Origin of the sequence: Rhizobium sp. ZX09 (assembly GCF_017357485.1) — a bacterium.
GTDB lineage: Bacteria > Pseudomonadota > Alphaproteobacteria > Rhizobiales > Rhizobiaceae > Agrobacterium > Agrobacterium pusense.
Genome location: NZ_CP031363.1, coordinates 965103 through 1078097, shown reverse-complemented (window position 1 = coordinate 1078097; position 112995 = coordinate 965103). Strand labels below are relative to the sequence as shown.

The following is a 112995-nucleotide window of genomic DNA, read 5'->3' as shown; positions in this document are numbered from 1 at the left end:
CGCCTTGTCGAAGGATGACTTGTAAACGAGGCCGATTCCGAGTCCGTCACAAAGCTCCTTCAGAACACCAGCAATCATGAAGGCGTGCTCCCGGCTTTCCATCTGGCAGGGGCCGGCGATCAGTGAAAAACGCTCGCTATTGCAAAAGGAAACCTTGCTGGCGCCCTGGCCGGCGGTGACTTTGAGATTGTTCGTGACGCTCATCTTTTTTCCTCGAAGGCGAAATCGACGCCCTGTCCGGGTGCTGCGGGCACCACTAGACGGCCGCCCGCTTCTGCGCTGGACACGCCATTAGCAGCAAGTACCGTCGCTGTCACGGCAAGATCGTCAACGGAAAAGACGACGCCCATGCCGCGCAGACCCTCACCGCTTTTTCCCGAAGCCTTCGGGTCAACGCCAGAAAGGGCGGGTCTTTCACTCAGCCTCACCCTCGCATTGCCGGTTTCGAAAACGACATCACCATCCGGAGACACAACGCCGTTGCAGCCGAAAACCGTTCCGATCAAGTGGGTGTCACTCTGCTTACCGGAACACAGCACGATCTCGCGAAGGCCCAGAACTCCGTTCTGGTGACGTTCCAGTGCAGCGCGGTCCCCCGGCAGTGCCTGCAGGCGCTGACAACTGAAGAGGAAGAAATCCGCAGCAGATCCGCTTGCCGCGAAAGCAAGCCGGAACGCCGCCTCGCCTGACGAGCCGTCCGGCATTTGCATGGGCCGCGAAAATTCAAAGACCTCGCCGGCCGATACGCAAGACGCCACGAAGCTCCGGTGATCGGCACGAACGTCAGCGGTGGAGGCCACAAGGGCAGAAAAACCTTCCTGTCCGTACGATCGCCGGAATGCCTGGTCCCTGCCGGTGAAAACATCGCCTCTCTCGACCGACGCAGTATAGCTGACCCGGTCAGCAATTGTCAGAGGCTCCAGATAGGTGCCATCCCTGAAGAACACACAGGCATTCTCCGTGCCGAAAGGATGGAGAGCCTGTGGCGCGACCGTAAAGCCAAGGACCTTGAGCCGCGCGGCCGCTACCGCAAGGTCCCGAACGGGCAGAACGAGATGATCGATGCGATGCCTGTCAGCCATAAAACTTGCCTTTTTGACGCGCCCCGGCGCAGATGCCGGGTATTGAAGCTGACAAAAGCACGAAGAGCGCCGGGAATGCAAATGACCGGCCTGCGCGTCGATGCCGGTATCGGCAGTGGGCTGAGGTTACCGGGTTTCACCAGTCCTTCGGCTTCACCTGAATGCGGACGGTTTACCAGTTTTCATCCGCCTGCGGATTGTTGGCGAGATCGGCCGCGACCGTTTTTGGATGGCCAGTGACTTCAGGTGTATAGCGCCGGTTAAAGGCGGAAAACGCAAGGTCGGCTGTTGGCCACTGTGCATCTGACCGATATCAGGCGTTTGTATTTTCGCGCGCCACCACACTTCACTATATTTACGACTTCAGCGGCAACATCATCGCGGAATATGACGGCAACGGCGCGCTGGGACGGGAGTGTATCTGGCTTGACGAGAGACCTTTGGCAGTGATTGCAGATGCCGGTACGGAAGCAGCTACAATCTACCAGGTTCATACCGATCATCTCGAACGTCCCATCATGATGACCGACAGCGCAAGAAATTTAGTCTGGCGCGCGACCTACCTGCCTTATGGGGAGGCATACACAATCCTGGGATCGGCCACGCTCGATCAACGCTTCCGGGGCAATGGTTTCAACTGGAATCCGGTTTGCACTACAATTGGCATCGCCACTACGATCCGACGACAGGCCGCTATCTCCAGGCCGATCCTCCTGGGACGCCCGATGGACCAAATAGGTGGACCTATGTAACTAATTCACCTTAGATGGGCGTAGATCCGGACGGGCGCTAAAAAAATCGAAACGGGGGACGATCCTATATTGCCCCGGTGTCAATGGCTATGAATGTGGAGCACGAGATCGTCCTCCGGGGATAAATCCAGAATATCCGAATGTCTGCTATCAATGCCTCTGCCGAATCGGAGAATGGCCATTTTCCAGATTAGCACCAACAATTCCTAATTGATTGGAATTAAAATGAAAGAGATCATTGGCCATGAATTGAGGCTAATGCGAGAGGGGAAAAAACCCCTCTCAATGTTCTACTATATTGAGTCGGTAGGCGATAAGGACCTAATACCCATCGATAACTTCCAGCCATACGTTGATGAGGGATCGATCCTAATGGAGGAATTTACACTTCTAAATCCCGAGCACCCTCGCTTTAGCATGACTTACATTTTCTACAGTCTTCCAGAGGAAGCTTGGCGCATTCCCGCTTTAAAGACAGCCTTGGTTGCCCAACAGGACAATATTCAACGCCCTGATGAGGGTATTGATCGAATTATAGGATTACTACTTGGATACTCTAAAGAAGAAATTGATAAGTGGGTGAGAAAAGAACTGAATTCCGCGACGTCACCAAACTGCAGTCTTTGAAACATAATCCGCCCAAATAGCTATTCCCGGTAATATTTCCAATTGGAATCGATTTGCACTATAATCGACATCGCCATTGCGATCCGAAGAAGGCCGCTTTGTCTAGGCCGACCCTCTTGGATAGCCCGTCTCCGGGTCGTACTCCCGACCGGTGAACGGAACGGTTGTGGCACTGTTTCGACTGCCGTTTCAGGCTGACCATAGCTGTCGTAGCTATATTCGTTCACAACTGATCCGGCATCGTCCGTCGCAGCCCGAACCGAGCCGAAATGGCCGGCATGGACGTAATAAGAAGATGCCGACGGAGCATTCGCGCCGGTCGCGGTTGCCGTGGAAGACGGAACCCCACCCGCTCCGGCAGCCAGTGTGATGCCGGCAAGATCGTCTACGCTATCGGTATGACTGTATCGACGCGGTTCGCTTGCAACACCTGCGCCATCAACGTCAGCTTCGGCCGCAACATGTTAGCCGTCATACAGGAAGCTCCTGAATGATGTTTCCGTTCCGCTCGCATCCTGTCGTCGCTCCCACACCCGACGACCCAGCGCATCGTAACGATAGCTCACCGTCAACTCAACTGTCGCCCCGGTTGAGGCCGAGCCCTATCGGCTTACCAGAACAAGCTCGTCGTAAGCGGAATAGCCATAACGCCAGCTCAATTCGCTCGCCTTGACGGTTTTGCGGATCAGGTTGCCGTTGACGTCATATTCGAACTCGTGCAGCAAACAAGTCAAACAACACCAGACAAACTTTCGACTATTTTAGAATAGTATTTCAATTCTTTTTTATGCGAGAGAAAATATCCGAAATGACTGTCAAGGGGGAACTGATGTCCAGGGTGAAAGTCGACGAATAATGTCCGCAAATCGATCCATCGTTCGAACAACAGAATTGTGCCAGCGTCTTTTCGCATGAATATCTCATTGAATATTTCCATTGCATGCAAAAGAAGTAGTGGATCGCGCCGCCGACGTAAAAATTCCATCAAGTTCGTCAATTTCGACATTTCATATTCAACTGCAGAAGGAAACGCATCTTTAAGCTGAGAGAACAACACTAGAAAATCTGCTGAGCTACAAATTCTCTCATCGACCAAAATTTTTTCGATTTCGCTAGAAATATAAATCTCTAGTTTTCCCATTCTTTGGTTCATATTCGAAATGTCCAATATTGGTATGAGCGCATCTTGCGTTCGACAGGAACAGCCCCTGGCCAAATATATCCAGACTTGCTCACAGTATACGCTTCTGCTTTTCCCCGATACAGTCCCTTTTTGGTCCGCAAGCGATTTCATCATGCATTATTTCATTTGGGCGGCACACGGATCATCCCAAGATGGAGGGAGACCAGGTGATTTATCATCCGGCGGGATCGATCGCGCCAAAACACCACAACCACTTCCCCAACAATCTGCATATCCAGTTGCATCGCTGTGTTCAGCGCATCGGCAAGGGTGTGGATAGCATGCGTTGTGTAGCAATCGTACCACCCACCAGTGCAACTGGCACAGCGAGTGTACTCGCATATTGTCCTGCTGCCGCCATTCCACTCGGATCAGTCCAGTTAGCAGGCGAATTCCAGACATAGCGATAGATGTTAAGGTCACCGGCTTCGAACCAGATCGGATATTCCTGCAGGAAGCGGCCGGTCGAGGGATCGTAGGCGCGTGAACGATAGTGGGATAGGCCCGTCTCCTGATCGTATTCTCGGCCAGCGAAGACAGACAAAAGAAGCTGGGGTTCCAATAAGCTTCCTAATCACGACATCGCAGAGCATTCAATCGTAAGAAGGACCTCAATATATTCCTAGTAATCAGCCACTTAGCTGCTGCGCGAGAACGACGCATTACGGAGGTTTGTCGATACAGCGATTGCCCCCCATTTTTGGGCAAAAACCCAATAGAAACGAACAAATCTTGCGGCTTATCTACCGGGGTTCTTGGGGTGCGATTCCCGTTTTGTTTTCTCGCCCCAAGTTCACGAAATTTTAGGGGATTGCGGAACACATATGGAACATATAGTGTTCGTTCTGTATTTGTTTCGCGACTTCAACGACGATTCTCAAGGGTGTTTTCCTCATGCTCACGCGCAAACAGCAGGAATTGCTTCTCTTCATTCATGAAAGAATGAAAGAGTCCGGCGTGCCGCCCTCCTTCGATGAAATGAAGGACGCACTCGATCTTGCCTCCAAATCCGGCATCCACCGGCTGATCACTGCCCTGGAAGAGCGCGGGTTCATTCGCCGGCTACCTAACAGGGCGCGAGCGCTTGAAGTGATCAAGCTGCCGGAGGCCTATGTGCCCGGCTCGAGGCCGCAACGGGGCTTCTCGCCGAGCGTTATTGAAGGCAGTCTCGGCAAGCCCAAGATGCCCGAGCCCGCCCCTGCTCCCAAGGCGCCTGCGAACGATATAGCAGGCGCGGCAACCGTGCCCGTCATGGGCCGGATCGCTGCCGGTGTGCCGATCTCAGCCATTCAGAACAATACGCATGACGTGGCGGTTCCGGTGGACATGCTTGGCTCGGGTGAACATTACGCGCTTGAGGTCAAGGGCGACTCGATGATTGAGGCCGGCATCTTCGATGGCGATACCGTCATCATTCGCAACGGCAACACCGCCAATCCCGGCGATATCATCGTGGCGCTGGTGGATGACGAGGAAGCGACGCTGAAGCGCTTCCGTCGCAAAGGTGCCTCGATCGCACTTGAAGCCGCAAACCCTGCCTATGAGACCCGCATTTTCGGACCTGATCGGGTTAAAATCCAGGGCAAGCTGGTAGGGCTGATCCGCCGGTATCATTGATGCTGCTGCCGGTCCGGATAAGGCCGGAGCGGTCGATGAGCGATAAACCATGCCTTCAAGATGAACGGCGCGTCATTCCACTCGAGTGATGCGCCTTTTCTTTTTAATGGCGGCGAAGGCGGCTTTGCCAGAGGACGTCGGCAGGGATGGCGCCCCACCCATCAATTGGCGTTATGGGAGCGATGGATTCTTTGCGATATTCCGGGCCGGGCCGCTGGTATAAAAACCCGCTTCACAGTCAGGAGACCCGCAATGTACGATCTTTATATCGCCAACAAGAATTACTCCTCCTGGTCGCTGAGGCCATGGGTCCTGATGCGCACGCTCGGTATCGCCTTCGAGGAGAAACTCGTCCCGTTTGGTGAAGGCGTGTCATTCTCCACCTTTTCCCCAACTGGCAAGGTGCCTTGCCTCGTCGATGATGGCGTGACGATTTGGGAGTCACTCTCGATCGCCGAATATCTTGCCGAACGTCATCAAGGGGTATGGGCAAGCGACAAGCATGCGAGAGCCTGGTCGCGGTCGGCAGCAAGCGAAATGCATGCGGGATTTTCGTCCCTTCGCAATCTCTACCCCATGTCCGTTGGCGTTCGTGTCAGACCGAACGTCAGCGATGCCGGGCTTGCGGCGGATATAAAGCGTGTCGATGCGGTGTGGAGCGAGGGCCTGTCGAATTTCGGCGGTCCCTATCTCGCCGGTCAGAAGTTCACGGCGGTGGATGCCTTCTACTGCCCTGTGGCATTCCGTTTCCAGACGTATGGCGCAGACCTTTCTCCTGCGGCAAAAGCCTATTTTGAGCGACTGCTCGCTCTGCCGTCCATGCGCGAATGGTATGAGGCGGGACTGAAGGAGACCTGGCGTGACGCGGCACATGAAGAGGAGATCGCCGGAATTGGCGAATTGACGATGGATCTACGCGCAAAGGCCTGACGATCCTCGCTGGTGGCGATCATTGCGACGCCGCCAGCAGACGGGTGATCGTTTCAGGCAATTCCCGGTCGAAACGTCCGGTTTTCCAGTCATAATATCGATGTTCACTCCACGGGCGGTTTGCGCCCGCGGTCGACGCCCGTAGCCGACCGACAACGCCGGGCTGATCGCTCCTCGCGAAGTCTATCTCCACGGAACCGATGCGCCGCAATATGTCGCGGTTGAGGAGTAACGCGCCCGAGCGACACTGTGCAAACGACGTTCTGCGGGAAACAATGACGATGTCGGCAATGTCACATGCTTTTCCGGCGAGGCGGCCGTCTTCCAGTACGATGATCCATTCGCCGCTTTCCGCACGCGCCACGCACCAGCGACCTGACTTGCATGTAAAAATTCCAGGCGCTGCATCCTTCAACGCAGCCGCCATGTCTCGTCCCACAGCCTTTATTTCGTCCCGCGTGAGCTTTGATTTCCTGGTGAGTGCGATGCCGGACGCGGTTGGAACGTCTTTTCTGAGGATAACGGGCGCGAGCGGTTTCTCCGGAAGCAGCAGCGCCCTCTGCCACTGGTCATAGATGAAGCCATGCGGCCGGGTTTTTGTGGCGTAAACCTTGTTCTCGTCCAGAAGCGCGACCAGAGAACCGTCTTCATGAACGAGGAGATCGGGCAGATCGCGCTGAGATGTCGCTGCCGAGAGGCCGAAGGCAAGCAGCAAAGGCGGAATGCCCAAAAGCGCAAGGCGGCTGCGCAGCAGGGTCAGCAGCAGGAAGCCAGCCGAGGCGATGCCGATGAACCAGCCATGCGGACGTCCGGTCGCAGCGCTGCCACCCCAGGAGGCGACTTCGTCCGCGACCTCTATGACCAGCGCCATGCCATGGCCCATGACCTTCAGGAATGGCGCGTCGAGCCCGAACGGCATCAGCAGCATGGCAATCAGACCGAAGGGCATGACGATCAGCGACATGAGCGGCGTGGCGGCGAGATTGGCAAAAAGTCCATAGGTGGTGACACGCTGGAAATGTTCGGCAGAATAGATTGCTGTCGAAAGCCCACCGATCAGCGACGTTGTGATAACGCCGCCGATCACGGCACCTGCCGTTTGCGCTACCGTCACCCAAGCCGGTTTTCGCCCCCTAAAAAGACGCTCGCGGTCAATGCGCCATCGGCTCCAGGCCGCATAGGCAGAAACAAGCGCGATCGTTGCGGCAAAAGACATCTGAAAGCTTGGCCCCATCACTTCGGACGGGGACAGCGCCAGTATCACGAGGGCGGAGAGCGCAACATTTCTCAGGCTGAGCGAGGGCTGATCGAAGAGCACCGCAATCAGCATCACCGACATCATCAGCCAGGCCCGCTCGGCGGAAACCGCGAAACCGGAAATCAGATAGTAGCAAAGTGTCATCAGGAGCGCTGCGAAGGCGGATATCTTCTTGACCGGCCATCGCTGGGCGAAGGCTGGGAACAGGCTGAATGCGAGCCTCATGCCGACAAAGAAGATGCCTGATGCCAAAGCCATATTGAGCCCGGATATGGCAACGATATGAGCCAGCCCCGAGACCCGCAGCGCCTCCATGGTTTCCGGCGATATGGCTTGTCTCTCATCGGTGACGATGGATGCGGCGAAGGCACCCGCATCGCCGCCGATCGTCGTGCGAATGCGCTCGGCGATGGCGGCACGCAGGCGATAAAGCCACATGTCGGCCATCTCCAGCCAACCCTCGGCCCCAAGGTCCGCCGTCGCCACCGCCTGGGGCGGCTGATAAAAAAAGCCTGTCGCGCCGATGCCCCGGAAATAGGATGAAAAGGCGAAGTCGTTCAATCCCGGCAAAGCCGGTCCGGACGGTGGAGAGAGCCGTGCCTTGCCGCGTATGGTCGCGCCGATCGGCATGGCGTCGCCGCCACCGCGCGCAAGGAGCGACACCCTCCCCGGCAGACGCGTTAGTGACGGCGCTTCAGTGGAGTGGAGCTGCACCAGATACCGCCAGTCGCCCCGCGCATCCACCTCCCGGCGCACCACCTTGCCGGTGAGCGTGGTGGTGACCGGCGTGTCCAGAAGGATGGTCGCCGCACGGCGGGTTTCCAGTTCCGCAAAAAGCATGCCGAGCAACAAGAGGGCGACAAGGCTGCACGCCCTTCCCACCGTATCAAGGCGGTATCGGTTGAGAAGCGCCAGTGGGGCCGCGACTAAAAATGCGACGATCAGAAGGGGCAAGGAAGGCGCGGTGTCGAGAGAAAACCAGAGGATCGCTCCGAAACCGATGACAACGGGTACGAAAAGAAAATCGTGCCCGAATGCGCGTTCTTCCGTCAGCCAGACGGCAACTTTTCGAGAAACGGAAACGCCGGGTTCGGGCCTGTCGACCAGAGGCGGCAGAACAGGGATCGCGACGGCGCCGGTCCGCTGCAGCGGAAACAGGATATCCACCGTGCCGGGGGCGTTTCCCTGCATCGTTTCGGCATATCCGAAATGCTGTTTTTCCCCTTGACCAAGCATTCTGCGCCGCGCCCCTGCCACACCGTAAACAGGTTTGCAGAGGGACGCCCGAGATTGCAATGCTTTCCTTTAACCGCGCGTTGACCGAGATTGAATTGCTTCGATCGACGAGGCCAAAAGCAACGCATTTGCGTTTGCCGCAATGCACAATTTGACCTTTGGATAGCTTGGCATCTGCGACAGGATCATATAGCTAATCGGTAGACGCTTAACCGCGGGGCGTGTCTCAACGCCCCCACCCGCATGTTTTCGGAGGATCAGTATGACGGAAAAAAGCGCTACAGTGACACTTGGCGACAAACAGGTCGAACTCCCTGTCAGGGAAGGCACGATCGGGCCGAGCGTCGTCGATATCGGCACGCTGTACAAACACACGGGCTCCTTCACTTACGACCCGGGTTTCACGTCGACGGCCTCCTGCGAATCCAAGATCACCTATATCGACGGTGACGAAGGTGTTCTCCTGCACCGTGGCTTCCCGATCGAACAGCTCGCCGAACAGGGCGACTTCTTGGAAACCTGCTATCTGCTGCTTTACGGCGAACTGCCGACGGCTGCACAGAAGAAAGATTTCGATACCCGCGTCACGCGCCACACCATGGTGCACGAGCAGATGAGCCGCTTCTTCACCGGTTACCGTCGCGACGCACATCCGATGGCCGTCATGTGCGGCACGGTCGGCGCTCTCTCGGCCTTTTACCACGACTCGACCGACATCACCGATCCGCATCAGCGCATGGTCGCATCGCTTCGCATGATCGCCAAGATGCCGACGATCGCCGCGATGGCCTACAAGTACCATATCGGCCAGCCCTTCGTTTACCCGAAGAACGATCTGGATTACGCCTCCAACTTCCTGCACATGTGCTTTGCCGTGCCGTGCGAGGAATACAAGGTCGATCCGGTTCTGGCCCGCGCCATGGACCGCATCTTCATTCTGCATGCCGATCACGAACAGAATGCCTCCACCTCCACGGTGCGTCTTGCCGGTTCGTCGGGCGCCAACCCGTTCGCCTGTATTGCGGCCGGCATTGCCTGCCTCTGGGGTCCGGCACACGGCGGCGCCAACGAAGCGGCGCTCAACATGCTCAATGAAATCGGCTCGGTTGACCGCATTCCGGAATATATCGCCCGCGCCAAGGACAAGAACGACCCGTTCCGCCTGATGGGCTTTGGTCACCGCGTCTACAAGAACTACGACCCGCGCGCCAAGATCATGCAGAAGACGATGTATGAAGTGCTGGAAGCCACTGGCAATTCCGACGATCCGATCATGCAGGTCGCGCTGGAACTGGAAAAGATCGCCCTTTCCGACCCGTATTTCGTCGAAAAGAAGCTTTACCCGAATGTCGACTTCTATTCGGGCATCACGCTGAAGGCGCTCGGCTTCCCCACGACCATGTTTACCGTCCTCTTCGCTCTCGCCCGCACGGTTGGCTGGATCGCACAGTGGAACGAAATGATCGAAGATCCGCAGCAGCGCATCGGCCGTCCGCGCCAGCTTTACACGGGTGCCGGCAAACGCGACTACGTTCCGGTTTCCAAGCGTTAATCGGCAAACCACGTCACGTCAAAGGCCGGCGAGTTTTACTCGCCGGCCTTTTTGCTTGCCATTGTGGATTGGGATACACGCGGTGGGACCGGCGGCAACACAGGCCCTGACACAGCCGGGGCTTCAACCTCGCTGTCTGCGGGCGTTCACGACCTCGAGGAGAATAGCCGCGCCGGTTTCGCCGGGCGGGACATCCGTGCGCAGACGTTGCTGCACCAGAGTATAACCTTCGAGCATGGCCTTCCGCTCAATTGTATCGGATGACAGGCGTTCCGCCCAACGCAGCATCGATCCGGCCCTGACCACCTCGTTGAAATACTCCGGGACGACAGCGTAATCGGCAATGAGATTGGGTAGCGCACCCGTCCAGGTCTTCACCCGCTTGCTCAGCATGGTGAAAATCCAGTCGGTCTTGTAGACAGATATGGTCGGCACGCCGGCAAGAGCCAACTCAAGAATGACCGTGCCTGACGCTGCGATAGCCGCATCGGCTTCCGCAAAGGAGTTCCACTTGAAAGCAGGATCGATGCCGATTTCGGGTCTGATTTCCTGCGGCCAAGACGCCGCCAGTTCGCGGATGCGATGTTCCTGACGTGGAACGGTGGGCAGCAGGAACCGCGTCGGACCATTCCGCTCCACAAAAGCCTTCGCCGCGTGCTGGAACGGCTCCATCAGCCTGGTGGTCTCGGTGGAACGCGACCCGGGCAGAAGAAGAATCGTCTTCGGCCGCCCCTCCGCTGGAAGTGGCCGTTCTGCCCGCTTCCGACGCACCGCGAGGACGTCCGGATCGACGCTGAGGCGATGGCCGACGAATGTGGTCGGCGGGCCTCCGAGACGGCGCATCGCCTCCGGCTCAAATGGCAGGAGAGCCAGGACATGGTCCACATAGGATAACATCGCCGTTGCGCGATGTTCTTTCCAGGCCCAGACGCTCGGGCACACATAATTGACGACCGGAAGATGCGGCAGTTCCTTGCGGACTTTTTTCGCCACTCGATGGGTGAAATCCGGGCTGTCGATGATCAAAAGGACATCCGGTTTTTCCCGTATCACCGCCTCAGCCGCCCGGTTGATCAGGCCGATCAGTTTGGGCAGTTTCTTGAGGACCTGCGTGAACCCCATGATCGAGAGTTCGGAATAATCGAAAAGAGAAGTGAGCCCCTGCCCCTCGAGCGCCTCGCCGCCGACGCCGACAAGTTCGATCGAACCGGGATATCGGGCCTTGAGGGCCCGGATCAGATCCGCGCCGAGAAGATCGCCCGACACTTCGCCGGCGATGACCGCCACCTTCAATCTCTCCGTCATTCCATCATGTCTCCGCGAAGTGACGTATCGATGCCACAGACGAATATGCCCGCCTGATCGGCAGCTTTCAACATCGCGTCACGATCAAGCACCAGTGCGCGTCCGGCTTCGACGGCAATGCCCGCAAGCCCGGCCTTTCGGGCATTTTCGACAGTTTCGATCCCGATTGTCGGCAGATCGGCGCGTATATCCTGCTGCGGTTTGCAGAGCTTGACCAGCACACCCCGGCGGCGAGGCGAAATGCGTCCCTCCGCGCGCAATGCCGCCACGCGCAGTAACATTGCGTCCGTGCCTTCAACGCCCTCAAGCGCCACGATGCGGCCGCCGACGGAGACCGCGCCCTGGCCGACATCAAGTTTGCCGAGCGCAAGCGCCGCCTCAGCTGCCTTGCGTATGTCCTTCACATCGTCTTCGTCCGGTTTTTGCGTGCCGAAAGCGCCCGTCGTGGCCAAGAGGCCTGGAGCGATCTCATGCGCGCCGATGACTTTCGCACCGAGCGTGCCGATGATCTTTATGACCATCTGCAGAACGGCGTCATCGCCGCCCGACAACAGCGTTTTGACGATGGATGGCAGTTTTAGCAGGATGGCGACGGTGGGGCGGATTTCACGCCATTCCGGCCGCCGCGCCACGGCCCCGGAGAGTACGACACGATCCACCCGGTTGTCACGCAGCAGCCGGCCAAGCCCGGCGACGTCACCAACCGAGATGACGGCGTTGTCGAAACCGCTCCAGTCGAAGCGGGAATCGTCGCGCAGCCGCACGATGAAAGGATTTTCTCCCATCTCACGGGCGGCGTTCGCCACGTAAAGCGGCAACTGGCCGCTGCCGGCCACAATGGCGAGACGCCCGCCGCCTGTCACGGCTCACTTGCCCCGGTTGGGGGACGAGATCGCGCGGTCGCTGTCCACTCCAATGAAATCGATGATTTCTAGCGCCTGCGGGCAATCCAGATATTCGCTACGGTCGATCGCTGCCGCATTGCCGCGGATCGTGCCTTCCGCCTCGAAAATCTGCTTGAAAACGCGCCGGACCTTGTGGATATCCGCGCGCTCAATGCCGGCACGCGTCATGCCAACGACATTAAGGCCGCCGAGAATGCCGGGATTGCCATTCAGCATGCCATAGGGAATGACATCGTAATTGACCGCGGACAGCCCGCCGATGAAGGCCTGACGGCCAATGCGGGTGAACTGGTGAACAGCACAGCCGCCGCCGAGAATGGCGCGGTCCTCGATCGTCACATGGCCGGCCAGCATCACATTGTTGGACAGGATGATGTGGTCGCCAAGGCGGCAATCATGCGCCACATGTGAGTTGGCAAGGAATAGATTGTCGTTACCGACGATCGTCTTGCCGCTGCCATCAGAGCTGCCGGCGTTCATGGTGACGCCTTCACGCATGATGCAGCGCTCGCCAATTTCCAGCGTGGTTTCAGAACCGTCGTGGCGAACCGCCTGCGGCGTGCCGCCAATGACCGCCATGGGGTGGACGACCGATCCACGGCCGATGACCGTCAGGCCGGATACAACGGCATGATTGTGCAGCCGGACATCATCATGCAGCGTGACTTTCGCGCCGACGTAGCTCAGCGCACCGATGACGACGTTTTCACCGATCACCGCGCCATCTTCGATCACGGCGGTGGGGTGAATTCTGGCCGAGGCGGCAATCGTGCTCATTGCTGGTCCTCGGGGATCATCATGGCGCCGACGTCAGCCTCCGCCACCAGCGCGCCGTCCACCTTTGCCTCGCAATGAAATTTAAAGACATTGCCGCGCTGCCGCTGCTTGACGACGTGGATTTCCAGACGATCGCCGGGGATCACGGGTTTGCGGAAACGGGCGTTGTCGATTGTCATGAAGTAGACCAGATGGCCGCCCTCACCTTGACTGCGGGCGCATATTGCACCTGCCGTCTGGGCCATGGCTTCGACGATCAGAACACCCGGCATGATCGGCCGGTCCGGGAAGTGGCCGGTGAAATGCGGTTCGTTGACCGTCACGTTCTTGATGCCGGTCGCCGAATTGTTACCGTCGATATCGATGATCTTGTCGATCAGCAAGAATGGGTAACGATGCGGCAGAAGCTTCATGACTTCCAGAATGTCAGCCGCGCCGAGCGTCGTCTTCGTTTCTTCAGTCATTGTTTTTCTCTCCTGTTTTTTTATCACGCCCTTCAGCGCGTGCCAGAATTTCGGCCATGTCGCGCAGGAAATATTTCATCGGTCGCGCAGGCGTTCCGCCATAACGGGCGCCTGCCGGCACGTCCGCCACAACACCGCTCATGGCAGCAATCTGCACGCCGTCGCCAATGTTGATATGGCCATTGATGCCTGCCGCACCACCAATCATCACACCGTCGCCGATACGGGTGCTGCCCGCAATGCCGACCTTGCTGACGATGCCGCAATGGCGGCCGATGCGAACGTTGTGCCCAATCTGGACCTGATTGTCGATCTTGGTGCCTTCGCCGATCACCGTGTCATCCATGGTGCCGCGATCGATCGTGGTGTTCGCGCCGATCTCGACATTGTCCTGGATGATGACACGGCCAATCTGGACGATCTTCAACATGCCGCGTGGACCGGGGGCATAACCGAAACCGTCTTGCCCGATGCGCGCACCATTGTGGATAATCACATTATTACCGATGAGCGCGGCAAGAACGCTTGCGCCGCCTGCAATGGTGCAATCGCGTCCGATCTGTACATCCTGCCCGATGATGACACCGGGCCCGATCCGCGTACCAGCACCGATATGGGCCCCGGCGCCGATCACTGCGAGCGCCTCGACAATGACGCCCGCTTCCAGCTTCGCGGAAGGATCGACATGCGCAGCATGAGAAATTTCGCTTTCCATCCGCGCGATCGGACCGGGACGCATCGCCGAGGGGTGCAGCAAGGCACCAACCTGGGCAAACAGCGTGTGTGGATTTTTCGATATCAGCGCGGGGATGTCGGACGGAAGCATGTCCACAAGGGCAGCGTCACAAATGACGGCGGCAGCTTCGCAGGTCTGCAGCTCATCGCGGTTCTTGCGCGAAAGGATATAGCAGAGCTGATCGGGTTTTGCCCGATAGACCGGAGAAACGGACCTGACAATCCGCTCTCCCGCCGCCTCATCAGACAGTTCCGCCCCAAAGCGGTCTGCGATGTCTTTCAATCGCAGTCCCTCGTGGGGCGGAAAAAACGCGTTGTATTCCATTAGCCGGAAACTCCAGAACGTTCAGAGTTGCAGTTCTGGACTGCCGATATCAGAAAGTGTTGGACATGCCAAACCGGAAACGCTGTTCCTCGTCGTAGTCTTCCTTGGCGATCGGAACCGCGTAGTCTACACGGATCGGACCGAAGGGCGACGCCCACATCACGCCAATACCGGCGGATGCGCGGATGGAATTGTCATCCTTGACGGTCTGAGACGTGGAAACCTTGTTACCATACATCGTGCCAGCATCGACGAAACCAGCAAGACGCAGACCGAAATCCTCGGGAACGCCAGGCATCGGAGCCGTGACTTCAGCAGACGCGGCAAAATAGGTCGTGCCGCCGATGGAGTCGGAACCGATGCGCGGACCGATACCATCGTTCTTAAAGCCGCGAACCTGACGTCCGCCGAACTTGAACTGATCGAATACCAGCAGATTGTCGCCCGTCGGCATCACGTGACCGGCCTGACCGGTGAGCGAGCCGATGACGTCGTACTCATCCGACAGGGTGTAGTAGAAACGCGCCTTGGCATAGATCTTGTAATATTCGGAATCGCCACCCAGACCGGCAAATTCGTTTGTCAAAGCAGCCTGCCAGCCTTCACGCGGCATGTTGCGGTCGTCGAGCGTATTGTAGTTCAGCGTGTTGGAGATGATGGACTGCGTCCAATCGCCACCGCGGATCAAATCCTGATAAGGTTCGGCGAGATTGTTGAGGTTAGTCCAGTCACCCTCACCGTCGTAGTTGATCTGCTTGTAGGTATACTTGAACGTCGTCGAGAGATCCTCGGTGATAGGCGCGGTCACGCGCAGCGAGAAGCCCTGCTCGTCGTAGTCGTAATAATCTTCGCTGCGGCTCTGGCTCTTGAACAGGTCGAAACCTGCAGCAAGGCGGTAGCCGAGGAAATAAGGCTCGGTAAAGGAGAGCGTGTAGCTACGCGCATCGTCTTCACCCGCACCGGCAGCGAGACGGATATACTGACCGCGGCCGAGGAAGTTCTTTTCTTCGATGGAGGCTTCGAGCAGCACACCGTCGTTCTGCGAATAACCGGCGCCGATACCGAACGAACCGGTCGACTGATCTTCAACGTCAACCACGATGACGACGCGGTCAGGCGCGCTACCGCCGGCGGTCGAGATATTGACCTTCGAGAAGTAACCCAGCGCTTCGAGACGACGCTTGGCAGCAGTGATAACCGTCTGGTTGAACGCATCGCCTTCGGAAATATCGAATTCGCGACGAATGACATAGTCACGCGTGCGGGTATTGCCACGAATTTCGATACGCTCAACGTAAGCGCGCTCGCCCTGATCAACGATGTAGGTCACGCCAATGGTGTTGCCGGACATGTCGCGGTCGCCGCGCGGCGTTACACGGGCGAAAGGATAACCTTCACCGGCGACGCGCTTGGAAATCGCCTCCATGCTCTGCTGAACTTCCTTGGCGCTGTAGCTTGCGCCCTGGCGGGTCTCAACGAGGCCCTGAAGCTCCGAACCCTCAACACCCGGAACGGTCGATTCGACCGCGACGTTGCCGAAGTTGTAACGCTGACCTTCATCGACCGTGATGGTGATGTTGTATTCGTTTTTGGACTCATCAAGCACAGCCTCGGAACCAACGACCCGGAAGTCGGCGTAACCGCGGTTGTAATAGAACTGGCGCAGCGCCTCTTCGTCGGCGCGCAGCTTGTCCTCGTTGTAGACGTCCTTACGCGTCAGGAATGACAGCATGTTGGACTTCTTGGTATTGATGACAGCAGCCAGACGACCATCGCTGTAGGCATTGTTGCCCACGAAGTCGATGCGGCCGATCTTGGTACGCTCACCTTCATTGATGACGAAAGCGATGTTCACGCGACCCTGACCGACGGAAACCGTCTGGGTGGTGACTTCGACATCGCTGCGGCCGATAGCGGCATAGGCTTCCTTGATGCGGGCAATATCCGCCGTCACGATGGCCTGATTGAACGGGCCGAGCGACTGCGTCTGCACGATGCCGGCGAGCTTGTCGTCCTTGATCTTGCGGTTACCGTTGAAGACTACCTGGTTAACGAGTTGGTTCTCGTTGACGGTCACGACAAGCGTGCTGCCCGAAACGCGCATGGAAACATTCGAGAAATAACCGGTGGCGTAAAGACGCTTCACCGATTCATCGATGTCCGAATTGGAAAAGTTCTTGCCGGGCGCAATGGTGATGTTGGAACGAACCGAATCCGCACCCGATCTTTCGGCGCCGCGAACGTCGATTCTGCTGATGACGGCTGCCTGTGCAACGCCAGCAGAGGCAAGCACACCAAGGCCCGCAACCGAAGAAACACCGGCAGACAGAGCAACCGCCGACACAGCGTTCAAAAATCTTGAACCAGCCTTCATTTCAATTCTTACCTTTTTACGTTGTCCCTCAGCGGGCGGAACCCGACTCCGGCCATGTGCGTCGTTTTACCTGCTTTTCCCCTACAAGCAAGCGCGAACGTTAAATTCTGTTTACTTCGTGCTCCAGAGTGGCTCATTCGCCACTTTGGCATAAAAACAAGGTAAACAACCGACTAACAAAACCGTTAAAACACAATCCTCAGCCAATCAAGCTGCTGATATCATTCCATGTTGCAAAAACCATAAGACCCAAAATCATCGCCATGCCGATGCGGAAGGCAACCTCCTGCGCGCCCGCTCCCAGCGGCCTGCCGCGGATGGCCTCGATGGCGTAGAACACGAGATGTCCGCCGTCCAGAACCGGGACGGGCATCAGATTGAGGAGCCCGATCGATACCGACAAAACGGCTGCAAGTTGAATCACGGCGGAAATGCCAAGAGTCGCCATCTGGCCAGAAGCCTGCGCGACCCGCACCGGGCCGCCGAGCTGATCGGCATTCATGCGGCCGGTAACGAGATTGCCGATATAATTGAATGTGCCGGTGATGACGTGGCCTGTCTCGCGCACACCTTCCAGAAGCGCCTGCGACGGCGAATATTTGATGTGACGGAAATTACCGCTGGTCTGGTCGGTGACAATGCCGATGATGCCCATTTCCAGCTTGTTGCCGAACTGGTCGGTGGTTTCGGTCCGGGTCGGCACCATCGGCAGCTTGAGCTCCTCGCCTGCCCGCTCGACGGTGACCGTGATAGGCGTGCCGGGCCGGATGCCGACATAACGGCGGACATCTTCGAAGGTCACCACTTTTTCGCCATCAATCGCCACCAGACGGTCGCCGGGGCGCACGCCCGCAGCGGCAGCGGCACTGTTTTCACGCACCTCTGCAACAACGGGATCGGCGATCATCCGGCCGTAAATGCCGAAGAGTACTGCGAAGATGAGAATCGCGAGGATGAAGTTTGCGATCGGGCCCGCAGCGACGGTCGCCGCCCTTTTCCACAGTTTTGCACCGGAAAGCGTCTGCGCCCTTTCCTCCAGCGTCATATGGGACAGGCCCGAGCTGTCCGGCTTGCTCGCTGCGTCTTCATCACCAAAGAATTTCACGTAGCCGCCCAGTGGTATGGCTGAGATCTTCCATCTCGTCCCGCGCTTGTCGGTGAAACCGAGCAGCTCGGGGCCGAATCCGACGGAGAATGCCGTGGAACGGATGCCGCACCAGCGACCGACGAGATAATGCCCCATCTCGTGGACAAAAACGAGAAGGGAAAGCACCAGGATGAAGGGCACGATATAGCCGGTCAAAAAGCCGGTCGCCGCCATTACTGTGTTCATGACAATCTGCCCTTCATGTCGTGACCTTTCGTGCCGCTTAGAAACCCGGCAGCAGACCGCCGCCCGACCCGGGCACATAGCCGGTTGCCGCCGCGTGCACGAAAGCTATGAGGAATACCGTAAAGCAGGCGAAAACAAGACCGTCAACACGGTCCATGACGCCACCATGGCCAGGAATGAGATGGCTTGAATCCTTGACCTGGAAACGCCGTTTCACGAAGGATTCGAAGAGATCGCCGATCTGGCTGAACACGGAAAGAAGGAGTGCAAGCCCCAGCACCAGAAAGCTGATGCGTCCGTGATAGGCCATGGAGACTGCCGCGCCGCCGATCACGGCCGCCGCCGCCCCGCCAATCGCGCCAGACCACGTCTTTCCGGGCGAAATAGAAGGCGCCAGCTTCGGCCCGCCGATGGCGCGACCGACAAAATAGGCAAGAATATCCGTTGACCAGACAACGGCGAAAATGAACAGGATGGATACAAAGCCCGTCAGTTCGTCACCGCGGATGGCCGCCAGTGATATACCGCTCAGACCCGCATAAAAAATGCCCCCCACCAGCCACCAGTTTTTGCCGCGCAATACCGGAAACAGCGCCGCTGTCAGCGTGAAGCCTGACAAAAGCGGCAGGTCGAGCGAGGATTCGCCGAAAATCGTGTTGCCGGCAATGACGGCGACGGAAAACCAGCCCCAGGCGTTGCCGGTCGGATTGCTTTCCGACATCCGGGTAATCGTCGACCACTCATAATAGATGAGAATCGCCAGAAGGCCCGCAACGATGCGGAACAGAATGCCGCCATACCAGGTTGCGGCCAGAATGACCGCGGCCATGACGATCGCGGAAACAATCCGCAGTCTGAGTTCTCGGCTCATCAGGCGCCTGCCACGGCAACCTGCTCGGTGAGTGCACCGAAGCGGCGGTCACGCGTTGCATATTGCTCGATTGCGGAGAAGAAGAGCTGCCGGTCGAAGTCCGGCCAATATTCCGGAATGAACAGGAACTCGGAATAGGCCGCCTGCCAGAGCAGGAAGTTCGACAGGCGTTCCTCGCCGCTGGTGCGGATGATCAGGTCAGGATCAGGAATGCCCGAGGTGTCGAGCCGGGCCGAAATCATCTCGGGGGTGATGGAAGCGGCGTCTAGCCTGCCTGCGGCAACATCAAGGGCGATTGACGCCGTCGCGCGAGCGATCTCGTCACGGCTGCCGTAGTTGAAGGCGATCACCAGCGTCAGCTTGGTGTTGTCGGCCGTCATCTGCTCAGCCTCTTCCAGAAGCGAGCGAATATCGTTCTTCAGCCCCTGCCGGTCACCGATGATCCGCACGCGGACGTTCTCGCGGTGCAGTTCGGCAAGGTCGCGGCGGATGAAAGCCTTCAAAAGCCCCATCAGGTCGCTTACCTCGGATTCGGGCCTGCGCCAGTTTTCCGACGAGAAGGCGAAGAGGGTGAGATAGCGTATGCCGCAGTCACCGGCCGCGCGCACGGTCTCGCGCACGGCCTCCACACCGCGGCGATGCCCCATCACGCGCGGGAGGCCGCGCTGCTTTGCCCAGCGGCCGTTGCCATCCATGATGATGGCGACGTGCTCGGGTATGGAGGAACGTGTCGTCGTCGGCATATCGATCCAGTAACAGGGCAGCGCGGAATTAAACGGAAAAGACAGGTCTATCGCAGGCGATATCAGACCTGCATGATTTCCTTTTCCTTCTCGGCAAGCAAGCGGTCAATTTCCGAAATCGTGTCGTCGGTCATTTTCTGCACCTTTTCCGACTGGCCACGGCTTTCGTCCTGACCGATGTCGCCATCCTTTTCGGCTTTTTTCAGACCGTCCATGCCATCACGACGGACATGGCGAATCGCCACCTTGGATTTTTCGGCATAGTCATGGGCGACCTTGACGAGCGACTTGCGGCGCTCTTCATTGAGTTCAGGCAGCGGAATTCTGAGGTTCTGGCCGTCAACGATCGGGTTGAGGCCGAGGTTGGATTCGCGGATGGCGCGGTCGACAGCGTTGACCATCGACTTGTCCCAGATGTTGACGCCGAGCATGCGCGGCTCGGGAACGGTGATGTTGGCCACCTGGTTGAGCGGCACACGCGAACCGTAGGCGTCGACGGTCACTGGGTCCAGAATGTTGGCCGACGCGCGGCCGGTGCGCAGCGACGCGATATCGCTCTTGAACGCATTGATGGCGCCATCCATACGGCGCTTGATATCGTTGAGGTCAACACCACTCATCTTGATACTCCATCTTGTCGGCCAGCGGCCGTATTCGCCCCAGGGGCGGCATCGTTTTGGATTATTTGTCGTGCACGATGGTCTTGCGGCCGCCGCCGGTCAATATCTGTGCAAAACCACCCTTCTCATGGATCGAGAAAACAATGATCGGGATGTGGTTTTCGCGGGCAAGGGCGACAGCGGCGATATCCATGACCGCGAGCCCCTTGCCGAGCACTTCGCTATGGGTCAGCTCGTCAAAGCGGGTTGCCGTCGGGTCCTTCTTTGGGTCAGCGGAATAGATGCCGTCCACTTGGGTTCCCTTGAAGATCGCCTCTGCGCCCATTTCGGCGGCGCGCAGTGCAGCAGCGGAATCGGTGGTAAAGAACGGGTTGCCCGTACCGCCGGCGAAAATCACCACGCGGCCCTGGGCCAGATGATGAAGGGCGGCACGCTGGGAGAAGCTCTCACAGATCTCGGGCATGGCGATTGCCGAAAGAACGACAGTGTCGATGCTGAGCTTGCGGAGCGAGGTGGCAAGGGCCAGCGCGTTGATGACGGTTGCCAGCATGCCCATATGGTCGCCGGTGACGCGGTCGCCGCCCTTGGATGCCACGGCCACGCCGCGAAAGATATTGCCGCCGCCGACGACAACGCCGACTTCAACGCCCATCGCCCTTGCCTCGGCGATATCGGAGGCAATGCGGTCGGCCACCGCCACATCGATACCGAAACCCTGATCACCCATGAGGGCTTCGCCGGAAGCCTTGAGAAGAACGCGTTTGTAGATCGGCTTGGAAGACATCATGACTCCTCGGAAATGTAACCGAAACGCGGATACACGAAGGGCACCGCGTTGTCACGCGATGCCCTCCCGTTTTCCCAAGATTGGGTAAATATAATCAGCCCTTGGCGACGGCTGCGACTTCAGCTGCGAAATCGCTTTCTTCCTTTTCGACGCCTTCGCCGAGCAGCAGGCGAACCATGCCGGTAACTTCGATGGAAGCGCCTGCTTCCTTCTCGGCTTCCTTGACGGCAGCGCCGACGGTCAGGTCGGGGTTGATGACGAAAGCCTGCGACAGAAGGGCGACTTCTTCGAAGAACTTGCGCATGCGGCCATCAACCATCTTTTCGATGATGGCTTCCGGCTTACCGGATTCGCGGGCCTGTTCGATGAAGACGTTGCGCTCGCGCTCAGCAACGGCAGCGTCGACTTCTTCAGCACGGATGGCGAGCGGGTTGGTTGCAGCGATGTGCATGGCAACCTGGCGGCCGATGGAGTTGAGAACTGCCTTGTCGCCTTCCGACTTCAGCGCAACGAGAACGCCGAGCTTGCCGATGCCGTCGCCGGCAGCGTTGTGGATGTAGGTCGCGACAACGCCGTGCGGCACTTCCAGCGCAGCGGAACGACGCAGCGTCATGTTCTCGCCGATCGTTGCGATTGCGTCCTTGATGCTGTCGGAAACGGACTTGCCGGTTGCCGGATAGGTGGCAGCGGAAACAGCGTCAACGGTGCCATCGGTGGATAGAGCAACCTGGGCGATGCCGCGGATGAGATCCTGGAAAGCGTCGTTACGGGCAACGAAGTCGGTTTCCGAGTTCAGCTCGACAACGACAGCCTTGTGACCCATGGTGGCAACGCCGACCAGACCTTCGGCAGCCGTGCGGCCGGACTTCTTGTCGGCCTTCGCGATGCCCTTGGCGCGCAGCCAGTCGATCGCCGCTTCCATGTCGCCATTGGTTTCAGCAAGAGCCTTCTTGCAGTCCATCATGCCTGCGCCAGACTTTTCGCGCAGTTCCTTCACCATTGCGGCTGTGATTTCGGTCATTGTGTGCCTCTTATCGGTTCGATCGGTCAGCCGGCGGAATTTGCCGTGCCGAAGTTCTGGGTGATGACTGTACCCGGCCGCACACCCTTTGAAACCCTGAGGTTCCGACAAGGGGCATGCGCATTCCCAAGTGCTGCGGCGTCGCCAAACATCGAAATGATGGGTGCCGCTCTAGTGTGACAGCGTTATGAAGACTGCCTGCCGTTCCAACCACCTCGGACGCCTGTGGTTTCCAGAAACCGTGGCGGAGCGGTTAGAAACAAACAAGGCCGTCAACCCATTGAAGGTCTTTGACGGCCTTGTCATATCCTGGTCGAGGAGACGGCGATACGGGATCGCCGCCAGACAGGGCCTATATCAGGCGCCAGCCTCGTCTTCGAGAGCGGGCTCGATCGGAGCTTCTTCAGAAGCGCCGATGTCGCGGCCGGAAGCGCCCTGCTGACGGGCAATACCGTCGATGGCAGCGCGTGCGATCAGGTCGCAGTAAAGCGAGATGGCGCGCGACGCGTCGTCGTTACCCGGGATCGGGTAGTCGATGTGATCCGGATCGCAGTTGCTGTCGATGATCGCAACGACCGGAATGCCAAGACGCTTGGCTTCTTCGATCGCGATCTTTTCCTTGTTGGTGTCGATGATGAACATCAGGTCCGGAACGCCGCCCATATCGCGGATACCGCCGAGAGCCTTTTCAAGCTTTTCGCGTTCGCGCTCAAGGTTCAGACGTTCCTTCTTGGAGTAGCCGGAGCCTTCCGAGTTCAGGATCTCGTCAACCTTGCGCAGGCGCTGGATCGAGTTCGAGATGGTCTTCCAGTTGGTCATCATGCCGCCGAGCCAGCGGGAGTTGACGTAGTACTGGGCCGAACGCTTTGCGCTGTCGGCGATGATTTCGGACGCCTGGCGCTTGGTGCCAACGAACAGAACGCGGCCGCCACGGGCAACGGTGTCGGACACGACCTGAAGGGCGCGCGACAGCATCGGAACGGTCTGAGCCAGGTCGATGATGTGGATGTTGTTACGGTCGCCGAAGATGTACGGCTTCATCTTCGGGTTCCAGCGGTGCGTCTGGTGGCCGAAGTGAACACCAGCTTCCAGAAGCTGGCGCATAGAAAAATCGGGCAATGCCATGCCTTGTTACTCCTTTTCCGGTTTAACCCCCGCGAAGCGAACAGCGCCGATTTTCATCGACACCACCGGGCGGAACGGACCGGATTTCTCCCGGAACATCCCAAGCTTCGCGTGTGGAATGGTGAGCCGCATACAGTCGCCCGCTTAAAAATGCAAGCGTTTATGCGAAAAAACCGCGCAAATGGCCCCGTTTCAGCGCACGGGCTTGTTTTCGCAGGTTTCGGGCTTGAGAATATCAAGCTTCGCAAGCTTTCCCGTCAGAACGAAATCACCGTAATCCATGGTGAGATCGCGGGTGATTCCGTTTTCATAAAGCTTGAACGACATGCGGTAGATCGGCAAAGCGTCGGTGCCGGTCTTGTCGTTGTAATAGGCGATGGTCACCGGCCAGAAGGCGGCCTTGGCGAAATCGCCCGCCTTGCCGGCATCCGCGTCCCCGTCCTTCGGTGTCTGCGCCTTGCCGACCAGCGTCGAGGTGATCAGGCTTTCATCACCATCATCCGACCCATCGAAAATACGGGATTCGAAAATGCGCTTTCCCTGCTTCGCGTGCTCGATGACCTGAAACATGTGTTGTGTCGGGAACTCACTTGCGACCAGACTGACCTGGCGGGCATCCGGACGGGTCAGGTCGACCTTCACGCCATCGCTGCTATCGGTTGCCGCCCCCTGCACTTCCTTGTCCAGCTTGTCATCGGTGTAGGACTTGGTCTCGAAGGTGAATTTCTTGGCGGCAATGTCTTCGAACGTCGTCGTCTGCTGATCCGTCATCCGCACGGCATCGCCCGTGTTGATCTGCGTTACGAAACGGAAATCGGTCTTGTAACCCTGGCAGGCGGAGCCGGTGAACTCATAGACCATGCGACCAGTCATGCCTTCGATGCCGGAGCGATCGGACGCATCCTTGAGTTCGAGGTCGTAGACGGCGCGATGTGCAATGAGATCGGGAACCGCGACGGGCAAGGCGCTGGCGGCGTTCGACAGGCCGGTCATAAGCCCTGTTGCGGCAACGAAACCAAGCGTCCTGACAAACATGCAATATCTCCTGTTGGACTCACCGCTCATATTGTACAAGCAACCGCCCGGCTTTTGGATCAACATCTTCTGAATGCCGGATTCTTGAAGGATTTACAACAAAACCGGAGACGAAAATGTCGGACGTCATCGAAGGCCGCCTCAAGGAACTAGGCTTTACGCTTCCTGTTGCGGCAGCACCAGCCGCAAACTACGTTCCGTTCACCATCAGCGGCAATCTGCTTTATGTATCGGGTCAACTGCCGATGGAATCGGGCAAGATTGCGGTGACGGGCCTCGTTGGCCGCGATGTCGACGTGGCAGGCGCCCAGCGCGCAGCCGAACTTTGCGCCGTGAACATCCTCGCACAGGTCAAGGCCGCCTTGAATGGCGATCTGTCGAAAGTCCGCCGCGTCATCAAGCTGAACGGCTTTGTGGCTTCCGTTCCCGAGTTCGTTGAGCAACATCTCGTCATCAACGGTGCATCGAACCTCATCGCCAATGTTCTCGGCGAAGCCGGCAAACATGCCCGCGCCGCCGTCGGCATGGCCGCCCTGCCCTTCAATGCATCGGTCGAAATCGACGCCATCGTGGAAATCGACGTATGACACTGAAACTTTCCTGGCTGACGGCCCAGCCCGTCGCCCATCGCGGTTATCATGATCTCAACAAGGCGGTCTGGGAAAACACGCTCTCCGCCTTTTCCCGCGCCGTCGAGGCCGGTTTTGCGATCGAATGCGACGTTCAGCTGGCGGCCGACAGTGTGCCGGTGGTTTTCCATGATCACGATCTGAAAAGGCTGACCGGCATCAAGGGCGATGTGCGTGAACGCACCTCGGCGGAGCTGGCAATGCTTTCCGTCGGCCAAACCAAGGATCGCGTTCCGAGCCTCAAGCAGCTTCTGGCTCTCGTGGCCGGCAAGGTGCCGCTGGTTATTGAGCTGAAGGGCCGCGAGGGCGAAGGCGTCGATGACGGCTTTGCCGAAGCGGTGCTGGAAGACCTCGAGGGCTATAACGGCCACGTGGCGCTGATGAGCTTCGACCACCATCTGCTGAAGGACCTGAAGGCTGCGGGCTCGCCCTGGCCTCTTGGGCTGACGGCCGAAGGCGACAAGCCGGAGGACTTCTTCAGACATGACGAAGCCATGCAGTTGGGGCTCGATTTCATCTCCTATCATTGGGGTCACCTGCCCAACAGCTTCATCGAAGCGCAAAGAAAACTCGGGCTTCCGGTGATTACTTGGACGGTCAGGGATGAAAATGCGCGCGAGACGACCTATAAATATGCGGACCAGATGACATTCGAAGGTTTCGACCCGAGAGAGAACCCGTCCACCACGGCATGACAGAAGATTATTCCATCAGCATTGCGCAGTCCTTCGCGGACATCGATCCGGAGAGCTGGAAACGGCTTTCCGGAACATCGCGCGATGCATCAGGAAAATCTTACAACCCGTTCATATCGCATGAATTCCTGTCTTCTATGGAAGACTCTGGCTCGGCGACCGCCAAGACTGGCTGGCTGGGGCACCACCTGCTGCTGGAAAACGCTGCAGGCACCCTCATTGGTGCCGTTCCTGCCTACCTGAAAAACCACAGCAAGGGCGAATACGTCTTCGATCACGGCTGGGCAGATGCCTTCGAGCGGGCTGGCGGGCATTATTATCCGAAATTGCAATGCTCGGTGCCCTTTACCCCGGCGACGGGCCCGCGGCTGCTGGTTGCCAACGGCGAAGATGTCGGACGATTCAAGCCGCTACTTGCTTCCGGTCTCGCACAAGTGACCGAGAAGATCGGCGTTTCCTCGGCTCACGTCACGTTTCTGCAAGAGGATGACCTATCCGCTCTTCTGCCAGGCGATTTCCTGCATCGTACGGACCAGCAATTCCATTTCATCAATGACGGTTATCGCGATCACAACGATTTCCTCGATGCGCTGTCATCACGCAAGCGCAAGGGGCTCAAGAAGGAACGCCGATCAGCGCTGGAACACGGCATCGAGATCGACTGGCTGACGGGTTCCGACCTGACGGAGGACATCTGGGACCAGTTTTTCGCCTTCTACATGGATACCGGCAGCCGTAAATGGGGCCGGCCCTATCTTACCCGGGAATTTTATTCGCTGATCGGCGAGCGAATGGCCGATGACGTGCTGCTGGTCATGGCGAAACGCGAGGGGCGCTATATTGCCGGTGCGATCAACTTTATCGGCTCGGACGCGCTTTACGGCCGGCACTGGGGCTGCATCGAGGATCATCCTTTTCTGCATTTCGAGGTCTGCTACCATCAGGCGATCGATTTTGCGCTGTCCAAGGGTTTGAAACGGGTGGAAGCCGGTGCGCAGGGCGAACACAAGCTGGCGCGCGGCTACGTGCCGGTCACCACCCATTCGGCGCATTTCATCGTCCACCCGGGCCTGCGCCGCGCCATTGCCGATTATCTTCAGCGGGAGCGCGAAGAGGTCGAGCATATCGGCGATTACCTTGATGAACACACGCCTTTCCGCAAGGGCGAAAGATAGGAACCGGACGCATAGTCCGACATACGGAGAGAGCAGAATGACGGCCAGCGCCTATGACGACAACAATATCTTCGCAAAAATCCTGCGCGGCGAAATTCCGAGCCATAAGCTTTACGAGGACGAGCATACCCTGGCGTTCATGGATGTGATGCCGCAGGCCCCGGGCCATCTGCTCGTCGTTCCCAAGACCGGCTCCCGCAACCTGCTCGACGCCGATCCCGAAGTGCTGGCGAAAACCATTCCGGTGGTGCAAAAACTCGCAGTCGCGGCAAAGGAAGCCTTCGATGCGGACGGCGTTTTCATCGCCCAGTTCAACGAACCGGCCGCTGGCCAGACCGTTTTCCACCTGCACTTCCACGTCATTCCACGCAAGGAAGGCGAGCCGCTGAAGCCGCACTCGGGCGTGATGGCCGATGGTGAAGTGCTGAAGGCTCACGCAGAGAAGATAAAGGCGGCGCTCGCCTCGTGACGGGCGCCAAGACATCTGCGCGTTTGTCGCGGCCTCCGCACGCCGTTGTCACAGACGCGATCCCTCGGCTGGCGCGATCAAGTTCTCGATCGCGCTAGCTTTAAGGCGCAGAAGCGCCCTGGCTGCACGCGGCATCATCCTCTGGCCCGTTCGGGAACGCGCACGGCGGCAATATTGTTTGCAGTCACGCCGGAGGGCGATAGGCATTCCTCTCCGGCCATGGCCAGCCTTCAAGCATCGTCAGATCCGGCCGGTAGATCTCTACCTGCAGCGGATAACAGGCCGCCGTATCGCTGGAATGCGTGGCGCTGCAATCGCCTCCCGGGCAGGCGGACAGCGCGCCGATGAGATCAATTTCCGCAAAGAACTCGAGATAATCGCCCGGACGCACCGGACTTGCCTTCATGAAATACTGGTGGGTGTCGCGGGTGAACCCCGTGCACATGAAGACGTTCAACACATCATGAACATGCGGCTCCGCTTGCCGGAACGAAAGGCCTTTGGCGGAAGCAAGCGCGTTCGTGAGGTTGGAGTGGCAACAATGATGATAATCGCCGCCGCTGAGCAGCTTGTTCGTGTAGGGATCGCAGCGCGTGCCGATCACGTCATGCACACCGCCGCCGTCCTCGTCCCAGCCATACCATGACAGCGTGTCATGGGTGATGGTCGCCATCGACCGAAGGGATGGCAGGTTGCTCCACAACCGGTTGCCGACAGAAACATGGGTGGCATGCAGCGCGCGGGTCTTGCCGCTGAAAAACCGTTCATTCAGATCATGCGCATTCCAGAGGTTCAAATCCCCCACCTGCGGGCCTTCGATACTGACGATGCGGAAAAAATGGCCCTTCGGAACATTGAAGGTTCGGCCGTCACGCGGCGGCACGATAACCTCATCGATCTTTTCCATGCTCCCGCGTGCTTTTTCCAAAAGCGCAAGGTCGGGAGTCTCAAGTGTGCCGTTCGGGTAAACGACGACAGGCGAAATGGCGCGGCGCGCGGCGGCGTCTTCGGGTTCGGCAACAGGCATTCGGGGCATGAAATCCTCTGAGCAATGTAATGTCGGAGGGAAATTGCGGTACGAATGACCGGGTGACAAGATGGGTTCTTCTTGCGCTCAGACCAAGTTTTACTTACCCTTGTTTCTCATGATGTTGCCTCCGCTCACCACTCTCCGCGCCTTCGAGGCGGCCGCCAGGAAAGGCAGTTTTGCCCTGGCCGCTGTTGAACTCGGCATGACGGCGACCGCCGTCAGCCAGCATATACGCAATCTCGAGGCATGGCTTGGTGCTGCACTCTTCGAACGGCATGCCAGGGGCGTAACGCTGACGCCAGCCGGGAAGGATTTCGGCGGCACGGTTTCATCAAGCCTCAGGCAGATCGCTTCCGGCGCAGAACGCATACGCGGCCGTCGCGATCGCATCACGGTCCGCCTCGCCAGCCTGCCTTCAGTCATTGCGCATTTTCTGACGCCGCGGCTTCCGCGTTTCCGGGCGATGCATCCCGATATTCAAGTGTCCATCAGCTATCTCGGCGCCAGGCATGCCGTGCCGGCCGATCTCACTATAGAGCATGGCGTGTCTGCCGGGCCAAATGCCGTGGCGCTTTTCAGCGCCGAGACACGCCCCACCTGCGCTCCCGGTTACGCCGACCAATTCGGTCCATTCAGCGCGGTTGCCAGCCTGTTGCAGGCGGAATTGCTGCATGACGATAGCGAAATGGCCTGGCGTGCCTGGTTCGCCGCCGCCGGCACGGTCCCGCCGAATAGCACCGGCCCGATTTTCGCGGATTTCAATCTTCTCGTAACAGCGCTGAAGGCCGGCCAGGGCGTCGGTCTCTGTCCGACAAAACTTCTGCGCGACGAGATTGCGAAAGGCGAACTGACCGTTCTCTTCGAGCGCGCCGCCGACAAGGACAAATATTACTGGCTGGTGGAAACGGCGGAAATGAGTACATCGGCGAGGCTTCTGGCGAACTGGCTGTTGGCAGAAGCACGCGAAGCCGGGGCGACTATTTCGCCACCATGACCTGACCGGCCGCCTCGGCCATCCTTTCCATGCGCTCTTTTGCCGACAACCATTGGAGCAACCGGCCCGAGACAGCGCAGATGATGGCAAAAGCGACGAGACCGCCAAAAACATCCGAGAGGTGATGCCCGCCCTGCACGAGGACGGCCGGGAGCATCAACAGGTTAAGCGGCAGTATGACGAGCATCGCCCACCAGTGCCTTGGTGCGAACCAGACAGACATTGCCGCCATGAAGATGTGGAACGACGGAAAACCGATAAGTCCCAGGACGCTTTTAGGGGAAAGGTAGTCAACACCCTGCGTCGCAAGACGGTTCAGTTCCTGCCCATACTCATTGCCCACCGCCAGAGGAATTGCCTGGGAGACCCATTGGGGCAGCTCCATATAGGCAGATGGTCCGAATGTCGGGAAAAATATCCAGAAAACAATGCTCGCAAAAGCGCCCAGCACCCCGGTGACGAGGAAATGATGCAGCAGCCGGTTCTTGCCCGTAAAGCCCAGAGTGAGGACAATCAATAGAAGCTGGGGAAGTGATGTCGCATAAACGAAGAACAGGATTGTCCCGATCCACGGATGCGTTGCCGCCCAGATGACAATGTCCTTCCAACTATAGCCAAATGCCGCGTCCACAGCGAAGAGCACATGATCGATCGTCGGGAACGCAATTGGCAGGAACATATAGTTGAAGATGGAGGCCGCGAGCGTGAAGAGGATAAAAAGCCCTCCCGACATGAGGGCGGCAGCTATACGGTAATCGCGCCCGCTTCTGCGATAGAATTGACCAAGAAGAAAGACGCCGGCACCCGCGAATACACACAGGGAGTACCCGGCATAATCCACGCTGATGCCCCTTGCTGCAATCAAGGCTGCATCAACGACAAATAATAAAGCGATAAAGCCAACGACGAAACGTTCCGCTGCAAATAATCGCATGGCGCTGGATCCCTGTTTTGATCGCGCAGTCTAAACAGGGAGTTTTAATACTAGGTTAGAAACCCAGCGCGAAAAGTCCGCCTGCCAGGAGCACGATCGGCACCGCGACGCCGACGATGACGCGTTGGCCGGCGGCCAGAAAGGCAACAAAGCCGAGTACTGCCGCACCGATACGCAGCCACATCGGCGAGGACTCAAGCGTTCCGGTCGGAAACACGATCAGCTTGGCGGTGACCGCCATGACGAGTGACGTGGCAACCGCCCTCACCCAATAAAGCGCCTCGGAATCCTCTTTCAACCGGTTACCGGCGAGAACACCGAGCCAGCGCCAGAGATCGGTCGCCAGCCAGCCTGCGATTGCGATGAAGAGATAGGGTGCCCACCAATGGTCGCTCATCATGGTTCACTCTCCGGTGAGGCCGGTTTCATCCTGCGGCGGAATATGAGGCGATCGATTGCATAAGCCACCGTGCCTCCACCGATACCGGCATAAAGGATGTCGAATTCGGGTGCGAGGACCGCAAAGGCCGGACCGGCGATGACGCCGATGACAAAGGCGACCTTGACGACGGAGTGGCGCGCTGAAGCCCAGATGGACGCGATAAAGTAAACCGGCGTCAGGAAGAACAGGACACCAGCAACCAGCGGCGGAAACGCGGCGACGACACCGTAACACAAGCCAACGATGATGGCATTGACGACGGTGAGCGTGATGCCAAACCCGGCAAACCAGACGGCGCGGGCCTCCCGCGGCACCTTTGAAAGGTTCTGTGTTGCAAAGACCCACGCCGTAATCGCAACGAAATGCGAAAGGAACAGTAAAATCCAGGTCGGCGTCTTCGCGCCGCGCATTTCGGGAATAATGGAAGCGACCATCGGCATCATACGGACCGATGACAATGTCACCGCCAGAAAACAGGCGGCAAGATTGGCGCCGCCGACCATGGAGCCGATCAGGATCATCTTGGCGGGCAACGCCCAGATGAACAGCGTCATGAACACGGCTTCACCGCGGGCTACGCCCGATTCCAGTGCAAAAGCGCTGAAACCGACGAAGGATGTCATGAGAATAAGGGACGGCAGCGAGAATATGCCCCGCATTCCCCTGAAAAACCAGCCGCGCAATGGGATGGTGTCGCTATCGGCATTTTGCATTGCGAACCCACTCGTGCATGTCGTCTGAAATGCCGTGGCATCGCGGCAACGTCATACAGACGGAGAAATGAAGACTTGCCGCCGATTCCATTAAAGAGCGGCACGCTTCATGCATAAAAATGCCGGGCTTTCGCCCGGCATCTGTTTATCGATCAAAGACCGCGGTCACTTCTTCTTCGGTACCTTCGGTACGGCGTTGGCCTTGCGCCGCGGCTTTTCGGCATCGTCGGACTTGTCAGCTTCGGCGACGAGGACATCCGCCTCTTCCTTCGCTTTAGCAGCCTTGGAAGATGTTTTCGCCTTTGTCTTGCCCGGGGACTTCGCCGCCTTGAGTTCGGCTTCCGGCTGCGGCTTGACGGGTGCGGTCTCCGGCAGAACCTCGAGTATGAGGCCATCGGCACCGTCATCCTTCTTGCCGACGGTGACGCTGACGACGCCGCCCTTTTTCAGCTTGCCAAAGAGAATTTCATTGGCGAGCGGCTTCTTGATGTTCTCCTGGATCACACGAGACAGAGGGCGGGCGCCCATCTTCTCGTCGTAACCCTTCTCCGCCAGCCAGGAGATCGCATCTTCATGCAGATCGAAGGTGACGTTGCGCTCGGAGAGCTGGGTTTCCAGCTGCATGACGAACTTCTGCACGACCTTGTGGATAACGGCGGTCGGCAGCGGCGAGAACGGAATGATCGCATCCAGACGGTTGCGGAACTCCGGCGTGAACAGGCGGTTGATCGCCTCTTCATCTTCACCAGTGCGGCGCGAAGAACCGAAACCGATGGCGGATTTCGCCATTTCGGAAGCGCCCGCATTCGTCGTCATGATAAGGATGACGTTGCGGAAGTCGATTTTCTTGCCGTTATGGTCGGTCAGCGAGCCGTGGTCCATCACCTGCAACAGGATGTTGTAGATGTCAGGATGCGCCTTTTCGATTTCGTCCAGCAGCACCACGGAATGCGGATGCTGATCGACGCCATCGGTCAGGAGCCCGCCCTGATCGAAGCCGACATAGCCGGGAGGAGCACCAAGCAGGCGCGACACGGTATGACGTTCCATGTACTCCGACATATCGAAGCGCAGCATCTCGACGCCGAGCGAGGCGGCAAGCTGCTTGGCCACTTCCGTCTTGCCCACGCCTGTCGGGCCGGAGAAGACATAGGAGCCGATCGGCTTGTTCGGTTCGCGCAGACCGGCACGGGCCAGCTTGATGGCCGTGGCAAGCGCCTCAATGGCGATGTCCTGACCATAAACGACGGAGCGCAGTTCCTTTTCGAGGTTGGCGAGAACCATCTCGTCATCCTTGGAAACCGTCTTCGCGGGAATACGGGCCATCGTCGCGATGGTCGCCTCAATTTCCCGTTCGGTGATCAGCTTGCGACGCTTGGAAACGGGCAGCAGCATCTGCGCTGCACCGGTTTCGTCAATCACGTCGATCGCCTTGTCCGGCAACTTGCGGTCCGAGATATAGCGGGCCGACAGTTCAACGGCAGCCTTGATCGCCTCATTGGAATATCTGAGGTGATGGTAATCCTCGAAATAGGGCTTCAGGCCCTTCATGATCGCGATGGCGTCATCAATCGACGGCTCATTGACATCGATTTTCTGGAAACGACGCACGAGCGCACGATCCTTCTCGAAGAACTGGCGATATTCCTTGTAGGTGGTCGAACCGATGCAGCGGATTGCACCCGACGAAAGCGCAGGCTTCAGCAGGTTAGACGCATCCATCGCGCCGCCGGAGGTCGCGCCCGCACCGATGACGGTGTGGATTTCATCGATGAACAGGACCGCGCCCGGGTACTCTTCGAGTTCCTTGACGACCTGCTTCAGACGCTCTTCAAAATCACCGCGATAACGGGTGCCCGCCAGCAGCGTGCCCATGTCGAGCGAAAAGATCGTGTCATTGGCGAGCGCCTCCGGCACCTTGCCTTCCACGATCCGCTTGGCAAGCCCTTCAGCGATCGCCGTCTTGCCGACGCCCGGATCACCCACATAAAGCGGGTTGTTCTTGGAGCGGCGGCAGAGGATCTGGATGGTGCGGTTGACCTCGTCGTGACGGCCGATCAACGGGTCGATCTTACCGTTTTTCGCCTTTTCATTGAGGTTGACGCAATAGGCCTTCAGCGCATCCTGCTGCTTCTTGGCGGACGATCCGTCCTCCTCGGGATTGCTGCGGTTCGGCTTGTTTTCGCTTTCCGGTTCGTCAGCACCACGCGGCGTGCGCGTCTGGGACGTGCCGGGGCGCTTGCCGATACCGTGAGAGATGTAGTTGACCGCATCGTAACGGGTCATTTCCTGTTCCTGCAGGAAATAGGCAGCATGGCTCTCGCGCTCGGCGAAAATCGCCACAAGCACGTTTGCGCCGGTCACTTCCTCGCGGCCGGATGACTGAACATGGATCACGGCGCGCTGAATGACGCGCTGGAAGCCGGATGTGGGTTTGGAATCCTCGTCGTAACCGGTGACGAGGTTGGTCAGTTCATTGTCGACGTAATCGCTGACAGTCTTGCGAAGGGCATCGAGATCGACGTTGCAGGCGCCCATGACGGCTGCGGCATCCGCGTCGTCGATCAGCGCCAGAAGGAGATGTTCGAGCGTCGCATATTCGTGGTGACGCTCATTTGCAAAGGTCAGTGCCTGGTGCAGCGCCTTCTCGAGACTCGGGGAAAAAGTTGGCACGTTGCGATCCTCATTTCTTTTCCATGACGCACTGCAGCGGATGCTGGTGCTGTCGGGCGAAATCCATGACCTGGCTTACTTTCGTCTCTGCGACCTCATATGTAAACACCCCGCATTCGCCTACGCCGTGCTGGTGCACGTGCAGCATGATGCGGGTTGCCGCTTCACGATCTTTCTGGAAAAACCGTTCCAGAATGTGAATGACGAATTCCATGGGAGTGTAGTCGTCATTCAGTAAAAGAACACGGTACAAATTCGGTCTTTTCGTCTTCGGCTTAACGCGGGTGATAACAGACGTTCCACGGTTGGTACCGCCCCCGTCTTCCCCTTCGCCCTCGCCCTGCATGTAGATCGGCTTAGCGATCATCTTTCATCATTCTCCAAACTGTTCTCAAACCGACAGCTGATTGCCAGGAGGGAGAACTTCGCCTCTCCATATTTAGGTCGTTAAGAAGCGATTTTAAGCCCCTTGCGCGACGGTGCAATCACTATTGCGTTTGCGAAGAGGCAAACCTCGCGAAAAGTGCGGGATATGACAGGTAACCGAAGTCCGAGAAGACATACCTCGCCCGCATGGGCGCGCCTTCGCGCCAAATGCGGACGGCTGCGACAGGCGACGGCACCGCCGAATTCGGTTCGACGGCGCCGGTCTCACTCCTTGTCGTCGAGCATTTCGCGCACGGCGATGGCAAGCTGCTTCAACGAGAAGGGTTTGGGCAGGAAACCGAACTTGGCATCAGCCGGCAGGTTTTTCGCGAAGGCATCCTCGGCATAACCTGAAACGAAGATGAATTTCAGGTCTGGATAGGACTTGCGCAGCTCTCTCAGCAGCGACGGGCCGTCCATCTCAGGCATCACGACGTCGGAAACGACAATATCCACTTTGCCTTCCAGTTCCTCCATCACCTCCAGCGCCTCTGTGCCGGAGCCTGCCTCGTGCACGGTGTAGCCGCGCGTTTCCAGCATGCGCTTGCCGCCACGCCGCACCGCCTCTTCGTCTTCCACCAGCAGCACGACGGCGGATTTGCCTGTGAGGTCCAGCGGCTCCTCCTTCACCGGCTCGGCCGCGGCGACCGGCGCAAGCGCCGCCTCGCCTGGCTGCTGTCCAGTGCCGGGAACCGCCTCCACCATGTGGCGCGGCAGGTAAATGCGGAAGGCCGTTCCCTTACCCACTTCCGATTCGGGATAAATATAGCCGCCGGACTGTTTGACGATGCCGTAGACCATCGACAGCCCGAGGCCCGTGCCCTTGCCCACTTCCTTGGTGGTGAAAAACGGTTCGAAAATCTTGTCCATGATCTCCGGCGGGATGCCCGTGCCGTTATCGGCAACTTCCACCATCACCATGTCTTCGGCCGGGAATTCGGGACGGCCGAGCGCGGCGATCTCTTCTGCGTCGACGTTGCGTGTCCTGATGGTGATCTTGCCGCCATCGGGCATGGCGTCGCGTGCATTGACGCAGAGATTGATGAGCACCTGCTCGAACTGCGACAGGTCTGTTTTCACCGGCCACAGGTCCCGGCCGTAATCGACCTCCAGCTTGACATTGGTGCCGGAAATCAGCCTGTCCACCAGCATGCGCAGATCGCCGATCACATCCGTCAGGTTGAGGATTGCCGGGCGCATGGTCTGCTTGCGCGAGAATGCCAGAAGCTGGCGCACCAGTACGGCGGCGCGGTTGGCGTTTCGCTTGATCTCCATCAGATCGGCGAAGCTAGGATCGGCCGGACGCGCCTGCAAGAGCAGATGGTCGGACGACAGCAGGATGGCGGTCAACACGTTGTTGAAATCGTGGGCGATGCCGCCTGCGAGCGTGCCCACCGCGTTCATCTTCTGCGTCTGCGCCATCTGGGTTTCGAGCGCCTTCTGCTCGGTCACCTCTATCGCATAGACGATTGCCACCTCTTCCGGCGCCTCGTCGTCCTGGTCGATGACGGCATTGACGTAGAAACGGAAATGCCTCGTCTCGTCGCTCGGATGGCGGGAATCGAAGGGCGCGATATCGCCCTGACGGTCCTTGGCCTCGGCGAGCGCCTGTTCAAGGCGCGGCTTTTCATTGTCGTGAAGGACTGTCTCGAGTGCCACGCCGCGATCAATATCGTCGCGCCCGACAACGCCGGAGAACAGCTTGAGGAAAGGCGCATTGATGCGCAGGATGCGTCCATCGCCGTCAAGCGAGGCAATCGCCATCGGCGTATTGTTGAAAAAGCGCGTGAAGCGCATGGCGGAGGAAGATTCGGTATCCTCCTGCCCCTTGGGCCGCATCAGGACGATGGTACGGCTCTCACCCGGCGCGCCGTCCTTTGCCGTGACCTGGTGGACGAGGCGGGCCGGCATGCTCTGGCCGTTCACCCGGCGCATGTCGAGATCGAGGATTTCGGTGCGCTTTGCTGAACCCTGGGGCTGGACGGATTCGATCAGCGCCATGCCCTCGCCAGCGACGATGTCCGAGACCGTCATCGAGCCTGGCGAAAACTGTGCGAGATCGATGCCGAGCCATTCCGACAGAGTGGCGTTCAGATAAACGATCTCACCCTTGCGACCGGCGGAAAAGAAACCGGCCGGCGCGTGGTCGAGGTAATCGATGGCATTCTGCAATTCGCGGAAAAAGCGCTCCTGATCTTCGCGCTCTGGCGTGATATCGGCAATCTGGAAGACATGCAGCCCCTCGCCGCCCGAATCCTTCAGCACCCTGCCCTTCAGCCTGTACCAGTGTGGCCCCGCATTGGAATCCTCGCCCAGCGGTTTCAGCAGGCGAAATTCTTCGTAGCCGTCGCGGCCTTCGCGCAGCATGTTGATGAGACGGTAAAGAGCCTCCGTCGCTTCCCGGCTGCGCGACAGCAATGTTTCAAGACTCTGGATATCGCTCGCCTTGGTGGTGCCGCTCATCCTGCAATAGGTGGCGTTGGCATAAACCATATGCCCCTTGGCATCTGTTATCAGCGTACCATCGGGGTGGGCAGAGAGAAACCGGCGTGCAAGCCCATCCGATTGCGATTGTGGCATAACCTCAATGAAACCGATGATTGACGACACCAGAAAGAAAATGCCCATCATGGCCAGCACACCAAGAATGCCGAGCACGATTTCGTTTTCGAGAGAATCCTTGAAATAGACAAAGGCGGCGGCAGCGGCGATCAGCACCAGCGCCAGCAGCAGAATGCGCAACACCGTGCCGGAACGGGCACGCCTGTCCACCAGCGGAAGGTCGTTGTCGCTTGTCTCGCGCACCCGTGTCATTTTGGCCTCGCAGTCGTGCAGGTCGTCATTCGAACAGTCCCGCACTCCGGACGGAATCGGGCAGCAGAATTTCTTGTAGCAACTCGCTCGACCCTCAAAAAGCTCCGCAGCGACACAAAGGCTTAAAACGCACAGCGAAAACGGCTTCAAAACCGCATATCAGCCTCAAAAGACTAATGGCGCGTGCAGGTGAGTTCCCTCACCTGGCATTGGATCCGCGGCGCGGAGCACTCAATCCTGCCGTCCCTGACGGTGCAGACCGAACATCCATCGGTAAAGTCCACACACGATGGGTTGTCCCGAACGAACTCATCCATCGTGAAAACCTTGCCTGGCGCCTTATCATCCGCCGCTGCCGAACAGGAAATCAACAGGGCGGCAGTGCAGCTCCTCAGTACGGGTCCGACGAGACGGGTTCGGAACATGGCAAGCGCTCCCTTCTATTGGAAGAATTGCAACTTTCGCTCTCGCCCAGCATTGAAGGACGAGATGTGGCGCTTTGGTGGCGCCGTTGCCATCGATAAGGTGATGCCCGTGCTGAAATGAATAAACCTTGTGTTGCGCCTAAAAAAATCGTCTTTTCGTGCTTGATGTTCACATTATAAGAACCACGGCAATATTAATTGCCCAAGAAATTAAAAAGCCAAAAATCTGAAGGGATGATCTTCATGATGGAAGATTTTATCGGCACCTATGGAAACCGTCTCATCGTCGCCGTTGTCGGTGTGGGTGTGGCCCTCCTCGTTCTGGCGATTGCTCTGTGGATCCTGCGCAGACGAAGCGGTTCGGCGCCCTTTATCCGCGGCGGCCGCAACCGGCAGCCACGTTTGCAGGTGCTTGACGCCACAGCCGTCGATGCGCGGCGTCGGCTCGTGCTGGTGCGGCGCGACAATGTCGAGCATTTGGTCATGATCGGCGGCCCAACCGATATCGTGATCGAGAGCGGCATAGGCGCGATCCCGATCGTCAGGGACGTGCAGGAGCCGGAACTCAAGGCGCTCCCGCGTCAGGAAAGCGAGCCGAAAAGGACCGAGCCTTCCATCTCACCGGAACGCCGCGCCGTGCTGCCGCAGCAGCAACCGTCTCAAGCCCCTGCGCCCGCTTCGATAGCGGAGGAGCCGGTGAAGCAGCCGCAACGGCCGGAACCGCCCGCTCAAGCCCAACGTCCCGCGCCGACAGCAGCGGCAGCACCACCGTCGCCGCGCCCGGCAACGCCACCACCGCCTGCGTCCCCGCCTCCGACGGCGCGTGATTCCGCCGCGCCGGCAAGACCTGCACCTCCCGAGCGGGAGGCGGCCCGTCCTGCCCCGCCGCCAATACCGGTGACCGTAGCCGCCGCGGGCGCGACCGTTCTGCCCGTCGCCGCCGCGTCACCCCCCATCGCCCCGGAGCGGCCGGAGTTTAAGCGGGCCGAACCCTCGGCACCCGCCCCCGCACCGGTTGCGCCGCCGATCCCGGCCCAGGGACCTATAGAGGCAAAGACGGCAGAGGACGGGCCTGCGGACGTTGCGCCGCCCGTTTTCGCTGCGCGCGAGCCGGTGATCAATCAATCCATCGCAGCCGATTTTCTCGACGCTGCGCGGGAGCGGGTTCTTCCCGGTATGAACCCGGCGGCGAGCGCACCGTCTGTCCCGTTCCCACCCAAGCCTGAGAATCCGGCTGTCGCCGCCAATGACACCCAGCCGAAATTTTCAGACGAGCTGGCCAGCGATTTCGAAAGCTTCCTCGAAGCTGAGATCGCCAAAAGCAAGGAAGCCGATAGTGACCCGGCCACTTTCCCCGTAGCGGAAAAGCAGGCAAAACCGCAGCCGGCCACGCCACCAGTCACCGGCGCATCACCGGATGGTGACGTCCAGAAGGAGATGGCACGCATCTTCGGTGAGCTTTCGGTGACCCGCGACCGCTGAAGGGACGAATTTGCCCGGCCGAGGTCCATTGCATAAAAAAGGGCACGGAAGCGTTTCCGTGCCCTTGTTCTTTTATAGTGTCACCGGTCTGACGCGGCTTAGCCTTATTCGTCGCGGTAGACTTTTTCGCGACGCTCGTGGCGCTCCTGCGCTTCGATGGAGAGGGTCGCAATCGGGCGCGCGTCCAGACGCTTGAGGCCGATGGGCTCGCCTGTTTCCTCGCAATAACCGTAAGTGCCGTCTTCGATCCGCTGAAGGGCTGCATCGATCTTCGATATCAGCTTGCGCTGACGGTCGCGGGCGCGAAGCTCGATCGCCCGGTCTGTTTCGGAAGAGGCCCGATCCGCAAGATCGGGGTGGTTGGCGCTTTCTTCGGCGAGATGTCCGAGCGTCTCGCGCGCTTCTCTCAGGATATCGTTTTTCCAGGCTATGAGCTTCGCGCGAAAGTAGGCGCGCTGGCTGGCATTCATGAACTCATCGTCTTCCGAGAGCACATATTTGCTAAGATCGATCTTCTCACTCAACGCGATTCTCCTCGAAGAACATCTCAATGCGGCGGTGTATACTCCAATGATAGTGGCCGGTTCAAGTCTACAGATCAGTTTTCGGGCATTTTTAAAACTGACACAAAAATCATCTAAATGACTAATTTTTATTCTTTATTCGTATTGAAGCGATCTCTTCTTCAATCACTTCAATGCGACTTACCAACAGGAAAGAGGACTTGCGGTCCTGCAACCCAATCCTGTAGCATTCCGCCCGTGCCCTGACATTCGAACGCCGGTCCCCGCCCTTGACAGCATCTTCCCCGAGCCGAGTTTATCTTCTGCGCCACGCCAAGGCCGCCTGGGCGGCGCCGGGAGAACGGGATTTCGACCGGGGATTGAACGAGGCCGGCTTTGCCGAGGCGGAGATCATTGCCGACCTCGCCGCCGACCGCCGCTACCGGCCCGAAGTTCTCCTTTCTTCCACGGCCGTGCGTTGCCGGCAGACAACGGAGGCCTGGCAACGGGCCTTCAATGAAGGCATAGACATCTTCTATGTCGATGAGATGTATAATGCGCGCAGCGAAACCTATCTCTCCCTTGTCGCCGCTCAGACGGAGGCGCAGTCAGTGATGCTGGTGGGCCATAACCCCACCATGGAGGCAACGCTGGAAGCGATGATAGGCGAGGACCTGCTGCATGCCGCCCTGCCCTCGGGTTTTCCGACATCGGGCCTCGCGGTTCTGGATCACGACGGCGGTGCCAGCAACGGCAGAGACCGCTGGCGGCTGGTCGATTTCCTCGCACCGGGCAAATAATCGCTTCGGCGTGCGATGAATTGTGGAAAGAAGGCGCGCTGAAAATCCGATGGCGCGCTTCTTTTTTGGGCAACCGTATCTTCCTATATTGCAGCCGTGACCGTTTAACGCAGCCGGGAAATTGCCATTGCCGCCTTCTCTTACGTCCCTGACAGACAGTGCGCTCATTGCGTTCGATAATCTGGCCGACCGCGCGAGTAACCTCACTCACCCCACATTGCGGCTTGGTGTCACCGGCCTTTCGCGGGCGGGCAAGACGGTTTTCATCTCTTCGCTGGTCCACAATCTTCTCAACGGCGGGCGGCTGCCGCTGTTTGAGGCCATGCGCTCCGGACGCGTTTCTAACGTGCGGCTGGAGCCGCAGCCGGACGACGCCATTCCCCGTTTCCAATATGAAGATCACATCCAGGCACTGGTGCGCGACCGGCTTTGGCCGGATTCGACGCGGGCGATCTCGGAACTCAGGATCACGCTGGATTACCAGAGCGCCAGCGGCTGGGGTCGCTGGTTCTCGGCCGGCAAGCTCTCTATCGATATCGTCGATTACCCCGGCGAATGGCTGCTCGACCTGCCGCTTCTGTCGCAGGACTACAGGCAATTCAGCGATACCACAGTCTCGCTGGCCGGAAGCGGGGTCCGCGCCGAGCTGGCACAGGAATGGCTGGCCATCGCCTCTTCGCTCGATATCAACGCGCCCGCCGACGAAATGACGGCCCGACGCTTGGCTGAAAGCTTCGCGGCCTATCTCAAGGCCTGCAAGTCCGACGAGAGATCGCTGTCCACCCTGCCGCCCGGCCGCTTCCTGATGCCCGGCGATCTGGAAGGGTCGCCCGCGCTGACCTTTGCGCCGCTTCCCGGCCTGACGGACGAAAAAGCGCCGAAAGGCTCCCTGCGCGCCATGATGGAGCGGCGCTACGACGCCTACAAGTCGATCGTCGTCAAACCCTTCTTCCGCGAGCATTTCGCCCGCCTCGACCGGCAGATCGTCCTGATCGACACGCTGCAGGCCGTCAATCGCGGTCCGGAAGCCGTCCAGGATCTGGAGCGGGCGCTGGGCGATGTTCTCGCCTGTTTCCGCCCCGGCACCAACAGCCTGCTGTCGTCGCTGATCGGCCGTCGCATCGACAAGGTGCTGATTGCGGCCACGAAGGCCGATCATCTGCATCACGAAAGCCATGACCGGCTGGAGCGCCTGACCCGGCGTCTGGTCGACCGCGCCATCACCACCATCGGCATGAATGGCGCCGGTATCGAAGTCATGGCGCTGGCTTCGGTTCGCGCCACGAGAGAGGCAAGCGTTCGACAGGATGGCCACGAACTGCCCGTCATCGTGGGCACGCCAATGGCCGGCGAAACCATCAATGGCGAGACATTTGACGGCAATCGCAAGACAGCGATCTTTCCGGGCGACCTGCCTGACGATCCGGAGCCATTGTTCCGCAGCATAGACCGGGATGGCGACAAGGCGACACTACCTGATGTCAATGTCGTGCGTTTTCGACCGCCCAACATTGACGAGCCGGGCAGCGGCGGCATTCGGCTTTCCGTTCCCCATATCAGGCTCGACCGCGCCATGCAGTTCCTGTTCGGAGACAAGCTCGCATGAAAGCTCCCACAAAAAACGATCCGCAGACGCGCCGCCCCTCCGCTTTCACGCTCGAGACGGAAGAGACGGCACGACCGTCCGCCAGGCAGAAGCGGGCGCCGCGCAGTTTCGATGCGGAGATATCTTTGACGCCAGATGAAGACGATCCGTTTCTGGCACCTGAGGACATAGACGCTGCCGCTCTGCCCGTGGCGATACCGAAGAAAAGCCGCTTCTCCTTCGGCAAGCTGGCGCTGGGTGCCTTGGGTGTCCTGTTCTCACTCGCCTTCGGGCTATGGGCGGATCAGCTCATCCGCAATCTGTTTTCCCGCTCCGACTGGCTGGGCTACACGGCAACGATCGCCCTCATCGTGGCGCTTTTTGCGGTTCTCGCCCTCGTCGGCCGCGAAGTCTTCGGCATCATGCGGCTGAATGCCGTACAATCTCTCAAGGCGGATGCCGAGACGGCAAGCCTCGACAAGAGCCCGAAACCCGCCCGCGCCATCGTCACCCGCCTGAATGCCGTCCTTTCCCATCGGGCGGAAACGGCCAAGGGGCGCGCGGCGCTGAAGGAAACGGAAAGCGATGTCATCGACGGCCCGCATCTGATCGAGCTTGCCGAACGTGAACTGCTGGTGCCGCTCGACCGACAGGCGCGGGCGCTGATTCTCAATTCATCAAAACGGGTCTCGGTTGTCACCGCCGTCAGCCCACGCGCCGTCGTCGATCTCGCTTATGTGCTGTTCGAAGTGACGCGGCTGGTGCGCGCCATGGCAGAGCTTTACGGCGGCCGTCCCGGCACGCTCGGCATGCTGAAACTCCTGCGCGATGTTGTCGCCCATCTCGCCGTCACGGGATCGATCGCCGTCGGTGACGGGCTCGCTCAACAGGTTCTCGGACACGGCCTTGCTTCGAAACTCTCCGCACGTCTCGGCGAAGGCGTCATCAATGGTCTGATGACGGCGCGAATCGGTATTGCTGCAATGGATCTTTGCCGCCCGCTGCCGTTCAGGGCTGTGAAACGGCCGGGAATCGGCGATTTCATGTCCGACCTCACGCCCGATTTAAGCAGTGGAAAAAGCGGCGAGAAAGCCTGATCGCTCGGCTTTGAGCGGTTCAAAAGGTTACGGACGACGCCGCAAATGAGAGCGAAATAAACCAAGCATTAACCATTCCGCCGGTAGATTGCAGCCTATCGAACAGGCTTCTTCGCCGGGGAAAGTATCATGTATTCGCGCTTCTTTTCGCTTGTGGGCGGACTTGCCGCCATATTGTCCGTCAGCGGCGGTTTCGGCATGTCTGACGTGCATGCCGCATCACGCGATCGCGACGACGTGTTTTTCCGCTCCGTTGCCGGCGTCTGGAAGGGTCCGGGCGAAATCGTCGCCGGCAAATACAAGGGCACGAAATTCACCTGCGACCTGACGGGCGAACCGCTTGACGACAAGCAGACCGGCATAAAGCTCGGCGGCACCTGCCGCGTCGGCGTCTTCAGCCAGCCCATGTCCGCCGTCATCAGCCAGAAGGGCAACAGCTACGAAGGCAGGTTCCTTGATGGCGCGGCCGGCAAGGGTCTGGACATCACCTCCGGACAGGTCAGCGGCGACAAGGTCGTCGTCGGCATCAACCGCGCCAAACTCAACGGTGCAATGGTTGCCCGCGTCTCCAACGACAATTCGATGAACATCACCATCTCGGTGAAGGTCGCCGATCAGATGATACCGGTCATCGGCGTTACGCTGGCGCGCGATATCGACCAGCTGGCTGTCGGCTCGATCAAGCCGTAAAGACTACATTTTTTCAGCCATTGCCAGGCGGGAGTGTCCACCACTCCCGCTTTTCGTTTGCGCTGACAATGCCGCTCTTGTCCGCCTGCTGAAGCCATTCCCGGACGGACTTTCCCCTGACCTGGAGATCAGGCGCTATATCAGCAAGCGGCATCAGCACGAATGCGCGCTCCGTCATGCGCGGATGCGGCACTTCAATGCTTTCCGTAACGATAGACTGGTTCCCGAAGGTCAGCACATCGATATCGATGGTGCGCGGGCCCCAGCGTTCCGTCCGCACCCGTTTCATGCCTTTTTCGATATTGAGGCACAGTTCCAGCAGCGCGGGCGCCGGAAGCGCGGTCTCGACCAAAGCGCAGCAATTGAAAAAATCGGCCTGATCCGTCTTGCCCCATGGAGGTGTGCGGTAAAGGTTGGAGACGGCCATCAGGCGGCAATCGCCATGCGCATCGAGTTCGCGCAGTGCCCTGGCCATGGCGGCGGCCGCATCGCCGATATTGCCGCCGAGACCCAAGGTAGCGACGGTCATCGTTTCAGGCTCGGTGTTCAACGCTCACCTGTGCATAATCCAGAATACCGGGAACCGGCGCTGAGGGCTTGCGCACCGTGATGCGCAGCCAGACGATTTGCGGATAACGGGCACGCAGCGCCTTGGCGATGTCGTTCGCAAGCGCCTCTATGAGATACCGGCGCTGGCCGACGACGATCTTTTCGATGACCGCGAAAGCCACGCCATAATCGACGGTGTTCTCAATATCGTCGGTTTCCAGCGCGTCGCCCGCCTCGACCTCCATCTCGGCGTCGACGAAAAAGCGCTGCCCCAACACCTCTTCCTGTTCAAGAAGACCATGACGGGCAAAGAAGGAACAGTTTTTCAGGATGATGGTATAGCGGCTCATCGCATCGCCTCCATGGCAGGACTGTTTCGCCGGAAAGCCGCACCCTCCTCGGGACATGACATTCCGGCACTCATTGATCTAGGCATCGGCCTTTGCCGACGCTTTGGCAAGAACCGCATCGGCGATTGCCAACGCATCACGCGTCGCGGCGACATTGTGCACACGAAAAATCGAAGCGCCGGCAAGCCTCAGGATCGCCGTCGTCGCAGCCGTTCCGATATCGCGTTCATCGGCCGCATCCCGGCCCGTCAGCGACCCGATAAAACGCTTGCGCGACGTGCCGGCAAGAACCGGCAGGCCAAAGGCGGCAAGCTCACTGAAACGGGCCATCAACTCAACGTTTTCCCGTTCGTCCTTGGCAAAACCAAAACCGGGATCCAGCACGACGGCATCGCGGGCAACACCCGCGTCCTCGGCGATCTCGAGCGAATGATTGAGGAACTCGAACTGGTCGGCGATGACATCGGCGAGCTTCTGCCGGTCGCGGCCGGTATGCATGATGCAGACGCCCGCGCGGGTGGCGGCGACCACGCCCGCCATTTCGGCGTCTTTCTGCAAACCGAAAACGTCATTGACGATATGCGCCCCTGCCGCAATGGCGAGCCGAGCCGTCGAAGCGCGATAGGTATCGACGGAAATCAATACATCCGTCTCGCGGCGCAATTTCTCGATGACGGGCAGTACCCGATCCTGCTCCTCGGCTTCCGTTACCGCGGCAGCCCCGGGCCTGGTGGACTCGCCGCCGATATCGATGATGTCGGCTCCTTCTTCCACGCAGGTCAGCGCATGGGAAAAAGCCGCATCGACGGCGAGATAACGACCGCCATCCGAAAAGGAATCGGGCGTTGCATTGACGATGGCCATAATACGGCCACGCCCATCAAGTTTCAGGGAGCGGCCATGGGCCGCTTGCCACGCGTTGCTGCCGGCTGTTATCACGTAACACGTGCCTTTCGGAATAACGGAGTGTTATGCCAATTCTTATAAGTTCCGCTCCGCCTATGCAGCAAACGTTTTTCAAGTTCAACCGGAAGGCCGGGTCATGACCAAATCATCACGTGCTCTTTGCGCCGCTTTGGCGGCCGCAGTCGCACTTTCCATCCCCGGGCCGGCTTTTTCCGAAACCATCGTCCGCAAGACCTATTCCTATTTTTCGATCAGCGGAAAAAGTGCCGCCGATCTTGACCAGCAGCTTTCGAAGCATGGGCCGCTGACCCGCAATACCGGCGCGCGCCATCCGGGCGCGACCGAAATCAAATTCGGCGGCGAACTCACCTATGTCGAGAAAAACGGCCTTTGCAGCGTCGGGACCGCCAAAGTGGTGCTGAATACCCGCATTCTCCTGCCGCAATGGAAAAACCGCCGCCGCACCACGGCGGAACTGGCCTTCATATGGGATACGCTTCTTGCCGATATCAAGCGCCACGAGGAACGGCACGCCGAAATCGCCCGCATTCACGCCCGTTCGCTCGAAAGGCAGTTGACCGCGCTTCGCCCCCAGAAAAACTGTGAAACGCTGCAGGAAATGGTTGGCAAGATCACCCAGACGGTGATGGACGAGCACGACAGGGACCAGATGCGGTTCGACGTGGTGGAATCGCGAAATTTCGATGCCCGCATGACACGGCTCCTGAAAAACCGGCTCGAACAGGGACAGAGCCGCCGCTGAGAGGCCTGCGCCTTTCTTCCGACAAAGCTGGATGATTGGCCGACTGACGTTACGTGATGTCCGATCTCACCCGTGACTTCTGGTGATGGTGCGTCCGGCGAGACTCATTGTACGTTCTACGTACGGTTTCGGACCATCCTGTCTCAAAAGCTTTGATGGTCGCAGCCGCCTCCGGTTCTCCCGGTGCGCACTTGAGGGCTCGCAGGTGTTTCCTCCCTCGCCTGCATGCTGCGTACCCGCCTCGCCCCGCTCCCCGCTACCTTGGTGAGCGGGGCTTTTTCTGCCGCAAAGCCGTTTCGTCTCAGCCCTGCCGCTCAGGAACGTGAACGACAAGACCGTCAAGGTCGTCGCTCATCTTGATCTGACAGGAAAGACGCGAAGTCGGCCGCACGTCGAAAGCGAAATCCAGCATGTCTTCTTCCATCGGCTCCGGCCCGCCAACGCGCTCCGACCAGGCGTCGTCGACATAGACATGACAGGTGGCGCAGGCGCAGGCACCGCCGCATTCCGCGTCGATGCCGGGGATGGAGTTGCGCACGGCATTCTCCATCACGGTGGAACCGTTGCTCACGTCGAGTTCATGGGGCGTGCCGTCAAAGGCAACGATTGTCAGTTTTGTCATGCCGAAATCCAGAATGTGATCTAAGAACTGTTCTAAACACATAGAAAGGCCGGTTCGCCTTGGCAACCCGCTTGGAGGGCGCCCAAGGCCTCAACCGGCCTTGCGAAACCGCAATTTTGATAAATTACGCCTCAGCGGCAAAGTTTCAGGATGAAATTTTCCGCCTCGACAATCGCGGCCGCAAGCTTTGCAATCGCGGCGCTGTCATTGCCACCGGCCTCCACGGCGGCGGCAGCCACAGAAACATCAAAGGCGCCGACAGCCTGTGCTGCGCCCTTCAAACGGTGCGCAATCGCCTTCACGCCCGTGTCGCCGGCGCCCGCCATTTCGTGCAGCGCGGCGCGCGCATTGCGGCTGAACAGTTGCAGCACCTCGATCTCAAGATCCTTGTCGCCCATCGTCTGACGCGCCAGATGATCGAAATCGATAGGCTTTTTTCCAGTGACCGGCGCGCCGCCGCAATTATCGGGCGCTTCGAAAGCAATACTGACTGCTGCCATGTCTCAAATTCCTGTCTTGCCGTTTCCTGTTTCGTGTCACATCTGTGTCGTATTCAGGCATCCTAACCGGTGCTATCGGCTTAAATTACGGCGTGACGCCGCTGAAAATCTTCTGCTATGGTTAATTTATGTTAAACTTATGCGAAACAAGGCGTTCAGCGTGAAACTCAGGTTTAAAAACTGTTAAAAAGCCGACACTTCGCCACCACCGCAAATCCGCATTAATTGTTTCGAACACCTAAATGTGTCACTACGGTACTGCTGTTGCTGCGAGGCCTAGGCACAAGCTTTGTTATTGCGGCACAGTGTTGTAATTTCGCCCGAAAGCTGGATCACCAGCATTCGGGATTTGGTAAGTGGCGGGATTGTTCTCTCATGAGGGATATGTTCCGCTGGCATGATGGCGGCAGTCCGCCTGCATAGGCAGGCGGTCCAACGGCATGAAGCCGGGCGTATGTGTAACGAGGCGTAACCGCATGGCGAATAACAAGATCAGCGACTCTGTCGACGAGACTGCTTTCCAGGCATTGGAAGATGCCCTGCAGCTTGGCGCTTTCGAAGAAAAGCCGGAGACGCGGAAGACTGCAGCGCCGAAGCAGCCGGAGGCCAGAGTGAAGGAAGCCAGCAGACCGACCCCTGCTCCCGAAGCCGCGCGCACGCCTGTCGAACCGGCGCCGAAATCGCCCAATCTCGAAGCGGCCAATGACGGGTCCAAGCGCAGCCCGGCCATGATCCTCAAATCGCTGGAAGGCGGGTCCATCGGCGGCGCGCTTCGCAACGCCACGATCATGTCGGTCATATGGGCGCTCGGCGGCCTTGGCATCGCGCATCTTCTTTACGGCAATGCGCTCTGGAATATCGGTTCGCTTTCCGACCTCGCCGCGATCCCCGGCCTGATGGCGATCGTCGTCGGCATTCTGGTGCCGGTCATGTTGTTCTTCGCCTTCGCCATCATGATGGCGCGTGCCCGCGATCTGCGCAACGCCGCCCGCTCCATGGCGGAAGTCGCGCTTCGTCTTGCCGAACCCGAAACCGTTGCCTCCGATCGCATCATGTCCGTTGGCCAGGCGGTTCGCCGTGAAGTCTCGGCCATGAATGACGGTATCGAGCGAACCATTGCGCGTGCGACCGAACTCGAAACCCTCGTCCATTCCGAAGTCAATGCGCTTGAGCGCAGCTATGCGGACAATGAGCTGCGGGTGCGCAGCCTCGTGCAGGAACTGACCGCCGAACGCGACGCAATCGTCAACCATGCCGAGCGCATCCGCTCCTCCATCGTCGGCGCGCAGGAACAGATCAAGGAAGAGCTCTCCATCGTCGGCGAAGAGCTTTCGATGCGGATCGCCACGACCGGCGAGGCCTTCGCGTCGATGATCGACACACGTTCGGCGGCTCTCCTGGAAAAATCGCGCGCTTCGACGGAAGCGATGGGCAGCCTGATCGCTGCCAAGACCGAAAACCTGCTTCAGGCGCTGAACTCCTCCGGCACGACGATTTCCAACGAATTCGACATGCGGCTGCATAATCTCACCTCGACGCTGGACGAACGGGGTGAAGTGCTGCTCGAACGTTTCGCGATCCATGCCTCGACGCTCGACAGCGGCGTGGAAAGCCTCAACAGCGCGCTTGAGGAACGCACCCGCCAGCTCAACGAGACGCTTTCCAGCCGCACGCTCGAGCTCAACCGCAATATCGAACGCGGCCAGCAGATCATCGGCGGTTCGCTGGATACCGTGCTCGACAAGCTTTCCACGACGCTCGAGGAAAAAGGCCTCTCCTTCCGCCAGAGCCTGCAGAGCACGGCCGACGACGCCATCATGGATCTCGATCTCCGCTCCGGCCTCTATGAGGAACGGATGCAGGCGACGGTGGGTCAGGTCAACTCGGCCTTCGATGAACACGTGGCGCAATTCGCCAGCGCCTTCGACCAGCGCGCCGGCAGCCTCGATAGCAAGCTGATGGAAAGCCTTGCCCGGATCAACGAAACCGTGGCGGGCGGTTCTGAAGCGCTAGACACCATGTTGAGCGCCGGTCTGGAACGCATCGGCACCACCATGACCGATCAGTCGCTGGCGCTCGCCACCGCGCTCGGCACGGGTCAGGAAATGCTGGAAAGCGCGCTTGAGGCCCGGACTCAGGCCTTCAGCGACGCGATCGGCCAGCGCACCGCCGAAATCACAGACGTCTTCGCCAATTCGCACGAGAAGATCGACGCCGTGCTGTCGGAACGCAGCAACGCCCTGTTCGGCGCGCTTTCGGCCAGCCAGAACCGTTTCGACGAAGCGCTCGCCAGCCGTTCCATGGCTATTACCGGCTCCGTCTCCGGCACGGCAGAACGCCTCGCTGCCATGCTCGACGAACGTGCAGCTGCGATCAACAACGTCGTCGCCGACGTGGAACGTCGCCTTGCCGAAACGCTCGAAACGCGGGCCGCAGCCATTACCGGCGCAGTCTCCGGCATCGAGGACCGCATCTCCGACACGCTGGAAAGCCGCACGGCTGCCCTGCACGACGTCGTCTCCGGAGCCGAGAGCCGTATCGCCGAAACGCTTGATGGCCGCACGGCTGCGCTTTCCAGCACCATTTCCGGCTTCGAGGAACGTATCGCCGACACCATGGACAGCCGCACGCTGTCGCTCGACATGACCTTCGCCAATGTGGAGGAACGGCTTTCCGAGACGCTCGACAACCGCACCTCCGCCCTCACCGGCATCGTAGCGAGCGCCGAAGAGAAAATTGCGGGCGCGCTGGACAGCCGTACAGCCGCGCTCGGCGATGTGGTGGCGGGCGCCGAAACCCGGATTGCAGAAACGCTGGACGGCCGCACCGCAGCCCTCAACGCCGTGGTTTCGGGTGCGGAAGAACGCATCACGGATGCACTCGACAGCCGCACGATGGCGCTGGATATGGCCTTCTCCGGAGTCGAGGAAAAAATCACCGAGACGCTTGATACACGCACCGCAGTTCTCGGCGAGTTGGTGGCCAGCGCCGAAACCCGCATCGCCGGCGCGCTCGACAGCCGGACGGATTCCCTGAAGTCAGTCGTTTCCGGCGCGGAAGAGCGCATCACCGACGTCCTCGACAGCCGCACGATGGCGCTCGACATGAGCTTCTCGGGCGTAGAGGAAAAGATCGCGGATATTCTCGACGGCCGCACCGCCGCCCTGCACAGCGCCGTTTCCGGCGTGGAAGACCGCATTGCCAGCGCGCTGGACACCCGCACGGCGGCTCTTTCCGGTATCGTATCGGGTGCGGAAGAACGCATCGCCGATGCGCTCGACAGCCGCACCATGGCGCTCGACATGACCATTTCGGGTGTCGAAGAACGGATCGCCGAAGCCATGGACGCCAGGGCGTCATCGCTTTCGCTTGCGGCGGCCGGCGTCGGCCAACGCCTGGAAGCCACTGCTTTCACGCTTGAAAATGCGCTTGCCAGCGGCCATGAGCGGCTCGAAACCATGCTTGGCTCGCAGGCCGAGCGTATTGCCGGATCGCTGGAACGCAACAGCGGTCTGATCGAGCTAAGCGTTTCGGGCGCGGCCAACCGCATTGAAAGCGTCGTTGAGGACGGCAGCACCCGGTTTGCGCAGACCGTGGAAGAAGGCGTCTCGCGCCTCGAAAGCAATCTTTCGCAATCGCACGAGGACATCCGCAGCACGCTTGAGCAGCGTCAGGCAGAAATCGCGGCCACGCTCAGCTCCGCCACGACCCAGATGGGCGACATGCTCTCCGAGCAGGCGATGATGATCGGCACCACGGTCGCCTCCAGCGCCAGCATGCTTGAACTGTCGCTCGAAACCCAGCAGGAAACGCTGCAGAAGACGATTGACGGTAGTGCGGCAACGCTGGAAGAGCGTCTTCGCAACAGCGCCGGCGATATCGCCGTCAAGATCGGCGAAGCCGCACGCGAAATCGGCGGCGCGACGGACGCCCTCTCCTCGAAAATCGAGACCTCTATCGGCAACGTCACCACCCGTCTCGACGAAACCGGCACCCGCATCGAGACCTCTCTCGATACGCTTCAGGCACGAGTCGGCGGCGATCTCGCCAATGTGAACACGTCCATTGAGGATGCCGGCCGCCGCTTCGCCGAGGCGCTGGAAGACAAGACAGCCGTCTTTGCGCGCACCAGCGATGAGGCCGCCGAGCGGATCACCGGCATCCTGGACGAGCAGACGACCCGCGTTGCCGACACCTTCGAAAGCCGCACCAGCCGCCTGGCCGAAACCTTCGATACCGGCACGGCCCGCATCGATGAGCGCCTTGGCACGATGGACCGCGCACTGACGATCGGTCTCGAAAACGTCAATCGCACCATCGAAGGCAAGGCCACCGATCTTGCTGTCAGCCTGCGTGGGGCGGTTACCTCTGCCACGCAAAGCATCGGCGACGAAGCTGCCCGTTCCTCCGCCCTGCTGGCGAAGTCCGGCGCGGAGTTCGCCGAACAGGTGCAGGCACAGAACGAGGCCTTTACCAAGGCCATCGAGGAACGCTCGGGTGAAATCGTCAACCGTATTTCGGATGCACAGACGCGCCTCTCCGGCCAGGCTGCCGCCGTGGCGCAGACCTTCTCCGAGGCGGGCAACATCATCGTCAACAAGGTTGCCGAGGCTGAAGCCGTTGTCCGCTCACAGGTTGGTGTCATTTCCGAGACTTTGACGGGTGTTGAATCCGCCCTCGACGCGCGCGGCGAATCGATCCGTTCGGCACTGGACAACCGCACCCGCGAACTCAACTCGATGCTGGCCAGCCGCTCCGCGGAGCTGTCGCGTCTTATCGAGGAAAAGGCAAAGCCTGTCGTCGACGAATATGCCACCATCGGCCGCGAAGCCGCCGAAAAGATCGTTTCCGCCGCCCAGCAGAGCGCCGAGCTTCTGTCGCAGAGCAATAGCGGCATGGTCGGCATGGTGGAGCAGGCAATCAGCGATTATGCCGCCGCCGGAACGGATGCGGCAAGCAAGCTGGTCGCAGCCACCCGCCAGAGCACCGACATGTTGTCGGAAACCCATACTGCAATGGCGGACGCCGTCGAACAGGGTATCGACAAATATGCCCGCGCCGGAAGCGAAGCAGCCAACAAGCTGGTTGCCGCCACCCGTCAGAGCACGGATATGCTGTCGCAGACCCATAACAGCATGGCCGAAATCGTCGAACAGTCGGCAACCAACTTCAATTCGGCCGTTGAGCGGGCCGCTCAGGGCTTCGGCGCAGCGGATGAAGCGCTGAATGCGTCTGCAGCCCGTTTCTCGGAGTCCGCGTCGCAGGCCGCCGACATGGTGTCCAGTTCCAGCCGTCTGCTGGAAGGAAAGATCGACCGTCTGTCGAATATTTCCGGCCAGACGCTGGCACAGGTCGCTGGCATCGTCAGCCGCTTCGAAGAACATTCTAAGGTGCTGAGCCAGGCATCCGAGCTGCTGAATGCCGCCCAGTCGAGCCTCGTCGGCACGCTGGAAGAACGCCAGGATGCGTTGCGCAGCCTGTCTGTCGGCCTCGTCAAGCGTTCCGAGGAAATCGAAAGCGCCATGCGCAATGTCATTGGCGTGGTGGAAACCACACTTAACGAGGCTGAAGAGCGTTCGCAAAACGTCGCCGGCAACCTGCGTGAAAATCTGCAGGCTTCCTTCTCCGATATCGGCCGCTCGCTTGATGAAACCGAACAGCGCGCCCGTTCGGCGGCACAGACCATGCGGGGCGCCCTGCTCGCCGCCGGTCAGGATGCCAGCCGCTCGATCGAGAGCACGCTCTCCGACGCGCAGAAATACTCCGACGAGCTGGTCAACCGCCTGCGCGGCGGTGTCGAATCCTCTCTCTCGGAAGTCGACAACCTTCTCGGCAGTGCTTCCGAAAAATCCAATGCGGCCGCAGCCAACCTCAAGGAAACGCTGCGCCAGGCTGTCGAGGAAGCGGTGAGCCGCTTCGCCGGCGCGACCGATGAAATCCGTCGCTCAAGCCACGATATCCGCCGCGAACTTGACGCGACCCGCGCCGAACTGAAGCGTGGTGCCTTCGACCTGCCGGAAGAAGCCAAGGAAAGTGCGGCCGCAATGCGCCGCGCCGTATCCGAGCAGATCAAGGCGCTGCAGGATATTTCCCAGCTCGTCGGCCGCTCGACGCAGCAGATGGAAGTGTCCGAGCCGGTTGCCCGCGCCATCGCCGCAACCCAGCCGGCTGTCGAGCGCCGCGTAGAGCCGCGCCCGCAGCCCGCAGCCCCGGCGCCGGTTCAACAGCAGCGCCCGGCGCAGCAGCAGCCAGCACCTGCCCTGCGCGGCACGTTGCCGCTCGAAAATCGCCAGGTCGAAAACCGGCAAGTCGAGAATCGTCAGGCACCCGCTCCGGCGCAGCCGGTCGCACCAAGCCAGGCGGGACGTCGCGAAGAAGGCGGCGGCTGGATCAGCGATCTGCTGCGCGGCGCCTCCCAGGAGACGCCCGCAGCCTCCGCACCGCGCGCCAGCACCGAGCAACAGCCGACCCGCGCAGCCGACACCCGTAATCCCCGCCACATGGTGGAATCGCTGAACTCGCTCTCCGTCGACATCGCCCGCGCCATCGATCACGATGCGTCGGTGGAACTGTGGCGCCGTTACCAGCGTGGCGAACGCGACGTCTTTACCCGTCGTCTCTACACGCTGAAAGGCCAGACGACCTTCGACGAGATCAAGCGCAAATATGAGCGTGAAGCGGAGTTCCGCACCGCCGTTGACCGCTATATCAACGATTTCGAAAAGCTGCTTGCCGATGTGGCCCGGACCGACCGCGACCGGACCGTGACGCAATCCTACCTCACCTCCGATACCGGCAAGGTCTATACGATGCTTGCCCATGCGGCGGGTCGGTTTAATTGATCTGAACGACACTGAAAGAAAAACCCCGGTGAAGACCGGGGTTTTTCTTTTGTGCGAGCCAGTTGCTTCGCCATCCTTTTACGCTACGTATTTGACCAGTATGGCCCGCATCAAATCTCGAACGTGCCTGATGCAACCCGCACCGCGTGGCCGCCGATGCGGGCGCGGCCGATTTCGCCGTCCTTGATGTCCATGCGCAGGTGGATGTGAGACGGTCTTTCCATCTCCACCCCCTGCTCGATCAGAAGCGGATAATGTCCGTCTGTCAGCCCGTCGAAATGGTGGATGGCGCCGGAAAGCGCGGCGGCGGCCGAGCCGGTTGCGGGGTCTTCGGCAATGCCCATATCCGGGGAGAACATACGGGCATGGAACTTTGCGGCGTGATTGACACCGCCGCGACAGTAAATATAGGCCGCCGTCAGCAGCCCCTCAACCAGCGGTGCGGTGCGCAGCCACAGACCGGCGTCGAAATCCATATCACGCACTGCGGCGATATTATGCATCGGCACCAGCAGGAAAGGCACGCCGGCCGTCCAGATCGATGGCACATGATTTTCAAAACCGAGATGGCCTTCGCTGACACCCAGCGCATCGGCCAGGGCGGCATGATCGAGGGGCAGGTCCACCCTTGAAGATCTGCGCGGCAGATCGAATTCCGCAAAGCTGACGGCGCCGGCGCGCATTTTCACCGCGCAGCGCACGGGCCCCACCTTCTCCTCGAGTACGCAGACCATATCGATGTCGTCATCGCCATCCCCGCGATTGCGCTCGGCAATCGCTACTGCGGCGCCGACGGTCGGATGTCCGGCGAAAGGCAATTCACCCGAGGGTGTGAATATGCGCAGGGAAGCCGCGTGCGCAGGGTTGCTGGAGCGATTGATGAAAACGGTCTCGGAGAGATTCATCTCCCGGGCGATGGCCTGCATCGTCCCCTGATCGAGGTCATCGGCATCATACATCACCGCCAGCGGGTTTCCCGCCATTTTCGTCTCGGTAAATACGTCATAGATATTGTAGTGCAGCGCCACACCCGTCTCCTGCCATTCGACACCTCGTCTGCCTTGCGGAAACTGCATCAGGCCGCCTTACACCGCAACCCTTGTTGCGACAGGAAATCAAGAAGCTGTGGAACGGCGCGATTCAATGGCATGGCCGGGAGAACGTCTCCCCGCCCGAAAGGCCTTGTCGCCGGCAGTCGTCTTCATGTACCAAGGGTGCGTCTTGCGGCTTGCGACCGGAGGTCTTGAACGACTTTCGAAGATTGCGAACCGCTTCAACAGGTTACATTGCAGTCGCAGGCCGGGTCCCGGTCTTCGCCGTTGTCGAGGGAAGCGGATGTCGCATTCTACCTATTCACTATCCTTCGTAGCCTCCGCGACTGCGGAGGCGCAGGCGGCGCTGGAAGAGCTGAAAAGCGCTTATGGCAATACGCCGTTTGACGAAGCGGACGTCATCGTGGCTCTCGGCGGTGACGGATTCATGCTGCAGATTCTCAACGAGACGATGAATTCCGGCAAGCGTGTCTACGGCATGAACCGGGGCTCGGTCGGCTTCCTGATGAACGATTACCGGGTGGAAGGCCTCATCGAACGCATTGCGGTGGCAAGCGGCAACGATTTCCACCCCCTGCGCATGACGACGACGGATTCCGACGGCGACGAGTTTACGGCGCTTGCGATGAACGAAGTCAGCCTGTTCCGCCAATCGCATCAGGCTGCCAAGCTTCGGGTCGAGGTGGACGGCAAGGTGCGACTGGAAGAGCTGATCTGCGACGGCATGATGGTGGCGACGCCAGCAGGGTCTACGGCGTATAATTTTTCCGCCCATGGACCGATTCTGCCGCTGGAATCGCCGCTGCTTGCGCTGACGCCGGTCAGCGCTTTCCGTCCGCGGCGCTGGCGCGGCGCGCTTTTGCCGAATAAGGTCACGGTCGACATTCATGTTCTCGAACGCGACAAGCGCCCGGTTAACGCGGTGGCCGACCACACCGAGGTGAAATCCGTTCGTCATGTACGGATCGCACAATCGCAGGACAGGACGGCCAGAATTCTCTCGGATCCGGACCGTTCGTGGTCGGACCGGGTCCTCGCCGAACAGTTCAACAATTGAAGCCAACGATCGACAATGCCATGCAACTGACAAGAACCATCATCGCAGCCTGCCTTTTCGCCGCCGCCGTGCTTCCGGCGCGGGCGCAGACGGAAGCGATTGACGCGCTGCCGGTTTCGGCGATCTTTGTCACCAGCAGCGGCATGTGGGAAGATCGCAATCTTGAGCCGGTGAAGGGGCCTGACGGGCAGCTGCGGCCCCCACCTGCCTCACCAACGCGCGGCTATTACAAGGTCATCGCCATACGCCAGGGCGATGGTACGGCGAAAATTTATCTGCAGCGCATCGCCTTTACCGCCGAGGGGCCGAATCTTCTCGAAAATATCGAGCTTGAGGAATTCAGTCAGATGAAGTCCTATGTCACGGATATTCGTCCCGAAAGCTCGAATGGAGCGCCCGCCTCGCCCGGCCTTTTCGTGACGGTTTATCTCAAGACCGATCCGATGAGCAAGGAAGCGGAAAGCTGGACGATCCTGATCGACGAGCTGGGTGAGATGAAGGTCGAGAAGGCTTCGAACTAGCCCGTGATTGGCCGGTGGGCAGTCGTCATGCAATAGTCTGGGTGTTCAACTCATGAGGGCCATCCAGAACTGCACCGAAATGATGCTTCCACAAGCGCGCGCCCAGTTCGCCGCTGCGGTCGAGACTCGAGCCGACCGTCAGCCACGGCAGAAGCGTGGGATGAAGTCCCGCATCGAAGAGCGCAAAACCGGCAGCCAGAACGCAGGTATCGGCCTGGATGCCGCAGACCAGCACGCGGTCGAGCTTCAGCGACAGAAGATAGTCGATGGCCTCCCGTGGCGGCGCATAGCCATGTTTGATGAAGATGCGATCGGCAACCACCAGCGACTCATCATCCCTGCCCGGCTTCCAGCCCAGTTGCCGTTCAAATGGCGTCACGCTTTCGTCATGGCGTTCGACAGTCGCGAGGCTGGGCATGGTCTGCGCGAGACTGGATATCTCGGCAACCAGCGTTGCCGGAGGATTGAAGCTCGGCTGGACGTCGACGATATAGAGCGCCTGTTTCATGCATCTCCTCCAATGAAAAACCCCTCGCAATGGGTTCGCGAGGGGTGATCTTTTTCAATCGACGCGCCTGGGACCTCAGTCGATATCCGCCGCGTCCACATCCGCACCGCCGCTGATGCGGTGGGCGAGAGCGGCTTCCATAAATTCGTTCAGGTCGCCATCCAGCACGTTGCCTGGCGCCGTGCTTTCCACGCCGGTACGCAGATCCTTCACCAGCTGGTAAGGCTGCAGGACGTAGGAGCGAATCTGGTGGCCCCAACCGATATCGGTCTTGGATGCCGCCTGCGCATTGGCCGCTTCTTCCCGCTTCTGCAGCTCCACCTCATAAAGGCGGGCGCGCAGCATGTCCCACGCCTTGGCGCGGTTCTTGTGCTGGGAGCGTTCCTGCTGGCAGGCGACGGCAATACCGGTCGGAATATGCGTGATGCGCACGGCCGAGTCCGTGGTGTTGACGTGCTGACCACCCGCACCGGACGAACGATAGGTATCAATGCGGCAATCGCTTTCATTGATATCGATCTGGATCGAATCGTCGACGACGGGGTAAACCCAGACGGAAGAGAACGACGTGTGGCGACGCGCGTTGCTGTCATACGGCGAAATGCGGACGAGGCGATGCACGCCCGATTCCGTCTTCAGCCAGCCAAAGGCATTATGTCCCTTGACGAGGATCGTCGCGGACTTGATGCCGGCTTCTTCGCCATCGTGGACTTCCAGAACCTCGACCTTGAAACCTTCACGGTCGGCCCAGCGGGTATACATGCGCAGCAGCATGTTCGCCCAGTCCTGGCTTTCGGTGCCGCCAGCGCCGGAGTGCACTTCGAGATAGGTATCATTGCCGTCGGCCTCGCCTGAGAGCATGGCTTCCACCTGACGGCGGTTTGCCTCGCTCTTCAACGCCTTCAGCGCGTCTTCGGCGTCCTTGACGATTTCATCATCGCCCTCCATCTCGCCGAGTTCGATCAGCTCGATATTGTCCCGGAGCTGCTGCTCCAGCGCCTTGACGCCATTGATGCTGTCATCGAGCTGCTGGCGCTCGCGCATCAACTTCTGCGCCTCTGCTGCATCGTTCCAGAGGGTCGGATCCTCTGCCTTGTTGTTCAACCAGTCCAGTCGTCTTATCGCCTGGTCCCAGTCAAAGATGCCTCCTCAGCAGGCTTATGGCCTGCTTGATTTCGTCGACTACGTTCACGATTTCATTGCGCATTTCGCTGGTTCTTCACCTTCATTGAAACTCGTTGCTCAAATAAATGCGGGGGGCGCGGATGTAAAGACCCGCGCCCCCGCCAAACGTCATGGCTGATGTCAATAAAGGCCGCCGCCACCGCCGGTGATGGCCTGCTGCGCCTGCGGCGAGGTTTTCAGAATATCTTCCTGCGACATGTAGCCTTCAGCACCGATGACCGAGAAGCTATCGGCCGGGCCTGTGCCGGGCTTAAAGGCTTCCATGATCGTGTCCGGTTCGCCTTCCGCTGCCGCCATGCCGGTCTTGCGGTTGACGGCAACGAAGTTCATGCCTGCAGGCACGATGAACTTGCTCGGCTGGAGATGCTTGGCCGCATCGGCGATGAATTCACCGAAAATCGGCGCAGACAGCGAGCCGCCGGTACCACCGCGACCGAGCGGTGCGGGCGAGTCGAAACCAATGTACAGGCCGGCGACCATGTCGGGGGTGTAACCGACGAACCAGGCATCCTTTTCATCATTGGTGGTGCCCGTCTTGCCGGCAACCGGCAGATCGACCTTGATCTTGCCTGCGGCCGTACCGCGCTGCACGACACCTTCCAGCATGGAGGTGGTCTGATAAGCGGTCATCGGGTCCAGAACCTGTTCGCGGTTGTCGACGATCACAGGCTCATCCTGGTTCTGCCAGCTGGTAGCGTTGCAACCTTCGCAGGCGCGCTCCTCATGGCGGAATATCGTCTTGCCGTAACGGTCCTGAATGCGGTCAATCAGCGTCGGCTTGATCTGCTTGCCACCATTGGCGATGACCGAATAGGCCGAAACCATACGCATCACGGTGGTTTCACCCGAACCGAGCGACATGGAGAGAAGCGGCGGCATCTTGTCGTAGATGCCGAAGCGTTCGGCATATTCCGCCACCAGATTCATGCCCATGTCCTGCGCCAGACGCACGGTCATGAGGTTACGGGACTTTTCGATGCCGAGGCGCAGGGTCGAGGGACCTGCAGAACCGCCGCCGTAATTCTGCGGTTTCCAGACCTGGCCGCCCGACACCACCTCAATGGGCGCATCAAGAATGACCGATGCGGGCGTATAGCCATTGTCGAGCGCCGCTGCATAGATGAACGGCTTGAACGAGGAACCGGGCTGACGCATTGCCTGCGTCGAGCGGTTGAACTCCGATTGCGCATAGGAGAAACCGCCGACCATGGCCAGAACGCGGCCGGTATGCGGGTCCATCACCACCATACCACCCTGCACCTTGGGCGGCTGCCGCAGGCGATATTCATTTCCGGAACCGGAAAGCGGTTGCGCATAGATGACGTCACCGACTGTCAGGACGCCAACCGGAGACTTGGCGGTGGCTTTCTTGCCTGCCGCGTCACGATAGGCCCAGCGCATGTTCTCCGCAGAGATGTGACCGCGCGTGCGCTTGTCGCCATCTTCCGCATCGGGGTCGGCCTGGATGCCGATATCGACACCATCTGCGGCAACCGCAAGCACGACCGCGACCTTCCATTCCGGAACGTCTCTCAAGCCCTTGACCTTGGCAAGCGCAGCCGTCCAGTCGCCGGCCGTCTCGATCTTTTCGATGGATCCACGGAAACCGCGACGCTCATCATACTGCACCAGACCATCCTGAAGCGCCTTGCGGGCCTCCATCTGAATCTGGGGATCAAAGGAAGTGCGAACGGAAAGGCCGCCTTCGAGAAGTGCTTCCTCGCCGTATTTCTCGACGATCTGGCGGCGGACTTCTTCGGCAAAGTAGTCGGACGCGAAGATATGCGCGCCACCGCGGCGCAGGTTCACTCCAAGCGGCTGTTTCTTGGCGTCTGCGGCGTCGGAGGCCGTGATATAGCCGTTTTCGGCCATGCGGTCGATCACCCAGTCGCGACGCTCGAGAGCCGCCTTTTCGCGGCGGATCGGGTGGTAATTGGCCGGACCTTTCGGCAGCGATGCCAGATAGGCGGTTTCCGCAATGGTCAGTTCCGTCACCGATTTGTTGAAATAGGTGAGCGCCGCGCCGGCGATGCCGTAGGAATTCAGGCCGAAGAAGATCTCATTGAGATAAAGCTCAAGAATCTTGTCCTTGGAATAGGTCTGCTCGATGCGGAAGGAAAGAATGGCTTCCTTGAGCTTGCGGTCGATGGTCTGGTCGTTTGTCAGCAGGAAGTTCTTCGCGACCTGCTGGGTGATGGTGGATGCGCCCACCGGACGGCGGCCGGAGCCGAAATTCTGTATATTGACGAGAATGGCACGGCCGAGGCCCCACACGTCGACGCCGGGGTGATTGTAAAAATTCTTGTCTTCCGCGGACAGGAAGGCCGCCTTCACCCGGTCGGGAATGGCCTGGATCGGCAGGAACAGGCGCTTCTCATGGGCATATTCCGCCATAAGCGCCCCGTTGCCTGCATGCACGCGGGTCGTGACCGGCGGTTCATAGGTGCTCAGAACTGCGTAATCCGGCAGGTCCTTCGTCACGCCGTGCAAATAAATCGCACCGGCGGCGGCGGCGCACAGGAAGAGCACGCTGGCCAAGCCGAAAAAATATCCAATCAGTCTGATCATACCAAGCTACCGATAATTCGAATCGTAACCATCCACGCCCGAGGAAACGGGCGCATCTTTGCATATCGCGTGCCGTTTTGCACACCATACCTTCGATGACAAGCCGGATACGGCAGCATTCGCTGATATGTTACCGGGCCACCAGCCCGCAACTCCGCGCCAACGCTTTGCGGACCGCCACCGAATCCGAGTTCCGAGTAACGCGGCGAATGTGAGTAAAATAGGGCTCGGCCCCGTTATTCATCCGCAAGGTGGCGAATTGAACAGCATTTTTAGCGATCAATGGCAACGCGGCAACAGCTCGGCCGACACGGTGCATTTCCCTTCAGCCGCCGTTCGCCAGAGCCTTCGAACGGTACCGCCCGACGGCTGTTGCCAGCGTATCGGCCACCTTCTTGCGCCATTCTGCATCGAGAAGCAGCTTCTCGTCGTCAGGATTGGAAAGGAAACCAAGCTCGAGAAGCACCGATGGCACGTCATGGGCGCGCAACACCATGAAACCGGCGTAACGATGTGGATTGTTGATGAGACCAACCTGCCCCTCGAAGGAAGAAACGATGTTTTCGGCGAGTGTCACCGAGAACGCCTGGGTTTCCCGGCGCGTGAAATCGAGGAGAATATCGGCGACTTCCGGCGGCTCGCTGGAAACGGCGACACCGGCGATCTGGTCGGACTTGTTTTCACGCTCCGCCAATTCCTGCGCCATACGGTCCGACGCGCGATCGGACAAAGTATAGACGGTCGCGCCGCGTATGCCCTTCTGTTTCAGTGTATCGGCATGCAGGGAGATGAAAAGATTGGCGTTGTTCTGCCGCGCGATCGTCACGCGTTCGGACAAGGCAAGAAATGTATCGGAATCACGCGTCAGGAAGGCCTTTATGCCGGGCTCGCGGTTCAGGCGCTCCGCGAGCTCCTTCGCGAACATCAAGGTGATGACCTTTTCCTCGGTGCCTGTCGTGCCACCTGAGGCGCCGGCATCGATGCCTCCATGACCGGCGTCGACCGCGATGACGAATTCCGCCGGGCGGGAAGTCTTGTCCGCGGGAGAAATCGCGGCGGTGGTAACGGGCGCAGGCGCCTGCCACTGCTGCTCCTTCACAAGTTCGGCGAACTTGCCCTTGGTGGTGATCTCCGTATCGAGGACGAAACGGAAGGACTGCCCGTCATCGGCCTTTTTCGTTTCAGCGACCGCCACCCGCACCGGCTTCTTCGCCGTCAGCACGATACGGGCGCTGTTTTCCCCCATTCCGCCGAAGCGAATATCGGAAAAAAGGCCGGTCGGCCTGAGATCGGATGCGGGAAAGCTGAAATTCACCGCCGGGAAGTCCACCACGATGCGGGCGGGCGAATCGAGATAGTGAACGTCGAACTCCGGCTCCTCGGCAAAATCGAGAACGATGCGCGTGCGCGCCTCATCACCGATGATGCGGGCCTGATGCGCGACAAGCGGCTCTGTTGCCTGGACGGCCGGAACGACGGAAACCGAGGCGACGGCAGACACTGTCACGACAGCCGCAAGCCGCGCGATTCGCGCGGCAATCCACCCTGCCCCACCTGATTTCGTTGCGCTGCGCGTGAAATTCATGGTCTTCAAGAAATTCCGTATTTCAGTCATTTTCGATAACCGGCGCGGTAAAACACCCGGAACGGTGCCGTTTCAACCACGCCGGACGACAATTTGCGCGTTTGCGCCTCACCATCGCAGGCCTTGGTGAACCAATTGTTAACCCGGAAATTCCACCAACAATATGGCATATTTAGCCAGCCTATTGCTATTATGACAGAGAAAACATACAACATGGATGAGGGTTAAAAGTGTTGACGGGATAGATGCCCGCCGGCTGCCAATCGAAAAAGACGCTGGCGCTGCAAATCGGGCAATCATCTGCCGTCGTTACATTTATCCTGAAACTCGATCAATTCCGGCCGTGGCCGGAGACCTACCCGGTGGCGCTGCCACCGCCGCTCTGAGGAGAGCAAATTCATCGGACCCCAAGGGGTCTATATATTATTGTCGTTCCGCCTGGCCAATGATGTCGCAGCAGTTTTCACATGAACCGGATACCAGGAGCAGGCCAAGCGCCTCGCCGTCGGTCCGGATGCTGCCAGTTTACAGACGCCCGGCAGGAGACTTCATTTCCGGCACATCCTTGCACTCATATGAAAGGCTCGTCCGTGTGGCGGGCCTGTTCTCGTATAAAACAAGGCTGCGCCGAGGAGCACAGCTTACATGGCAGACAAAATGCTTATCGACGCCTCCCACGAAGAGGAGACACGCGTAGTCGTTGTCCGTGGGAACCGGATCGAAGAATTCGATTTTGAATCGGAACACAAAAAACAGATCCGCGGCAATATCTACCTTGCCAAGGTCACCCGCGTTGAGCCCTCCCTCCAGGCGGCCTTCGTGGATTACGGTGGAAACCGTCACGGCTTTCTCGCTTTCGCGGAAATCCATCCGGATTATTACCAGATCCCGCTCGCTGATCGTCAGGCCCTGCTGAAAGCGGAAGCCGAGGATCATCGCCGCAGCGACGATTTCGAATCGGCCGATGCGCCTGAGCCCGCCGCCCCGATGATCGACCTTTCGCAGGTGGATCAGCCGGATGTCGGCATTGTTTCCGCAAGCGAAACCACTGAGACCGTTGTGACGGAAGAAGCTGCACCCGTCGTGGAAGCGGTTTCCGAAGAAGCGGCCGTCGAAGTCGTCGCGGAAGAAGCGCCGGCTGAGGAAGAAAAGCCGAAGAAGCGTGTTCGCCGCCCCCGCGCCAAGAAGAAGACAGCCGAAGAAATCGCAGCCGAGGCGGCAGACGCGTCTTCCGAAGACGATGGCAGCACCGGCGGTGAAATGGCCGCGATGGTCGATACCGACACGATTTCCGAGGAAGTCGAAGGTCTTCGCCGCGGCAATGACGATGATGACGACGACGATGACGATCACCACGAAAAGGAAGTGATCGAATCCGTCGGCGCCGAAGACGCCATGGAAGAAGTTCCAGATCGCGTTGCCCGCAAGCCGCGCAAACAATACCGCATCCAGGAAGTCATCAAGCGCCGCCAGATCCTTCTCGTGCAGGTGGCCAAGGAAGAGCGCGGCAACAAGGGTGCTGCACTCACCACCTATCTGTCGCTGGCCGGCCGTTACTCCGTGCTGATGCCGAATACGGCGCGTGGCGGCGGTATTTCCCGCAAGATCACCCAGCCGACCGACCGCAAGCGCTTGAAAGAAATCGCGCGCGATCTGGAAGTGCCGCAGGGTATGGGCGTCATTCTGCGCACCGCAGGCGCCAACCGCACCCGCGTCGAAATCAAGCGCGACTTCGAATATCTGATGCGCCTGTGGGAAAACGTCCGCACGCTGACGCTGAATTCCACGGCTCCCTGCCTCGTTTACGAGGAAGGCTCGCTGATCAAGCGTTCGATCCGCGATCTCTATAACAAGGATATCAGCGAGATCATCGTTTCCGGCGAAGAAGGCTATCGTGAAGCGAAAGACTTCATGAAGATGCTGATGCCGAGCCACGCCAAGGTGGTTCAGCCTTACCGCGACATTCACCCGATCTTCTCGCGCTCCGGCATCGAAGCGCAGCTCGACCGCATGTTGCAGCCGCAGGTGACGCTGAAGTCGGGCGGCTACCTCATTATCAACCAGACCGAAGCTCTGGTTTCGATCGACGTCAACTCGGGCCGTTCGACACGCGAGCATTCCATTGAGGAAACCGCGCTGACGACCAACCTGGAAGCTGCGGAAGAAGTGGCACGCCAGCTGCGTCTGCGCGACCTTGCCGGTCTTGTCGTCATCGACTTCATCGACATGGAAGAAAAGCGCAACAACCGCGCCGTCGAGAAGAAGCTCAAGGACTGCCTGAAGAACGACCGCGCCCGCATCCAGGTCGGCCGCATCTCGCATTTCGGTCTTCTGGAAATGTCGCGCCAGCGCATTCGCGCTTCGGTGCTGGAATCGACCACGCAGGTCTGCCAGCATTGCGGCGGCACGGGTCATGTGCGTTCGGAATCCTCCATCGCGCTGCATGTGCTGCGTGGCGTCGAGGAATATCTGCTGCGCAACACCACGCACAACATCACCGTGCGTTGCACGCCGGAAACGGCGCTCTATCTGCTCAACCACAAGCGCGGCACGATTGTCGATTATGAAGGCCGCTTTGGCGTGTCGATCATCATTGCCGCCGACTCCGGCGTCGGCGCCCAGCATTTCGCCATCGATCGCGGTGAAGCCGTCGAAAATCCCGTGAAGATCGAAAGCCTCATCCAGATGCTGCCGAACTTCGTGGAAGAAGAAGACGATTTTGTCGCCGAGGTGGAAGAGGACGAAGACGAGGAAGAAATCGTCAAGACCGAAAGCGCCCAGCCCCGCCAGCAGCAGCAGGGCGACAATGGCGAAGAAGGCAAGCGCAAGCGCAAGCGCCGTCGCCGCCGTCGTGGCAAGGGCGGCCAGAACGACCAGAACGGCTCGCTTGAGGCCGGTTCCGGCAACGACGCTGACGGCGACGATGCCGAGGGTGATGACGACGGGATCGACACCGATGACAATGGCGTTGAGACCGAAAACGGCACTGCGGAAGCTGTAACCTCCGAAGAGGAAAGCAAGCGCAAGCGCCGTCGCCGCGGGAAGCGAGGCGGTCGCCGCAATCGTGCAGAGGACGAAGCTCTCGACGCCTCCGGCGCTGAGGATGAAGGCGAAAACGAAAGCGACGAAGCGCCTGTAACTGAGGCACCGGTAACCGAAGAGGCGACCGCAGCCGAAGTGGTGGAAGGTGTCGTTGCCGACGTCGTGGAAGAGGAAGCACCGAAGAAGCCGCGCCGTACCCGCAAGGCAAAGGCCAAGACGGAAACCGAAGAAGCGCCGAAGGCCGAAGCCGTTGAAACGGTGGAGCCGGTGATCGTTGAGGAAACCGTCGTGGATGTCGCCGTTGAAGAAGCAGCCGAAGCGTCGGCCGATGTCGCTCCGCAGGCGGAAGCACCGGCGAGCGAAGAAAAGGTCCGCGCGAACCGGGGCAGCAATGTTTCTACTTCGGAGCCCGTGGTTACGTCGTCGTCTCCCAATCCCGATGGCGACGAGCCGAAGCCGCGCAAGGGCGGCTGGTGGCAGCGCCGCGGCTTCTTCTGAGAGACGCTACATTTTGGATAAAAGACGCCCGCAACGACGTTGCGGGCGTTTTCTTTTATTGGTGCTAAGGACAGGCGCTTTTGGCGCCGCTGACATTTCCTCATTCCATGCTTGTCACAGGAACGCAGTCAACGCATGCCCGCGGCGGGAGCGTCCTTTCAGCCCAAGGATCTGGGCTGGCTGGATCCCTTTAAAAGGCACGGGATGAGGAGTGGGAGAGGCCAACCGTCAGACAGACCGCGTGAGACCACCATCCACGCGGATATTCTGGCCGGTAATATACCCTGCCCCCTCAGATGCGAGAAATGCCACTGTGGCGGCGATCTCTTCGCTCTTGCCGTAACGCTGCATCGGAACGCTTTCGCGGCGTTCTTCCGTCGCCGGCAGGCTGTCGATCCAGCCGGGAAGGACATTGTTCATGCGGACATTGTCGGCGGCATAGGTATCGGCGAAAATCTTGGTGTAGGAGGCAAGGCCGGCGCGGAACACGGCGGATGTCGGGAACATACTGCTCGGTTCGAAAGCCCAGGCAGTCGAGATGTTGACGATCGCGCCCGCCCTCTGCCTTACCATGACCGGGGCGATGATGCGCGTCGGGCGAATGACGTTCATGAGGTAGACATCGAGCCCGGTATGCCATTGTTCGTCGGTAATATCGAGGATGGCGGCGCGCGGGCCATGGCCGGCGCTGTTCACCAGCACGTCGATACGGCCGAATCTCGCAAGCGCCAGATCCGTCAGCCGTTGCAGGTCTTCATTGGACTGGTTGGAACCGGTAACGCCGATGCCGCCCAACTCTTTCGCCAGCGCCTCTCCCTTGCCAGAAGACGACAGGATAGCGAGCTTGTAACCATCCGCGGCCAGGCGTTTCGCAACGGCAGCTCCCATGCCGCTGCCGCCTGCCGTCACCACCGCCACTTTTTCTGCCGACATCGCTTTTCTCCCATTCCAGTTCTGACGGACAAGCCCGTATGGCGGTCCTTCTTCAGCTTAAACTGTCTCATCTTTAACGGGTTTCCAAGACGAGTTCGAACCAGAAAGGCTTGTCGAGGCATGCAGAAAAATTGATGCTGATGCGTCAGCCCGGGCCGACATCCGTTGGGTGAGCAGACCGGCTATCCGCCGGTGCTTCCTCCCTCTCCTGCAAACCATAGTCACGCATCACATGCGCGATACGCAACCTGTAATCGGAGAAGACGCCAGTCCGGCCGAGCGACTGGGCGGCGCGATGAGGCAGGGTGTTGCGCCACGCCTTCACCGCCTCCTCATCACGGAAGAACGACAAGGAGAGCATCTTGTCCGGATTGCCGATGCTCTGAAACCGCTCGACGGAGAGGAAACCGTCGATGGTTTCAAGTTCTGCCCGCAGGCCGGCGGCTATATCCAGATAATGTTGCTTCCCGCCTGCGGCTGGCCAGACCTCAAAAATAACGGCGATCATCGTCCGGCTCCCGCATGGGGAGCGGATGCGAGGCGCAGAAACAGTCGGTCCTCGCGACGGATGAATTGTTCGCGGCGCGCGAATTCGTAATTTTCCTGCCCGGCCGGATCGGCGGCGAGCCGCGCCCTATAGGCTTCGTAAGCGGCGAGGTTTTCGATGTTGTAGACACCGTAGGCAATGGTGCTCGATCCCTCCTTCGGCGCGTAATAACCGATCAGATCAGCCCCGCAACGCGGGATCGCCTCTCCCCAGTTGCGGGCATAGCGTTCGAAGGCATCGACCTTGAAAGGATCGATCTCGTAGCGGATGAAACAGGTCAGCATCGTTTGTCTCCTCATGTTCTGCCTCTCCCTTCTACGCCATTGTCATGCCTCGATGCTTCGGTTACCATCGAAGCATGAAAGACGGACCCGTGATTGCCAATGTTGCCGCCCTTATCGGCGATCCTGCCCGCGCCAACATCTTGACGGCGCTGATGGACGGGCGCGCGCTGACAGCGAGCGAGCTCGCGGAAGCCGCGGGTGTGACCCTGCAAACTGCCAGCGGTCACCTGTCAAAGCTCTCGGACGCACAATTGCTGAAAGCGGAAAAACAGGGTCGACATCGATATTTCCGCCTCTCCGATGAGGATGTGGCGCAGGTTCTGGAAGCGTTGATGGGGCTTGCCCAACGCACTGGCGCGGTACGTGTGCGCACCGGGCCGAAGGACAAGGCGCTTCGTGAGGCGCGCATCTGCTACGATCATCTGGCCGGGGAAAGCGGCGTGGCACTGCTTGCCGCCATTACCGCAAAGGGTCTCCTGACGTTAGGTGATGATCCTGCCTTAACGGAGAGCGGACGCGACTTCTTCTCGAACTTCGGCATAGACCTTTCGCCGCTCGAAAAGGCCCGCCGCCCGGTCTGCCTGCATTGCCTGGACTGGAGCGAACGCCGGCATCACCTCGGCGGCGGGCTTGGCGCATCGCTTCTTGAAGCGATGCAGCAGCGCGACTGGTTGCGGCGCGGAAACGGCCGTGTGCTGACCTTTACTGCCAAGGGTGAAAAGGCGTTCAACAGCACCTTTGGCTGCACGCCCGCCTGATCTCCCCAGCGTATGATACCCGGTTATTTCAGCCAGCCGGCTATACGCCCAACGGCCTCGGCAATGTCAGACACGGAACCCGCATAAGAAATCCGCAGCGCCCTGTGGCCTTCCTCCGGGTCGAAATCCATGCCTGGTGTCGCTGCCACGTCGATTTCTGCCAGCATACGCTTTGCGAAATCCATGCTGTCATTGGAAAAACGGCTGGTATCGACATAGGCATAAAACGCGCCATCCATTGGGGATGCCAGCGGCAGGCCTATTTCCGGCAGTCGCGCCATCAGGAAATCGCGATTGGTGCGATAGCTCTCCCGATAGACATCCAGTTCCTCGGCCGCCGAAAAGGCTGCGGTCGCCGCAAGCTGCGACAGTTCAGGCGGGGAAATATAAAGGCTCTGGGCCAGACACTCGACCGGACGGACGAGGTTTTCCGGCAAGACCATCCAACCGATGCGCCAGCCCGTCATGCAATAATATTTGGAGAAGGAATTGATGACCACCGCATTGTCGGTGATTTCGAGTGCGCTCGTCTCTTCGCCGACGAAGGTAAGGCCGTGGTAAATCTCATCGGAAATGAAGGCCATGTCGCGGCTTTCGCAATAGGTCGCAAGCCGCTTCAGCGCCTCGCGGCCTGTGACGGTGCCGGTCGGATTGGCCGGGCTTGCCAGCAGAACGCCCTTCAGCTTGCAGCCCGCTTTCGTTTCCGCACGCTCCAGACTTGCCGGCGTCAGCGTGTAGCCGGTTTCAGCCGTGACCGGCACTTCCACGACGTTGAGGCCGAGAGCCTTCAGGATATTGCGATAGGCCGGATAACCGGGCCTCGCGATCGCGACATGATCGCCCGCGTCGAAAAGGCTGAGAAAGGCAAGATTGAAGGCCGCTGACGAGCCCGTTGTCACGGCGATGCGAGCCGGATCAATCGCGACCTGGTGACGCAACCGGTAATGGCCGGCAATCGCCTCCCGCAGTTCGCGCAGGCCGAGCGCATCGGTATAACCGATCCGCCCATGTTTCAGCGCCTCTTGAGCCGCTGCCAGCGACGCCTTCGGTGCGGGATGGGAGGGCTGGCCGACCGCCATGGAAATGACGGGGCGGCCCGCCTGCCTGCGCCTGTTCGCCTCCGCCAGAATATCCATGGCGTGAAAGGGTTCGACTGCGCTCCGCTTCGACATCGTAATCAAGGGCATGCTCTTTCCTGAACCGTATTTCAGAGACTTGCCGCAGAATCACAATCTTCACAATCATGCGACCATAATGCGGACAAGTATTTTTGCCGTATGGCATTTGGCTTAAAGTAAGGTAATTGCCTTCATAAGATTTCAAGAGGCTCCGGCCGCACAGAATGAGGACCGATATGGCGCATTTTCTCCGTTCCACCCTTCTTGCCAGCGTGACGGCCCTTTCAGCGGTATTCGCCTCCCTGCCCGCGCATGCGCTCGATGAGCAGCAGAAGAAGGAAATGGGCGAGTTCATCAAGCAGTATCTGATCGAGAACCCGGAGATCATGCTTGAGGTTCAGGATGCGCTTGAGCGCAAGCAATATGCGGCGCGCAACGCCAAGGCGGCAGAGGCGGTCGCCGACAACAAAAAGGCGATCTTCGAATCGAAATTCGATCTGGCACTCGGCAATCCCGATGGCGACGTCACACTCGTTGAGTTCTTCGATTACAACTGCGGTTATTGCAAACGCGCCATGGGAGACATGGACAACATCCTGAAGAGCGACAAGAAAATACGCGTCGTGCTCAAGGAATTCCCGATCCTCGGACCGGAATCGGTCGCCGCACATCGGGTCTCCAATGCCGTGAAGCTGCTGGCGCCGGCCAAATATCCGGAGTTCCAGCGCACGCTCCTCGGCGGCCGCGGACGGGCGAATGAGGACAGCGCCATGGAAGTCGCGACCTCGCTCGGCCTCAAGGAAGCCGATATCCGCAAGTCGATGGCGGAAAACCCCAATGATGCGCAGGTGCAGGAAACCTACAAGCTGGCAAACAGCCTCGGCATCACGGGAACGCCGTCTTATATCGTCGGCGAAGAGGCGGTTTTCGGCGCCGTCGGCGCCGACCCGCTGAAGGAGAAAATCGCCAATATGCGCAGCTGCGGTAAAGCCACCTGCTCCTGATTGCTAAAAAAGCAAGTGCATTCCCTGTGAGATGCCGGCCTCGCGGCCGGTTTACGGCTTGCAGGGGCTTTTCCTTGGCGGCTGCGCAGTCTATAGGTGTCGCTGATTTTCGTATGGAAACGTGAATGAGCAACATCATCATCGTCATCAACGGCCCCAATCTCAACATGCTGGGAAAAAGGGAACCGGGTATCTATGGTGGCAAGACGCTGAAGGACATCGAGAATGATTGTCTTCAAGCCGGTGCCGATCTCGGTTTCGCAGTGGAATTCCGCCAGTCCAACCACGAAGGCGTGCTCGTGGACTGGTTGCATGAGGCGGGAGAAAGGGCGGCGGGTGTCGTCATCAATCCCGGCGCTTACAGCCACACCTCTATCGCGTTGCACGACGCCATTCGCGCGATTTCCACGCCCGTCGTGGAAGTGCACATTTCCAACATCCACGCCCGGGAAGAGTTCCGCCACAAATCGATGGTCTCACCGGCAGCGAAGGGCATGGTCTGTGGTTTCGGACCATATGGATACGTCATGGCGCTTCACGCGCTGAAAAACATCACGGCATAAAAAGAAACAAAGAATAGGGTTTGTCATGTCTGAAAAGAAACAGGGTATCGACAAGGAACTGATCCGCGAACTCGCGAATATCCTCAACGATACCGACCTTTCGGAAATCGAAGTGGAGCAGGATGACCTGCGCATCCGCGTTTCGCGCGCCGCTCCCGCAGCCACGGTTTATGCCGCAGCACCGCCCGCTTATGCACCGGCTCCCGCAGCAGCGCCCGCCGCGCCGGCAATCGCGGCCCCTGCTGCTCCGGCAGCAGCCGCTGCACCGGCACGCAACCCGGCAAACACCGTGTCTTCGCCCATGGTTGGCACAGTCTATCTCTCGCCAGCCCCTGGCGCCCGCCCCTTCATCGAAGTCGGCGCAACCGTCAAGGAAGGCCAGACACTTCTCATCGTCGAGGCCATGAAGACCATGAACCAGATCCCGGCTCCGAAGTCCGGCAAGATCGTGGAAATCATCGTCAACGACGCACAGCCCGTGGAGTATGGCGAAGCCCTCGTGGTCATCGAATAGAGGCGGTTCAGCATGGTTTCGAAGATCCTCATAGCCAACCGCGGCGAAATTGCGCTGCGCGTCCTGCGCGCCGCCAAGGAGCTTGGCATTCCCACCGTCGCCGTGCATTCCACGGCGGACGCGGACGCCATGCATGTGCGCCTCGCCGACGAAAGCGTATGCATCGGCCCACCACCTTCGCGTGACAGCTACCTCAACATCCACCAGATCGTTGCGGCCTGCGAAATAACAGGTGCGGACGCCGTTCACCCCGGCTACGGCTTCCTGTCGGAAAACGCCAAGTTTGCCGATATCCTTGACGCGCACGGTATCACCTTCATCGGGCCGACCGCCGAGCATATCCGCATCATGGGCGACAAGATCACCGCCAAGCAGACGGCGCAGGAACTTGGCATTCCCGTGGTTCCCGGCTCCGATGGCGAAGTGAAGCCTGAGAACGCGCTGGAAATCGCACGCACGATCGGCTTTCCGGTCCTCATCAAGGCAACCGCCGGCGGCGGTGGTCGCGGCATGAAGGTGGCGAAGACCGAGGCCGATCTGGAAGAGGCCGTTGCGACTGCCCGCTCCGAAGCGGCAGCAGCATTCGGCAACGACGCCGTCTACATGGAAAAGTACCTCGGCAAGCCACGCCATATCGAAGTGCAGGTGTTCGGCGACGGTGAAGGCAATGCCATTCATCTCGGAGAGCGCGATTGCTCGTTGCAGCGTCGCCACCAGAAGGTGCTGGAGGAAGCCAACTCTCCGGCTCTGACGGTTGAACAGCGCATGAAGATCGGCGAGATTTGCGCGAGCGCCATGCGCAAGCTGAAATATCGCGGTGCCGGCACCATCGAGTTCCTTTATGAAAACGGCGAGTTCTATTTCATCGAAATGAACACACGTCTGCAGGTGGAGCATCCGGTCACGGAAGCGATTACCGGCATGGATCTCGTGCAGGAACAGATCCGCGTCGCATCGGGTCAGGGCCTCTCGGTCACGCAGGCCGATATCGAATTCCATGGCCACGCCATCGAATGCCGTATCAATGCCGAAGACCCGCGCACCTTCGTTCCCTCGCCTGGCACGCTGACCTATTTCCACACGCCGGGCGGCCTTGGTGTGCGCGTCGATTCGGGCGCCTATCAGGGCTACAAGATCCCGCCCTATTACGACAGCATGATCGGCAAGCTCATCGTTCACGGCCGCGACCGTGACGAATGCATTCGCCGCCTGCGTCGGGCGCTCGACGAATTCGTCGTCGACGGCATCAAGACCACGCTGCCGCTTTTCCAGGATCTTCTTCAGAATGAGGATATCCTGAAGGGCGATTATGATATTCACTGGCTGGAAAAATATCTGGCCGGTGACGCGTCTCACTAAGACGATATGGCTGGGCGGCGCAGCAGAAATAACGACATAACGGTCGATATCCTGCTGCGCGCCTATTCCGCCGGCCTGTTCCCGATGGCCGATTCGGCTGACGATCCCGAGCTTTTCTGGGTCGAGCCGGAAGTGCGCGGTATCATTCCGCTCAATTCCTTCCACATTTCCAAAAGCCTCGCCAAAGCGATGCGCAAGAAGCCATTCGACATACGCTTCAACACCGCTTTCGAGGCTGTCATGGCGGGCTGCGCCGCAGAGGCCCCGGACAGGCCAAGTACCTGGATCAACGCCACCATTCGCAGGCTTTATAGCGAACTGCATCAGATCGGCCATGCCCATAGCGTCGAGGCCTGGGAAGGCAAGGAGCTTGTCGGCGGACTCTACGGCGTTTCGCTGGGAGCGGCATTCTTCGGCGAAAGCATGTTCTCCCGTCGCACCAATGCATCGAAGATTTGCCTCGTGCATCTGGTGGAGAGATTAAAAGCAAGCGGCTTCGTGCTGCTCGACACTCAATTCACGACGGAGCATTTGAAAACGTTCGGCGCCATCGATGTGCCGAAGCTTGAATATGCGAAAATGCTCGACGTCGCCGTCAATCGGCCGAGTCTGCATTTCTAGACGTTATCTTGGGTTATTTGCTTGCCGTAGAGGGAGCAGGCACTTCCGAGTCCTGTTTGCAACCCGTCAGCCATACGTCATAGATCGGGTGTTCCACGGCGTTGAGGCCGGGGCTGTCGGCGAACATCCAGCCGGTGAAGATGCGACGGATTTTACGGTCGAGGGTGATTTCATCCACTTCGACAAATGCGTCGATCTTCTGCGCTTCCGTCTGGTCGCGCGAATAACAGACCTTCGGCGTGACCTGAAGCGCGCCGAACTGCACCGTCTCATCGATATAGACATCGAAGGACGTGATGCGGCCCGTGATCTTGTCGATGCCGGAAAAGACCGCTACGCGGTTTTCAAGCCGGGCGGCGGAGACGGGCGAAATGAGGAAGGCAGCAGAAACCGCCGCGAACAGCGTCACCGTCAGCGCACGCAAAGAACGGTCCCGCGTGATTTTCCTCATACGATGTGTCTCCAAAATTTGCCTGTGTCGGGACGCCGACCGGATCAACGCCTAAGGGCGGAATGTGGCAAAAACCGGTGAGGCCGGATGCATGCGCGGCGTTTTGCACAACACCGCGCATCGCGATAGCTCAGTTGCCGGGTGTCCAGGCGTCGTAGTCGCCGGTCACACGCGGGCGCTCCCCGGCCACAGCCAGCGAGCCCTGAGGGCGATAGGCCTTGGACGAGCCTGTGAGGTTTGGCTGATGCGGCTTCTGCCACTCGCGCGCAACGTAGCTTTCCTGGCTCGGCGGAACGTCGGTGCGATAGTGCATCCAGCCATGCCAGCCGGGCGGAATGGCAGAGGCCTCAGCGTAGCCGTTATAGATCACCCAGCGGCGCGGCATGCCCCAGGAGGTGGTGCCGCCTTCGTAATAGGTGTTACCCAACTCGTCCTGCCCCACCTTCTTGCCGAAACGCCAAGTGTGAAACCGCGTTCCGATCGTCTGGCCGTTCCACCAGGTGAAGATTTGCGTCAGGAGAGTCTTCATTCTACGTTCCTCAGGCTTGAATGCGCCGCAGCGATTTTCCGTGCACGGCACAAGACATGCTTATGCCGCCCCTCACGCCAATTGTCCAGCATTTCAAGATATATCCGTGCTATTTCAGCTTCATCCTGAAGCCAAGATGCCGCTTCTCGAAACCCAGCCGCTCGTAGAAGCGGTGCGCGTCCAGCCGGGCCATGTTGGAGGTGAGCTGCGCGGCTTTCAGGCCCTGACAGCGGGCTTCATCAAGACAATAATTGATCATTACCGCGCCGATGCCGCGACCGCGCATGTCGGCCCGTGTCTGCACCGCTTCGATGACCATAGACCTGGCCCCTCGCCCGACGAGTTTGGTGAGGATCGCCGTCTGAAAGGTGCCGACCACCTCGCCGTCCAGTTCGGCGACGTAAAGCGTTTCGCTCGGCGACGCCTCGATTGCCCGGAAGGCGGCAAGATAATCGGGCTGTGCCGATTCGTCCGCCGTATCGCCGTGGCCGCCGATCTCGTCAGCGGCAAAAATGGCGGCGAGCGCCGGCAGATCGTCTTCACGGGCCGTTCGAATTATCAGATTTTCCAGGGTCGCGTTCATCGGGTCAGGCTCTTTTCCATCACGATGCCGGGCAGCCCCTCGATACCCGCCATGCGCTCGATTCGGTCCACCTCGACAAATCCGACGCCTTCATAGAAGTTGATTGCGACAGTATTTTTGGGCTCGACCTCAAGCCGCATGATTTCCGCGTCGGGAAAGCAGGTTTCTAGCTCTGCGAAGAGATCGCGGCCAACGCCCTGCCGCTGAAGATCGGGCGCCACGTAGAGCTGATGCAGCAGCGCCGTCTTCGCCATCTTGGTCGACATGGAGCCGTAAGCCATGCCGCCGATCCGCTTGCCGTCATCGGCGACAAGGAACTCGCCGCCCTTCTTTTCGACGCGGTCTTTCATGGCCTGCGGCGAATGCCAGGCTGCGATCAGCTCGTTGACCTTATCCGCGCCGTAGATTGCGTCATAGGTCGCGTGCCATGTCGTCGCGAGCAGCGCCCGGACTGGCTCGATGTCACGCAGGCTGGCTGTGCGGATGAAAAACATGATCTGGCTCCGTCTTGAAACAGAAATGCCGGGCGTTGATCCCGGCAGAAGTGATGTCAGTCGCCCTTGCTGGACGTCATCCTCTGGTTTGCCCCACCGTGTGGCTTAATCGGAATAATCCGGACTAAAACCATTACTTCCGTCATGCCGGTCCCTGGAACAAGCCCGAGGATGATCCGGCATCCGCCCGACGCGCGTCTGCGCGGTGAAAAGACCCTTCACCCAAGGACTTGGGCTGGCTGGATCCCGGCTCAAGGCCGGGATGACGGAGACCCTCTGCCGTTACTCGAGCGGGAGGCAGCCGTCGCTTACTCTTCCTCGATTCCGAGCTTCGCTTTCACCAGCGCCTGCACCGCCTGCGGGTTGGCCTTGCCGCCCGTCGCCTTCATGACCTGGCCGACAAACCAGCCGGCGAGCGTTGGCTTCGCCTTGACCTTCTCGACCTGATCCGGGTTGGCGGCGATGATCTCGTCGACAGCCTTTTCGATGGCGCCGGTATCGGTTACCTGCTTCATGCCGCGGGCTTCAACGATCTCGGCCGGATTGCCGCCCTCGTTCCAGACGATTTCAAACAGATCCTTGGCGATCTTGCCAGAGATGGTCTCGGCCTTGATCAGATCGATGATGCCGCCGAGCTGTTCGGGCGACACCGGCGTCGTCTCGATGTCCTTGCCCGACTTGTTCAGCGCGCCGAGCAGGTCGTTGATGACCCAGTTGGCGGCAGCCTTTGGATCGCGTCCGGCGGCGACGGCTTCGTAATAATCGGCAATCGCTTTTTCTGAGACCAGAATCGAGGCGTCATAGACCGACAGGCCGAGATCGGCGACGAAACGGGCCTTTTTGTCATCAGGCAGTTCCGGCAGATCGACCTTCAGTGCCTCGACGAAAGCATCATCGAATTCGAGCGGCAGCAGGTCCGGATCGGGGAAATAGCGATAATCATGCGCATCTTCCTTGGAGCGCATGGAGCGCGTCTCGCCCTTGCCGGGATCGAACAGGCGGGTTTCCTGATCGATGACGCCGCCATCTTCCAGAATGGCGATCTGGCGACGCGCCTCATATTCGATGGCCTGACCGACGAAGCGGATGGAGTTGACGTTCTTGATCTCGCAGCGCGTGCCGAAGCCTTCGCCCGGACGGCGCACGGAGACGTTGACGTCGGCGCGCATGGAGCCTTCGTCCATGTTGCCGTCGCAGGTGCCAAGGTAACGCACGATGGAGCGCAGCTTGGTGAGATAGGCCTTCGCCTCATCCGACGAACGCATGTCCGGCTTGGAGACGATTTCCATCAGCGCCACGCCAGAACGGTTGAGGTCCACGAAGGACATGGTCGGGTGCTGGTCATGCATCGACTTGCCGGCGTCCTGCTCCAGATGCAGGCGCTCGATGCCAATCTCGATATCCTCGAAATTACCCTGGCGGTCGGGACCAAGCGAAATGGTGATGGTGCCTTCACCGACGATCGGATCCTTGAACTGCGAAATCTGGTAGCCCTGCGGCAAATCCGGATAGAAGTAGTTCTTGCGGTCGAAAATCGAGCGGTTGTTGATCTTTGCCTTGAGGCCGAGACCGGTGCGCACCGCCTGCTTCACGCATTCCTCATTGATAACGGGCAGCATGCCTGGCATGGCGGCATCGACCAGCGACACGTTGGAATTCGGCGCGTTGCCGAAAGTGGTGGAGGCGCCGGAGAACAGCTTGGAATTGGAGAGAACCTGCGCATGCACCTCCATGCCGATCACGATTTCCCAATCGCCGGTGGCGCCGGGAATGAAGCGTTTCGGGTCGGGGGTGCGCACGTCTACAAGGGTCATCTCAAGCTCACGATATACGGGTTCTTTGGCCTTGGTGGGTAGAACAAATGAAGCGCTGGCGCAAGACATCTTGCACCCCGTCGCGCGACGGCCGGAATTTTCGAAGACATCGGATACGCGTTTTTTACCCTTACAGGTTTCAATTCACGCCATGCAAGCGATCGCTCTCTGCTTCCTGGCCTATATCGCCTTCAATCTCTTCGTCTTTCTTGTCTATTGGTGGGACAAGGAAGCGGCGAGGAATGGCGGATGGCGTATCCGGGAAAGCACGCTGCTTTTGCTCGCGCTCGTGGGTGGCAGTGCGGGCGCTATCTCGGCGCAAAGGTTGCTGCGGCACAAAACCCGCAAGGAACCGTTTCGCAGCAAGCTGATATCGATCGTCATCTTGCAGGCGGGCCTCGTCGCATCGCTCCTCATCACGCCGGACTGGCCGATGCGGCTGATGGCCACTCTACAAACCCTGTTTCAGAACGCCGGCCCGTAAAGACCATTCTCGACCTCAGCCAGTTGCTTCTGCAGGCCCACCGATTGCACCTCGCGGTCCAGCTTCGGCGCATAGGAAACCGGGAGCCAGCGAATGCTATAGCCATGGTAGCGGAAAAAGGCGACGGCCGGTTCATTCTGGGCATGGGTTTCAAGCCGTATGGTCTCGAAGCCCTTTTCCTCTATCAGACGTTCGATGTCGCCCAGCAGGCGGCTGCCGACGCCCCTCCGCTGAAACTCCGGATCGATCCAGAAGTCGGAAATCGCCTCGTCAAAATGCTCCCGTGCCGCCCAACCCGCAACCGCGCCGCTGAATTCCGCCACGCGTATTGCAAGCCAGGACGAGCGGGTGAAATTGGAAAAGGCGCTCGCCGCATTGTCGTAAAGCGTCGGTGTGATGCCGAGAGCCGCGGTTGCCTGCCGCCACGCCCTGAGGCCGATGGCCGCCAGAACCTCCGCTTCCTGCTCATACGCGTTGCGAATGACGATCAAGCCGCGCCCTCCTTGGCCGTTTGAAGTAAACCATTGCGGGTGCGATTCGACCAGCGTGGTTTTCCCGCTCCTTGCGGGACTTGACCGCGCCGGTTTGGCCCATTACCCAAAAGGAGCAAGAACGGAGTTTTTATGTTCGCTCAATCGGAGTCCCGGTAAAGGCCCTGCCCGCAAGTTTCTTGCGCGCCGGGCCAAATGAAACCGAGCCGGATGCCCTAACGGCACCCGGGTTTGCTTTCACGCGTCTAGAAGACGCCGACCGGACTTCCAACAATGGACATTTCCCGCGCCGAACAGCGCATTCTTCACCTGCTCGCCCAGGGCGGCAGAATTGAACTCGTTCGAGACGACGCCCGCAAAATTGAAAAACTTTCGCTCTTCACGCGCGAAGGATGGATTTTCAGCGGCCTCGATCTCCTCACCTTCCGCAAGCTGAAACGGAAGCGAGCCATCGCCTCCTCCGGTGGCAAGCCCTACCGCATTACCACGCGCGGGCTGGAACTTGTGAGGGGTGAGCTGGACAACCGATAAACTGACCGGGCGGCGGCAATGCCGTCGCCCGGCAGTTCGCCACGCGGCATCGACGGTCACAAATTATAAGAGAGCATTTGCTCCAGCTTCACCTTCTCAAGTTCGACTTTCATGATGTCGGACCATTCCATGCCGCGCCAGACGATCTGAAAGCCGCAACGCTGGTAAAGACCTATGGCGGCGCGATTTCTCGCATGGGTGTCGATGGTGGCAAGCGGCAGGCCCGCAGCCCGCATCCTGTCGAGAAAGTGGAGGATCAGCGCTTTGCCAATCCCCTTGCCCTGCCAGGTAGGGTCCACCCACAGATCGGAAATATGATGAGGCTTGGCATCGCAAGCGCCCCAACCGACGACAACACCGTCGATTTCGGCCACAACGACATCACCAGTCGGAGACTTGGCGAAGCTTTCGAATTCGCCCCTCACCCGCTCGATGACATGGGAATCGAGATAGGCGGCGTCGAAGGCTTCACCGGCACGCCATGCGGCAAAACCGACAAAGCCGACCGCATCGCGATCGGCTTCGTTCATCTGTCTGAGCTTGAGACTGCTTACCACCACTTGGCAGGCGTGAACTTGCCCGCTGCCTGCTCGATGGCGTGGGCCGTCTTGAACAGCGTTTCTTCTTCGAACGGCTTGCCGATGAGCTGCAGGCCAAGCGGCAGGCCCTTGCCATCAAGACCAGCAGGCACCGAGAGGCCGGGAAGACCGGCCATGTTGACGGTGATGGTGAAGACGTCCTGCAGGTACATCTTGACCGGATCGGAAGCGAGTTCCTCATCACCGACAGCGAAGGCGGAAGACGGCGTGATCGGCGCCAGAATGGCGTCCACACCCTCGTGGAAGACGTTTTCGAAGTCGCGCTTGATGAGCGTGCGTACCTTCTGCGCCTTGAGATAATAGGCGTCGTAATAACCGGCCGAAAGTACATAGGTGCCGACCATGATGCGACGCTGCACTTCCTTACCGAAACCGGCGGCGCGGCTCTTTTCGTACATGTCGGCAATGTCCTTGCCGTCGACGCGCAGGCCGTAGCGGACGCCGTCATAACGGGCAAGGTTGGACGAGGCTTCTGCCGGTGCGACGATGTAATAGGCGGGAAGCGCGTATTTGGTGTGCGGCAGTGAGATGTCGACCACCTCTGCACCGGCGTCACGCAGCCATTCGACGCCCTTGGCCCAGAGCTTTTCGATTTCGTCAGGCATGCCGTCAACGCGGTATTCCCGGGGGATACCGATCTTCAGCCCCTTCAGCGACTGGCCGATAGCCTTTTCGTAATCCGGCACAGGAAGGTCAACCGAGGTCGTGTCCTTGGCGTCGACGCTTGCCATGGTCTTCAGCAGGATGGCCGCGTCGCGCACGTCGCGGGCAATCGGGCCAGCCTGATCGAGCGACGAGGCGTAAGCGACAATGCCGAAGCGCGAGCAGCGGCCGTAAGTCGGCTTGATGCCGACGGTGCCGGTGAAGGCCGCCGGCTGGCGGATGGAACCGCCGGTATCGGTTGCGGTGGCGCCGGCGCAAAGATGCGCGGCAACGGCAGCGGCCGAACCGCCCGAGGAGCCGCCAGGCACCAGCTTCTGCTCGGAACCATTGGCGCGCCACGGGTTGATGGCCGGGCCGTACCAAGAGCTTTCATTGGACGAGCCCATGGCAAATTCGTCCATGTTGAGCTTGCCGAGCATGACGGCGCCCTGATCCCAGAGGTTCTGGGTGACGGTGGATTCGTATTTCGGCTTGAAGCCATCGAGGATGTGCGAGCAGGCCTGGGTATGAATGTCACACGTTGCGAAAAGGTCCTTCACGCCGAGCGGAATACCTTCCAGCTCACCCGCGGAACCGGCAGCAATACGGCCGTCGGAGGCTTTCGCCATCTCGCGCGCCTTTTCGGGCGTCGTCGCCACATAGGCGTTCAGCGCACCGTTGGCGGTGTCGATGGCGGAGAGATAGGCGTCGGTGAGCTCAAGGGCGGAAAATTCTTTCGCCTTCAGCTTCTCGCGGGCTTCGGCAATGGTCAGGCTCGTCAGGTCGGTCATGGTCGGCAACGGCTTTCGAAAATCTCGGAAAAATCGGGCGGCAAGATGGATCGATTACTCGACCACTTTCGGCACCATGAAGAAATTGCGATCGGTCGCGGGCGCGTTGGCGACGATGTCGTCCGCCTTGTCGCCATCGGTCACCTCGTCGGCGCGCTTCTTCATCGCCACCGGCGTCACCGACGTCATCGGCTCGACGCCATCCACATTCACTTCCGAAAGCTGCTCCACGAAACCGAGTATGCCATTCAGCTGGCCGAGCATGTTCTGTGCTTCGTCTTCAGTGACAGCGATACGGGCAAGGCGCGCAACACGCTTTACGGTGGCGAGATCGACGGACATGGTTTTACTCCGATGGGATATTTCCCATTCGCTATAATGACCATGTCCGTCCTTCGCAACGGTAGAAAGCATGTCGCGGCTAACTCTGCGGCGGTTTTGCGCTCACGACATGCGGCGTTGACGCTTAGAAGGACAGGACGTCGCCCGCCCTGGATGTGTGGACGCGCGCTTCGGCACCTTCCATGCCGGCCACGAATTTCTCCGGCGTCTGGTCGATTATCGGGAAGGAGCCGTAATGGCAGGGAAGCACGTGCTGGAACTTGAAGAAGCGCTGGCAGGCAAGCGCCGCCACAGCTCCGCCCATGGTAAAGCGGTCACCGATCGGCACGAGACCGATATCAGGCTGATGCAGTTCATTGATGAGCTTCATGTCGGAGAAGATATCCGTATCGCCCATATGGTAGACGGCCGGACCGTCCTCGAAATGCAGCATTAGGCCGTTGGCATTGCCGAGCGAATGGGAAACGCCGTCCTCGGTGATCTGGGCGGAGGAATGCAGCGCATTGGTGAAGGTAACCGAGAAACCGTCAAAATGAACGGTGCCGCCGGTATTGCCCATATCGACCTTCGCAACACCCTTGGCGGAAAGCCACGCGGCTAGATCGGCATTCGCCAGCACGGTCGCACCCGTCTCGCGGGCAAGCTGCACGGTATCTCCGACATGGTCGCCATGGCCGTGGGTCAGCAGAATATGGGTGACGCCTTCGGCTGCAGACTTGCCATCCTGCCCTGCAAAACCGGGGTTGCCGGTGAAAAACGGATCGATGAGAATCTTCGCGCTGCCGTTTTCCAGACGGAAGGCGGAATGGCCGAGCCAGGTGATTTTCATGGGAAGTTCTCCTTTGTATTGCCGGTATAATATGACATAGGACGGCCGGAACAACCGCACTACCTGTATTTAAGAGGGGCGACAATGGCCGCTGACAATGACGATTATGTGTACGACGAAGCGACCGGCGAATGGCGCCCTGCTTCCGAACTGGCCGCAGAAGCGGCACGCGCGAAGGAAGTGCGCGATGCAGCAGGCAATGTGCTCGCGGATGGCGATTCCGTGACCTTGATCAAGGATCTGAAAGTCAAGGGCACCAGCACCGTCATCAAGCAGGGCACGGTCATCAAATCGATCCGGCTGACCGATAATCCGGAAGAAATCGATTGCAGGCATGATGCGGTGAAGGGTCTGGTGCTGCGCACCGAATTCGTCCGCAAGCGATAAGGACAGCACGCGACATGGCAACACTCACCATCGAGGAACTGGCGGCAACGCTTCAGCCCGCGCAGGCAATTGCCGGCCTCGACCTTGGTACGAAAACCATCGGGCTCGCCATGTCGGATCTGTCGCGGCGTTTTGCGACACCGCGCCCCGTTATCAAGCGCGTGAAATTCACGCTGGATGCGGAAGTGCTGCTGGCCTTCGCTGAAAAGGAAAAGGTCGCCGCCTTCATTATCGGCCTGCCGATGAACATGGACGGCTCCGCCGGGCCCCGCGTGCAGGCAACCCGCGCCTTCGTGCGCACCATGGGCGAAAAAACCGCCCTGCCCTTCGTTTACTGGGATGAGCGGCTTTCGACCGTTGCGGCAGAGCGCGCTCTTCTCGAAATGGATGTGTCTCGCGCCAAGCGGGCCGAACGCATCGATTCGGCGGCGGCGAGCTTCATTCTTCAGGGTGCGCTGGACAGGCTTTCCGCAGTCACCCGCGCGGCCGACTGACGGCCCTGCCACCAGGCGTAAATCTGCCTGCGCTTGCGGAAACCGAGAATCACAAAAACGATCAGGCTGTCGACCGCAATGGCACGCGCCACCAGCGGCGGCAGGCTTTCTGGCGGAAGTCCGAGAATATTCCCGTATATCTCGAAGACGAGATCGTGGGTCTGACGTGTGAGCATGTAGAAGCCGAAGCTCATGTCGTAATAGGAAAGCCAGTACCAGCTGCCCAGCAGCGCGACAGGACCGGCCCAGAGGATCAGAAACCACTTCATGCCGCCTGCCCCCGCACAAACAGTGTATCGGGGATGCCAGCAAGCACCGCCCAGCGCGCCACGGCCATCAGGCAGAGGTTCAGCGCCGGCACGTCGATATCCAACGGCAGCATAGCAAAAAACGTCATCATGACGCCCAAAGCTGTCCAGCGGCTCACTTGCGGCTCCCTTATGCGCAATCATTGCGCATGGTTAACATTTCGTTAATCCACACTGGACCGGCCGCGATGGAGAGGCAAATGAAAGCTGTGATTATGGTTAACGGCGGGCGGCCGGCATGTGGAAAACAACGTGACCGGCTGAACGGACGGACGCGCCGAGCGGTTGCCGGCCCGGTAAGAACATGGCTGATTTTTCTTTAATGCCCAGCTTCCAGCGCGGCTGCCTGGGCCCGTGTCTGAGACCGGTTCAGCCGTAAACGCCCCGCACCAGCCTTTTGACGGCAGTGGCGATCTTGTCCCAGTCCCGATCCGATTTGAGCGCAACACCGGCAAACTGCCCGCTGGTGGCGGCGGAAATGACAAGGTGCTGGATGGCGGCGAACAGCACGGCATTGACGGCGGCGGTATCAACACCCTTCGGCGCCGCCAGCGAACCGCGCATGCGCTCCAGCCATTTGCCAAGCGACTTGGCACGGGCTTCCGCCAGCTGGCGCACCTGCGGCGAGCCGTCGGAAACTTCCCAGGCGATGATTTTGCAGACAAGAGGGTCGCTGCGCAGCGCATCCATGAAGTAGAGCGCCAGCTTTTCCATCAGATCACCATAGGTCAAAAGGAACATGCCGCCGGTATCTTCCGGAATGCGATCCTTCACCCAAGACCCGAGATCCTCACCGATCGCCTCAATCAGACCATCGAGGCCGCCGAAATAACGGTAGATCAGCTGCTTGTCGCAGCCGGCACGGCGAGCAACGGCATTGATCCCGAAGCCCTGAAATCCCTCTTCGGCAAGCAGCGACCGCGCCGCATTAAAAATCGCCTTCTCGGTCTGAGCGCGATCCTTGATGCGCTTTTCCGGTCTGTCGGCTGAAATCGCCTCTGCGGTCGCCAGCATGATTCCCTACCCGTTTTCTGAAAGCCTGACTACACGGGTTAACAAAGCATGAAGGCAAGGACAATGTGATGGGAAGATTGGACGGAAGGTTCCTGTGGATGACGTGGCAGGGCCAACAATATCGCCCCGCATTCCCAGCGTGAGCCGCTCACTCCAACCCCATGCCAAACCACACGCTGCCGGGGGTTTCGTGGCTGTCCAGACGCTTGAAACCTCGGGTTTCCCAGAAACGCATTCCGGCCAGGTTGCGTTCGCTGGCGCCGAGGTGGATGCCGTAGACGTTGTTCTGTCGGGCCATATCCAGCCAGCGCGACAGGAGCCGGGTGCCGCCGCCCTTACCCTGCGTGCGTGGCAAAAGGTTCATGTGTATGTGGGCGGGGAACGGGTCGGTGAGCCAGGCCGGGGTGCGGCGTGGGTGGTGAATGAAATGGGCGCGGCGCTGGTCGGCGTCCCATGTCTGCTGGTCGCCCCCAGGATCGGCATAGATGGCGCGCAGATGCGGCCACCATTCCCGCTCCAGTCGCTCTTCATGCAGGGCCGTATCGAGCGCGCCGACGATGTAACCGCAGACGCCTTCCTCATCCTCGGCAACGAATACAGCATCCGGCCACAGATGCAGATAGGGCACGGAATAGATATGCCCCACCATGCGGCCATCGTTGTAAAGTGGCGTGGCATCCTGGCCGGCATCGCCGGTGGCGAGGCTTATGGCATAGAGCGCGTCTTCATCCTCGGAACGAGCGGAGCGAAAAGTCAGCATCGGCCGCCATCCTCCATTGCCGCGCCTCGATGTGCGAAGCTATCGTGACAGACAAGAATACGTCCTAGGCCATTGCTGTTCTTCAAATCCGAGACCCCTCCCGCCGGAACTGTAAAAACTTCATCCGCATCCATCGCTCAAGCTGCAGGCGGATAAAGAAGATCGATTATATAAGTCGGATCGAAGCGGGAATCGAGCATGCCGTAAGTATGCCGCCAGCCACCGGCAAGCCGGGTTTCGAGGAAGGCATCGGCAATCTTGCCGGCGCCGAGGCGGCAAAGCTCGGCGGCAGCGGCCGCAAGCGCGAACTGCTCCACCAAAAGGCGAGCTGCCCCCTCATCACGTTCGGCAAGTGCGATTGCGGCGCGCAGCACGTCCGTTGTCTTCTTCCCGGCAGGTCCGAGATCACGCTCCAGCGTCTGGAAGACAAGATCGAACAGGTCCTTGCCGCGCTGAAGAACCCGCAGGACATCCAGCGCCATGACGTTGCCGGAGCCTTCCCAGATGGCATTGACGGGCGCTTCGCGATAGTGGCGGGCAATCGGCCTCTCTTCCACGTAACCATTGCCGCCAAGGCATTCCATGGCTTCGTAGATAAGCGCCGGCGCAATCTTGCAGCACCAGTATTTGACGATCGGCGTCATCACCCGCGCATAGGCGGCTTCGGCCGGATTGTTGCGGGCGGCATCAAAAGCACTCGCCAGCCGGAAGGAAAGCGCGGTCGCGGCTGCTACATCGAGCGCCATGTCGGCGAGCACGCGCGTCATGATCGGCTGGGTGACCAGCATCTTGCCGAAAACGGAGCGACCGCGGGCGTAGTGCACGGCTTCGGCGAGCGAGGCGCGCATCATGCCGGCCGACGCCAGCGCGCAATCGAGCCGCGTCAGCGTCACCATGTCGAGAATCGTGCGAATGCCGCTACCGGGATCGCCAAGCAGATAACCGAAGGCATCGGTGAATTCGACTTCGGCGGATGCATTGGATCGATTGCCCAGCTTGTCCTTCAAACGCTGGAAGTGCAGACCATTTTTCGAACCGTCCTCGAGATAACGCGGCACGAGGAAACAGCCCATGCCGTCACCCATCTGGGCCAGCATGACAAAACCATCGCTCATCGGCGCAGACAGGAACCACTTGTGGCCTGAGAGACGGTAGATGCCCTCGCCCACCCGCTCTGCCGTGGTGCGGTTGGCGCGCACATCAGTGCCGCCCTGCTTTTCCGTCATGCCCATGCCGATGGTGACGGCAGTTTTCTGCAAGGCCGGCTTCTGTGCGGAATCATATTTGCGCGAGAGGATCTTCGGCGCCCATTCCTTCTGCACACGCGGAGACGCCATGATGGCGGCAACGGAAGCGCTGGTCATGGTCAGCGGGCAGAGATGACCGGCTTCCAGCTGCGAGGTCAGGTAGAACTTCGTCGCGCGGGCCTTGTGCTCGTTACCGCGCGTGTCGGGCGAGTTTTCCCACACGCTGGAATGCAGGCCCGAGGACATGGAACGGCGCATCAGCGCGTGCCACGCCGGGTGGAATTCCACCTGGTCCAGACGCTCGCCCCGCGGGCCGTGTGTGTGCAGCTGCGGCACGCCCTGGTTCGCCATACGCGCCAGTTCCTGCGCCTCATGCGAGGTGACATAGCGGCCGATCTGATCGAACTCGTCCCTCAGATTGCGTGACAGGCCGGAGGTCAGATCGACGATCAGCGGATCGGAACGATAGGCGTTGATACCGGACCAGAGGCTGGGCTGGTTCAGTTCGGCGAGCTGTTCTTCTGTCCGGTTCATGCCTGTCATTCGCGTCCTTCTATCGGGATTCGTGCTTTATTGCGTGTATATGCCAAAACCCGGCTTATCGCATGCTTGCCCGCAACGCCACCTGTCTTTATAGACCCGTTGACTATTGCGACCCGGAGGACAATTTCCATGGTCTTTTTTCCCCATCGCCATCTCCTCGGCATCAAGGGGCTTTCCCATCAGGATATTACCCTGCTTCTCGACAAGGCTGATGAGGCGGTGAAAATCAGCCGCCAGCGCGAGAAAAAGACCTCGACGCTTCGGGGCCTGACACAGATCAATCTCTTCTTCGAAGCTTCGACCCGGACGCAATCCTCCTTCGAACTTGCCGGAAAGAGGCTTGGTGCAGATGTGATGAACATGTCGGTCGGCAACTCCTCGGTGAAGAAGGGCGAAACGCTGATTGACACGGCGATGACGCTGAATGCCATGCGCCCGGATGTGCTTGTCGTGCGCCACTCCTCGGCCGGTGCCGCCGCCCTTCTGGCGCAAAAGGTCGCCTGCTCCGTGGTCAATGCCGGCGACGGCCAGCACGAGCACCCGACACAGGCGCTTCTCGACGCGCTGACCATCCGTCGCGCCAAGGGCGAGCTTTCGGGCATCACGGTGGCAATCTGCGGTGATGTGCTGCACTCGCGCGTTGCCCGCTCCAACATCATCCTTCTCAACCAGATGGGCGCGCGCGTTCGTGTCGTCGCCCCGGCCACGCTTCTTCCTTCGGGCATTCGCGACATGAGCGTGGAAGTCTTTCACGACATGAAGGAAGGGTTGAAGAATGCCGATGTGGTGATGATGCTGCGCCTCCAGCGTGAGCGCATGTCCGGCTCCTTCGTGCCTTCGGTGCGCGAATATTTCCATTATTACGGTCTGGATGCCGAAAAGCTGAAGGCGGCCAAGGAAGATGCGCTTGTCATGCATCCCGGCCCGATGAACCGCGGCGTGGAAATCGCCTCCGAAGTGGCCGATGGCCCGCAGAGCGTCATCGAAAGCCAGGTTGAAATGGGGGTCGCCGTGCGCATGGCCGTCATGGAAACCCTGCTTGTCTCGCAAAACCAGGGTGAGCGCGTATGAGTGCCGTTACCGTTCTCAAGAACCTCCGCATCGTCGATCCCTCCCGTAATCTCGACGAGAACGGCAGCATCGTCATCGGCGCCGATGGTACCATTCTTGCTTCAGGAAAAGACTCTCACAATCAGGGTGCGCCCGACGGTGCGACGGTGCGCGACTGCAAGGGTGTCGTGGCCGTTCCGGGTCTGGTGGATGCCCGCGTCTTCGTGGGTGAACCCGGTGCCGAACACCGCGAAACCATCGAATCCGCATCGCGTGCGGCAGCGGCCGGCGGCGTCACCAGCATCATCATGATGCCTGATACGGATCCCGTGATCGATGACATCGCCCTTGTCGAATATGTGAAAAAGACGGCGCGTGACAAGGCAATCGTCAATGTGCATCCGGCAGCCGCTCTGACCAAGGGTCTGCGGGGCGAGGAAATGACCGAATTCGGCATGCTGAAGGAAGCCGGTGCGGTGGCCTTCACCAACGGCCGCAAGGCGCTGTCCGATACGCTGGTCCTGCGCCGCGCCATGACCTATGCCCGTGAACTCGGCGCTGTCATCGCGCTCGAAACCCGCGACAAATATATCGGCGGCGGCGACATGAACGAGGGGCTATTCGCGAGCTGGCTCGGCCTGTCAGGCGTTCCCAAGGAAGCCGAGATCATTCCGCTGGAGCGTGACCTGCGCATTGCCGGCCTGACGCAGGCGATCTACCACGCCGCCAAGATTTCCGTGCCGGAATCGGCAGAGGCGATCCGGGTTGCGCGGCAGCGGGGCGTGAAGGCCACCTGCGGCATCTCGATCAATCACCTGACGCTCAATGAAAACGATATCGGCGAATATCGCACTTTCTTCAAGCTCTCCCCGCCGCTGCGCGCCGAAGACGACCGCAAGGCAATGGTGGAAGCGCTGAAGGACGGCACCATCGATATCATCGTCTCTTCGCACGACCCGCAGGATGTCGATACCAAGCGGCTGCCGTTTTCGGATGCTGCGAGCGGCGCTGTCGGGCTCGAAACCATGCTGGCGGCGGCGCTGCGCCTCCACCACAGTGGTGAAGTTCCGCTGATGCGGCTTATCGATGCGCTCTCCACCCGCCCGGCCAAGATTTTCGGTCTCGATGCAGGAACGCTGAAAGCGGGTGCCCAGGCCGATATCACCCTGATCGACCTCGACGAACCGTGGCTCGTGGCCAAGGAACAGCTGGTCTCGAAATCCAAGAACACGCCGTTTGAGGATGCGCGGTTCAGCGGTCGCGCCATCGCCACTTATGTGGCTGGCAAAGCCGTTCATTCCTTGGCATAAGATCATCAACAGATCACGCGGCAGGCGGGACAGAGGGGACATTGAATGAGTGCTTTGACTGACTGGCAGACCGCGCCGGCCCTTCTCGCGCTTTCAGCGCTGATCGGCTATCTGTTGGGCTCCATTCCCTTCGGCCTCCTCCTGACCCGCATGGCCGGGCTGGGCGACGTTCGCAAGATCGGCTCCGGCAATATCGGCGCGACCAACGTGCTGCGCACCGGCAACAAGAAGCTCGCCGCCGCGACCCTGTTGCTGGACGCACTCAAGGGCACGGCGGCAGTTCTGGTCGCCAATGCGCTCTGGGGTTATGAGGCCTCCCTCGTAGCCGGTTTCTTCGCCTTTCTGGGCCATCTCTTTCCAGTCTGGCTGGGCTTCAAGGGCGGCAAGGGCGTGGCGACTTATATCGGGGTGCTGCTGGGCGCCGCTCCGCTGATGATGCTGGCCTTCGCGCTGATCTGGCTCGCGACCGCCTTCATCACCCGCTATTCGTCGCTCTCTGCGCTCGTGGCAATGCTGGTCATCCCCGTTGCCCTCTGGGTCCTCGGACCAGAAAAAACAGCGCTGCTCGTGATGCTGCTCAGCGTGATTTCCTGGTGGAAACATCGCGAGAACATTGCACGGCTGCTGGCGGGCACCGAAAGCAGGATCGGTCAAAAGGGCTGAGGCCGTCCCGGGGGATATGCCATGCCGCATGAGGAAACGACACGGCAGGGCATAGAGCTTTCCGCGCGGCAGCGGATTGCCTGGTTAAGGCTGATCCGCAGCGATAATATCGGTCCCGTCACCTTTCGCGAACTTATCAATCATTTCGGGAGCGCTGAAAAAGCGCTGGATGCCCTGCCCGAACTGTCGCGCCGTGGCGGTTCGTCGCGCAGTCCGCGCATCGCAACACAGGCAGAGGCGGAACGGGAGCTTGAGGCGGCCGAGAATTTCGGCGCGCGTTTCGTCGGCATCGGCGAACCGGATTATCCGCCGGCCCTGCGGCATGTGGACGGCGCGCCGCCGCTGATCGCCGTGAAAGGATCGGCGGATACGGCGACGAGAGCCTGCGTCGGCATCGTCGGTTCGCGCAACGCTTCGATCAACGGCGCAAAATTCGCCGCCATGCTTGCGCGCGACTGTGGTCGGGCCGGTTATACGATCGCCTCGGGGCTGGCGCGCGGCATCGATGCGGCGGCCCACAGGGCGAGCCTTTCAACGGGCACCGTGGCAATGCTGGCAGGCGGTCTCGACCGGCCCTACCCGCAGGAAAATTTCGGACTTTTGCAGGAGATATACGATCAGGGCGGCGCGACGATCAGCGAAATGCCTTTCGGCTGGGAGCCGCGCGCCCGGGATTTCCCGCGGCGCAACCGGTTGATCGCGGGCGTGTCACTCGGCGTCGTCATCGTCGAGGCGGCGGAGCGTTCGGGCTCGCTGATCACGGCGCGGCTTGCCGGTGAAGCGGGACGACTGGTGTTCGCCGTGCCCGGCTCGCCGCTCGACTTGCGCTGCGAAGGCACGAACCGGCTGATCAAGGAAGGTGCCATGCTGACTACGGGAGCGGCCGATATTCTTGATGCACTGCGACCATTGATGGAGCCGCAATTGCCCAATGAGCGGAAGATCGAGGAACCGCAGCAGGACGCTGAAATGTCACCACCGGGAGACGACGAGCGCAGCATCATCGCCGCTGCTCTCGGTCCCTCGCCCGTGGAGATCGACGACATCATCAGACACACGGGTTTCTCCGCCGCCACCGTTCATCTGGTGCTGCTGGAGCTCGATATTGCCGGGCGTCTAAACCGGCATGCCGGGGGGCGCGTGTCGCTCTTCATCGCGGATTGAGAGTTTGCGCCTTCCGCTCTGGATATCGCCGACTTCGACATAGGCCATCTCGATGAGATAGCACAGCATATCGGCACCTTCCCGGTGGGCCACCTGCCGCAGCTCCGCCAGCATCTGGCGGATGTAAGCCAAGTTCTCCCGGGTCCCCTCATTATCGGCATTATTGTTTGTTGCGTTCGGGACCATATATTTATCCTGGGAATGCCGGACTGAAACGAAGAGCGTCAAGTAGATTCAAATGATGTTGCCCATCATAACCAATTTACCAAAGATTGCAATACAACGATAGATTATCCATAGGTTGCAGTCGTCTCAAAGCGAGAAAATCGGGCTTGCCTCTTGACCAGCGGGCATTACCTGTCCATGTCGAATTATAAAGAAGGCCAATTGCGGCAATAGGCTGCAACCGGTGCCATGTTAGCGGACCAGTTCCAGAGAAGAACAATATGAATGTCGTCGTCGTAGAATCTCCTGCCAAAGCCAAGACGATCAACAAGTATCTTGGCTCGGGCTATAAGGTTCTTGCATCCTTTGGCCACGTCAGGGACCTTCCTGCCAAGGACGGATCGGTGTTGCCTGACCAGGATTTCGAAATGTCCTGGGAAGTTGACAGCGCCTCCGCCAAGCGCATGAAGGATATTGCCGATGCGGTAAAATCCTCCGACGGCCTCTTTCTGGCAACCGACCCGGATCGCGAAGGGGAAGCCATTTCCTGGCATGTTCTCGATCTTTTGAAGAAGAAGCGGGTTCTCGGCGACAAGCCGGTGAAGCGCGTCGTCTTCAACGCCATCACCAAGAAAGCGGTGCTGGACGCGATGGCGAACCCGCGCGACATCGATGTGCCGCTGGTGGACGCCTATCTCGCCCGCCGAGCGCTCGACTATCTCGTCGGCTTCAACCTCTCTCCGGTTCTGTGGCGCAAGCTGCCGGGTGCGCGTTCGGCCGGCCGGGTGCAGTCCGTGGCGCTGCGTCTCGTCTGCGATCGCGAATCCGAAATCGAGCGTTTCGTTTCCGAAGAATACTGGAACATCAGCGCACTTTTGAAGACACCGCGCGGTGACGAGTTCGAGGCTAGGCTGGTTTCGGCCGATGGCAAGCGATTGCAGAACCGCGCCATCAAGACCGGCGACGATGCGAACCGGCTGAAAGCGCTGCTCGAAGGCGCGACCTACGTGGTGGATAGCGTCGAGGCGAAACCCGTCAAACGCAATCCCAGCCCTCCCTTTACGACCTCGACGCTGCAGCAGGCGGCTTCTTCGCGGATGGGCTTCGGCGCCTCGCGCACCATGCAGGTGGCGCAGAAGCTTTATGAAGGCATCGATATCGGCGGCGAGACCGTCGGTCTGATCACCTATATGCGTACCGACGGCGTGCAGATGGCCCCGGAAGCGATCGATGCTGCGCGTAAGGCTATTGGCGAGCAGTTCGGTGGCCGTTACGTGCCGGAAAAAGCGCGTTTCTACTCTACCAAGGCCAAAAATGCGCAGGAAGCGCACGAGGCGATCCGCCCGACCGATTTCAACCGCACACCGGATCAGGTGAAGCGTTACCTCGATGCCGACCAGCTGCGCCTTTACGAGCTGATCTGGAAACGCGGTATTGCGAGCCAGATGGCGTCAGCCGAAATCGAGCGCACAACGGTTGAAATTCTCGCCAGCAACGGCGGCGAGAAGGCTGGCCTGCGCGCCGTTGGCTCCGTCATCCGCTTCGACGGCTTTATCGCCGCTTATACCGACCAGAAGGAAGATGGCGAGCAGAGCGACGATGGTGACGACGAAGGCCGTCTGCCGCCGATCAATGAGCGCGAGAACCTCGCCAAGCAGAAGATCAATGCCAGCCAGCACTTCACCGAGCCGCCGCCGCGTTATTCGGAAGCGTCCCTGATCAAGAAGATGGAAGAACTCGGCATCGGCCGTCCTTCCACCTATGCGGCGACGCTGAAGACGCTGAGCGACCGCGAATATATCGTCATCGACAAGCGCAAGCTGGTGCCGCATTCGCGTGGCCGGCTGGTGACGGCTTTCCTCGAAAGCTTCTTCACCAAATACGTCGAATATGATTTTACCGCCGCCCTTGAGGAAAAGCTCGACCGCATCTCCGCCGGCGAACTGGACTGGAAGCAGGTTCTTCGCGATTTCTGGAAGGATTTCTTCGCGCAGATCGAAGATACCAAGGAACTGCGCGTCACCAACGTGCTGGATGCGCTGAACGAGGTTCTGGCGCCGCTGGTGTTCCCGAAGCGCGAGGATGGTTCCGATCCGCGCATCTGTCAGGTTTGCGGCACCGGCAATCTGTCGCTGAAGCTCGGCAAATACGGTGCCTTTGTGGGTTGCTCGAACTACCCTGAGTGCAACTATACCCGCCAGCTGACCTCCGATGGCGCGGAAGCTGAAGCCGCTGCTCTCAACGAGCCGAAGGCGCTGGGCGCTGATCCCATGACCGGCGAGGAGCTGACGCTTCGCTCCGGCCGTTTCGGGCCCTATATCCAGCGCGGTGACGGCAAGGAAGCCAAGCGCTCCTCGCTGCCGAAGGGCTGGAAGCCTGAGGATATCGATCACGAAAAGGCGTTGGCGCTCATCAACCTGCCGCGCGATATAGGCAAGCACCCGGAAACCGGCAAGATGATCTCGGCTGGTCTCGGCCGTTACGGACCTTTCCTGCTGCATGATGGTTCCTATGCGAACCTGGAGAGTATTGAGGACGTGTTCTCGATCGGCCTCAACCGCGCCGTGACCGTGATTGCTGAAAAGCAGAGCAAGGGTCCGGGACGCGGCCGTAGCGGCACGCCCGCTGCTCTCAAGGAGTTGGGCGACCACCCTGATGGCGGCCCGATCACCGTTCGTGACGGGCGCTACGGCGCCTATGTAAACTGGGGCAAGGTCAACGCCACCATTCCCAAGGGGCAGGATCCGGCATCCGTGACGCTGGACGAGGCGCTCGTGTTGATCGCCGAGCGCATTGCCAAGACCGGCACCGGCGGCAAGCCCGCCAAGGCCAAGAAAACAACCGCCAAGAAGGCCGATGGTGACGCCGCTGCAAAGCCGAAGGCGACCAAGGCCAAGGCGGCGACAAAGAGCAAGACGGCCGCCAAGCCGAAGGCAGCGGCCAAACCCAAGAAGGCAGCAGAGTGAGCAAAGCGCCGCGTCAGAGACAGGGTTCCGCCAGCGACGGTTTCGGACGCACCGGGCGCGGCAAGCGGGTGACCGAAGGTGAAGGCATCATCCACGGCGAGGTGCCTTCGCGTGAAGTGCTGCTGAAATTCATCGCAGACCATCCGCAACAGGCCTCCAAACGCGAAATTGCCAAGGCTTTCGGGCTGAAGGGTGAAAACCGCGTTGTCCTCAAGGCGCTGCTGAAGGAACTTGAAGTCGACGGCATGGTGCACAAGAGCCGCAAGTCGCTGACGCGACCGGGCGGCCTGCCGCCTGTGACGGTTCTCGACATCACGACCCGCGACAAGGACGGCGAGCTGATCGGCCGCCCGGCGGAATGGCCTGAGGATTTGGGCGCAGCGCCGGCCGTGCTGATCCGCCAGTCCTCGCAGGACCGTGGCAAGAAGGCCCCGGCCGCCGGTCTCGGCGACCGTATTCTCGCGAAAATCTTCCCCTCGAAGGAAAGCACCGGTCCCGCCTACACCGCCCGCGTCGTCAAGCTGATCGACCGCCGCCAGAATGCACTGCTCGGCGTGTTCAAGGAGACGCCCGGCGGCGGCGGACGGCTGATGCCGATCGATCGCCGCGGCGAGGAAATGGTCATCGATCCCGATGGCGTCGGCGATGCCAAGGATGGCGATCTGATCGAGGTCGAAACCTCGCGCAACAGCGGTCGTTACGGCCTGACGCGTGCGAAGGTTCTCTCGGTCATCGGCTCCGTGGCCTCGGAAAAGGCGATCTCCATGATCGCAATCCACGCCCACGGCATCCCGCATATATTCCCGCAGAATGTTCTTGCCGAAGCGGATGCGGCCAAGGCAGCGACGATGTCCCACCGCGAGGACTGGCGCGACCTGCCGCTCATCACGATCGATCCGGCCGATGCCAAGGATCATGACGATGCGGTCTATGCCGAACCGGACACATCGCCCGACAATCCCGATGGTGTCATCGTCACCGTCGCCATTGCCGATGTCTCCTGGTATGTTCGGTCGGGTTCGCCACTGGACCGCGAGGCGCTGAAACGCGGCAACTCCGTTTATTTCCCGGATCGCGTCGTACCGATGCTGCCGGAGCGTATTTCCAACGATCTCTGCTCGCTGAAAGAAGGCGTCGACCGCCCTGCCCTTGCGGTGCGGATGACTTTCTCGAAGGAAGGCCGCAAGGCCGGCCATACCTTCCATCGGATCATGATGAAGAGCGCCGCCAAGCTCTCCTACCAGCAGGCACAGGCGGCGATCGACGGCAAGCCCGACGACAAGACTGGACCGCTGCTGGAGCCGATCCTCAAGCCCCTGTGGCACGCCTATGAGGTGATGAAGCGAGGCCGTGACCGGCGCCAGCCGCTGGAACTCGACATGCCCGAGCGGAAGATCAAGCTTCGCCCTGACGGCACCGTCGACTCCGTGGTCATTCCCGAACGTCTCGATGCGCACAAGCTGATCGAAGAAATGATGATCCAGGCAAATGTCGCCGCCGCCGAGACGCTGGAAAAAAAGAAACAGCCGCTGGTTTACCGTGTCCACGATGCGCCCACGCTTTCCAAGCAGGAGGTGCTGCGCGAATTTCTCGGCACGATCGGCATTACCATGGCCAAGGGTGCGGCCATGCGCGCCAATTCCTTCAACGGCATTCTGGCACGCGCTCTCGACACGCCGCACCAGATCATGGTCAACGAGATGGTGCTGCGCAGCCAGAGCCAGGCTATTTACAGCCCCGAAAATATCGGCCATTTCGGCCTGAACCTCATGAAATATGCCCATTTCACCTCGCCGATCCGCCGGTATGCCGACCTCATCGTGCATCGCGCGCTGGTGGGTTCTCTGGGGCTAGGCGAAGGCGGCATCACGCCACAGGAAGAAGCGACACTCGACGACATCGCCGCTGAAATCTCGACCTTCGAGCGCCGCGCCATGGCGGCCGAGCGCGACACCGTCAACCGCCTGATCGCCCATCATCTTTCCGAGCGGGTCGGCGAGGAATTCGAGGGCCGGGTCGGCGGTGTCACCAAGGCGGGACTATTTGTCGCGCTTCCGCAGTTTGGCGCTGATGGTTTCGTTCCTATATCTACACTCGGAACGGATTATTTCCTGTATGACGAAGCCCATCAGGCTCTCACGGGGGAAAAGACCGGTCTTGGTTATCAGCTTGGCGACACGGTGCAGGTAAGGCTCGCGGAAGCGGTGCCGCTGGCGGGTGCGCTCAGATTCGATATGCTGAGTCCCGGGCGGAAGATGCCGGTGGGCGTGCGCTCGTTCCACAAGGCCGGACGGCGGACAGCACGGGCTGCCGCCAAGCCCGGAACACGGCCGCCGAGAAGGCGACGATAACAAAGCCGCCTCAGCGGTTGAACGGACGGGAAGGACTTAAGGATGAGTGCACATCAGGGCTCGGAGACAGTTACCTTCGGAGACGACAGCGCCGAGCGGCCGCTTGGCCGGTCCATCATGCGCGGCATGGCCAATCGCTGCCCGGCCTGTGGCAGCGGCCGCCTCTTCCGCGCGTGGCTGAAGCCGGTGGACGCCTGCGCGGCCTGCGGCGAGGAAATGCACCATCATCGGTCGGACGACCTGCCACCCTATATCTCCATCGTCATCATCGGCCACATCGCGGTCGGCGGCTTCATGATGACGGACATGGTTCTAAACATTCCCATGTGGGCTCATTTCGCCATCTGGGTACCGATCACAATTCTGGCCGCGCTTCTGACGCTGCAGCCCATCAAGGGCGGCGTCATCGGTCTGCAATGGGCGCTGCGCATGCATGGCTTCGACGGGAAAAAACCGCAGATACAGATAGACGGCTCCTCGCACTGACGCGCGCGGGTCTTGTACATGCCCCGGCATTCCACCAAGGCGGAAGCGGCAAGCGCGCCATTGCGGCCGCGCGATGCCGCCTCCCTCATTCTGTTCGACCGATCCGGCCCGACGACACGGGTGCTGATGGGCCAGCGCAGCAGCGCCCACGTCTTCATGCCCGGCACTTATGTCTTTCCAGGCGGCAAACGCGACCCGCGCGACCATGCGCTGCCCTTTTCCGGCGATCTGCATCCCGCTGTCCTTGACAGCCTGACGGCGTCGGCTTCGCGGCGCCTGAGCGTCGCCGGGGCAAGGGCGCTGGCGCTTGCCGCCGCGCGCGAACTTGTGGAGGAAACCGGGGTCGAGCTTGGGCCGGCCACTGAAGGTCCGGACCTCTCCTGTTTCCGCTATGTGGCGCGCGCCATCACACCGCCCGGCAATGTCAGGCGTTACGACACGCGATTCTTTTGCTGTTACGCCGACGAATTGCGGCTGGATATCCGGCTAACCCGGGATTCCGAAGAGCTTCACAACGTGCAATGGCTTGACATGACAGACCTTTCCGGTCTGAACATGCCGAAAATCACGCGTACGGTTCTCGAAGATGTCACAAATTTCATGATAGGTGATCCCTCACTGCCCTATGAAAGCCCCGCGCGGCTTTATGTCACGCGCCACGGCCAGTTCATTCGAGACTTTGTATAAAGGCCGTCATGTCACAAATGAAATGCGAAGAAGCGGATGCCATTCACTGGCCCTCACTGATCGCCGCCATTTCCGCCATCAGTGCGGTCGGCGTCGCCATCGGCCTTGGCCTGCCGCTCCTGTCGATCATCCTTGAGAAACGCGGCATCTCCTCCACCATGATCGGGGTGAACTCGGCCATGGCCGGCGTCGCGGCCATGATGGCGGCCCCGGTGACCACCAAGATCGCCCATGATTTTGGCGTGGCCCGCACCATGTTGTTTGCGGTTTTCATCTCCGCGCTGAGCGCGCTCGGCTTTTATTTCGCCGATGCTTTCTGGATGTGGTTTCCGCTGCGAATCGTCTTCCATGGCGCAACCACCACGCTCTTCATCCTCTCCGAATACTGGATCAACATGACGGCGCCGCCGAAGAAGCGCGGTATGGTTCTCGGCATCTACGCCACCGGCCTTGCGGTCGGTTTTGCCGTTGGTCCGCTTCTGTTTTCGGCGGTTGGCAGCGAAGGCATCCTGCCTTTCCTCGTCGGGGCGGCAATCATATTGCTTGCGGCAATTCCCATCTTCATGGCGCGTGGTGAGAGCCCGGAACTGGACGAGCGGCCCAACCACCATTTCGTCCGTTATGTCTGGCTGGTGCCGATGGCATCAGCCGCCGCTTTCGTCTTCGGCTCGGTACAGGCAGGCGGCCTTTCGCTGTTTCCGATCTATGCCACCAGAGAAGGCTTCAACGAATCGCAGGCGGCCCTTCTCCTTACCGTGATGGGCATTGGCAACATGGTCTTCCAGATACCGATCGGCCTGCTTTCTGACAGGATGAAAGACCGGCGGACGATGCTGGGCCTGATGGCCCTTGCCGGCGTCTGCGGCACGCTGGCCCTGCCGTTCCTGGTGGAAAGCTGGATCCTGGTGGCGGCACTGCTGCTGTTCTGGGGCGGCCTCGTTTCCGGCATGTATACGGTCGGCCTTACCCATCTCGGGTCGCGTCTGAAGGGTGCCGACCTGGTGGCCGCAAATGCCGCCTTCATCTTCTGTTACGCCATTGGTACGATCGCGGGGCCGCAGGCCGTGGGCATTTCCATGGACGTCGCCGGAACCGACGGCTTCGCTTGGTCGCTGGCGGTATTTTTCGGGCTCTACGTGGTCCTTTATGCCGTCCGTTTTGTTTTCCGGGCAAAACAGGCTTGACTTTTCAGGCGCGATACGTAGTTTCGCGCCAGATTTAGCCGAGGTGAGAAGCGCCTGCGGCTTCTCTTTTGTTTAAAGGCAGGACGACCATGGCGAAAGCTACAACAATCAAGATCAAGCTGCTGTCGACAGCCGACACCGGTACCTTCTACGTCACCACCAAGAACAGCCGTACGTTCACGGACAAGATGACGAAGACGAAGTACGACCCGGTTGTACGCAAGCACGTCGAATTCAAGGAAACCAAGATCAAGTAATTTCTTGATCGGTGTTCCGGCAAAAGCGCGCCCCCACGGGCGCGTTTTTTGTTTATGCGGATACAGGCCATTCGCTCAGCAGAACGCCCTGTCGACACGGCTTCACGCCTGGCCGGCTGCCCCACCTGATTCTCTCCGCCGCGCCGGCGACAACATATGTTGCAGGTTTGATACCACTGCCCCCCATCAGCGGCCACAGGCCGTCCGATTGCCCGGCGGGGCAAAGGAAAACGCCGACGGCTACCCCTACGATGCGGAACGTGATTGTAAGAGAAAGCGACGGCGTGTCGACTTCACGGCGTTGGGAATGCCGCCGATCTTTTCAAAGCGAGCGATGCTCCAACGCATCAAGCAGGGAATAAGGCGGCCGGCCAACGATGCGTTACGGCACGAGGAACCGAATCGAACATCGTCAGCCGACCGACCCCACGATTCAGGAGATGCGGCGGACCTGAGCATCATGGGGCATTCAAACTACGCAAAACCAGCCCCTGACAAGCGAAACCGCAGCGGCACACGCCGCTCTCATTCCATCATCAAAAGACGGAAGAACCGCCGGAAGAACTGTTACTCTCAATAAGGAGTGTGCGCAGAAGTAAAATAAAAATCAACAAATTCTTAAGCCAGCGACAAGTCACCTGAAAAACATGGTTAAATATACAACGCTGGCACACTATAGTTTTTCACGGGATTGAATTCAATATATTTTTCAACTTGAAATCTAGTTGCCTCGCGCGATTTCGCCTTTTCATTGCATGAACTTAAAATACAGGCGAAGTCAGGGACTTGGCTCCTAAAGACCGGACTTTCCTTTGCCGTTTTCTTGGGACGTCCGAAATTATTTTGGACGGCGGTGCAATTCTCCCGCACCGCTACTTCGCAAAGCCGTTCAGGCGGCCGCCGATACGACGCGGTTTCGGCCGGCGTGTTTAGCCTCGTAAAGCGCCCTGTCAGCCTGCCTCAGCAGTTCGTCCGGCGTTCCAAAGGCGCCGCTGCCGGATGCTATGCCGAGCGATGCCGTGATGCTCAGTTCACGATCGATGGAACGGACGTAGAAAGGCTTGTCTTCCACGATCGTCCGCAGGCGTTCGGCAACGCTCGCAGCAAGCTCTATCGGCGTGTCCGGCATGACGACGACAAATTCCTCGCCGCCGTAGCGGCAGGCGAGATCGGCGCCGCGGACCGTGCTGCGGATGCGTGCCGCAAATTCCCGCAGGACTTCGTCACCCACATCATGACCATAGGTATCATTGACCAGCTTGAAGCGATCTATATCGGTCATGCAGATGGAGATCGGGCGGCCGCGGACAGCGGCGCGGTCGAAGAGTATCTTGAGATGATTGTCGAGATAACGACGATTGTTGAGGCCGGTCAGGCCGTCAACGATGGCGAGCTCCATGGTGTGCTGGAGATTGAGCCGCAGATGTTCATTGTAGCGTTTGCGCCTGATCTGCGTCAGCGATCGGGCAACGAGTTCGTTGGGATCGATCGGACGAAGGATGTAATCGTTGACGCCGAGATCCAGCGCGCGCGCCACCATGTCGTCGGCCCCCTGCTCCGCCACGAGGAGCAACGGAAGGAAACGGGTCCGCTCCAGCGAGCGAAGCTGCGAGCACAGTCTCAGCGGATCGTAATCTTCGAAATTCGAATTGACGATGACAAGCTCGAAGGGATTGCCTGTTGCCTTGAGCAGGGCCGCCTGCGGCTCCGTGACGGCATCCACCTCTGCGACCGGCTTCAGCGCCCGAACGATGCGCTCCTGCGAGCTGGCGCGGCCATCCGCAACCAGAATCCGGCCCGGCGTCTGCATCAGCCCATCGCTGCGCAGCATCTCTTCGATGCCAATCTGACGGGCCGCTTCGGCGCGCACGCGCAATTCGTCGCTAACGGCCTTCAGGCGCACCAGGCTTTTGACGCGGGCGATCAACTGCAGGTCATTAACCGGCTTGGTCAGGAAATCATCGGCGCCAGCCTTCAGACCCCGCACGCGATCCGAGGGCTGATCCAGCGCCGTGACCATCACAACGGGGATATGCGCCGTATCCGGATTGGCTTTCAGCCTTTCGCAGACTTCGAAACCATCCATCCCCGGCATCATGATATCGAGGAGGATGATATCGACCTGCTCTTTATCGCAGATGGCAAGCGCCTTGAAGCCATCCTCGGCGGTAACGACATCGAAATACTCCGCCACCAGCCGGGCCTCGAGAAGCTTCACATTGGCCGGAATATCGTCAACAACCAGAACTCTCGCCGTCATAACCGTTCCCCAGTCGCCTCACGCATCGCCCAGATAAGTCTTGATGACTTCAATGAACTTCGGGACGGAAATCGGCTTCGACACATAGGCCTCGCATCCACCCTGGCGAATGCGCTCCTCGTCTCCCTTCATGGCGAAAGCGGTGACCGCGATGACCGGAATGACATGGAGCTCGTCATCTTCCTTCAGCCACTTCGTCACCTCCAGCCCCGAAACCTCCGGCAGCTGGATATCCATGAGGATCAGATCCGGCCGGTGCTTGCGGGCGAGATCGAGCGCTTCCATGCCGTTGCGTGTCTGGATCGTCGTATAGCCAGACGCCTCGATCAGGTCGCGAAAGAGCTTCATGTTCAGCTCGTTGTCTTCGACTATCATGACCTGCTTGGGCATGGTGAGCAGTCCCCGTTTCGCTTTGAAACCTTCACCCAGACATATAAGTTGGCTGAGAACCGATTCCATCGTCCATTTGTTGCGCAAGGCTAGAGGGATTTGGTTTCAAAATAGGTAACTTCAGGTGAGAAATGCTGCGCGATACAAAAAACAAAGGCAATGCCAGCCAGGATCCGCAAGAAACGGCGGCCGCCATACTTGGCTGGCTGGCAAACGAGCCGGAAATGCTGGGACGCTTTCTGGCGTTGAGCGGATTACAGGCCAATATGCTGCGCCAGGCCGTCAGCGATCCAGGTTTTCTGGCGGGACTCACCGATTTCCTGATGAGCCACGAACCCGATCTCATGGCGTTCTGCGCCGCAACTGACACGTCGCCCGAAACGGTGGCTGCGGCCTGGCACCACTTTTCCGGACCCGGGCTGGATTCGGGTGTGTATTAAGGGAAGAGCCCTTGAGCCGTTGTTACAACCGGAGTATGGTCGGCGACGTTCTGGTTTTGTTTTCGGCCCATGTCCACGTCGCATCCTTATGATCCCGGTTTTTGCCGCGACTGTCTGGTCGGCCAGCCAGAGGGGCTTAGACGTTGCCGTGCCTGCGGAAGCCCGCGGCTTGTCTATCACGCCGAACTCTACGGTCTGAGCATCGCCCATATCGATTGCGATGCCTTTTATGCCTCCGTTGAAAAGCGGGATAATCCGGAACTGGCCGATAAACCTGTCATCATTGGCGGCGGCAAGCGCGGGGTGGTTTCCACTGCCTGTTATATTGCCCGTATTCAGGGCGTGCGCTCCGCCATGCCCATGTTCAAGGCGCTGGAAGCCTGTCCCGACGCCGTGGTCATCAAACCTGACATGGAGAAATACAGTCGTGTCGGGCGCGAAATCAGGGCGATGATGCAGGAGTTGACGCCGCTGGTGCAGCCGCTTTCCATAGACGAGGCGTTTCTCGATCTTTCAGGCACCGAGAAGCTGCATCACGATCCACCGGCGCGCGTGCTGGCGAAATTTGTCCGGCGCGTGGAAAAGGAAGTGGGGGTGACGGTTTCAGCCGGGCTTTCCTACTGTAAATTTCTCGCCAAGGTCGCGTCCGACCTGCAAAAGCCCCGCGGCTTTTCCGTGATTGGCGAAGCGGAAGCGCTGTCGTTTCTTGCGGCGCGGCCGGTCACGACCATCTGGGGCGTGGGCAAGGCCTTCGCGGCGACGCTGGAGGCCGACGGCATCCGCATGATCGCACAGCTGCAGGAGATGGAGGAAACCGAGCTGATGCGCCGTTATGGCGTGATGGGCCAACGGCTCTTCCGGCTGTCGCGCGGCATTGACGAGCGGCATGTGCACAATAACGACCCTGCCAAAAGCGTCTCCTCCGAAACCACCTTCTTCAACGATATTTCCCGCCATGAGGACCTTGTGCCGATCCTGCGGTCGCTCTCGGAAAAAGTCGCCTGGAGGCTCAAGAAAAATGGCATTGCCGGCCATACGGTTGTCTTGAAAATGAAGACGGCCGACTTCAGGATTCGCACCCGTAATCGCAAGCTGGACGACCCCACGCAGCTAGCCGACCGAATTTTCCGCACCGGCCTCTCATTGCTCGAAAAGGAAACCGACGGGACGAAATTTCGCCTCCTCGGCATCGGCGTCAGCGATCTGCGCGATGCCGGCCTTGCCGATCCTCCCGATCTCGTCGACAGACAGGCGGGGCGCCGGGCCGCGGCGGAAGCAGCAATGGACAAGCTGCGCGACAAGTTCGGCAAGGGCAGCGTCGAGACCGGCTATACGTTTGGCTCGCGGAAATAACCGAACCCGTTAAGCCCTTCGGCCGACATATCGGTGCATCGATCTCCCGAACTATTTATTTTAGATTTTACACAAATTAGTGATAGCGCGGCAGCGCCACCCTTAAACTTCATTAAACTTAGCGTGGTTGAGTGAGGGAAGTTTTGTGCATGTGGTGTATTGCGTCATGTCCCTTCGCCTCCGTCTTATGGCCGGCATGCTGTCGGCCAGCATTCTCGCCTTTCCGGCGCTCGCCGCTGACAGCAGGTCCCTGCAGATACTTGTATCGAAAAGTGACCAGTCGCTCGCGCTTTATGAGAATGGTGAAATCATCGCCACCTCCAAAGTCTCGACCGGCAAGGCCGGGCATGAGACACCGAGCGGCATATTCTCCATTCTAGAGAAGCGGAAATACCACGAGTCGAATATCTATTCGGCCGCCCCCATGCCGTTCATGCAGCGACTGACCTGGTCCGGCATCGCGCTGCACGAGGGTAAGGTGCCGAACTATCCGGCTTCCCACGGCTGTGTGCGTCTACCTTCCAAATTCGCGAAGTCACTCTTCGGTGATACGCGTACCGGGGTGCATGTCATCATCACCGACCGCCCGGTCTCGCTGCGCTTTGTGCAACATCCGGCGCTGTTTTCGCCGCGTGACGACGCAGATGACGGCAAGCTGCTTCTGTCGGATGTAGAGTTGCGGCCCGCGAGCTTCGATGCGGCTCTGGGCGCGGTCGAAGTCGCCGTCAATGAAAAAACCCAGGCCATCAAATCGACGGCGAAGGCGAGAGAGCCTTCACCGCTGCGCATTCTCATCACAAGGCGTGGCGAGCGGGAAAGGGTAATGGATATTCAGACCGTGCTGACCCGTCTCGGCTTCGATGCCGGTTCGGCCGACGGTTATGCCGGGGAGATGACGATCAGCGCTATCAACGGTTTCAAGCGGTGGAAGGGGCTGAAAACGTCAGGGCCCCTTCTGACCGACGCTTTCGTGGCGGCGCTTTATGCCTCCGCCGGTGAAGACCACCCGCCAACCGGGCAGATCATGGTGCGGCAGGACTTCAAGCCGCTTTTTGAGGCCGCCATCGACATCAAGGACCCGGAAGTCGCGCTCGGAACCCATTTTTACGAGGCGGTGTCCGTGGATCGCGCTGCCGGAACCGCCGAATGGAACGGCGTAACGCTCGACAATCATCTGCCAGCCGCTGCCCGCAAGCGGCTCGGCATCACCGTTACCGAAGCGCCCGGCGGTTTCGACCAGTTAAGTGCCGTGCTCAGCCGTCTCGACATTCCGCAGGACATACGCGCCCGGATTGAGCAGGAACTCTCAAGCGGAAGCTCCATCACCGTTTCCGACCTCAGTCACCAGATGGAGACAGGATCGGGAACGGACTTCATCACCGTGACGAAGGAAGGGCCGGTCTGAGCGAGGCGCGAAGGCGCTGCGCCTCACACCAGTTCCACATCAACGACACCGGGGGCCGACCGAAGAGCAGCGGCTATTTCAGGCGAGATACGGTATTTCTCCGTCAGTTCGACCTCGATCTCGCGGCTACCCTCATCCTTGATAACGATGAAATAGACCGAGCCGTCACCCCTGGTGTTGAGGTGGCGGGCAACCGTTTTCAGCGGGCCGGAATCACGCACATAAACACGCAGTGCTTTCTGCATCTGCACGGATTTTTCTTCCAGCGACTGCGCCGTCTGGATGCGCAGACCGATACCTTCAGGGCGCTCTTCCGCCTGCACCGTGATCACCAACGACTTGCCGACCTCAAGCAGGTCGCGGTACTGGCCGAGACCTTCGGAAAACAACACCGCCTCATATTGCCCTGAAGCATCCGAGAAGGTGACGATACCCATCTTGTTGCCGGTGCGCGTCTTTCGCTCCTGTTTGCCGGTAACGGTGCCGGCAAGACGCCCGGCAGTCGCCCCCTGTTTCACAGCAGCGGAAAAATCGGCGAAATTCTGCACGCGCAATTTTTCCAGTACGGGGCGATAGGTATCCAGCGGGTGGGCCGTGAGGTAGAAACCGAGAACCTGATATTCGCGCAGCAGCTTTTCCGAGGCAAGCCAGGGCTGGAAGGCAGGAAGCACCAGCTTTTCCGGGCCATTGCCGCCGCCCGAGCCGAACATGTCCGACTGGCCGATGGTGCGGTTGTTCTGCGCCATCTGGGCATAACCGATGATACGGTCCAGCCCGCCGATCAGCTCTGCGCGGTCGCGGCCGAAACAATCAAAAGCACCGGCATTGATAAGACTTTCGAGCACACGCCGGTTGATCTGTTTGGGGTCAATGCGCAGGCAGAAATCCTCGAGGCTCGTGAACGGCTTGTCGCCGCGGATCGCGACGATATGTTCGACCGCTCCTTCGCCAACACCCTTGATGGCAGCCAACGAATAATAAATGCGGTTCTCGCCCGTTTCGAACTGGCGGAACGAGGTCTGGACGGACGGCGCGACGATTTCAATGCCGAGACGACCGGCGTCCTGACGGAAATCGTTGAGCTTTTCCGTATTGGCCATATCGAGCGTCATGGAGGCCGCCAGGAACTCCACCGGATAATGCGCCTTCATATAGGCCGTCTGGTAGGAGACGATCGCGTAGGCCGCGGCATGGCTCTTGTTGAAGCCGTAATTGGCAAATTTTGCGAGAAGATCGAAGATGGTGTCGGCCTGCGGTTTCGAGACACCGTTCTTGATGGCGCCATCAACGAAGCGCTCGCGCTGCTTGTCCATTTCCTCCTTGATCTTCTTACCCATGGCGCGGCGCAGAAGATCGGCTTCGCCAAGCGAATAACCCGACAGAACCTGGGCGATCTGCATCACCTGTTCCTGATAAACGATAACGCCCTGTGTTTCCTTCAGCAGATGGTCGATGGTCGGGTGGATCGATTCCAGCTCTTCTTCGCCATGTTTGCGGGCGTTATAAACGGGGATGTTTTCCATCGGGCCGGGACGATATAGTGCCACCAGAGCAATGATATCCTCGATGCAGTCCGGCCGCATGCCGATCAGCGCCTTGCGCATGCCGGCACTTTCCACCTGGAACACGCCGATGGTCTCACCGCGCGACAGCATTTCATACGTCTTGGCGTCATCGAGCGGGATGGCGGCGAGATCCACCTTGATGCCGCGCTTGGCGACAAAATCGACGGCTACCTTCAGCACCGTCAGCGTTTTCAGGCCAAGAAAGTCGAATTTGACGAGGCCGGCGCTTTCAACCCATTTCATGTTGAACTGGGTGACCGGCATATCGGACCGCGGATCGCGATACATCGGCACCAGCTTCGACAGCGGGCGGTCGCCGATGACGATACCGGCAGCATGGGTTGAGGCGTGGCGATAAAGCCCCTCGATCTTCTGGGCGATATCCAGCAGGCGGGCGACAACAGGCTCCCTGTCCGCTTCTTCCTGCAGGCGCGGCTCCTCCTCGATCGCCTTCGAAAGCGGCGTCGGGTTGGCCGGGTTGTTGGGCACCAGCTTGCAGATCTTGTCCACCTGCCCGTAGGGCATTTCCAGCACGCGGCCGACGTCGCGCAGGGCCGCGCGCGCCTGGAGCGAACCGAAGGTGATGATCTGCGCCACCTGCTCGCGGCCGTATTTGGCCTGAACGTAGCGGATCACTTCTTCGCGACGATCCTGGCAGAAATCGATGTCGAAGTCGGGCATCGACACGCGTTCAGGATTAAGGAAGCGTTCGAACAGCAGTGAGAAACGCAGCGGATCGACATCGGTAATCGTCAGCGCGTAAGCGACGAGCGAACCCGCGCCCGAACCACGGCCCGGTCCGACCGGGATATCGTGCTGCTTGGCCCATTTGATGAAGTCGGCAACGATCAGGAAATAACCGGGGAACTTCATGCGCGAGATGACGCCGAGTTCGAAATCGAGCCGCTCGCGATAATCCTGTTCCGTATAACCGGGCGCCATACCGAGCGCGGCAAGGCGCTGGTCCAGCCCCTCCACCGCCTGACGTCGAAGCTCTTCCGCTTCGGCGCGTTCCGCTGCCTCAGGATCGTCGCTGGCGCCGGTGAAACGTGGCAGGATAGGCCCGCGCTTCTTCAGCACATAAGAGCAGCGCAACGCAATCTCGACGGTATTGTCCAGCGCCTCCGGCAGGTCTGCAAACAACGCCGTCATTTCCTCCCGACTTTTGAGGTAATGGTCGGGCGTCAGGCGAAAGCGGCTGTCGTCCGAAACAATGGCATTATGCGCCACCGCCATCAGCGCGTCATGCGCTTCGTAGTCGGCCTTTGACGGGAAGAACGCCTCGTTTGTGGCAACCAGCGGAATATCATGGTCATAAGCGAGGCCGATCATACGCCGCTCATGCGAACGGTCATACCCGGACTGACGCTGCAATTCGATATAAAGCCGGTCACCGAAGAGTGACTTCAGTGTCAGCAGCCGTTCCTTCGCCTGGGCGGCATGACCTTCCCTCAAGGCCATATCCACCGGGCCGCCGGAAGCGCCGGTCAGCGCGATCAGGCCCGCATTTGAGTCCTCTTCCAGCCATGCGCGGGTAATGTGCACGGAATGGCCACTGCCCTCGCCCTCAAGATAGGCACGGCTCACAAGATCCACCAGCCGCTCATACCCTTCGGCATCGGCGGCGAGAAGAACGATAGCGGGAAGTTTCTGAAGGTGGCTGTTGTGGTTGCGGCGATCCTCCGCCGCATCCTGCATGTCGATCGACAGCTGGCAGCCGATGATGGGCTGCAAACCCTCATCCCGCGCCTTTTCGGAAAACTCCAGCGCAACGAAGAGGTTGTTGGTATCTGTAATGGCAATGGCCGGCTGGCCGTCTGAAACGGCCTTGGACATGATTTTCTTGAGGGGCAGAGCCCCTTCAAGCAGGGAGTAAGCGGAATGAACCCGAAGATGAACGAAACCCGGGGTGTTCAGGTTTTCGTCAGAGGTTTCTGCCCGCACAACCGTATCGCCCATATCATCATCCTGTCATTCTGAATCACGGGGGCGATTTTCCGATTTCCGGCGCTTGATGTCCACCGCTTTGCGATGTCCATACAGGCTTCTGCGCCGGTATCTTCTTCACAGCGCGGTGAGGATTACCGAAAAGCTGGCAACGAAGACAGCAATGGAGGTGAAAGCGGCAACGTCACGGATGAAATCAGTCATTGGTCTCTCCTTACTCGTTATGTTCCAACTTTGTTCTCATTTCGTTCGATTGTCAACAGGGTTCTGCTGATGTTCTCCTTGCCAACGTGGCAGAATCGCTTTCGGTTCCCGCTTCCAGAACCGCAAGCCGCTGACTCCAAAGCGAAAAACCCGGAAGAAAAAATCCTCGGGGTCCAAAAATGAAACTTGGAAAAATCCCTGCTCGCGGCAGCCAAGCGGCCAGCCTCCGTCAAGGGCGCATCCGATCCCTCGCCTCGCCCGCCGTTCGGGGTCGGTGGATGGCGGGACAGGCTCGGTCAGGTCAAAAATCGACGATCTTGCCCTCGGCGAGCGTTACGCGGCGATCCATCCGGCCGGCGAGCTCGTGGTTATGCGTCGCGATCAGCGCTGCGAGACCGGACTGGCGAACCAGCGCCTCCAGTGCGTCGAAGACATAAGAGGCGGTCTCCGGATCGAGATTGCCGGTCGGCTCGTCCGCCAGCAGCAGGAGCGGTGCATTGGCGACGGCGCGGGCAATGGCAACGCGCTGCTGTTCACCCCCGGAGAGCTCGGCCGGACGGTGTTCGCCACGATGCCCGACCCGCATGTAATCCAGAAGCGCGCTCGCGCGTTTACGCGCCTCCGCCTGTGACAGGCCGGCGATGAGCTGCGGCATCATCACGTTCTCAACTGCCGAAAACTCGGGCAGCAGATGGTGGAACTGATAAACGAAGCCGATGTCGCTGCGGCGGATCGCCGTGCGGGTCTCATCCGGCAGGCCGTTGCAGGGCGCATCGTTGATATAGACTTCGCCGGCGTCTGGATGTTCGAGAAGCCCGGCGAGATGCAACAGGGTGGATTTGCCGGTACCGGAGGGGGCGACCAGCGCCACCATCTCACCGCTCTTCAACTGGAAATCCGCCTTGCGCAGAATGGAAAGCGACGTCTCGCCCTGACCATAGGTTCTCTCGACGCCGGTAAGCCGCAGCACTGTTTTTTTTGCCATATTGCGAAGCGGTCCTTATTCGTAACGCAGGGCCTGCACCGGATCGAGCTTGGAAGCACGCCAGGCCGGGAAGATCGTTGCCAGGAAAGAGAGCGTCAGGGCCATGATGACGACGGTGATGGTTTCACCAACATCCATTTCGGCCGGAAGCTGGCTGAGGAAATAGAGCTGCGGATCAAACAGCACCGTGCCCGAAATCCACGAGAAGAACTGGCGGATGGATTCGACATTGAGGCAGACGACGACGCCAAGCGCCACGCCAGCGAAAGTGCCGACCGTGCCGATCGCCGCGCCGGTCATGAAAAAGATGCGCATGACGGCACCTGAGCTTGCGCCCATGGTGCGCAGAATGGCGATATCGCTGCCCTTGTCCTTCACCAGCATGATCAGGCCGGAAATGATGTTGAGCGCCGCCACAAGAACGATGAGGGTCAGGATCATGAACATCACGTTCCGCTCCACCTGCAGGGCGGAAAAGAAGGTCTGGTTCCGCTGCCGCCAATCGGTGATGTAGACCTGCCGTTCGGCCGCCTGCTCCACCAGCGGGCGGATGCCATCGACGTCATCCGGGCGGCTTACATAAAGCTCGATGGACTGCACGACGCCGTCAGCGTTGAAATAGAGCTGCGCCTCGGAGAGCGGCATGTAGATCATCGAGGCGTCATATTCGGACATACCGATCTCAAAGACACCGGAAATCTTGTAGGATTTCACGCGGGGATTGACACCCATCGGCGTCACGTCACCTTCCGGTGATATGAGGGTGATATCGTCGCCAGCCGTTACACCCAGTTGCGATGCGAGCCTGGAACCAACGAGGACGCCGTCTCCGGCCATAAAGCCAACGAGATCGCCGGTCTTGATGTTGGTCGCTACTTCCTTGACCTTGTCGATGTCTTCCTGGCGCACGCCGCGCACCAGCGCGCCGGAGCCCGCGCCACCGCGGCCGGAGGCAAGCGTCTGGCCTTCCACCAGCGGCAAGGCCATGGTAACGCCGGGGACGGCGGCGAACTTCTTCGCCAGCTCATCGTAATTATTCAAGGGCTGGTCGATCGGCTGAACGATCATGTGGCCGTTGATGCCAAGAATGCGGGAGATCAGTTCCGTGCGGAAACCGTTCATGACGGCCATGACGATGATGAGCGTCGCCACACCCAGCATAATTCCGACAAAGGAAAAACCGGCAATGACGGAAATGAAGGCTTCCTTGCGCCGCGAGCGCAGGTAACGCCAGGCCACCATACGTTCAAAAGCGGAAAACGGCCGGGCGGTCTTTGCCCCGGCGGAAACAGCCGCACCCTTTTCAGCTTCGGCTTGTGCCATGTCGTCTCCCTGATCTCAAACTGCAAGGCCGGTCTTTTCCGAAAACCGGCCCAAATTTCTGCGGCATCCACGCCACGAAACAAGAGCGGACTTCGTGTGAAGCCGCCCCAATTCCGCTCGCGCTTAACCGAGCACCCTGTTCATCGCCGCCTCGATCGTCACGGTTTCCCGCTCCCCGGTCTTGCGCTCCTTGACTTCGACCTCGCCATTCGCGACGGAGCGCGGGCCGACGATGATCTGCAGCGGCACACCAATTAGATCGGCGGTGGCGAATTTCTGGCCTGCACGGTCGTCCGTATCGTCGTAGAGAACATCCTTGCCGGCGTTGGAGAGCGAATAATACAGCTTTTCGCAAGCAGCATCGCAGGCCGCATCTCCAGCCTTCATGTTGATGATCACGACGTCGAAAGGAGCGACCGAAGCCGGCCAGATGATTCCGTTCTCGTCATGCGATGCTTCAATGATGGCGGGAACAAGGCGTGTCGGGCCGATGCCATAGGAACCCATGTGGACAGGGTGTTCCTTGCCATCCTTGCCCTGCACTTTGGCGCCCATCGGTTCGGAATATTTGGTGCCGAAATAGAAGATGTGGCCGACTTCGATGCCGCGTGCCGAAAGGCGCTCGCCCTCGGAAATAGCGTCATAGGCGGCCTCGTCATGCATCTCGGAGGTGGCGGCGTAATCGGCTGTCCATTCGTCAAACACGCCCTGCAACGCTGCAACATCATCGAAATCGGTGTTTTCGGCGGGAATGGCGCGGTCCAGGAAGCTCTTGTGGCAGAAGACTTCGGATTCGCCGGTATCCGCCAGAATGATGAATTCATGGCTGTGGTTGCCGCCGATCGGACCTGTATCGGCACGCATGGGAATAGCGCGAAGGCCGAGACGTTCGAACGTGCGCAGGTAAGCCACAAACATCTTGTTATAGGAATGGATCGCGTCTTCCTTGGTGAGGTCAAAGGAATAGGCGTCCTTCATCAGGAATTCGCGCGAGCGCATCGTGCCGAAGCGGGGACGCACCTCGT

107 protein-coding genes (2 of these 107 running past the window's edge) are annotated in these 112995 nt (G+C 59.6%); 43 read left to right on the top strand and 64 right to left on the bottom strand.

What is annotated here, in order from left to right:
• Positions 1-204: the beginning of a 3-deoxy-8-phosphooctulonate synthase gene (gene kdsA, locus BTN45_RS05250; protein ID WP_153775503.1), read on the bottom strand. Its footprint begins 642 nt before the window's first position; only the first 204 of its 846 coding nucleotides appear in the window; it begins with the start codon at positions 202-204; its stop codon lies beyond the left edge, outside the window.
• Entirely contained in the window at positions 201-1082 is an 882-nt protein-coding gene (locus BTN45_RS05245) for a VOC family protein (protein ID WP_207589166.1), read from the bottom strand. The genes kdsA and BTN45_RS05245 overlap by 4 nt, the downstream gene beginning before the upstream one ends.
• A 977-nt stretch (positions 1083-2059) precedes the next feature.
• Between BTN45_RS05245 and BTN45_RS05235 the strand changes: the two genes are divergently transcribed.
• Complete coding sequence (locus BTN45_RS05235) at positions 2060-2461, top strand: hypothetical protein (protein WP_246751661.1); 402 nt, start codon at positions 2060-2062, stop codon at positions 2459-2461.
• A 602-nt stretch (positions 2462-3063) separates the two neighbouring features.
• Here the strand turns inward: BTN45_RS05235 and BTN45_RS26620 are convergent.
• From BTN45_RS26620 to BTN45_RS05225, 3 genes are all read right to left on the bottom strand, one after another.
• A complete protein-coding gene (locus BTN45_RS26620) occupies positions 3064-3186 on the bottom strand; it encodes a hypothetical protein (RefSeq protein ID WP_281434746.1) in 123 nt (40 codons plus the stop codon).
• A 5-nt stretch (positions 3187-3191) separates the two neighbouring features.
• Positions 3192-3614: a hypothetical protein gene (locus tag BTN45_RS05230; protein ID WP_207589165.1), complete on the bottom strand. Its 423-nt coding sequence runs from the start codon at positions 3612-3614 to the stop codon at positions 3192-3194.
• 283 nt (positions 3615-3897) lie between these two features.
• Complete coding sequence (locus BTN45_RS05225; protein WP_207589164.1) at positions 3898-4188, bottom strand: RHS repeat-associated core domain-containing protein; 291 nt, start codon at positions 4186-4188, stop codon at positions 3898-3900.
• A 350-nt stretch (positions 4189-4538) separates the two neighbouring features.
• On the opposite strand from BTN45_RS05225, the gene lexA reads away from it, so the two are divergent.
• The gene (gene lexA / locus BTN45_RS05220; RefSeq protein WP_045534120.1) at positions 4539-5261 is read left to right on the top strand and encodes a transcriptional repressor LexA; all 723 of its coding nucleotides are present in this window, start codon (positions 4539-4541) and stop codon (positions 5259-5261) included.
• A gap of 252 nt (positions 5262-5513) precedes the next feature.
• Positions 5514-6191: a glutathione S-transferase family protein gene (locus BTN45_RS05215; protein ID WP_207589163.1), complete on the top strand. Its 678-nt coding sequence runs from the start codon at positions 5514-5516 to the stop codon at positions 6189-6191.
• 19 nt (positions 6192-6210) lie between these two features.
• Here the strand turns inward: BTN45_RS05215 and BTN45_RS05210 are convergent, their stop codons facing one another.
• Positions 6211-8685 carry a ComEC/Rec2 family competence protein gene (locus BTN45_RS05210; protein WP_246751660.1) on the bottom strand — a complete coding sequence of 825 codons (2475 nt, stop codon included), beginning with the start codon at positions 8683-8685 and terminating at the stop codon, positions 6211-6213.
• Between the two features lie 262 nt (positions 8686-8947).
• Between BTN45_RS05210 and gltA the strand changes: the two genes are divergently transcribed.
• Complete coding sequence (gene gltA, locus BTN45_RS05205) at positions 8948-10237, top strand: citrate synthase (protein ID WP_006697561.1); 1290 nt, start codon at positions 8948-8950, stop codon at positions 10235-10237.
• Positions 10238-10360: 123 nt separating this feature from the next.
• On the opposite strand, the gene lpxB is transcribed toward gltA, so the two are convergent.
• The 14 genes from lpxB to BTN45_RS05135 form a co-directional block, all read right to left on the bottom strand.
• A complete protein-coding gene (lpxB, locus tag BTN45_RS05200; protein WP_207589162.1) occupies positions 10361-11542 on the bottom strand; it encodes a lipid-A-disaccharide synthase in 1182 nt (393 codons plus the stop codon).
• On the bottom strand, positions 11539-12405 hold the full coding sequence (locus BTN45_RS05195; RefSeq protein ID WP_207589161.1) for an LpxI family protein: 867 nt from the start codon (positions 12403-12405) through the stop codon (positions 11539-11541). Before BTN45_RS05195 ends, lpxB begins: the two co-directional genes overlap by 4 nt.
• Before the next feature lie 3 nt (positions 12406-12408).
• The gene (lpxA, locus tag BTN45_RS05190; protein WP_006697564.1) at positions 12409-13224 is read right to left on the bottom strand and encodes an acyl-ACP--UDP-N-acetylglucosamine O-acyltransferase; all 816 of its coding nucleotides are present in this window, start codon (positions 13222-13224) and stop codon (positions 12409-12411) included.
• The gene (gene fabZ, locus BTN45_RS05185) at positions 13221-13688 is read right to left on the bottom strand and encodes a 3-hydroxyacyl-ACP dehydratase FabZ (protein WP_004441570.1); all 468 of its coding nucleotides are present in this window, start codon (positions 13686-13688) and stop codon (positions 13221-13223) included. The genes lpxA and fabZ overlap by 4 nt, the downstream gene beginning before the upstream one ends.
• On the bottom strand, positions 13681-14748 hold the full coding sequence (gene lpxD, locus BTN45_RS05180) for a UDP-3-O-(3-hydroxymyristoyl)glucosamine N-acyltransferase (protein WP_006697565.1): 1068 nt from the start codon (positions 14746-14748) through the stop codon (positions 13681-13683). The genes fabZ and lpxD overlap by 8 nt, the downstream gene beginning before the upstream one ends.
• A 49-nt stretch (positions 14749-14797) precedes the next feature.
• Entirely contained in the window at positions 14798-17122 is a 2325-nt protein-coding gene (bamA, locus tag BTN45_RS05175) for an outer membrane protein assembly factor BamA (RefSeq protein WP_022556087.1), read from the bottom strand.
• 199 nt (positions 17123-17321) lie between these two features.
• A complete protein-coding gene (rseP, locus tag BTN45_RS05170; protein WP_162699329.1) occupies positions 17322-18443 on the bottom strand; it encodes an RIP metalloprotease RseP in 1122 nt (373 codons plus the stop codon).
• Between the two features lie 49 nt (positions 18444-18492).
• Positions 18493-19326: a phosphatidate cytidylyltransferase gene (locus BTN45_RS05165; RefSeq protein ID WP_112765771.1), complete on the bottom strand. Its 834-nt coding sequence runs from the start codon at positions 19324-19326 to the stop codon at positions 18493-18495.
• Complete coding sequence (locus BTN45_RS05160) at positions 19326-20069, bottom strand: isoprenyl transferase (protein WP_004441561.1); 744 nt, start codon at positions 20067-20069, stop codon at positions 19326-19328. Before BTN45_RS05160 ends, BTN45_RS05165 begins: the two co-directional genes overlap by 1 nt.
• A gap of 62 nt (positions 20070-20131) precedes the next feature.
• Entirely contained in the window at positions 20132-20689 is a 558-nt protein-coding gene (gene frr, locus BTN45_RS05155) for a ribosome recycling factor (protein WP_004441558.1), read from the bottom strand.
• Positions 20690-20750: 61 nt separating this feature from the next.
• Complete coding sequence (gene pyrH, locus BTN45_RS05150) at positions 20751-21473, bottom strand: UMP kinase (RefSeq protein ID WP_003502561.1); 723 nt, start codon at positions 21471-21473, stop codon at positions 20751-20753.
• Positions 21474-21570: 97 nt separating this feature from the next.
• A complete protein-coding gene (tsf, locus tag BTN45_RS05145; protein WP_004441554.1) occupies positions 21571-22497 on the bottom strand; it encodes a translation elongation factor Ts in 927 nt (308 codons plus the stop codon).
• Between the two features lie 357 nt (positions 22498-22854).
• Positions 22855-23622 carry a 30S ribosomal protein S2 gene (gene rpsB, locus BTN45_RS05140; protein ID WP_003502558.1) on the bottom strand — a complete coding sequence of 256 codons (768 nt, stop codon included), beginning with the start codon at positions 23620-23622 and terminating at the stop codon, positions 22855-22857.
• 192 nt (positions 23623-23814) lie between these two features.
• Positions 23815-24657, bottom strand: a complete 843-nt coding sequence (locus tag BTN45_RS05135; RefSeq protein ID WP_004441545.1) for a cell envelope integrity EipB family protein — start codon at positions 24655-24657, stop codon at positions 23815-23817.
• A gap of 116 nt (positions 24658-24773) precedes the next feature.
• Here BTN45_RS05135 and BTN45_RS05130 point away from each other — a divergent pair, with 116 nt between their 5' ends.
• The 4 genes from BTN45_RS05130 to BTN45_RS05115 are packed head-to-tail and all read left to right on the top strand — an operon-like array spanning position 24774 to position 27625.
• On the top strand, positions 24774-25244 hold the full coding sequence (locus BTN45_RS05130) for a RidA family protein (protein WP_004441543.1): 471 nt from the start codon (positions 24774-24776) through the stop codon (positions 25242-25244).
• Positions 25241-25981 carry a glycerophosphodiester phosphodiesterase gene (locus BTN45_RS05125; protein ID WP_207589160.1) on the top strand — a complete coding sequence of 247 codons (741 nt, stop codon included), beginning with the start codon at positions 25241-25243 and terminating at the stop codon, positions 25979-25981. The genes BTN45_RS05130 and BTN45_RS05125 overlap by 4 nt, the downstream gene beginning before the upstream one ends.
• Positions 25978-27156, top strand: a complete 1179-nt coding sequence (locus tag BTN45_RS05120; protein ID WP_113381077.1) for a GNAT family N-acetyltransferase — start codon at positions 25978-25980, stop codon at positions 27154-27156. Before BTN45_RS05125 ends, BTN45_RS05120 begins: the two co-directional genes overlap by 4 nt.
• Positions 27157-27193: 37 nt before the next feature.
• Complete coding sequence (locus tag BTN45_RS05115) at positions 27194-27625, top strand: HIT family protein (RefSeq protein ID WP_006697570.1); 432 nt, start codon at positions 27194-27196, stop codon at positions 27623-27625.
• A gap of 184 nt (positions 27626-27809) precedes the next feature.
• Here BTN45_RS05115 and BTN45_RS05110 read toward each other — a convergent pair whose 3' ends face one another.
• Positions 27810-28652, bottom strand: a complete 843-nt coding sequence (locus tag BTN45_RS05110; RefSeq protein WP_207589639.1) for an urea carboxylase-associated family protein — start codon at positions 28650-28652, stop codon at positions 27810-27812.
• A 118-nt stretch (positions 28653-28770) separates the two neighbouring features.
• Between BTN45_RS05110 and BTN45_RS05105 the strand changes: the two genes are divergently transcribed.
• Positions 28771-29649, top strand: coding sequence for a LysR family transcriptional regulator (locus BTN45_RS05105; protein ID WP_207589156.1), 879 nt, complete (start codon positions 28771-28773; stop codon positions 29647-29649).
• On the opposite strand, the gene BTN45_RS05100 is transcribed toward BTN45_RS05105, so the two are convergent.
• The 6 genes from BTN45_RS05100 to BTN45_RS05075 form a co-directional block, all read right to left on the bottom strand.
• Positions 29633-30583 carry a phosphatase PAP2 family protein gene (locus BTN45_RS05100; RefSeq protein WP_207589155.1) on the bottom strand — a complete coding sequence of 317 codons (951 nt, stop codon included), beginning with the start codon at positions 30581-30583 and terminating at the stop codon, positions 29633-29635. The genes BTN45_RS05105 and BTN45_RS05100 overlap by 17 nt on opposite strands.
• A gap of 55 nt (positions 30584-30638) precedes the next feature.
• Positions 30639-30983, bottom strand: coding sequence for an AzlD domain-containing protein (locus BTN45_RS05095; RefSeq protein WP_162719197.1), 345 nt, complete (start codon positions 30981-30983; stop codon positions 30639-30641).
• Positions 30980-31738: an AzlC family ABC transporter permease gene (locus BTN45_RS05090; RefSeq protein WP_207589154.1), complete on the bottom strand. Its 759-nt coding sequence runs from the start codon at positions 31736-31738 to the stop codon at positions 30980-30982. The genes BTN45_RS05095 and BTN45_RS05090 overlap by 4 nt, the downstream gene beginning before the upstream one ends.
• A gap of 165 nt (positions 31739-31903) precedes the next feature.
• Positions 31904-34411: an ATP-dependent Clp protease ATP-binding subunit ClpA gene (gene clpA / locus BTN45_RS05085; protein WP_207589153.1), complete on the bottom strand. Its 2508-nt coding sequence runs from the start codon at positions 34409-34411 to the stop codon at positions 31904-31906.
• Between the two features lie 10 nt (positions 34412-34421).
• A complete protein-coding gene (gene clpS, locus BTN45_RS05080) occupies positions 34422-34778 on the bottom strand; it encodes an ATP-dependent Clp protease adapter ClpS (RefSeq protein WP_003502541.1) in 357 nt (118 codons plus the stop codon).
• Positions 34779-35062: 284 nt separating this feature from the next.
• The gene (locus BTN45_RS05075; RefSeq protein ID WP_207589152.1) at positions 35063-37651 is read right to left on the bottom strand and encodes a PAS domain-containing sensor histidine kinase; all 2589 of its coding nucleotides are present in this window, start codon (positions 37649-37651) and stop codon (positions 35063-35065) included.
• A gap of 659 nt (positions 37652-38310) precedes the next feature.
• On the opposite strand from BTN45_RS05075, the gene BTN45_RS05070 reads away from it, so the two are divergent.
• A complete protein-coding gene (locus BTN45_RS05070) occupies positions 38311-39558 on the top strand; it encodes a flagellar biosynthetic protein FliO (protein WP_207589150.1) in 1248 nt (415 codons plus the stop codon).
• A 104-nt stretch (positions 39559-39662) separates the two neighbouring features.
• Here BTN45_RS05070 and dksA read toward each other — a convergent pair whose 3' ends face one another.
• Positions 39663-40082, bottom strand: a complete 420-nt coding sequence (dksA, locus tag BTN45_RS05065) for an RNA polymerase-binding protein DksA (RefSeq protein WP_004441503.1) — start codon at positions 40080-40082, stop codon at positions 39663-39665.
• Between the two features lie 302 nt (positions 40083-40384).
• Between dksA and BTN45_RS05060 the strand changes: the two genes are divergently transcribed.
• From BTN45_RS05060 to BTN45_RS05045, 4 genes are all read left to right on the top strand, one after another.
• Entirely contained in the window at positions 40385-40861 is a 477-nt protein-coding gene (locus BTN45_RS05060; protein ID WP_234887338.1) for a histidine phosphatase family protein, read from the top strand.
• Between the two features lie 127 nt (positions 40862-40988).
• Positions 40989-42467, top strand: coding sequence for a YcjX family protein (locus BTN45_RS05055; protein WP_072494328.1), 1479 nt, complete (start codon positions 40989-40991; stop codon positions 42465-42467).
• The gene (locus tag BTN45_RS05050) at positions 42464-43543 is read left to right on the top strand and encodes a YcjF family protein (protein ID WP_207589148.1); all 1080 of its coding nucleotides are present in this window, start codon (positions 42464-42466) and stop codon (positions 43541-43543) included. Before BTN45_RS05055 ends, BTN45_RS05050 begins: the two co-directional genes overlap by 4 nt.
• A gap of 129 nt (positions 43544-43672) precedes the next feature.
• Positions 43673-44233 carry a hypothetical protein gene (locus BTN45_RS05045; protein WP_004441493.1) on the top strand — a complete coding sequence of 187 codons (561 nt, stop codon included), beginning with the start codon at positions 43673-43675 and terminating at the stop codon, positions 44231-44233.
• Positions 44234-44246: 13 nt separating this feature from the next.
• Here the strand turns inward: BTN45_RS05045 and folK are convergent, their stop codons facing one another.
• The 3 genes from folK to folP form a co-directional block, all read right to left on the bottom strand.
• Positions 44247-44762, bottom strand: coding sequence for a 2-amino-4-hydroxy-6-hydroxymethyldihydropteridine diphosphokinase (gene folK, locus BTN45_RS05040; protein WP_207589146.1), 516 nt, complete (start codon positions 44760-44762; stop codon positions 44247-44249).
• Between the two features lie 4 nt (positions 44763-44766).
• Positions 44767-45132, bottom strand: coding sequence for a dihydroneopterin aldolase (folB, locus tag BTN45_RS05035; protein WP_003502532.1), 366 nt, complete (start codon positions 45130-45132; stop codon positions 44767-44769).
• Between the two features lie 78 nt (positions 45133-45210).
• Positions 45211-45996: a dihydropteroate synthase gene (folP, locus tag BTN45_RS05030; protein ID WP_084317306.1), complete on the bottom strand. Its 786-nt coding sequence runs from the start codon at positions 45994-45996 to the stop codon at positions 45211-45213.
• A gap of 178 nt (positions 45997-46174) precedes the next feature.
• On the opposite strand from folP, the gene BTN45_RS05025 reads away from it, so the two are divergent.
• Positions 46175-46801: a DUF922 domain-containing Zn-dependent protease gene (locus BTN45_RS05025; RefSeq protein WP_207589144.1), complete on the top strand. Its 627-nt coding sequence runs from the start codon at positions 46175-46177 to the stop codon at positions 46799-46801.
• Between the two features lie 301 nt (positions 46802-47102).
• Here the strand turns inward: BTN45_RS05025 and BTN45_RS05020 are convergent, their stop codons facing one another.
• A complete protein-coding gene (locus tag BTN45_RS05020) occupies positions 47103-47423 on the bottom strand; it encodes a 2Fe-2S iron-sulfur cluster-binding protein (protein ID WP_006697584.1) in 321 nt (106 codons plus the stop codon).
• 131 nt (positions 47424-47554) lie between these two features.
• Positions 47555-47923: an Hpt domain-containing protein gene (locus tag BTN45_RS05015; RefSeq protein ID WP_207589142.1), complete on the bottom strand. Its 369-nt coding sequence runs from the start codon at positions 47921-47923 to the stop codon at positions 47555-47557.
• A gap of 476 nt (positions 47924-48399) precedes the next feature.
• Between BTN45_RS05015 and BTN45_RS05010 the strand changes: the two genes are divergently transcribed.
• Positions 48400-54765 carry a hypothetical protein gene (locus BTN45_RS05010; protein ID WP_207589140.1) on the top strand — a complete coding sequence of 2122 codons (6366 nt, stop codon included), beginning with the start codon at positions 48400-48402 and terminating at the stop codon, positions 54763-54765.
• Between the two features lie 110 nt (positions 54766-54875).
• Here the strand turns inward: BTN45_RS05010 and BTN45_RS05005 are convergent, their stop codons facing one another.
• Positions 54876-55793, bottom strand: coding sequence for a PhzF family phenazine biosynthesis protein (locus tag BTN45_RS05005; RefSeq protein WP_006698029.1), 918 nt, complete (start codon positions 55791-55793; stop codon positions 54876-54878).
• A gap of 307 nt (positions 55794-56100) precedes the next feature.
• Here BTN45_RS05005 and BTN45_RS05000 point away from each other — a divergent pair, with 307 nt between their 5' ends.
• Together BTN45_RS05000 and BTN45_RS04995 are read left to right on the top strand one after the other, a co-directional pair.
• Positions 56101-56874 (top strand): NAD kinase, encoded by a 774-nt coding sequence (locus BTN45_RS05000; RefSeq protein WP_004441471.1) that lies wholly within the window; start codon positions 56101-56103, stop codon positions 56872-56874.
• Positions 56875-56894: 20 nt separating this feature from the next.
• A complete protein-coding gene (locus BTN45_RS04995) occupies positions 56895-57395 on the top strand; it encodes a hypothetical protein (protein WP_035211860.1) in 501 nt (166 codons plus the stop codon).
• Between the two features lie 25 nt (positions 57396-57420).
• On the opposite strand, the gene BTN45_RS04990 is transcribed toward BTN45_RS04995, so the two are convergent.
• From BTN45_RS04990 to BTN45_RS04975, 4 genes are all read right to left on the bottom strand, one after another.
• Entirely contained in the window at positions 57421-57903 is a 483-nt protein-coding gene (locus BTN45_RS04990; RefSeq protein ID WP_113381066.1) for a cysteine hydrolase family protein, read from the bottom strand.
• Between the two features lie 75 nt (positions 57904-57978).
• Positions 57979-59110, bottom strand: a protein-coding gene (gene prfB / locus BTN45_RS04985) for a peptide chain release factor 2 (RefSeq protein WP_207589138.1) whose coding sequence is annotated in 2 segments (ribosomal slippage) — positions 57979-59040 and positions 59042-59110 — 1131 coding nt in all. Because the reading frame shifts where the segments join, the coding sequence is not laid out codon by codon here.
• Positions 59111-59208: 98 nt separating this feature from the next.
• Positions 59209-61656, bottom strand: coding sequence for a penicillin-binding protein 1A (locus tag BTN45_RS04980; protein ID WP_207589136.1), 2448 nt, complete (start codon positions 61654-61656; stop codon positions 59209-59211).
• A 325-nt stretch (positions 61657-61981) separates the two neighbouring features.
• Positions 61982-63241 carry an N-acetylmuramoyl-L-alanine amidase gene (locus BTN45_RS04975; RefSeq protein WP_207589637.1) on the bottom strand — a complete coding sequence of 420 codons (1260 nt, stop codon included), beginning with the start codon at positions 63239-63241 and terminating at the stop codon, positions 61982-61984.
• Between the two features lie 645 nt (positions 63242-63886).
• Between BTN45_RS04975 and BTN45_RS04970 the strand changes: the two genes are divergently transcribed.
• Positions 63887-66781, top strand: coding sequence for a ribonuclease E/G (locus BTN45_RS04970; protein ID WP_207589134.1), 2895 nt, complete (start codon positions 63887-63889; stop codon positions 66779-66781).
• A 228-nt stretch (positions 66782-67009) separates the two neighbouring features.
• On the opposite strand, the gene BTN45_RS04965 is transcribed toward BTN45_RS04970, so the two are convergent.
• The 3 genes from BTN45_RS04965 to BTN45_RS04955 all read right to left on the bottom strand — a co-directional run bounded on the left by BTN45_RS04965 (position 67010) and on the right by BTN45_RS04955 (position 68545).
• Positions 67010-67714, bottom strand: coding sequence for an SDR family oxidoreductase (locus BTN45_RS04965; protein ID WP_207589132.1), 705 nt, complete (start codon positions 67712-67714; stop codon positions 67010-67012).
• A 145-nt stretch (positions 67715-67859) separates the two neighbouring features.
• Entirely contained in the window at positions 67860-68222 is a 363-nt protein-coding gene (locus BTN45_RS04960; protein ID WP_207589130.1) for an antibiotic biosynthesis monooxygenase, read from the bottom strand.
• Complete coding sequence (locus BTN45_RS04955) at positions 68219-68545, bottom strand: NIPSNAP family protein (protein ID WP_004441442.1); 327 nt, start codon at positions 68543-68545, stop codon at positions 68219-68221. The genes BTN45_RS04960 and BTN45_RS04955 overlap by 4 nt, the downstream gene beginning before the upstream one ends.
• Positions 68546-68619: 74 nt before the next feature.
• Between BTN45_RS04955 and BTN45_RS04950 the strand changes: the two genes are divergently transcribed.
• Positions 68620-69303 carry a winged helix-turn-helix domain-containing protein gene (locus BTN45_RS04950; RefSeq protein WP_042935937.1) on the top strand — a complete coding sequence of 228 codons (684 nt, stop codon included), beginning with the start codon at positions 68620-68622 and terminating at the stop codon, positions 69301-69303.
• A 23-nt stretch (positions 69304-69326) separates the two neighbouring features.
• On the opposite strand, the gene BTN45_RS04945 is transcribed toward BTN45_RS04950, so the two are convergent.
• Positions 69327-70484 carry an aminotransferase class I/II-fold pyridoxal phosphate-dependent enzyme gene (locus BTN45_RS04945; RefSeq protein ID WP_006698022.1) on the bottom strand — a complete coding sequence of 386 codons (1158 nt, stop codon included), beginning with the start codon at positions 70482-70484 and terminating at the stop codon, positions 69327-69329.
• Positions 70485-70657: 173 nt separating this feature from the next.
• Between BTN45_RS04945 and BTN45_RS04940 the strand changes: the two genes are divergently transcribed.
• The 5 genes from BTN45_RS04940 (at position 70658) to aat (ending at position 74482) form a co-directional block, all read left to right on the top strand.
• Positions 70658-71425: a DsbA family protein gene (locus tag BTN45_RS04940; protein ID WP_173614591.1), complete on the top strand. Its 768-nt coding sequence runs from the start codon at positions 70658-70660 to the stop codon at positions 71423-71425.
• A gap of 125 nt (positions 71426-71550) precedes the next feature.
• The gene (gene aroQ, locus BTN45_RS04935) at positions 71551-71988 is read left to right on the top strand and encodes a type II 3-dehydroquinate dehydratase (protein WP_004441429.1); all 438 of its coding nucleotides are present in this window, start codon (positions 71551-71553) and stop codon (positions 71986-71988) included.
• Positions 71989-72013: 25 nt separating this feature from the next.
• On the top strand, positions 72014-72502 hold the full coding sequence (gene accB, locus BTN45_RS04930) for an acetyl-CoA carboxylase biotin carboxyl carrier protein (RefSeq protein ID WP_173614590.1): 489 nt from the start codon (positions 72014-72016) through the stop codon (positions 72500-72502).
• A 12-nt stretch (positions 72503-72514) separates the two neighbouring features.
• Entirely contained in the window at positions 72515-73861 is a 1347-nt protein-coding gene (gene accC, locus BTN45_RS04925; RefSeq protein WP_004441425.1) for an acetyl-CoA carboxylase biotin carboxylase subunit, read from the top strand.
• Positions 73862-73867: 6 nt separating this feature from the next.
• Positions 73868-74482, top strand: coding sequence for a leucyl/phenylalanyl-tRNA--protein transferase (gene aat / locus BTN45_RS04920; protein ID WP_072494319.1), 615 nt, complete (start codon positions 73868-73870; stop codon positions 74480-74482).
• 13 nt (positions 74483-74495) lie between these two features.
• Here aat and BTN45_RS04915 read toward each other — a convergent pair whose 3' ends face one another.
• The 5 genes from BTN45_RS04915 to gatB all read right to left on the bottom strand — a co-directional run bounded on the left by BTN45_RS04915 (position 74496) and on the right by gatB (position 78353).
• Complete coding sequence (locus tag BTN45_RS04915; protein ID WP_004441417.1) at positions 74496-74933, bottom strand: DUF2155 domain-containing protein; 438 nt, start codon at positions 74931-74933, stop codon at positions 74496-74498.
• Between the two features lie 130 nt (positions 74934-75063).
• Positions 75064-75462 carry an NADH:ubiquinone oxidoreductase subunit NDUFA12 gene (locus BTN45_RS04910; RefSeq protein WP_004441414.1) on the bottom strand — a complete coding sequence of 133 codons (399 nt, stop codon included), beginning with the start codon at positions 75460-75462 and terminating at the stop codon, positions 75064-75066.
• A 109-nt stretch (positions 75463-75571) separates the two neighbouring features.
• Complete coding sequence (locus tag BTN45_RS04905) at positions 75572-76045, bottom strand: GNAT family N-acetyltransferase (protein WP_045534090.1); 474 nt, start codon at positions 76043-76045, stop codon at positions 75572-75574.
• On the bottom strand, positions 76042-76539 hold the full coding sequence (locus tag BTN45_RS04900; RefSeq protein ID WP_006698018.1) for a GNAT family N-acetyltransferase: 498 nt from the start codon (positions 76537-76539) through the stop codon (positions 76042-76044). Before BTN45_RS04900 ends, BTN45_RS04905 begins: the two co-directional genes overlap by 4 nt.
• 308 nt (positions 76540-76847) lie before the next feature.
• Positions 76848-78353, bottom strand: coding sequence for an Asp-tRNA(Asn)/Glu-tRNA(Gln) amidotransferase subunit GatB (gatB, locus tag BTN45_RS04895; RefSeq protein ID WP_006698017.1), 1506 nt, complete (start codon positions 78351-78353; stop codon positions 76848-76850).
• Positions 78354-78504: 151 nt separating this feature from the next.
• Here gatB and BTN45_RS04890 point away from each other — a divergent pair, with 151 nt between their 5' ends.
• Positions 78505-78837 (top strand): DUF1294 domain-containing protein, encoded by a 333-nt coding sequence (locus tag BTN45_RS04890; RefSeq protein WP_207589128.1) that lies wholly within the window; start codon positions 78505-78507, stop codon positions 78835-78837.
• Here BTN45_RS04890 and BTN45_RS04885 read toward each other — a convergent pair.
• Positions 78819-79328 carry an N-acetyltransferase gene (locus BTN45_RS04885; protein ID WP_207589127.1) on the bottom strand — a complete coding sequence of 170 codons (510 nt, stop codon included), beginning with the start codon at positions 79326-79328 and terminating at the stop codon, positions 78819-78821. The genes BTN45_RS04890 and BTN45_RS04885 overlap by 19 nt on opposite strands.
• Positions 79329-79601: 273 nt before the next feature.
• Here BTN45_RS04885 and BTN45_RS04880 point away from each other — a divergent pair, with 273 nt between their 5' ends.
• Positions 79602-79859: a YjhX family toxin gene (locus BTN45_RS04880; RefSeq protein WP_006698014.1), complete on the top strand. Its 258-nt coding sequence runs from the start codon at positions 79602-79604 to the stop codon at positions 79857-79859.
• 56 nt (positions 79860-79915) lie between these two features.
• Here BTN45_RS04880 and BTN45_RS04875 read toward each other — a convergent pair whose 3' ends face one another.
• The 4 genes from BTN45_RS04875 to BTN45_RS04860 form a co-directional block, all read right to left on the bottom strand.
• Complete coding sequence (locus tag BTN45_RS04875) at positions 79916-80419, bottom strand: GNAT family N-acetyltransferase (protein WP_348649826.1); 504 nt, start codon at positions 80417-80419, stop codon at positions 79916-79918.
• A complete protein-coding gene (gatA, locus tag BTN45_RS04870) occupies positions 80410-81891 on the bottom strand; it encodes an Asp-tRNA(Asn)/Glu-tRNA(Gln) amidotransferase subunit GatA (RefSeq protein WP_112765752.1) in 1482 nt (493 codons plus the stop codon). Before gatA ends, BTN45_RS04875 begins: the two co-directional genes overlap by 10 nt.
• Before the next feature lie 54 nt (positions 81892-81945).
• Positions 81946-82233 carry an Asp-tRNA(Asn)/Glu-tRNA(Gln) amidotransferase subunit GatC gene (gene gatC / locus BTN45_RS04865; RefSeq protein WP_004441400.1) on the bottom strand — a complete coding sequence of 96 codons (288 nt, stop codon included), beginning with the start codon at positions 82231-82233 and terminating at the stop codon, positions 81946-81948.
• Positions 82234-82357: 124 nt separating this feature from the next.
• Entirely contained in the window at positions 82358-83062 is a 705-nt protein-coding gene (locus tag BTN45_RS04860) for a metal-dependent hydrolase (RefSeq protein ID WP_112765751.1), read from the bottom strand.
• 84 nt (positions 83063-83146) lie between these two features.
• On the opposite strand from BTN45_RS04860, the gene BTN45_RS04855 reads away from it, so the two are divergent.
• Both BTN45_RS04855 and ruvX read left to right on the top strand, forming a co-directional pair.
• Entirely contained in the window at positions 83147-83449 is a 303-nt protein-coding gene (locus BTN45_RS04855; RefSeq protein ID WP_022556051.1) for a zinc ribbon domain-containing protein YjdM, read from the top strand.
• Between the two features lie 14 nt (positions 83450-83463).
• Positions 83464-83943 carry a Holliday junction resolvase RuvX gene (gene ruvX, locus BTN45_RS04850; RefSeq protein ID WP_207589126.1) on the top strand — a complete coding sequence of 160 codons (480 nt, stop codon included), beginning with the start codon at positions 83464-83466 and terminating at the stop codon, positions 83941-83943.
• Here the strand turns inward: ruvX and BTN45_RS04845 are convergent.
• The 5 genes from BTN45_RS04845 to BTN45_RS04825 all read right to left on the bottom strand — a co-directional run bounded on the left by BTN45_RS04845 (position 83895) and on the right by BTN45_RS04825 (position 87815).
• Positions 83895-84212, bottom strand: a complete 318-nt coding sequence (locus BTN45_RS04845) for a DUF6105 family protein (protein ID WP_207589125.1) — start codon at positions 84210-84212, stop codon at positions 83895-83897. The genes ruvX and BTN45_RS04845 overlap by 49 nt on opposite strands.
• Complete coding sequence (locus tag BTN45_RS04840) at positions 84209-84370, bottom strand: hypothetical protein (protein WP_004441388.1); 162 nt, start codon at positions 84368-84370, stop codon at positions 84209-84211. The genes BTN45_RS04845 and BTN45_RS04840 overlap by 4 nt, the downstream gene beginning before the upstream one ends.
• Before the next feature lie 250 nt (positions 84371-84620).
• Positions 84621-85265, bottom strand: coding sequence for a TetR/AcrR family transcriptional regulator (locus tag BTN45_RS04835; protein WP_004441386.1), 645 nt, complete (start codon positions 85263-85265; stop codon positions 84621-84623).
• 148 nt (positions 85266-85413) lie between these two features.
• On the bottom strand, positions 85414-86025 hold the full coding sequence (locus tag BTN45_RS04830; protein ID WP_004441384.1) for a GNAT family N-acetyltransferase: 612 nt from the start codon (positions 86023-86025) through the stop codon (positions 85414-85416).
• Between the two features lie 137 nt (positions 86026-86162).
• A complete protein-coding gene (locus tag BTN45_RS04825) occupies positions 86163-87815 on the bottom strand; it encodes an acyl-CoA dehydrogenase family protein (RefSeq protein ID WP_004441382.1) in 1653 nt (550 codons plus the stop codon).
• Between the two features lie 129 nt (positions 87816-87944).
• On the opposite strand from BTN45_RS04825, the gene BTN45_RS04820 reads away from it, so the two are divergent.
• The 4 genes from BTN45_RS04820 to dprA are packed head-to-tail and all read left to right on the top strand — an operon-like array spanning position 87945 to position 92002.
• Positions 87945-88886 (top strand): aspartate carbamoyltransferase catalytic subunit, encoded by a 942-nt coding sequence (locus BTN45_RS04820; protein ID WP_003502441.1) that lies wholly within the window; start codon positions 87945-87947, stop codon positions 88884-88886.
• Positions 88883-90175 (top strand): dihydroorotase, encoded by a 1293-nt coding sequence (locus tag BTN45_RS04815; protein ID WP_207589124.1) that lies wholly within the window; start codon positions 88883-88885, stop codon positions 90173-90175. Before BTN45_RS04820 ends, BTN45_RS04815 begins: the two co-directional genes overlap by 4 nt.
• Before the next feature lie 45 nt (positions 90176-90220).
• Positions 90221-90838: a glycerol-3-phosphate 1-O-acyltransferase PlsY gene (gene plsY / locus BTN45_RS04810; RefSeq protein ID WP_207589123.1), complete on the top strand. Its 618-nt coding sequence runs from the start codon at positions 90221-90223 to the stop codon at positions 90836-90838.
• 21 nt (positions 90839-90859) lie between these two features.
• Positions 90860-92002, top strand: a complete 1143-nt coding sequence (gene dprA / locus BTN45_RS04805) for a DNA-processing protein DprA (protein WP_207589122.1) — start codon at positions 90860-90862, stop codon at positions 92000-92002.
• Here the strand turns inward: dprA and BTN45_RS04800 are convergent.
• Positions 91955-92188 (bottom strand): hypothetical protein, encoded by a 234-nt coding sequence (locus BTN45_RS04800; protein ID WP_004441372.1) that lies wholly within the window; start codon positions 92186-92188, stop codon positions 91955-91957. The two genes, dprA and BTN45_RS04800, sit on opposite strands and share 48 nt — an antisense overlap.
• 260 nt (positions 92189-92448) lie before the next feature.
• On the opposite strand from BTN45_RS04800, the gene topA reads away from it, so the two are divergent.
• From topA to rpmG, 6 genes are all read left to right on the top strand, one after another.
• Complete coding sequence (gene topA, locus BTN45_RS04795) at positions 92449-95133, top strand: type I DNA topoisomerase (RefSeq protein ID WP_034495748.1); 2685 nt, start codon at positions 92449-92451, stop codon at positions 95131-95133.
• Positions 95130-97484, top strand: a complete 2355-nt coding sequence (gene rnr / locus BTN45_RS04790) for a ribonuclease R (protein ID WP_112554946.1) — start codon at positions 95130-95132, stop codon at positions 97482-97484. Before topA ends, rnr begins: the two co-directional genes overlap by 4 nt.
• 42 nt (positions 97485-97526) lie before the next feature.
• Complete coding sequence (locus BTN45_RS04785) at positions 97527-97970, top strand: DUF983 domain-containing protein (protein ID WP_004441365.1); 444 nt, start codon at positions 97527-97529, stop codon at positions 97968-97970.
• An 18-nt stretch (positions 97971-97988) separates the two neighbouring features.
• Positions 97989-98657: an NUDIX hydrolase gene (locus BTN45_RS04780; protein WP_113381056.1), complete on the top strand. Its 669-nt coding sequence runs from the start codon at positions 97989-97991 to the stop codon at positions 98655-98657.
• Positions 98658-98674: 17 nt separating this feature from the next.
• Positions 98675-99841: an MFS transporter gene (locus BTN45_RS04775; protein ID WP_006698003.1), complete on the top strand. Its 1167-nt coding sequence runs from the start codon at positions 98675-98677 to the stop codon at positions 99839-99841.
• An 89-nt stretch (positions 99842-99930) separates the two neighbouring features.
• Positions 99931-100098 carry a 50S ribosomal protein L33 gene (rpmG, locus tag BTN45_RS04770; RefSeq protein WP_003496403.1) on the top strand — a complete coding sequence of 56 codons (168 nt, stop codon included), beginning with the start codon at positions 99931-99933 and terminating at the stop codon, positions 100096-100098.
• An 889-nt stretch (positions 100099-100987) separates the two neighbouring features.
• Here rpmG and BTN45_RS04765 read toward each other — a convergent pair.
• Positions 100988-102358, bottom strand: a complete 1371-nt coding sequence (locus tag BTN45_RS04765; protein WP_004441356.1) for a PleD family two-component system response regulator — start codon at positions 102356-102358, stop codon at positions 100988-100990.
• Between the two features lie 18 nt (positions 102359-102376).
• Positions 102377-102748: a response regulator gene (locus tag BTN45_RS04760; protein WP_003521498.1), complete on the bottom strand. Its 372-nt coding sequence runs from the start codon at positions 102746-102748 to the stop codon at positions 102377-102379.
• 131 nt (positions 102749-102879) lie between these two features.
• On the opposite strand from BTN45_RS04760, the gene BTN45_RS04755 reads away from it, so the two are divergent.
• From BTN45_RS04755 to BTN45_RS04745, 3 genes are all read left to right on the top strand, one after another.
• A complete protein-coding gene (locus BTN45_RS04755; protein WP_004441355.1) occupies positions 102880-103188 on the top strand; it encodes a DUF3572 domain-containing protein in 309 nt (102 codons plus the stop codon).
• Positions 103189-103257: 69 nt separating this feature from the next.
• Positions 103258-104541, top strand: a complete 1284-nt coding sequence (locus tag BTN45_RS04750) for a DNA polymerase IV (RefSeq protein WP_207589118.1) — start codon at positions 103258-103260, stop codon at positions 104539-104541.
• 166 nt (positions 104542-104707) lie between these two features.
• Complete coding sequence (locus BTN45_RS04745) at positions 104708-105946, top strand: L,D-transpeptidase family protein (RefSeq protein ID WP_207589116.1); 1239 nt, start codon at positions 104708-104710, stop codon at positions 105944-105946.
• A gap of 23 nt (positions 105947-105969) precedes the next feature.
• On the opposite strand, the gene dnaE is transcribed toward BTN45_RS04745, so the two are convergent.
• Positions 105970-109470 carry a DNA polymerase III subunit alpha gene (dnaE, locus tag BTN45_RS04740; protein WP_004441347.1) on the bottom strand — a complete coding sequence of 1167 codons (3501 nt, stop codon included), beginning with the start codon at positions 109468-109470 and terminating at the stop codon, positions 105970-105972.
• 72 nt (positions 109471-109542) lie between these two features.
• Between dnaE and BTN45_RS04735 the strand changes: the two genes are divergently transcribed.
• Complete coding sequence (locus tag BTN45_RS04735; RefSeq protein WP_207589114.1) at positions 109543-109845, top strand: hypothetical protein; 303 nt, start codon at positions 109543-109545, stop codon at positions 109843-109845.
• A gap of 118 nt (positions 109846-109963) precedes the next feature.
• On the opposite strand, the gene BTN45_RS04730 is transcribed toward BTN45_RS04735, so the two are convergent.
• From BTN45_RS04730 to proS, 3 genes are all read right to left on the bottom strand, one after another.
• The gene (locus BTN45_RS04730) at positions 109964-110647 is read right to left on the bottom strand and encodes an ABC transporter ATP-binding protein (protein ID WP_004441345.1); all 684 of its coding nucleotides are present in this window, start codon (positions 110645-110647) and stop codon (positions 109964-109966) included.
• Positions 110648-110662: 15 nt separating this feature from the next.
• Positions 110663-111970 carry a lipoprotein-releasing ABC transporter permease subunit gene (locus tag BTN45_RS04725; protein WP_207589112.1) on the bottom strand — a complete coding sequence of 436 codons (1308 nt, stop codon included), beginning with the start codon at positions 111968-111970 and terminating at the stop codon, positions 110663-110665.
• Positions 111971-112093: 123 nt separating this feature from the next.
• A protein-coding gene (gene proS / locus BTN45_RS04720) for a proline--tRNA ligase (protein WP_142181485.1) crosses the window boundary here: on the bottom strand, positions 112094-112995 show its 3' portion. It continues 421 nt past the right edge of the window; only the last 902 of its 1323 coding nucleotides appear in the window; the start codon falls outside the window, past its right edge; its stop codon occupies positions 112094-112096.

Excerpts from the sequence above, each read along its gene's own strand:
- BTN45_RS04780 (WP_113381056.1), top strand. The coding sequence starts at position 97,989 with ATGCCCCGGCATTCCACCAAGGCGGAAGCGGCAAGCGCGCCATTGCGG.
- BTN45_RS05010 (WP_207589140.1), top strand. The coding sequence starts at position 48,400 with ATGGCGAATAACAAGATCAGCGACTCTGTCGACGAGACTGCTTTCCAG.
- BTN45_RS04855 (WP_022556051.1), top strand. The coding sequence starts at position 83,147 with ATGGCCGCTGACAATGACGATTATGTGTACGACGAAGCGACCGGCGAA.
- BTN45_RS05090 (WP_207589154.1), bottom strand. The coding sequence starts at position 31,738 with ATGCAAAATGCCGATAGCGACACCATCCCATTGCGCGGCTGGTTTTTC.
- BTN45_RS04900 (WP_006698018.1), bottom strand. The coding sequence starts at position 76,539 with ATGTTTTTCATCCGCACAGCCAGCCTGCGTGACATCGAGCCAGTCCGG.
- BTN45_RS04995 (WP_035211860.1), top strand. The coding sequence starts at position 56,895 with ATGCAACTGACAAGAACCATCATCGCAGCCTGCCTTTTCGCCGCCGCC.
- BTN45_RS04915 (WP_004441417.1), bottom strand. The coding sequence starts at position 74,933 with ATGAGGAAAATCACGCGGGACCGTTCTTTGCGTGCGCTGACGGTGACG.
- BTN45_RS05110 (WP_207589639.1), bottom strand. The coding sequence starts at position 28,652 with ATGCCTGTTGCCGAACCCGAAGACGCCGCCGCGCGCCGCGCCATTTCG.
- BTN45_RS04890 (WP_207589128.1), top strand. The coding sequence starts at position 78,505 with ATGCAAGCGATCGCTCTCTGCTTCCTGGCCTATATCGCCTTCAATCTC.
- aroQ (WP_004441429.1), top strand. The coding sequence starts at position 71,551 with ATGAGCAACATCATCATCGTCATCAACGGCCCCAATCTCAACATGCTG.
- BTN45_RS04745 (WP_207589116.1), top strand. The coding sequence starts at position 104,708 with ATGTCCCTTCGCCTCCGTCTTATGGCCGGCATGCTGTCGGCCAGCATT.
- BTN45_RS04950 (WP_042935937.1), top strand. The coding sequence starts at position 68,620 with ATGAAAGACGGACCCGTGATTGCCAATGTTGCCGCCCTTATCGGCGAT.
- BTN45_RS05000 (WP_004441471.1), top strand. The coding sequence starts at position 56,101 with ATGTCGCATTCTACCTATTCACTATCCTTCGTAGCCTCCGCGACTGCG.
- folP (WP_084317306.1), bottom strand. The coding sequence starts at position 45,996 with ATGGCCATCGTCAATGCAACGCCCGATTCCTTTTCGGATGGCGGTCGT.
- pyrH (WP_003502561.1), bottom strand. The coding sequence starts at position 21,473 with ATGTCTTCCAAGCCGATCTACAAACGCGTTCTTCTCAAGGCTTCCGGC.
- BTN45_RS04905 (WP_045534090.1), bottom strand. The coding sequence starts at position 76,045 with ATGAACGCGACCCTGGAAAATCTGATAATTCGAACGGCCCGTGAAGAC.
- BTN45_RS04845 (WP_207589125.1), bottom strand. The coding sequence starts at position 84,212 with ATGAAGTGGTTTCTGATCCTCTGGGCCGGTCCTGTCGCGCTGCTGGGC.
- BTN45_RS04785 (WP_004441365.1), top strand. The coding sequence starts at position 97,527 with ATGAGTGCACATCAGGGCTCGGAGACAGTTACCTTCGGAGACGACAGC.
- BTN45_RS04815 (WP_207589124.1), top strand. The coding sequence starts at position 88,883 with ATGAGTGCCGTTACCGTTCTCAAGAACCTCCGCATCGTCGATCCCTCC.
- BTN45_RS05070 (WP_207589150.1), top strand. The coding sequence starts at position 38,311 with ATGATCTTCATGATGGAAGATTTTATCGGCACCTATGGAAACCGTCTC.
- gatA (WP_112765752.1), bottom strand. The coding sequence starts at position 81,891 with ATGACCGACCTGACGAGCCTGACCATTGCCGAAGCCCGCGAGAAGCTG.
- gatB (WP_006698017.1), bottom strand. The coding sequence starts at position 78,353 with ATGACCCTTGTAGACGTGCGCACCCCCGACCCGAAACGCTTCATTCCC.
- BTN45_RS05115 (WP_006697570.1), top strand. The coding sequence starts at position 27,194 with ATGACGGCCAGCGCCTATGACGACAACAATATCTTCGCAAAAATCCTG.
- BTN45_RS05020 (WP_006697584.1), bottom strand. The coding sequence starts at position 47,423 with ATGACAAAACTGACAATCGTTGCCTTTGACGGCACGCCCCATGAACTC.
- BTN45_RS04735 (WP_207589114.1), top strand. The coding sequence starts at position 109,543 with ATGTCCATACAGGCTTCTGCGCCGGTATCTTCTTCACAGCGCGGTGAG.
- BTN45_RS05050 (WP_207589148.1), top strand. The coding sequence starts at position 42,464 with ATGAAAGCTCCCACAAAAAACGATCCGCAGACGCGCCGCCCCTCCGCT.
- gltA (WP_006697561.1), top strand. The coding sequence starts at position 8,948 with ATGACGGAAAAAAGCGCTACAGTGACACTTGGCGACAAACAGGTCGAA.
- BTN45_RS04860 (WP_112765751.1), bottom strand. The coding sequence starts at position 83,062 with ATGAAAATCACCTGGCTCGGCCATTCCGCCTTCCGTCTGGAAAACGGC.
- BTN45_RS04755 (WP_004441355.1), top strand. The coding sequence starts at position 102,880 with ATGCTGCGCGATACAAAAAACAAAGGCAATGCCAGCCAGGATCCGCAA.
- BTN45_RS05125 (WP_207589160.1), top strand. The coding sequence starts at position 25,241 with ATGACACTGAAACTTTCCTGGCTGACGGCCCAGCCCGTCGCCCATCGC.
- rpmG (WP_003496403.1), top strand. The coding sequence starts at position 99,931 with ATGGCGAAAGCTACAACAATCAAGATCAAGCTGCTGTCGACAGCCGAC.
- BTN45_RS04910 (WP_004441414.1), bottom strand. The coding sequence starts at position 75,462 with ATGAAGACTCTCCTGACGCAAATCTTCACCTGGTGGAACGGCCAGACG.
- BTN45_RS04975 (WP_207589637.1), bottom strand. The coding sequence starts at position 63,241 with ATGAATTTCACGCGCAGCGCAACGAAATCAGGTGGGGCAGGGTGGATT.
- bamA (WP_022556087.1), bottom strand. The coding sequence starts at position 17,122 with ATGAAGGCTGGTTCAAGATTTTTGAACGCTGTGTCGGCGGTTGCTCTG.
- BTN45_RS04730 (WP_004441345.1), bottom strand. The coding sequence starts at position 110,647 with ATGGCAAAAAAAACAGTGCTGCGGCTTACCGGCGTCGAGAGAACCTAT.
- BTN45_RS04800 (WP_004441372.1), bottom strand. The coding sequence starts at position 92,188 with ATGGTCCCGAACGCAACAAACAATAATGCCGATAATGAGGGGACCCGG.
- lpxD (WP_006697565.1), bottom strand. The coding sequence starts at position 14,748 with ATGGAATACAACGCGTTTTTTCCGCCCCACGAGGGACTGCGATTGAAA.
- BTN45_RS05075 (WP_207589152.1), bottom strand. The coding sequence starts at position 37,651 with ATGACACGGGTGCGCGAGACAAGCGACAACGACCTTCCGCTGGTGGAC.
- BTN45_RS05015 (WP_207589142.1), bottom strand. The coding sequence starts at position 47,923 with ATGGCAGCAGTCAGTATTGCTTTCGAAGCGCCCGATAATTGCGGCGGC.
- BTN45_RS05120 (WP_113381077.1), top strand. The coding sequence starts at position 25,978 with ATGACAGAAGATTATTCCATCAGCATTGCGCAGTCCTTCGCGGACATC.
- BTN45_RS05100 (WP_207589155.1), bottom strand. The coding sequence starts at position 30,583 with ATGCGATTATTTGCAGCGGAACGTTTCGTCGTTGGCTTTATCGCTTTA.
- BTN45_RS05095 (WP_162719197.1), bottom strand. The coding sequence starts at position 30,983 with ATGATGAGCGACCATTGGTGGGCACCCTATCTCTTCATCGCAATCGCA.
- BTN45_RS04830 (WP_004441384.1), bottom strand. The coding sequence starts at position 86,025 with ATGCTGACTTTTCGCTCCGCTCGTTCCGAGGATGAAGACGCGCTCTAT.
- BTN45_RS04835 (WP_004441386.1), bottom strand. The coding sequence starts at position 85,265 with ATGCTGGCGACCGCAGAGGCGATTTCAGCCGACAGACCGGAAAAGCGC.
- BTN45_RS04990 (WP_113381066.1), bottom strand. The coding sequence starts at position 57,903 with ATGAAACAGGCGCTCTATATCGTCGACGTCCAGCCGAGCTTCAATCCT.
- BTN45_RS04750 (WP_207589118.1), top strand. The coding sequence starts at position 103,258 with ATGTCCACGTCGCATCCTTATGATCCCGGTTTTTGCCGCGACTGTCTG.
- BTN45_RS04980 (WP_207589136.1), bottom strand. The coding sequence starts at position 61,656 with ATGATCAGACTGATTGGATATTTTTTCGGCTTGGCCAGCGTGCTCTTC.
- frr (WP_004441558.1), bottom strand. The coding sequence starts at position 20,689 with ATGAGTGGTGTTGACCTCAACGATATCAAGCGCCGTATGGATGGCGCC.
- aat (WP_072494319.1), top strand. The coding sequence starts at position 73,868 with ATGGCTGGGCGGCGCAGCAGAAATAACGACATAACGGTCGATATCCTG.
- fabZ (WP_004441570.1), bottom strand. The coding sequence starts at position 13,688 with ATGACTGAAGAAACGAAGACGACGCTCGGCGCGGCTGACATTCTGGAA.
- BTN45_RS05160 (WP_004441561.1), bottom strand. The coding sequence starts at position 20,069 with ATGCCGACGACGACACGTTCCTCCATACCCGAGCACGTCGCCATCATC.
- gatC (WP_004441400.1), bottom strand. The coding sequence starts at position 82,233 with ATGTCCGTCGATCTCGCCACCGTAAAGCGTGTTGCGCGCCTTGCCCGT.
- BTN45_RS04880 (WP_006698014.1), top strand. The coding sequence starts at position 79,602 with ATGGACATTTCCCGCGCCGAACAGCGCATTCTTCACCTGCTCGCCCAG.
- accB (WP_173614590.1), top strand. The coding sequence starts at position 72,014 with ATGTCTGAAAAGAAACAGGGTATCGACAAGGAACTGATCCGCGAACTC.
- BTN45_RS04970 (WP_207589134.1), top strand. The coding sequence starts at position 63,887 with ATGGCAGACAAAATGCTTATCGACGCCTCCCACGAAGAGGAGACACGC.
- dprA (WP_207589122.1), top strand. The coding sequence starts at position 90,860 with ATGCCGCATGAGGAAACGACACGGCAGGGCATAGAGCTTTCCGCGCGG.
- BTN45_RS05105 (WP_207589156.1), top strand. The coding sequence starts at position 28,771 with ATGATGTTGCCTCCGCTCACCACTCTCCGCGCCTTCGAGGCGGCCGCC.
- BTN45_RS05025 (WP_207589144.1), top strand. The coding sequence starts at position 46,175 with ATGACCAAATCATCACGTGCTCTTTGCGCCGCTTTGGCGGCCGCAGTC.
- lexA (WP_045534120.1), top strand. The coding sequence starts at position 4,539 with ATGCTCACGCGCAAACAGCAGGAATTGCTTCTCTTCATTCATGAAAGA.
- ruvX (WP_207589126.1), top strand. The coding sequence starts at position 83,464 with ATGGCAACACTCACCATCGAGGAACTGGCGGCAACGCTTCAGCCCGCG.
- BTN45_RS05135 (WP_004441545.1), bottom strand. The coding sequence starts at position 24,657 with ATGTTTGTCAGGACGCTTGGTTTCGTTGCCGCAACAGGGCTTATGACC.
- BTN45_RS04825 (WP_004441382.1), bottom strand. The coding sequence starts at position 87,815 with ATGACAGGCATGAACCGGACAGAAGAACAGCTCGCCGAACTGAACCAG.
- BTN45_RS04940 (WP_173614591.1), top strand. The coding sequence starts at position 70,658 with ATGGCGCATTTTCTCCGTTCCACCCTTCTTGCCAGCGTGACGGCCCTT.
- rseP (WP_162699329.1), bottom strand. The coding sequence starts at position 18,443 with ATGGCGGCGACCGGCTTTTTGACCGGCTATATCGTGCCCTTCATCCTG.
- BTN45_RS05165 (WP_112765771.1), bottom strand. The coding sequence starts at position 19,326 with ATGAGCCGAGAACTCAGACTGCGGATTGTTTCCGCGATCGTCATGGCC.
- folB (WP_003502532.1), bottom strand. The coding sequence starts at position 45,132 with ATGAGCCGCTATACCATCATCCTGAAAAACTGTTCCTTCTTTGCCCGT.
- plsY (WP_207589123.1), top strand. The coding sequence starts at position 90,221 with ATGAGTGCTTTGACTGACTGGCAGACCGCGCCGGCCCTTCTCGCGCTT.
- BTN45_RS05130 (WP_004441543.1), top strand. The coding sequence starts at position 24,774 with ATGTCGGACGTCATCGAAGGCCGCCTCAAGGAACTAGGCTTTACGCTT.
- accC (WP_004441425.1), top strand. The coding sequence starts at position 72,515 with ATGGTTTCGAAGATCCTCATAGCCAACCGCGGCGAAATTGCGCTGCGC.
- BTN45_RS05235 (WP_246751661.1), top strand. The coding sequence starts at position 2,060 with ATGAAAGAGATCATTGGCCATGAATTGAGGCTAATGCGAGAGGGGAAA.
- BTN45_RS04955 (WP_004441442.1), bottom strand. The coding sequence starts at position 68,545 with ATGCTGACCTGTTTCATCCGCTACGAGATCGATCCTTTCAAGGTCGAT.
- BTN45_RS04960 (WP_207589130.1), bottom strand. The coding sequence starts at position 68,222 with ATGATCGCCGTTATTTTTGAGGTCTGGCCAGCCGCAGGCGGGAAGCAA.
- BTN45_RS05215 (WP_207589163.1), top strand. The coding sequence starts at position 5,514 with ATGTACGATCTTTATATCGCCAACAAGAATTACTCCTCCTGGTCGCTG.
- BTN45_RS05045 (WP_004441493.1), top strand. The coding sequence starts at position 43,673 with ATGTATTCGCGCTTCTTTTCGCTTGTGGGCGGACTTGCCGCCATATTG.
- BTN45_RS04760 (WP_003521498.1), bottom strand. The coding sequence starts at position 102,748 with ATGCCCAAGCAGGTCATGATAGTCGAAGACAACGAGCTGAACATGAAG.
- folK (WP_207589146.1), bottom strand. The coding sequence starts at position 44,762 with ATGACCGTCGCTACCTTGGGTCTCGGCGGCAATATCGGCGATGCGGCC.
- BTN45_RS04765 (WP_004441356.1), bottom strand. The coding sequence starts at position 102,358 with ATGACGGCGAGAGTTCTGGTTGTTGACGATATTCCGGCCAATGTGAAG.
- clpS (WP_003502541.1), bottom strand. The coding sequence starts at position 34,778 with ATGATCGCTAAGCCGATCTACATGCAGGGCGAGGGCGAAGGGGAAGAC.
- rpsB (WP_003502558.1), bottom strand. The coding sequence starts at position 23,622 with ATGGCATTGCCCGATTTTTCTATGCGCCAGCTTCTGGAAGCTGGTGTT.
- BTN45_RS04725 (WP_207589112.1), bottom strand. The coding sequence starts at position 111,970 with ATGGCACAAGCCGAAGCTGAAAAGGGTGCGGCTGTTTCCGCCGGGGCA.
- BTN45_RS04775 (WP_006698003.1), top strand. The coding sequence starts at position 98,675 with ATGAAATGCGAAGAAGCGGATGCCATTCACTGGCCCTCACTGATCGCC.
- BTN45_RS05210 (WP_246751660.1), bottom strand. The coding sequence starts at position 8,685 with ATGCTTGGTCAAGGGGAAAAACAGCATTTCGGATATGCCGAAACGATG.
- BTN45_RS05245 (WP_207589166.1), bottom strand. The coding sequence starts at position 1,082 with ATGGCTGACAGGCATCGCATCGATCATCTCGTTCTGCCCGTTCGGGAC.
- BTN45_RS04820 (WP_003502441.1), top strand. The coding sequence starts at position 87,945 with ATGGTCTTTTTTCCCCATCGCCATCTCCTCGGCATCAAGGGGCTTTCC.
- BTN45_RS05230 (WP_207589165.1), bottom strand. The coding sequence starts at position 3,614 with ATGAACCAAAGAATGGGAAAACTAGAGATTTATATTTCTAGCGAAATC.
- dnaE (WP_004441347.1), bottom strand. The coding sequence starts at position 109,470 with ATGGGCGATACGGTTGTGCGGGCAGAAACCTCTGACGAAAACCTGAAC.
- lpxB (WP_207589162.1), bottom strand. The coding sequence starts at position 11,542 with ATGACGGAGAGATTGAAGGTGGCGGTCATCGCCGGCGAAGTGTCGGGC.
- lpxA (WP_006697564.1), bottom strand. The coding sequence starts at position 13,224 with ATGAGCACGATTGCCGCCTCGGCCAGAATTCACCCCACCGCCGTGATC.
- topA (WP_034495748.1), top strand. The coding sequence starts at position 92,449 with ATGAATGTCGTCGTCGTAGAATCTCCTGCCAAAGCCAAGACGATCAAC.
- tsf (WP_004441554.1), bottom strand. The coding sequence starts at position 22,497 with ATGACCGAAATCACAGCCGCAATGGTGAAGGAACTGCGCGAAAAGTCT.
- BTN45_RS04965 (WP_207589132.1), bottom strand. The coding sequence starts at position 67,714 with ATGTCGGCAGAAAAAGTGGCGGTGGTGACGGCAGGCGGCAGCGGCATG.